The sequence below is a fragment of the Wolbachia endosymbiont of Rhagoletis cingulata genome, assembly GCF_048537655.1.
Classification (GTDB): domain Bacteria; phylum Pseudomonadota; class Alphaproteobacteria; order Rickettsiales; family Anaplasmataceae; genus Wolbachia; species Wolbachia pipientis.
The window spans coordinates 1,211,100-1,326,442 of record NZ_CP175927.1 but is presented as its reverse complement, the minus strand read 5'-3'; the positions used below and the strand labels follow the sequence as shown (position 1 = coordinate 1,326,442).

General features: G+C 35.5%; 111 protein-coding genes, 2 tRNA genes, 2 other RNA genes and 7 pseudogenes (2 of these 122 cut by a window edge). 50 read left to right on the top strand and 72 right to left on the bottom strand.

The genetic code is table 11. From position 1 onward, the window contains the following. Positions 1 to 150: the start of a peptidase M2 gene (locus tag ACJZL3_RS06080; RefSeq protein WP_264374274.1), read on the bottom strand. Its footprint begins 3,237 nt before the window's first position; only the first 150 of its 3,387 coding nucleotides appear in the window; its start codon is at positions 148 to 150; its stop codon lies beyond the left edge, outside the window. 250 nt (positions 151 to 400) lie between these two features. Between ACJZL3_RS06080 and ACJZL3_RS06075 the strand changes: the two genes are divergently transcribed. The 3 genes and pseudogenes from ACJZL3_RS06075 (at position 401) to ACJZL3_RS06065 (ending at position 3,304) form a co-directional block, all read left to right on the top strand. Further along, a tRNA-Val gene (locus ACJZL3_RS06075) sits at positions 401 to 473 on the top strand. Positions 474 to 499: 26 nt separating this feature from the next. After that, positions 500 to 1,396, top strand: a complete 897-nt coding sequence (locus ACJZL3_RS06070; protein WP_006280506.1) for a cation diffusion facilitator family transporter — start codon at positions 500 to 502, stop codon at positions 1,394 to 1,396. 52 nt (positions 1,397 to 1,448) lie between these two features. After that, a pseudogene (locus tag ACJZL3_RS06065) lies at positions 1,449 to 3,304 on the top strand (hypothetical protein). On the opposite strand, the gene plsY reads toward ACJZL3_RS06065, so the two are convergent. From plsY to recA, 6 genes are all read right to left on the bottom strand, one after another. Further along, positions 3,295 to 3,873 carry a glycerol-3-phosphate 1-O-acyltransferase PlsY gene (gene plsY, locus ACJZL3_RS06060; RefSeq protein ID WP_010963004.1) on the bottom strand — a complete coding sequence of 193 codons (579 nt, stop codon included), beginning with the start codon at positions 3,871 to 3,873 and terminating at the stop codon, positions 3,295 to 3,297. The pseudogene ACJZL3_RS06065 and the gene plsY sit on opposite strands and share 10 nt — an antisense overlap. A 12-nt stretch (positions 3,874 to 3,885) precedes the next feature. Next, positions 3,886 to 5,352: an alanine/glycine:cation symporter family protein gene (locus ACJZL3_RS06055; RefSeq protein WP_419198731.1), complete on the bottom strand. Its 1,467-nt coding sequence runs from the start codon at positions 5,350 to 5,352 to the stop codon at positions 3,886 to 3,888. A gap of 1 nt (position 5,353) precedes the next feature. Further along, entirely contained in the window at positions 5,354 to 6,697 is a 1,344-nt protein-coding gene (locus ACJZL3_RS06050; protein ID WP_038199325.1) for an alanine/glycine:cation symporter family protein, read from the bottom strand. Positions 6,698 to 6,719: 22 nt separating this feature from the next. After that, positions 6,720 to 7,490, bottom strand: coding sequence for a CDP-alcohol phosphatidyltransferase family protein (locus ACJZL3_RS06045; protein ID WP_010963007.1), 771 nt, complete (start codon positions 7,488 to 7,490; stop codon positions 6,720 to 6,722). Further along, positions 7,487 to 8,179, bottom strand: coding sequence for a phosphatidylserine decarboxylase (locus ACJZL3_RS06040; protein ID WP_419198730.1), 693 nt, complete (start codon positions 8,177 to 8,179; stop codon positions 7,487 to 7,489). Before ACJZL3_RS06040 ends, ACJZL3_RS06045 begins: the two co-directional genes overlap by 4 nt. 187 nt (positions 8,180 to 8,366) lie before the next feature. Further along, complete coding sequence (gene recA, locus ACJZL3_RS06035) at positions 8,367 to 9,434, bottom strand: recombinase RecA (protein ID WP_010963008.1); 1,068 nt, start codon at positions 9,432 to 9,434, stop codon at positions 8,367 to 8,369. A 624-nt stretch (positions 9,435 to 10,058) separates the two neighbouring features. Between recA and ACJZL3_RS06030 the strand changes: the two genes are divergently transcribed. After that, on the top strand, positions 10,059 to 11,021 hold the full coding sequence (locus ACJZL3_RS06030) for a J domain-containing protein (protein ID WP_010963009.1): 963 nt from the start codon (positions 10,059 to 10,061) through the stop codon (positions 11,019 to 11,021). Here ACJZL3_RS06030 and ACJZL3_RS06025 read toward each other — a convergent pair. Together ACJZL3_RS06025 and ACJZL3_RS06020 are read right to left on the bottom strand one after the other, a co-directional pair. Next, positions 10,989 to 12,278: a bifunctional folylpolyglutamate synthase/dihydrofolate synthase gene (locus ACJZL3_RS06025; protein WP_022626401.1), complete on the bottom strand. Its 1,290-nt coding sequence runs from the start codon at positions 12,276 to 12,278 to the stop codon at positions 10,989 to 10,991. The genes ACJZL3_RS06030 and ACJZL3_RS06025 overlap by 33 nt on opposite strands. Beyond that, positions 12,275 to 12,859, bottom strand: a complete 585-nt coding sequence (locus tag ACJZL3_RS06020) for an ABC transporter substrate-binding protein (protein WP_317050406.1) — start codon at positions 12,857 to 12,859, stop codon at positions 12,275 to 12,277. The genes ACJZL3_RS06025 and ACJZL3_RS06020 overlap by 4 nt, the downstream gene beginning before the upstream one ends. Positions 12,860 to 12,975: 116 nt before the next feature. On the opposite strand from ACJZL3_RS06020, the gene ssrS reads away from it, so the two are divergent. The 3 genes from ssrS to ACJZL3_RS06005 all read left to right on the top strand — a co-directional run bounded on the left by ssrS (position 12,976) and on the right by ACJZL3_RS06005 (position 14,376). Next, positions 12,976 to 13,136: non-coding RNA, 6S RNA (ssrS, locus tag ACJZL3_RS06015), on the top strand. Positions 13,137 to 13,155: 19 nt separating this feature from the next. Beyond that, entirely contained in the window at positions 13,156 to 13,617 is a 462-nt protein-coding gene (locus tag ACJZL3_RS06010; RefSeq protein ID WP_010963012.1) for a type II toxin-antitoxin system RatA family toxin, read from the top strand. A gap of 54 nt (positions 13,618 to 13,671) precedes the next feature. Further along, a complete protein-coding gene (locus tag ACJZL3_RS06005) occupies positions 13,672 to 14,376 on the top strand; it encodes a DsbA family protein (protein ID WP_038199341.1) in 705 nt (234 codons plus the stop codon). Positions 14,377 to 14,405: 29 nt separating this feature from the next. Here the strand turns inward: ACJZL3_RS06005 and ACJZL3_RS06000 are convergent, their stop codons facing one another. Further along, entirely contained in the window at positions 14,406 to 14,684 is a 279-nt protein-coding gene (locus ACJZL3_RS06000; protein ID WP_006279425.1) for a DUF2671 domain-containing protein, read from the bottom strand. Between the two features lie 246 nt (positions 14,685 to 14,930). Here ACJZL3_RS06000 and ACJZL3_RS05995 point away from each other — a divergent pair, with 246 nt between their 5' ends. Continuing rightward, positions 14,931 to 15,578 carry an O-methyltransferase gene (locus ACJZL3_RS05995; protein WP_010081993.1) on the top strand — a complete coding sequence of 216 codons (648 nt, stop codon included), beginning with the start codon at positions 14,931 to 14,933 and terminating at the stop codon, positions 15,576 to 15,578. A gap of 1 nt (position 15,579) precedes the next feature. On the opposite strand, the gene ACJZL3_RS05990 is transcribed toward ACJZL3_RS05995, so the two are convergent. Together ACJZL3_RS05990 and ACJZL3_RS05985 are read right to left on the bottom strand one after the other, a co-directional pair. Beyond that, positions 15,580 to 16,233 carry a glutathione S-transferase family protein gene (locus ACJZL3_RS05990; protein ID WP_010081992.1) on the bottom strand — a complete coding sequence of 218 codons (654 nt, stop codon included), beginning with the start codon at positions 16,231 to 16,233 and terminating at the stop codon, positions 15,580 to 15,582. Between the two features lie 107 nt (positions 16,234 to 16,340). Next, positions 16,341 to 16,457 (bottom strand): annotated as a pseudogene (locus ACJZL3_RS05985) (WPE palindromic element domain-containing protein); the annotation flags it as partial. 236 nt (positions 16,458 to 16,693) lie between these two features. On the opposite strand from ACJZL3_RS05985, the gene ffs reads away from it, so the two are divergent. The 7 genes from ffs (at position 16,694) to dnaN (ending at position 23,028) form a co-directional block, all read left to right on the top strand. Then, an RNA gene (gene ffs / locus ACJZL3_RS05980) (signal recognition particle sRNA small type) lies at positions 16,694 to 16,783 on the top strand. Positions 16,784 to 16,804: 21 nt separating this feature from the next. Further along, positions 16,805 to 18,406, top strand: coding sequence for a DNA polymerase III subunit gamma/tau (gene dnaX, locus ACJZL3_RS05975; RefSeq protein ID WP_010963016.1), 1,602 nt, complete (start codon positions 16,805 to 16,807; stop codon positions 18,404 to 18,406). A 3-nt stretch (positions 18,407 to 18,409) separates the two neighbouring features. Further along, entirely contained in the window at positions 18,410 to 18,742 is a 333-nt protein-coding gene (locus ACJZL3_RS05970) for a YbaB/EbfC family nucleoid-associated protein (RefSeq protein WP_010963017.1), read from the top strand. A 589-nt stretch (positions 18,743 to 19,331) separates the two neighbouring features. Beyond that, entirely contained in the window at positions 19,332 to 20,045 is a 714-nt protein-coding gene (locus ACJZL3_RS05965) for a P44/Msp2 family outer membrane protein (RefSeq protein WP_138264894.1), read from the top strand. A gap of 318 nt (positions 20,046 to 20,363) precedes the next feature. Continuing rightward, positions 20,364 to 21,257, top strand: coding sequence for an RNA polymerase factor sigma-32 (locus tag ACJZL3_RS05960; protein ID WP_419198729.1), 894 nt, complete (start codon positions 20,364 to 20,366; stop codon positions 21,255 to 21,257). Next, positions 21,250 to 21,747: an invasion associated locus B family protein gene (locus tag ACJZL3_RS05955; protein WP_006279310.1), complete on the top strand. Its 498-nt coding sequence runs from the start codon at positions 21,250 to 21,252 to the stop codon at positions 21,745 to 21,747. The genes ACJZL3_RS05960 and ACJZL3_RS05955 overlap by 8 nt, the downstream gene beginning before the upstream one ends. A gap of 123 nt (positions 21,748 to 21,870) precedes the next feature. Beyond that, positions 21,871 to 23,028, top strand: coding sequence for a DNA polymerase III subunit beta (dnaN, locus tag ACJZL3_RS05950; protein WP_038199350.1), 1,158 nt, complete (start codon positions 21,871 to 21,873; stop codon positions 23,026 to 23,028). A gap of 79 nt (positions 23,029 to 23,107) precedes the next feature. On the opposite strand, the gene truA is transcribed toward dnaN, so the two are convergent. Further along, positions 23,108 to 23,845, bottom strand: a complete 738-nt coding sequence (gene truA / locus ACJZL3_RS05945) for a tRNA pseudouridine(38-40) synthase TruA (protein ID WP_010963021.1) — start codon at positions 23,843 to 23,845, stop codon at positions 23,108 to 23,110. Between the two features lie 71 nt (positions 23,846 to 23,916). Further along, positions 23,917 to 24,039: pseudogene (locus tag ACJZL3_RS05940) on the bottom strand (IS630 transposase-related protein); the annotation flags it as partial. Positions 24,040 to 24,086: 47 nt separating this feature from the next. Here ACJZL3_RS05940 and ACJZL3_RS05935 point away from each other — a divergent pair. Next, positions 24,087 to 24,185, top strand: a pseudogene (locus tag ACJZL3_RS05935) (IS5 family transposase); the annotation flags it as partial. 138 nt (positions 24,186 to 24,323) lie between these two features. Here the strand turns inward: ACJZL3_RS05935 and ACJZL3_RS05930 are convergent. From ACJZL3_RS05930 to ACJZL3_RS05920, 3 genes are all read right to left on the bottom strand, one after another. Continuing rightward, entirely contained in the window at positions 24,324 to 25,082 is a 759-nt protein-coding gene (locus tag ACJZL3_RS05930; RefSeq protein WP_010963022.1) for a cytochrome c1, read from the bottom strand. 368 nt (positions 25,083 to 25,450) lie between these two features. Beyond that, positions 25,451 to 26,680 carry a cytochrome b gene (locus tag ACJZL3_RS05925; RefSeq protein ID WP_006280242.1) on the bottom strand — a complete coding sequence of 410 codons (1,230 nt, stop codon included), beginning with the start codon at positions 26,678 to 26,680 and terminating at the stop codon, positions 25,451 to 25,453. Between the two features lie 104 nt (positions 26,681 to 26,784). Next, positions 26,785 to 26,955, bottom strand: a complete 171-nt coding sequence (locus tag ACJZL3_RS05920; protein ID WP_010082675.1) for a J domain-containing protein — start codon at positions 26,953 to 26,955, stop codon at positions 26,785 to 26,787. A 68-nt stretch (positions 26,956 to 27,023) separates the two neighbouring features. Between ACJZL3_RS05920 and ACJZL3_RS05915 the strand changes: the two genes are divergently transcribed. Further along, positions 27,024 to 28,553, top strand: coding sequence for an N-acetylmuramoyl-L-alanine amidase (locus ACJZL3_RS05915; protein ID WP_223823148.1), 1,530 nt, complete (start codon positions 27,024 to 27,026; stop codon positions 28,551 to 28,553). A gap of 19 nt (positions 28,554 to 28,572) precedes the next feature. Here the strand turns inward: ACJZL3_RS05915 and ACJZL3_RS05910 are convergent, their stop codons facing one another. Beyond that, entirely contained in the window at positions 28,573 to 28,833 is a 261-nt protein-coding gene (locus ACJZL3_RS05910; RefSeq protein ID WP_227738613.1) for a J domain-containing protein, read from the bottom strand. A gap of 160 nt (positions 28,834 to 28,993) precedes the next feature. Between ACJZL3_RS05910 and ACJZL3_RS05905 the strand changes: the two genes are divergently transcribed. Together ACJZL3_RS05905 and hisS are read left to right on the top strand one after the other, a co-directional pair. After that, positions 28,994 to 29,557 carry a NifU family protein gene (locus ACJZL3_RS05905; protein WP_022626407.1) on the top strand — a complete coding sequence of 188 codons (564 nt, stop codon included), beginning with the start codon at positions 28,994 to 28,996 and terminating at the stop codon, positions 29,555 to 29,557. Continuing rightward, positions 29,554 to 30,780: a histidine--tRNA ligase gene (gene hisS, locus ACJZL3_RS05900; protein ID WP_010963026.1), complete on the top strand. Its 1,227-nt coding sequence runs from the start codon at positions 29,554 to 29,556 to the stop codon at positions 30,778 to 30,780. The genes ACJZL3_RS05905 and hisS overlap by 4 nt, the downstream gene beginning before the upstream one ends. 20 nt (positions 30,781 to 30,800) lie before the next feature. On the opposite strand, the gene surE is transcribed toward hisS, so the two are convergent. The 8 genes from surE to rseP all read right to left on the bottom strand — a co-directional run bounded on the left by surE (position 30,801) and on the right by rseP (position 44,328). Next, the gene (gene surE / locus ACJZL3_RS05895) at positions 30,801 to 31,553 is read right to left on the bottom strand and encodes a 5'/3'-nucleotidase SurE (protein WP_419198728.1); all 753 of its coding nucleotides are present in this window, start codon (positions 31,551 to 31,553) and stop codon (positions 30,801 to 30,803) included. Positions 31,554 to 33,757: 2,204 nt separating this feature from the next. Continuing rightward, entirely contained in the window at positions 33,758 to 35,101 is a 1,344-nt protein-coding gene (ffh, locus tag ACJZL3_RS05890) for a signal recognition particle protein (RefSeq protein ID WP_095742798.1), read from the bottom strand. Further along, entirely contained in the window at positions 35,086 to 36,645 is a 1,560-nt protein-coding gene (locus ACJZL3_RS05885; protein WP_038228212.1) for a proton-conducting transporter membrane subunit, read from the bottom strand. The genes ffh and ACJZL3_RS05885 overlap by 16 nt, the downstream gene beginning before the upstream one ends. A 303-nt stretch (positions 36,646 to 36,948) precedes the next feature. Beyond that, complete coding sequence (locus ACJZL3_RS05880; RefSeq protein WP_010963032.1) at positions 36,949 to 39,831, bottom strand: FAD-dependent oxidoreductase; 2,883 nt, start codon at positions 39,829 to 39,831, stop codon at positions 36,949 to 36,951. A gap of 45 nt (positions 39,832 to 39,876) precedes the next feature. Beyond that, positions 39,877 to 40,308, bottom strand: a complete 432-nt coding sequence (gene fabZ / locus ACJZL3_RS05875; RefSeq protein WP_010082082.1) for a 3-hydroxyacyl-ACP dehydratase FabZ — start codon at positions 40,306 to 40,308, stop codon at positions 39,877 to 39,879. 4 nt (positions 40,309 to 40,312) lie between these two features. Next, positions 40,313 to 40,864: an OmpH family outer membrane protein gene (locus ACJZL3_RS05870; protein WP_010082083.1), complete on the bottom strand. Its 552-nt coding sequence runs from the start codon at positions 40,862 to 40,864 to the stop codon at positions 40,313 to 40,315. Then, positions 40,865 to 43,201 carry an outer membrane protein assembly factor BamA gene (gene bamA, locus ACJZL3_RS05865; protein ID WP_138264850.1) on the bottom strand — a complete coding sequence of 779 codons (2,337 nt, stop codon included), beginning with the start codon at positions 43,199 to 43,201 and terminating at the stop codon, positions 40,865 to 40,867. Between the two features lie 8 nt (positions 43,202 to 43,209). Beyond that, complete coding sequence (gene rseP / locus ACJZL3_RS05860) at positions 43,210 to 44,328, bottom strand: RIP metalloprotease RseP (RefSeq protein WP_419198727.1); 1,119 nt, start codon at positions 44,326 to 44,328, stop codon at positions 43,210 to 43,212. Positions 44,329 to 44,427: 99 nt separating this feature from the next. Here rseP and ACJZL3_RS05855 point away from each other — a divergent pair, with 99 nt between their 5' ends. Continuing rightward, positions 44,428 to 44,706, top strand: a complete 279-nt coding sequence (locus tag ACJZL3_RS05855; protein ID WP_006279484.1) for a succinate dehydrogenase assembly factor 2 — start codon at positions 44,428 to 44,430, stop codon at positions 44,704 to 44,706. On the opposite strand, the gene ACJZL3_RS05850 is transcribed toward ACJZL3_RS05855, so the two are convergent. The 3 genes from ACJZL3_RS05850 to ACJZL3_RS05840 all read right to left on the bottom strand — a co-directional run bounded on the left by ACJZL3_RS05850 (position 44,681) and on the right by ACJZL3_RS05840 (position 47,040). Continuing rightward, entirely contained in the window at positions 44,681 to 45,007 is a 327-nt protein-coding gene (locus tag ACJZL3_RS05850; protein ID WP_010082086.1) for a cell division protein ZapA, read from the bottom strand. The two genes, ACJZL3_RS05855 and ACJZL3_RS05850, sit on opposite strands and share 26 nt — an antisense overlap. A 72-nt stretch (positions 45,008 to 45,079) precedes the next feature. Next, positions 45,080 to 45,358 carry an HU family DNA-binding protein gene (locus ACJZL3_RS05845; protein ID WP_010963035.1) on the bottom strand — a complete coding sequence of 93 codons (279 nt, stop codon included), beginning with the start codon at positions 45,356 to 45,358 and terminating at the stop codon, positions 45,080 to 45,082. A gap of 29 nt (positions 45,359 to 45,387) precedes the next feature. Then, positions 45,388 to 47,040, bottom strand: coding sequence for a 30S ribosomal protein S1 (locus tag ACJZL3_RS05840; protein WP_038199371.1), 1,653 nt, complete (start codon positions 47,038 to 47,040; stop codon positions 45,388 to 45,390). A gap of 139 nt (positions 47,041 to 47,179) precedes the next feature. On the opposite strand from ACJZL3_RS05840, the gene trmB reads away from it, so the two are divergent. Next, complete coding sequence (gene trmB, locus ACJZL3_RS05835; RefSeq protein WP_419198726.1) at positions 47,180 to 47,845, top strand: tRNA (guanosine(46)-N7)-methyltransferase TrmB; 666 nt, start codon at positions 47,180 to 47,182, stop codon at positions 47,843 to 47,845. A gap of 476 nt (positions 47,846 to 48,321) precedes the next feature. Here the strand turns inward: trmB and ACJZL3_RS05830 are convergent, their stop codons facing one another. After that, positions 48,322 to 48,969 (bottom strand): heme exporter protein CcmB, encoded by a 648-nt coding sequence (locus ACJZL3_RS05830; protein WP_010963039.1) that lies wholly within the window; start codon positions 48,967 to 48,969, stop codon positions 48,322 to 48,324. A gap of 106 nt (positions 48,970 to 49,075) precedes the next feature. Between ACJZL3_RS05830 and ACJZL3_RS05825 the strand changes: the two genes are divergently transcribed. Continuing rightward, a complete protein-coding gene (locus tag ACJZL3_RS05825) occupies positions 49,076 to 49,468 on the top strand; it encodes a TraR/DksA family transcriptional regulator (protein WP_010963040.1) in 393 nt (130 codons plus the stop codon). Positions 49,469 to 49,764: 296 nt separating this feature from the next. Continuing rightward, positions 49,765 to 50,908, top strand: a pseudogene (locus ACJZL3_RS05820) (transposase). A 9-nt stretch (positions 50,909 to 50,917) separates the two neighbouring features. On the opposite strand, the gene ACJZL3_RS05815 reads toward ACJZL3_RS05820, so the two are convergent. After that, positions 50,918 to 51,127: a hypothetical protein gene (locus ACJZL3_RS05815; protein ID WP_010081834.1), complete on the bottom strand. Its 210-nt coding sequence runs from the start codon at positions 51,125 to 51,127 to the stop codon at positions 50,918 to 50,920. Positions 51,128 to 51,258: 131 nt separating this feature from the next. Between ACJZL3_RS05815 and der the strand changes: the two genes are divergently transcribed. From der to ACJZL3_RS05790, 5 genes are all read left to right on the top strand, one after another. Then, positions 51,259 to 52,584 carry a ribosome biogenesis GTPase Der gene (gene der, locus ACJZL3_RS05810; protein WP_419198725.1) on the top strand — a complete coding sequence of 442 codons (1,326 nt, stop codon included), beginning with the start codon at positions 51,259 to 51,261 and terminating at the stop codon, positions 52,582 to 52,584. After that, positions 52,581 to 53,102 carry a disulfide bond formation protein B gene (locus tag ACJZL3_RS05805; protein WP_010963042.1) on the top strand — a complete coding sequence of 174 codons (522 nt, stop codon included), beginning with the start codon at positions 52,581 to 52,583 and terminating at the stop codon, positions 53,100 to 53,102. The genes der and ACJZL3_RS05805 overlap by 4 nt, the downstream gene beginning before the upstream one ends. Beyond that, complete coding sequence (locus tag ACJZL3_RS05800) at positions 53,077 to 53,619, top strand: demethoxyubiquinone hydroxylase family protein (RefSeq protein ID WP_006279362.1); 543 nt, start codon at positions 53,077 to 53,079, stop codon at positions 53,617 to 53,619. The genes ACJZL3_RS05805 and ACJZL3_RS05800 overlap by 26 nt, the downstream gene beginning before the upstream one ends. Positions 53,620 to 54,199: 580 nt before the next feature. Then, the gene (gene mraY / locus ACJZL3_RS05795) at positions 54,200 to 55,180 is read left to right on the top strand and encodes a phospho-N-acetylmuramoyl-pentapeptide-transferase (protein ID WP_010963043.1); all 981 of its coding nucleotides are present in this window, start codon (positions 54,200 to 54,202) and stop codon (positions 55,178 to 55,180) included. A 6-nt stretch (positions 55,181 to 55,186) separates the two neighbouring features. Then, positions 55,187 to 55,783: a ribonuclease HII gene (locus ACJZL3_RS05790; RefSeq protein ID WP_010082329.1), complete on the top strand. Its 597-nt coding sequence runs from the start codon at positions 55,187 to 55,189 to the stop codon at positions 55,781 to 55,783. Between the two features lie 3 nt (positions 55,784 to 55,786). On the opposite strand, the gene virB9 is transcribed toward ACJZL3_RS05790, so the two are convergent. The 3 genes from virB9 to ACJZL3_RS05775 all read right to left on the bottom strand — a co-directional run bounded on the left by virB9 (position 55,787) and on the right by ACJZL3_RS05775 (position 57,527). After that, positions 55,787 to 56,569, bottom strand: coding sequence for a P-type conjugative transfer protein VirB9 (gene virB9 / locus ACJZL3_RS05785; RefSeq protein ID WP_419198724.1), 783 nt, complete (start codon positions 56,567 to 56,569; stop codon positions 55,787 to 55,789). 185 nt (positions 56,570 to 56,754) lie between these two features. Next, positions 56,755 to 57,210 (bottom strand): outer membrane lipid asymmetry maintenance protein MlaD, encoded by a 456-nt coding sequence (locus ACJZL3_RS05780; RefSeq protein ID WP_010082331.1) that lies wholly within the window; start codon positions 57,208 to 57,210, stop codon positions 56,755 to 56,757. A gap of 2 nt (positions 57,211 to 57,212) precedes the next feature. Further along, positions 57,213 to 57,527 (bottom strand): NADH-ubiquinone oxidoreductase subunit NDUFA12 family protein, encoded by a 315-nt coding sequence (locus tag ACJZL3_RS05775; RefSeq protein ID WP_007548590.1) that lies wholly within the window; start codon positions 57,525 to 57,527, stop codon positions 57,213 to 57,215. Positions 57,528 to 57,591: 64 nt separating this feature from the next. Here ACJZL3_RS05775 and ACJZL3_RS05770 point away from each other — a divergent pair, with 64 nt between their 5' ends. Genes ACJZL3_RS05770 through purF form a run of 3 tightly spaced genes read left to right on the top strand, consistent with a single transcriptional unit; the run spans position 57,592 to position 61,626 of the window. Further along, a complete protein-coding gene (locus ACJZL3_RS05770; protein WP_038199409.1) occupies positions 57,592 to 59,058 on the top strand; it encodes a proton-conducting transporter membrane subunit in 1,467 nt (488 codons plus the stop codon). Between the two features lie 53 nt (positions 59,059 to 59,111). Then, positions 59,112 to 60,215 carry a rod shape-determining protein RodA gene (gene rodA / locus ACJZL3_RS05765; RefSeq protein ID WP_010963045.1) on the top strand — a complete coding sequence of 368 codons (1,104 nt, stop codon included), beginning with the start codon at positions 59,112 to 59,114 and terminating at the stop codon, positions 60,213 to 60,215. A 25-nt stretch (positions 60,216 to 60,240) separates the two neighbouring features. Next, entirely contained in the window at positions 60,241 to 61,626 is a 1,386-nt protein-coding gene (gene purF / locus ACJZL3_RS05760) for an amidophosphoribosyltransferase (RefSeq protein WP_010082377.1), read from the top strand. Here the strand turns inward: purF and ACJZL3_RS05755 are convergent. From ACJZL3_RS05755 to rsfS, 8 genes and pseudogenes are all read right to left on the bottom strand, one after another. Further along, positions 61,608 to 62,147, bottom strand: a complete 540-nt coding sequence (locus ACJZL3_RS05755; protein ID WP_038199418.1) for a DNA-3-methyladenine glycosylase — start codon at positions 62,145 to 62,147, stop codon at positions 61,608 to 61,610. The genes purF and ACJZL3_RS05755 overlap by 19 nt on opposite strands. Positions 62,148 to 62,207: 60 nt before the next feature. Further along, positions 62,208 to 63,125 (bottom strand): hypothetical protein, encoded by a 918-nt coding sequence (locus ACJZL3_RS05750; protein WP_419198723.1) that lies wholly within the window; start codon positions 63,123 to 63,125, stop codon positions 62,208 to 62,210. A 77-nt stretch (positions 63,126 to 63,202) separates the two neighbouring features. Continuing rightward, on the bottom strand, positions 63,203 to 64,183 hold the full coding sequence (ruvB, locus tag ACJZL3_RS05745; RefSeq protein WP_010963048.1) for a Holliday junction branch migration DNA helicase RuvB: 981 nt from the start codon (positions 64,181 to 64,183) through the stop codon (positions 63,203 to 63,205). Next, entirely contained in the window at positions 64,180 to 64,752 is a 573-nt protein-coding gene (ruvA, locus tag ACJZL3_RS05740; protein WP_010082382.1) for a Holliday junction branch migration protein RuvA, read from the bottom strand. Before ruvA ends, ruvB begins: the two co-directional genes overlap by 4 nt. 892 nt (positions 64,753 to 65,644) lie before the next feature. Continuing rightward, positions 65,645 to 66,585 (bottom strand): annotated as a pseudogene (locus ACJZL3_RS05735) (IS5 family transposase). Positions 66,586 to 66,983: 398 nt separating this feature from the next. Further along, positions 66,984 to 68,234, bottom strand: a complete 1,251-nt coding sequence (tyrS, locus tag ACJZL3_RS05730; protein WP_007548582.1) for a tyrosine--tRNA ligase — start codon at positions 68,232 to 68,234, stop codon at positions 66,984 to 66,986. A gap of 1 nt (position 68,235) precedes the next feature. Beyond that, positions 68,236 to 68,475, bottom strand: coding sequence for a hypothetical protein (locus ACJZL3_RS05725; protein ID WP_010963049.1), 240 nt, complete (start codon positions 68,473 to 68,475; stop codon positions 68,236 to 68,238). Next, positions 68,466 to 68,783, bottom strand: coding sequence for a ribosome silencing factor (gene rsfS / locus ACJZL3_RS05720; protein ID WP_006279567.1), 318 nt, complete (start codon positions 68,781 to 68,783; stop codon positions 68,466 to 68,468). The genes ACJZL3_RS05725 and rsfS overlap by 10 nt, the downstream gene beginning before the upstream one ends. A 179-nt stretch (positions 68,784 to 68,962) precedes the next feature. On the opposite strand from rsfS, the gene ACJZL3_RS05715 reads away from it, so the two are divergent. The 3 genes from ACJZL3_RS05715 to ACJZL3_RS05705 are packed head-to-tail and all read left to right on the top strand — an operon-like array spanning position 68,963 to position 70,825. Continuing rightward, on the top strand, positions 68,963 to 69,580 hold the full coding sequence (locus tag ACJZL3_RS05715; protein WP_022626414.1) for an AAA family ATPase: 618 nt from the start codon (positions 68,963 to 68,965) through the stop codon (positions 69,578 to 69,580). A 34-nt stretch (positions 69,581 to 69,614) separates the two neighbouring features. Next, complete coding sequence (locus ACJZL3_RS05710) at positions 69,615 to 70,061, top strand: RNA pyrophosphohydrolase (protein WP_007548581.1); 447 nt, start codon at positions 69,615 to 69,617, stop codon at positions 70,059 to 70,061. After that, positions 70,058 to 70,825 (top strand): TatD family hydrolase, encoded by a 768-nt coding sequence (locus ACJZL3_RS05705; protein ID WP_010082353.1) that lies wholly within the window; start codon positions 70,058 to 70,060, stop codon positions 70,823 to 70,825. The genes ACJZL3_RS05710 and ACJZL3_RS05705 overlap by 4 nt, the downstream gene beginning before the upstream one ends. Before the next feature lie 27 nt (positions 70,826 to 70,852). Here ACJZL3_RS05705 and mdh read toward each other — a convergent pair whose 3' ends face one another. From mdh to ACJZL3_RS05670, 7 genes are read right to left on the bottom strand one after another with little or no spacing between them, the layout of a single operon-like run. Then, entirely contained in the window at positions 70,853 to 71,803 is a 951-nt protein-coding gene (gene mdh / locus ACJZL3_RS05700; RefSeq protein WP_007548577.1) for a malate dehydrogenase, read from the bottom strand. 3 nt (positions 71,804 to 71,806) lie between these two features. Then, complete coding sequence (locus ACJZL3_RS05695; RefSeq protein WP_006279573.1) at positions 71,807 to 72,379, bottom strand: NADH-quinone oxidoreductase subunit C; 573 nt, start codon at positions 72,377 to 72,379, stop codon at positions 71,807 to 71,809. Further along, positions 72,372 to 72,878 carry a NuoB/complex I 20 kDa subunit family protein gene (locus ACJZL3_RS05690; protein ID WP_006279574.1) on the bottom strand — a complete coding sequence of 169 codons (507 nt, stop codon included), beginning with the start codon at positions 72,876 to 72,878 and terminating at the stop codon, positions 72,372 to 72,374. Before ACJZL3_RS05690 ends, ACJZL3_RS05695 begins: the two co-directional genes overlap by 8 nt. Before the next feature lie 3 nt (positions 72,879 to 72,881). After that, entirely contained in the window at positions 72,882 to 73,235 is a 354-nt protein-coding gene (locus tag ACJZL3_RS05685) for an NADH-quinone oxidoreductase subunit A (RefSeq protein WP_006279576.1), read from the bottom strand. An 18-nt stretch (positions 73,236 to 73,253) separates the two neighbouring features. Further along, positions 73,254 to 73,622 carry an HIT domain-containing protein gene (locus ACJZL3_RS05680; protein WP_419198722.1) on the bottom strand — a complete coding sequence of 123 codons (369 nt, stop codon included), beginning with the start codon at positions 73,620 to 73,622 and terminating at the stop codon, positions 73,254 to 73,256. Positions 73,623 to 73,625: 3 nt separating this feature from the next. Continuing rightward, positions 73,626 to 73,883 carry a hypothetical protein gene (locus tag ACJZL3_RS05675; protein WP_010082357.1) on the bottom strand — a complete coding sequence of 86 codons (258 nt, stop codon included), beginning with the start codon at positions 73,881 to 73,883 and terminating at the stop codon, positions 73,626 to 73,628. Between the two features lie 16 nt (positions 73,884 to 73,899). Further along, positions 73,900 to 74,667, bottom strand: coding sequence for a hypothetical protein (locus tag ACJZL3_RS05670; protein WP_070356981.1), 768 nt, complete (start codon positions 74,665 to 74,667; stop codon positions 73,900 to 73,902). Between the two features lie 183 nt (positions 74,668 to 74,850). Here ACJZL3_RS05670 and ACJZL3_RS05665 point away from each other — a divergent pair, with 183 nt between their 5' ends. Together ACJZL3_RS05665 and ACJZL3_RS05660 are read left to right on the top strand one after the other, a co-directional pair. Continuing rightward, positions 74,851 to 76,380 (top strand): UDP-N-acetylmuramoyl-tripeptide--D-alanyl-D-alanine ligase, encoded by a 1,530-nt coding sequence (locus ACJZL3_RS05665; protein WP_022626416.1) that lies wholly within the window; start codon positions 74,851 to 74,853, stop codon positions 76,378 to 76,380. Between the two features lie 50 nt (positions 76,381 to 76,430). After that, positions 76,431 to 77,381, top strand: coding sequence for a complex I NDUFA9 subunit family protein (locus ACJZL3_RS05660; RefSeq protein ID WP_010082395.1), 951 nt, complete (start codon positions 76,431 to 76,433; stop codon positions 77,379 to 77,381). Between the two features lie 8 nt (positions 77,382 to 77,389). Here the strand turns inward: ACJZL3_RS05660 and ACJZL3_RS05655 are convergent. Continuing rightward, positions 77,390 to 77,463: transfer RNA gene (locus ACJZL3_RS05655), tRNA-Arg, on the bottom strand. Positions 77,464 to 78,494: 1,031 nt separating this feature from the next. On the opposite strand from ACJZL3_RS05655, the gene terL reads away from it, so the two are divergent. The 3 genes from terL to topA all read left to right on the top strand — a co-directional run bounded on the left by terL (position 78,495) and on the right by topA (position 82,673). Further along, on the top strand, positions 78,495 to 79,946 hold the full coding sequence (gene terL / locus ACJZL3_RS05650) for a phage terminase large subunit (RefSeq protein WP_264374293.1): 1,452 nt from the start codon (positions 78,495 to 78,497) through the stop codon (positions 79,944 to 79,946). Between the two features lie 99 nt (positions 79,947 to 80,045). Further along, positions 80,046 to 80,135, top strand: coding sequence for a hypothetical protein (locus ACJZL3_RS05645; RefSeq protein WP_419198969.1), 90 nt, complete (start codon positions 80,046 to 80,048; stop codon positions 80,133 to 80,135). Between the two features lie 87 nt (positions 80,136 to 80,222). After that, on the top strand, positions 80,223 to 82,673 hold the full coding sequence (topA, locus tag ACJZL3_RS05640) for a type I DNA topoisomerase (protein WP_010963054.1): 2,451 nt from the start codon (positions 80,223 to 80,225) through the stop codon (positions 82,671 to 82,673). A gap of 164 nt (positions 82,674 to 82,837) precedes the next feature. Here the strand turns inward: topA and ACJZL3_RS05635 are convergent, their stop codons facing one another. Then, entirely contained in the window at positions 82,838 to 83,665 is an 828-nt protein-coding gene (locus ACJZL3_RS05635; RefSeq protein WP_010963056.1) for a rhodanese-related sulfurtransferase, read from the bottom strand. Positions 83,666 to 83,794: 129 nt separating this feature from the next. Here ACJZL3_RS05635 and ACJZL3_RS05630 point away from each other — a divergent pair, with 129 nt between their 5' ends. Next, the gene (locus ACJZL3_RS05630) at positions 83,795 to 85,393 is read left to right on the top strand and encodes an ABC transporter permease (protein WP_095742778.1); all 1,599 of its coding nucleotides are present in this window, start codon (positions 83,795 to 83,797) and stop codon (positions 85,391 to 85,393) included. A 10-nt stretch (positions 85,394 to 85,403) separates the two neighbouring features. On the opposite strand, the gene ACJZL3_RS05625 is transcribed toward ACJZL3_RS05630, so the two are convergent. The 9 genes and pseudogenes from ACJZL3_RS05625 to ACJZL3_RS05585 all read right to left on the bottom strand — a co-directional run bounded on the left by ACJZL3_RS05625 (position 85,404) and on the right by ACJZL3_RS05585 (position 92,396). Beyond that, on the bottom strand, positions 85,404 to 86,162 hold the full coding sequence (locus ACJZL3_RS05625) for an Rpn family recombination-promoting nuclease/putative transposase (RefSeq protein WP_419198721.1): 759 nt from the start codon (positions 86,160 to 86,162) through the stop codon (positions 85,404 to 85,406). Next, positions 86,159 to 86,989 carry a group II intron maturase-specific domain-containing protein gene (locus tag ACJZL3_RS05620; RefSeq protein ID WP_419198968.1) on the bottom strand — a complete coding sequence of 277 codons (831 nt, stop codon included), beginning with the start codon at positions 86,987 to 86,989 and terminating at the stop codon, positions 86,159 to 86,161. The genes ACJZL3_RS05625 and ACJZL3_RS05620 overlap by 4 nt, the downstream gene beginning before the upstream one ends. Beyond that, entirely contained in the window at positions 86,983 to 87,705 is a 723-nt protein-coding gene (locus tag ACJZL3_RS05615) for a reverse transcriptase N-terminal domain-containing protein (protein WP_419198720.1), read from the bottom strand. The genes ACJZL3_RS05620 and ACJZL3_RS05615 overlap by 7 nt, the downstream gene beginning before the upstream one ends. A gap of 37 nt (positions 87,706 to 87,742) precedes the next feature. Continuing rightward, positions 87,743 to 87,886, bottom strand: a complete 144-nt coding sequence (locus tag ACJZL3_RS05610) for a hypothetical protein (RefSeq protein WP_173862902.1) — start codon at positions 87,884 to 87,886, stop codon at positions 87,743 to 87,745. A gap of 454 nt (positions 87,887 to 88,340) precedes the next feature. After that, a pseudogene (locus ACJZL3_RS05605) lies at positions 88,341 to 88,586 on the bottom strand (PD-(D/E)XK nuclease family transposase); the annotation flags it as partial. A 279-nt stretch (positions 88,587 to 88,865) separates the two neighbouring features. Continuing rightward, the gene (dxr, locus tag ACJZL3_RS05600) at positions 88,866 to 90,029 is read right to left on the bottom strand and encodes a 1-deoxy-D-xylulose-5-phosphate reductoisomerase (RefSeq protein ID WP_419198719.1); all 1,164 of its coding nucleotides are present in this window, start codon (positions 90,027 to 90,029) and stop codon (positions 88,866 to 88,868) included. A gap of 72 nt (positions 90,030 to 90,101) precedes the next feature. Further along, a complete protein-coding gene (locus tag ACJZL3_RS05595) occupies positions 90,102 to 90,599 on the bottom strand; it encodes a hypothetical protein (protein ID WP_010082318.1) in 498 nt (165 codons plus the stop codon). A 320-nt stretch (positions 90,600 to 90,919) separates the two neighbouring features. Then, positions 90,920 to 91,621, bottom strand: a complete 702-nt coding sequence (locus ACJZL3_RS05590) for an ABC transporter ATP-binding protein (RefSeq protein ID WP_006279859.1) — start codon at positions 91,619 to 91,621, stop codon at positions 90,920 to 90,922. Then, positions 91,614 to 92,396: an MlaE family ABC transporter permease gene (locus tag ACJZL3_RS05585; protein ID WP_038199265.1), complete on the bottom strand. Its 783-nt coding sequence runs from the start codon at positions 92,394 to 92,396 to the stop codon at positions 91,614 to 91,616. The genes ACJZL3_RS05590 and ACJZL3_RS05585 overlap by 8 nt, the downstream gene beginning before the upstream one ends. A 910-nt stretch (positions 92,397 to 93,306) precedes the next feature. Here ACJZL3_RS05585 and rpmF point away from each other — a divergent pair. The 4 genes from rpmF (at position 93,307) to ACJZL3_RS05565 (ending at position 95,768) form a co-directional block, all read left to right on the top strand. After that, the gene (rpmF, locus tag ACJZL3_RS05580; protein WP_010962967.1) at positions 93,307 to 93,489 is read left to right on the top strand and encodes a 50S ribosomal protein L32; all 183 of its coding nucleotides are present in this window, start codon (positions 93,307 to 93,309) and stop codon (positions 93,487 to 93,489) included. A 10-nt stretch (positions 93,490 to 93,499) separates the two neighbouring features. Next, positions 93,500 to 94,537: a phosphate acyltransferase PlsX gene (gene plsX, locus ACJZL3_RS05575; protein WP_038199264.1), complete on the top strand. Its 1,038-nt coding sequence runs from the start codon at positions 93,500 to 93,502 to the stop codon at positions 94,535 to 94,537. Further along, positions 94,530 to 95,486 (top strand): beta-ketoacyl-ACP synthase III, encoded by a 957-nt coding sequence (locus ACJZL3_RS05570; protein WP_010962965.1) that lies wholly within the window; start codon positions 94,530 to 94,532, stop codon positions 95,484 to 95,486. Before plsX ends, ACJZL3_RS05570 begins: the two co-directional genes overlap by 8 nt. Positions 95,487 to 95,597: 111 nt before the next feature. Then, positions 95,598 to 95,768 carry a hypothetical protein gene (locus ACJZL3_RS05565; RefSeq protein ID WP_419198718.1) on the top strand — a complete coding sequence of 57 codons (171 nt, stop codon included), beginning with the start codon at positions 95,598 to 95,600 and terminating at the stop codon, positions 95,766 to 95,768. 560 nt (positions 95,769 to 96,328) lie between these two features. On the opposite strand, the gene ACJZL3_RS05560 is transcribed toward ACJZL3_RS05565, so the two are convergent. Continuing rightward, on the bottom strand, positions 96,329 to 97,345 hold the full coding sequence (locus ACJZL3_RS05560; protein ID WP_038199260.1) for an NAD(P)/FAD-dependent oxidoreductase: 1,017 nt from the start codon (positions 97,343 to 97,345) through the stop codon (positions 96,329 to 96,331). A 441-nt stretch (positions 97,346 to 97,786) separates the two neighbouring features. Between ACJZL3_RS05560 and ACJZL3_RS05555 the strand changes: the two genes are divergently transcribed. From ACJZL3_RS05555 to ACJZL3_RS05545, 3 genes are all read left to right on the top strand, one after another. Then, complete coding sequence (locus ACJZL3_RS05555; RefSeq protein ID WP_419198591.1) at positions 97,787 to 97,909, top strand: hypothetical protein; 123 nt, start codon at positions 97,787 to 97,789, stop codon at positions 97,907 to 97,909. 43 nt (positions 97,910 to 97,952) lie between these two features. After that, positions 97,953 to 99,203: a group II intron reverse transcriptase/maturase gene (gene ltrA, locus ACJZL3_RS05550; RefSeq protein WP_419198617.1), complete on the top strand. Its 1,251-nt coding sequence runs from the start codon at positions 97,953 to 97,955 to the stop codon at positions 99,201 to 99,203. Positions 99,204 to 99,756: 553 nt separating this feature from the next. Further along, a complete protein-coding gene (locus tag ACJZL3_RS05545; RefSeq protein WP_253309139.1) occupies positions 99,757 to 101,550 on the top strand; it encodes a reverse transcriptase/maturase family protein in 1,794 nt (597 codons plus the stop codon). Between the two features lie 31 nt (positions 101,551 to 101,581). Here ACJZL3_RS05545 and ACJZL3_RS05540 read toward each other — a convergent pair whose 3' ends face one another. From ACJZL3_RS05540 to pgsA, 6 genes are all read right to left on the bottom strand, one after another. Next, entirely contained in the window at positions 101,582 to 102,301 is a 720-nt protein-coding gene (locus tag ACJZL3_RS05540; RefSeq protein WP_419198717.1) for a TomO hydrophobic C-terminal domain-containing protein, read from the bottom strand. A 126-nt stretch (positions 102,302 to 102,427) separates the two neighbouring features. Next, on the bottom strand, positions 102,428 to 104,221 hold the full coding sequence (locus tag ACJZL3_RS05535) for a reverse transcriptase/maturase family protein (RefSeq protein ID WP_253309139.1): 1,794 nt from the start codon (positions 104,219 to 104,221) through the stop codon (positions 102,428 to 102,430). Positions 104,222 to 104,774: 553 nt separating this feature from the next. After that, a complete protein-coding gene (gene ltrA / locus ACJZL3_RS05530; protein ID WP_419198617.1) occupies positions 104,775 to 106,025 on the bottom strand; it encodes a group II intron reverse transcriptase/maturase in 1,251 nt (416 codons plus the stop codon). 43 nt (positions 106,026 to 106,068) lie between these two features. Continuing rightward, a complete protein-coding gene (locus tag ACJZL3_RS05525; RefSeq protein ID WP_419198591.1) occupies positions 106,069 to 106,191 on the bottom strand; it encodes a hypothetical protein in 123 nt (40 codons plus the stop codon). 341 nt (positions 106,192 to 106,532) lie between these two features. Then, entirely contained in the window at positions 106,533 to 106,685 is a 153-nt protein-coding gene (locus tag ACJZL3_RS05520) for a hypothetical protein (protein ID WP_419198716.1), read from the bottom strand. Positions 106,686 to 106,805: 120 nt separating this feature from the next. After that, positions 106,806 to 107,339, bottom strand: a complete 534-nt coding sequence (gene pgsA / locus ACJZL3_RS05515; RefSeq protein ID WP_010962629.1) for a CDP-diacylglycerol--glycerol-3-phosphate 3-phosphatidyltransferase — start codon at positions 107,337 to 107,339, stop codon at positions 106,806 to 106,808. A 134-nt stretch (positions 107,340 to 107,473) separates the two neighbouring features. On the opposite strand from pgsA, the gene ACJZL3_RS05510 reads away from it, so the two are divergent. Next, positions 107,474 to 108,796, top strand: coding sequence for a malic enzyme-like NAD(P)-binding protein (locus tag ACJZL3_RS05510; RefSeq protein ID WP_077188090.1), 1,323 nt, complete (start codon positions 107,474 to 107,476; stop codon positions 108,794 to 108,796). 14 nt (positions 108,797 to 108,810) lie between these two features. On the opposite strand, the gene ACJZL3_RS05505 is transcribed toward ACJZL3_RS05510, so the two are convergent. Continuing rightward, the gene (locus ACJZL3_RS05505) at positions 108,811 to 109,719 is read right to left on the bottom strand and encodes a P44/Msp2 family outer membrane protein (protein ID WP_233417545.1); all 909 of its coding nucleotides are present in this window, start codon (positions 109,717 to 109,719) and stop codon (positions 108,811 to 108,813) included. Positions 109,720 to 109,848: 129 nt separating this feature from the next. Between ACJZL3_RS05505 and ACJZL3_RS05500 the strand changes: the two genes are divergently transcribed. Together ACJZL3_RS05500 and grxD are read left to right on the top strand one after the other, a co-directional pair. After that, complete coding sequence (locus tag ACJZL3_RS05500) at positions 109,849 to 110,067, top strand: BolA/IbaG family iron-sulfur metabolism protein (protein ID WP_006280012.1); 219 nt, start codon at positions 109,849 to 109,851, stop codon at positions 110,065 to 110,067. A 15-nt stretch (positions 110,068 to 110,082) separates the two neighbouring features. Continuing rightward, positions 110,083 to 110,406 carry a Grx4 family monothiol glutaredoxin gene (grxD, locus tag ACJZL3_RS05495; protein ID WP_006280013.1) on the top strand — a complete coding sequence of 108 codons (324 nt, stop codon included), beginning with the start codon at positions 110,083 to 110,085 and terminating at the stop codon, positions 110,404 to 110,406. Positions 110,407 to 110,600: 194 nt separating this feature from the next. On the opposite strand, the gene fumC is transcribed toward grxD, so the two are convergent. The 4 genes from fumC to murC form a co-directional block, all read right to left on the bottom strand. Further along, positions 110,601 to 111,995: a class II fumarate hydratase gene (gene fumC, locus ACJZL3_RS05490; protein ID WP_010962632.1), complete on the bottom strand. Its 1,395-nt coding sequence runs from the start codon at positions 111,993 to 111,995 to the stop codon at positions 110,601 to 110,603. Positions 111,996 to 112,387: 392 nt separating this feature from the next. Then, a complete protein-coding gene (gene cgtA, locus ACJZL3_RS05485) occupies positions 112,388 to 113,410 on the bottom strand; it encodes an Obg family GTPase CgtA (RefSeq protein WP_006280016.1) in 1,023 nt (340 codons plus the stop codon). Beyond that, the gene (gene eno / locus ACJZL3_RS05480; RefSeq protein WP_010082238.1) at positions 113,398 to 114,672 is read right to left on the bottom strand and encodes a phosphopyruvate hydratase; all 1,275 of its coding nucleotides are present in this window, start codon (positions 114,670 to 114,672) and stop codon (positions 113,398 to 113,400) included. Before eno ends, cgtA begins: the two co-directional genes overlap by 13 nt. A gap of 4 nt (positions 114,673 to 114,676) precedes the next feature. Next, positions 114,677 to 115,343, bottom strand: the 3' end of a protein-coding gene (gene murC / locus ACJZL3_RS05475; RefSeq protein ID WP_419198715.1) for a UDP-N-acetylmuramate--L-alanine ligase. The gene runs 830 nt beyond the window's last position; 667 of the gene's 1,497 nt are visible here — the last part of the coding sequence; the start codon falls outside the window, past its right edge; the stop codon is at positions 114,677 to 114,679.

The window sequence follows — 115,343 nt, the reverse complement described above, 5'->3', positions numbered from 1 at the left end:
TTTACTTGCTCTTAAATTGTGAGAATAAACCTCTACTTTAATATTTAAATCTTCAACTTCTATAACATGTGGCGAATTAAACCCTTTGCCGTTATTGTTGAAATATTCTGCTTTAGTTATATTTTTATTTACTTGTTGACTAATTGTCATAATTTTAACCTCTAATTTGCTGATCTTTCAATATCAAGCATAAAGTAATTTCCCTAAAAAAAACGTAAATCCCTGTATTAATATAATTTATATCTTAATAAATAAAGTATAGATAGTTAACTTAATATGTAAAATTTAGAATATGGCTGAAATTCTATACAGCTATATTCCGGAATCACATTGGACAAGGACAAAAGCAAAGTGGTTTATTGACTTTCATTCCACCAAAGCACTATACTAAAACCACGATGGGTAATTAGCTCAGTTGGTAGAGCACTTGCTTGACGTGCAAGCGGTCGCTGGTTCGAACCCAGTGTTACCCACGTTTTTGTTTATGAAAAGATTTTATATGACAGCAGTGCATAACGGTAAACACTCAGCAGCGCAGTCCAAGCGCTTAATCTATTCCATAATAATAGTTGCGATAACAATGTTTATGGAAATAGTAGGTGGAATAATTTCACATTCGCTTGCTCTATTATCAGATGCAGGGCATATGCTCACTGACCTCTTTGCCTTGGTTTTAAGCTGGTTAGCACATAGGTTTTCAGCTAAGAAATCCGATTTGCAGAGATCATACGGATATCATCGGTTGCAGATAATTGCAGCATTTGTTAATGGTTTAACTCTATTCCTCATTGCAGTAATCATTATAATTGAGTCAATAAAGAGGTTTATTTTTCCAGTCAATGTTGAGTGGAAAGTAATGTTAATAATTGCTACACTCGGTCTTGTCTCTAACATAATAGTCTTTTTTATATTACATAGTAAATGCGAGAGCAATATAAACATAAAAAGTGCTGTACTACACGTTATAGGAGATATTTTAGGTTCTGTAGCTGCTATACTTGCATCTATAATTATCATGCTTACTGGATGGCAAATAGTAGATCCAATCTTATCAGTATTTGTTAGTGTGATAATTCTAAATAGCGGCTATAAAATTCTCAAAAATTCTTGCCATATACTCCTTGAAGGTACGCCTGAGGGTATATCTGCTGAAGAGATAAAAAGTAAGATCACATCAGAATTACCTGAAGTGATAGATGTGCACCACATACATACATGGTCGCTGTCTGATAATTATTTTATAATTACCATGCATGCTAAAATAAAGCAAAATGTGCAGCACACCAATGTTTTATATGAAATAAAAAAAATATTGCTAGATAAGTTCGAGATAGCACACTCTACAGTCGAGATCGAATACGATGAGTGTGCGGATAATAAGATACTTAAACATTGACGTTTTAAATTATTATGCTATTACTAGAGTGTAATGATGTTGAAGGTAAGCTATGATAGGTATTTCTCAAATACAATTTCCTTCAAAGGATTCTAGTAAGCTAAAATTTGTTAGCTACTTTGGAGCTTTTGTCTCGTTAAGCATTATCACTAATCCTGTTAATGTTCTTTTTTCTCTTGGTACTATGTTCTTCAGGTCTGAAATTAAAACTCTTTATATCTACAAAGAAATAAAAACGGCAAAACAGCAAAAAATGAGCAAAAGGGAATATTGGGAAATATTTTTTAAAAACAATACAATCAAGGTAGCAGCCTTCCTCTTGTTTTCTGCTTTCATAACATATCTAACTTTCACTACCACTTTCTTGCTTATTTCGTTACTGGGAACTATACCACTTACAATGCTATTAATTTTATTGCAGAGTGAACTAAGGCCAAAAGATTTTAACCCATTTACGCTGCTTAAAGCTTCTATAAATTTCTTTTTGGAAGGTATAAAAGAGAATTTACGTGGTATGGTTAATAGTTTTGATGTTAAGCTTGAACATTTACTGCCCCATCAATTAAATGATGATATCATTAAAAATATTGATAAATTAAAAGGTAAGTATAGTGAACAAGTACCTGAAGACGTAATCAAAAATGATGAATATATTCAATTCATTGGATATATAAACAATTCATATGAGTTTAGTGATGAGGATAAAGGAAGAGTAATTGCATTTTTAGATGACTTTTGCAAAGATGATCAAAAGCATAGCTCCGGCTTTACAGGTGGGCAGGTTCTGCTTTTAGTTTTAAGGGCTTGCAATGATGGAGACGGAGAAGCCGTTAAGAGTAAAAAGGATGCATTGATTTCTAATTTAATTGATAGCCAAACTTTCTCTAGAAAAGAGCGAATTCCTAACACTTGCTTCACCGGTATTATCTATAGAATGTTAAGCACGCTAGAGGGTATTCATCCTGATCCAGAAATTAGATTTACTCCCCCAAGGGAAATGTTGCTCTCAGAAGCACAAAATAAAGCACGTGAGTTTATGTTAGACAGGTTAAAAAACAAGAAAAACAATAAAGAAATTCTTAAGGCTTGGTATGACGTTCAAAATGGTTATGAAGACGATGAAAGTCAAAAAATAGTTGATGATTTTATTTCAGAAGTAAGTATTCCTTTAATGAGAAAATTATTGAGTATTACTTCTCAGTATAGTGAACAAATTGTGCTGACGTTAATGAAAAATATTAGCTCTATAAAGTTAAATAAATTACAATGTTGTGAGCTGGTTCAGCACATGAGAAATAAACTGCAGGAAGCATGATTTAGATGACCAAGAAAGTTTACTCGAAAACATCGGAAAAAAAGTATTCTTAGAGCTATTAAATCGAGATCTACTCGAGACAGATTTTTCTCTCAAGGATTCATCTTTGGATGGAGCTAAGAGAATAGCTAATAAGATAATAGAAGAAGAAGTAGCAGAATTTAAATTAAAGGCTGAGAAGACTATTGAAGGTCAGATAATTAGCATGTTAGATGGGTTAAGAATGCTCCCAAGAGAAAAAAGATGTTATAGGGTATATGTAGAACTCAGTAAAAATAACGAAAATTTTGCAAGAAAGGTTAAAAGTAACAAAAGCAGCAATGGATGAAATGTTAAAAAAAGGAGCTTCACATAAGCTAGAGTTAGAAATTGAAAGTGTATATGAAGGAAATAAAGATCACGTTACTCAACTTTATGAAAAAATAAGAGAAACAAAAAAGGAATTCATTGAAGATGGTCTTTTAACACCTCAAGAAGTAGAGAATATAACAAAAGCAAAAATCATAGACTTAAACAAAGAGGACAAAATCATACCGTCAAGCAATTTGTCTCGTAGTTTAAGTGTCAATAATTTGGCAGTACATTATCTATAAAATTTATACTCTTTACCTTGCAGAAGATTCACAATATTTCTGTGGTGTTTTAGGAAGACCAGTGCTCCTATAATTAGTAATGTTAAGAACAAATTCCTCTGAAAAAAAAAGGACCATGCTACAGCCGTTGAAGTAGCACTGAGTGAAGCAAGGGAAGAGTATCTAAAGGCAAGAAAGACTATTATCCAAATTATTACGAATACTAAAGTAATATCGATGTTAAATGCTATCAGTATCCCTAGAGTGGTTGCAACGCCCTTTCCTCCACTGAATTTTAGCCAAATAGGAAACATGTGTCCTAAAACTGCTAAAATTGCAGATACATATATATAAAAATCGTTATTATCACAAAATTGTTGTGCTATATAAACGGCAATAAATCCCTTAAAGGAATCCAGAAATAATGCCAAAGCAGCAAGAAATTTATTTCCCGTCCTTGCAACGTTTGTAGCACCAATGTTTCCTGAACCTACTTCTCTTAAGTTTATCCCTTTTATTCTTGTAATGATTAAGCTAAACGGTATTGAACCGAGTATGTAGGACAGTATAAGGACTACATACTTTTCCATTATACCAAGAACCTAATTAATTTTATTATTCCTCAGCCTTTTTAGGTAGCACTGAACTTCATCGTTAATCTGATTACTAAACAGTATAAGCGCTGTCATGTTGATGAGAGCTAAACAAGAGAATAAAGTTCCACCGATATTGGCAATAGCCATTATATCTTTAGAAAGACCAGAGAAAAACGCCACAATTATTACCGCTATGCGGTATATCACTATACTTTTTGCACCGAATAAATATAGCCACCCCATTTCACAACAATATACAAACGAAATTACTGAAGAAAATGCAAACAAAGGAGCAGCTACTGTTAGAAGGATAGGAAACCATGGAGAAACTGTCTCAAATGCTTTGTGAGTAATTAATATTCCCTCACCAACACCTGTTTGGTATGCACCTGTTATTACTATTGTTATTCCTGTTAAACAGCAAATTAACATTGTGTCAAAGCATGGTTCTATCATAGCGACTAGTCCAGTTCTTACTGGTTCTTCATCTTTAGTTGTTGCATGAGTAATTGAAGCAGAACCAACACCTGCTTCGCTGGCAAAGATTGCCCTTTGAATTCCAGCAACAAATGCTCCTACCATCCCTCCGCCAACAGCATTGAAATCTATCATAGTGGAAAATAATATTTTCAACGTATAACCAAGGTTATGAATATTAAATGCAATAATAATAATACAACTCAAGATATATATAAGTGACATAATAGGCACTATTGCAGAAGATACTCTAGCTATCCTTTTAATTCCGCCAATAATCACTAGAGCAAGCAGCGCAGAAATTATGGAAGAAAGAAACCAAGAGTGACCATCTACCCAACTTGAATAGCCAGATAATATTGAAACCATTTGGTTGGTTTGAAACGCTACACTTCCACCAAGACCTGATAATACAAAGAATACTGCATACATGGCAGCCAGCACAATACCAAGTTTTTTAAATCCAAATTCCTCCAGACCATTCCTTATATACTGAAAGGGACCACTAAACAATTGGTCCTGATCTTCTGTTCTATGTCTAAACGCCAACGTTACCTCAGCAAATTTTGCTGACATACCAAAAAAACCTGTAATCATCATCCAAGGCACCGCTCCTGGTCCACCCATTGAAACTGCAATTGCGACTCCAGCAACAGTTCCAAGGCCTACTGTGCTTGAAAGTGCAGTCATAAATGCCTGAAAATGCGTAATATGACCATCATGGTGATTCGTGTCATATTTTCCACATAAAATAGCAAACGCATGCTTAAACATTCTTATGTTGAGAAATCCAAAACGTAATGTTAGAAACACATAACCAAAAACTAGTAGAAGGATTATAAATGGCACGTAAAGGATCTTGAAAAACAGTACTTCATTCATGAAGTTATTTATTCCATTCAACACAGCGTCATAACTTTCGTAAAAACCTGAAGCAGCGTACACATCATTAAACAATAGGCAAAATAATACCATACAAAGCAATCTATAAATCATGTTAATACCCTTTAGAATTGTAATAAGAATCTATTGTATTCAAAACTTCCCTTCTTAGTAGATATATTGCAACAGCATTTGGAATCATAAGGCACATAAACAAACTGTCACCTAGATAAGATATAAATTCTATATTCTTTGACATACAGCTGATATACACTGAAACCACTATAAGAATTTGGAACGGTATCAGTATTTTTTTACTACCAAATAAATACAGCAAAGCAACTTCACAGTAGTAACAATAAGCTATTATTGTGGAAAATGCAAAGGAAAACATCATTAGCGGAAAAACTAACTTGCTGAACAAGGGCAAAGCTGTTGAAAATATCGAACTAATTAGTGTAATATCACCCACGTTATCAGTGCTATGCATACCAGTGATAATTATCACAATACCAGTCAAAAATGAGATTAATATTGTGTCTATAAGTGGTGCAATCATTGCAACGCACCCAACTTTAATTGGATCTTCTTCTTTTACAGCTGAATGTGCTATAGCTGCTGTTCCGGTACCTGCTTCGTTAGCAAACACTGATCTTCTCACTCCGGCTATTAATCCGCTCAATACTCCGCTTCCTATAGCTGATTTATTGAAGATATCTTGGAATATTATGGATAGAGCATTCAGCAAATTACTTCCGTTTACATAAATTAAATATATACACATACCCACATATAGCACTATCATAATTGGTGCTAAGCTCGTTGAAACGAAAGCAATGCGCTTTATTCCTCCCAATATTACAATAAAGACAAGCAGGGATATAATAATGGATGCGTTGTATTCTAGGAGGTTATTTGATAGTGCTGCTATTTGATTTGCTTGAAATGGTATACCGCCCAAAATCATTGCAATAAGTAGCATAATCGCATAAGTGAAGGCAAGAAATCTACCAGTTTTTGCAAATCCAATTTTTGCAAGCCCGTACTTCATGTAATAAAAAGCCCCGCCAGTTGTATTTTCAGAGCGATAAGTAAATGCAAGCACCACCTCGGCAAACTTTATCGACATACCAAGTATTCCGGTAATTACCATCCAAAAAACTGCACTTGGGCCCCCTATTGTGATAGCTATTGCAACTCCTGATATTGTTCCAAGACCAACTGTTCCTGAAATTACTGTTGCAAACGCTTGAATATGAGTGATTATGCCATTGTTGCTGTTATTACACTTTAGATTGAATAGCGTCTGTATTCCATATTTAAGTAACCTAAAGTTAATGAATTTGAACTGGGCAGTACAAAAGATTCCAGTTGCAATTACCCAAATAATTATAAATGGAATGTTGAATATCTTTATATACAGAAATGAATTTAATAGTTCACTTATCTTCAAAATCATGCAGTTTTCTATTTTTTGTTAGCTAACGAGTTTTATATGTAAAATATATGTAAAACCCGATGCTTATTGGAATAGTAAGTGTATACACTATACCTAAAATTGGTAGAGTCATCCAGGGCTTACTGATGAAAAATACAATAAGTACTCCAAAAAATGACACAAATATATAGGATAGGCTTTTGGGAATATAAATATATTTTGCAGAGAAAGTTGGAATGTGACTTATCGAAAAAAATGAAATGGCCAGAAAGTAACAAGCTACGTTTCTTGTGTTAAAAAATCGCTCTATGAGAAGTAAGTATTCACTCTCATGAGATTGAAAGGTAATAATTATTGGTAACAAAGAAAGTAAAGCACACACTGGAGCTGGAACACCAGAAAAGAAAAATTTTTCCCAGTATGGTTGTTCTGAGTGTAGCGAAACATTAAATCTTGCAAGTCTTATTGATATGCAGATTACGTATATCATTACTAAAATCCAACCTATGACTTTGATTTCGTTTAGCTTCCAAAAATACAAAAGAAATGCAGGCGCTGCACCAAAATTTAGAAAATCTGCAAAAGAATCAAGCTGGGCTCCAAAATCGCTAGTTGATTTTAGAATTCTAGCTATTCTGCCATCCATTCCATCTATTATTGCTGCAATGATGATAAAAATTACTGAGAATTCCCATTGTTCATTAAATGTAAATTTAAGTGAAGTGAGACCAGAACATAAACCCAATAAAGTTATAAAGTTTGGGAATAATTTAGTAATAGGTAAGAATCTACTGTTACTTCCCTCGTTATTCATATAACGTCAAAAGTAAGCTTCTCTTGAACGTTTTCCTTATTTAAGTTTGCTATAATTGTTTCACCACCAATAACAGTTTGCCCTTCTGAAACTCTGACTTCTGTATCAGCAGGAACATAGATATTCACTCTACTGCCAAACCTTATAATTCCAAACCTTTCACCTGCTTTTACGTTCTGGGATATTCCTAAATTACAAACGATACGACGTGCAATTAATCCAGCTATTTGCTCCACAATAATTTCTTTCCCCTTTTCGTATTCAATTACAATAACCTGCTTTTCATTTTCATTACTAGACCTATTGCTCATTGCGGATACAAACTTGCCTTTTTTATAACTCATTTCCTTTATCGTACCAGATATTGGTATACGGTTCACATGGACGTTCAAAACACTTAAAAATATGCTAACAAGCGTAAACTTCTTCTCCTCTCCGTTTTCTGCTGATAAAGGATAATTAACTTCTTCAATTTTTGAAATCACACCATCAGCAGGACTTAATATAAGATTCTTATTGTTTGGCACAGCTCTTGCTGGATCACGAAAGAAATAAGTACACAATAATGTCGGAAACAAGCACGTAACGCCAAACCCCCAAGATATAGAGAATGCTATACACGTTACTATAAAGGAAACTACTATAAATGAATAACCTTCCCTGTGTATATTAGGTAAACCAAAACACATAATCTTATTAACAATAACCTATTGTTAACAATTTATCATTTATAATTTCTCATGAAAAGCTTTTTTTAACTGCTTCAGCAAAGTCTTTTTGATACAAGGTAACATTACAGATTGTTATATTAGCACATAGAATTACCGTCATACTGTAACAACCCGTCCAACACAAAATCTAATGCCTAAGTTTAGATCAGAAAACTGATTCTTCTAAAAGTTGCTCACTATCCTCGTCTATTATGATAGAATTATCATGATTTCTGAGTAAATCTCTGATTTTCGTTTCTATTTCATTTGCGACTTCTTTGTTTGTTTTTAGGTAAGTTTTTACATTCTCTCTTCCTTGCCCAAGACGTGTGTTGTTATATGAATAGTAAGCGCCTGCTTTTTCAAGCACACCAAGCTTTGCTCCCATATCTATTATTTCTCCGAGTTTTGATATACCTTCATTGTACATTATATCAAATTTCGCTTCTCTAAATGGAGGAGCAACTTTATTTTTTACAACTTTAACTCTTGTTTCATTACCTGTAATATTTTCTTTGTCTTTTATTACACCAACTTTTCTTATATCAAGCCTTACAGAAGTATAGAATTTTAATGCATTTCCACCCGTGGTAGTTTCAGGATTTCCATACACTACTCCTATTTTCATACGAATTTGATTAATAAATATCAATATACAGTTCGCTTTTGAAACGGCAGAGGTTAGTTTCCGTAGCCCATGACTTAGAAGCCTTGCTTGCAGCCCCATATGTTGATCACCCATATCACCTTCAATTTCAGCTCTTGGAGTTAATGCTGCGACAGAGTCAATAACTATCACATCAACCGCACCAGAACACACTAAATACTCAACAATATGCAACGCCTGCTCTCCAGTGTCTGGTTGTGAAATCACTAAATCATCAGTGCTTACCCCAAGTTTACGAGCATATAAGACATCCAATGCATGTTCTGCATCGATAAATGCGCATGATCCTCCTTTTTTTTGTGCTTCAGCAATCACGTGCAAGGCAAGAGTGGTTTTACCAGAACTCTCGGGGCCAAATATTTCAATTATACGCCCTTTTGGCAGACCTCCAACACCTAGAGCCGAATCAAGCGCAATTGATCCTGTGGATATTGTGTCTATTTTTTCTACAGGGTTTTGCTTCAACTTCATTATTGCACCTTTACCGAATGCTTTTTCAATCTGGCTTATTGCGTTATCTAGCGCTTTTTGTTTATCACTATTTCTTTCTTCTGGGTTACTTGCCATAGATCATTTATTAATTTATATAATTCTCTATGATAATCAAACGCGAATAACCTGCCAAGGTTTTTCTAGTATTTATGTATTATTTCAATGAAAAATATTAACGTTTTCATAAAGCAGATATTTGTTTGCCTTCGTTAGTAACACACTATACTTTAGTGTACGAACGTTGCAATTTGCAGCATAGCAGGTGGTGTCATCCAAGTAGCCAACACTGAAATGACTAAATTCGAAATGGCTACATGAATTTATTGTAAATTACTACCGTATAAGGTGCGATGCAACAAAGCCATTCCAGTGTCAGCTACTTGAATGACACCTCTTAGATGGGTCAGCTACTCAGATCTGCCATGAAAACTGCAACCCTAAATGTTGGAGCACTGTCGTACACTAAGCGCTGTAATGACAATTTTAGTCGCTTCATACACTTATCATGCTAGTCATAACAGAAATAATTTTTACCAAAGATATTTATGAAATAATTGACATAGTTTGGAAATATGTATATTATAGAACATTAATAGTTAGTTAATTTGTAGGTGTAATGTGGCTAGAAATGTTTTGAATGAAAATGAGTACCACGCTTTAAAGCAGTTGTTTTTAACATTTAATATTCAAAAGGAGGATGTGGTAAATTCTGACATTAAGAATATTAAGAAAAAGCTTAGTCAACAATACCGTAAATTATCGTTAAAATATCACTCAGATAAAAACCCAAACAATAAAGAAGCGGAGGAGAAATTTAAGGTTATTGCATTAAATAAGCCATTTTTTGAAGAATTTATAATAGAGCCATTGGAGAAAGGTCTCAATAAAAGAAATAATTTAATAAAAGAATTACGCGGTAAGTTGTGGAGTCGCAGTTATGAAGAATTGCAAAAATACTTAGATGATAAGTGCAGAAATAAACTCTATAATAAGCAGCAGTCAATTAACAATAATGTAACTGCTTATGTAAAATATTCTTCTTATTCAAATCTCTTAGGAGTTCTTTTAGTATCCTTCACATCAATTGCATTTTTAATAATTAATGGTATTTCTTCTAATGTACCAATAGCAGTAGATTTTCTTGCTCCCTTGTTAGCAGGATCTATTTTAAATCTAGCTGTTAAGAGCATTTATACTAGAAATGGGAAAGAGTTTAATCATCAGACTAATATTTTATTATTGTTTAACTTTGACCAAGAATGCGAAAATTTTTCAAAGAGTGATAGGACTAAATTAAAGTGGCTAAAAAATTCAGTTATTTTGAGCAACACAATCTGTACATCTTTAATGTTTTTCGGTATGGGATTAGATTTAGTTGCCAACGGCTTTGGTATAACTAACTCTATGATGTTATCCGGCTTATTACTTTCATTACCATTCACGCTTTTAATTGTTACTTCACCTATTTTAAATGCTGCAAGTAATTATATTCTCAAAAAGACAGCTATAAATTCAATTGAGGAGCAATTTAAAGGTGATGATCAGTTTATAGAAGTCGATAACGAAAAGCCAAGCAGTACTATGAGCAATCAAAGTTATTTCCCCATCGATCAGTTAATATCATCAAAGTTAGCTATTCTCCATAGCGAAGTCTCTAGCTAGGAACAATGAGCCACAGATTAGTATGGTTTTGACGTTTTGGGTAGAGGCTTTTAATATGTGATTTGATATTGCATCGCCAATTGATTCACATTCAACTGCTTTTATTCCTATGTTATTGGCTTTTTCCCTAATCAAATTTGTATTTGTTGCTTTAGGTTCAGACTTAACACAAACCGCACATAGTAGCTTGATATATGGCTTTAAGTGCTCTAAGAACTCTTCCACATTTCTGTTACTAGTAACACCAAAAACCATATAAATACCTTCAGCAAAATTATCTTTTACCCACTGAGATAGTACTCTAGCACCATCATTATTGTGTGCACCATCTAAAAATAATTGCCAATCTTTCGGTAGTAGGAAAATTAAATTACCTTCTTTTATAGACTCTAGCCGTGCAGGCCAATAAGTGCACTGTAAACCTGAAGTGATATCCTCTTCTCCAATATCAAATTCATACTTTCCACTTAAAATACTACATGCTGCAATAGCATTGCCTGCATTAATCACCTGATGATCACCCTTTAAAGATGGCAAAGGAAATTCTATTGATTGAATAGCTGATTGAAAAACCATTTTGTTGTTCTTTTTTTTGCAATTCCATTCAAGACCTCCTCTATACAAGGGAGATTTCTTATTTATTGCGTGGTGTTCTAGCGTGTTCACTATAGATTTTTCTTGCGGTGCTATTACGCAAGGAACATTAGGTTTCATTATTCCAGCCTTTTCACCTGCTATAATTTCTACAGTAGGGCCAAGATATTCCGTATGATCAAGTGCAATGGAAGTAATTATTGTTAAAATCGGATTATCTATAACATTTGTTGCATCAAGCCTTCCACCCATACCCACTTCAACTAAAGTTATATCGGCTTTATGACGAGAAAAAGCTAAAAAAGCTGCAATAGTTGCAGCTTCAAACAGAGTGATAGGTTGTTCTGCAATTACTGCACGACATTCTTCTAATAAGCTATATAATTCATTATCGTCGATATAGCTGCCGGCTATCACTATCCTCTCATTAAAACTCACTAAATGTGGAGAAGTGTATGCGTGTACCTTATACCCTGCTGCTTGCATTATATATCTTATAAATGCTAGTGTTGAGCCTTTCCCATTAGTTCCAGCTATATGAATTACGGGAGGCACTTTTTTCTCGGGGTTATCTAGTTTGCTAAGAAAGCCTTTTATGCGATCAAGAGAAAAATCATTCGGCCTGCTACCAAGTGGCTTAGGCCAATGAGGCATATATATCATGGATTGTTATTGCATTTTAATTCAGCTATAACGCTTGCTATGCCATGCGTGTCGATTTTTTCACTAAATTGATAACGTTGATTAATAGCAATACTTATTCCACTCATTACAACATCACTTATCAAGAAAGAACTGTTATTTTTAGTAACTTTAAAATCAATATTTGTAAATTCTTCATCACCGTAAGAAAATCTTGTACCAATTAAGCAAGTTTCATCGTCAACTGCTTTTGTACTCATTATGATCATTTCACTATCATGCATGTATTTATATAAAATTTTAACGCACAAACGCGTAAGATACACTTCATACTCTCTTAAAAAATCTTCTTTTTGTTTAACTAAAGCCCAATGTTTTCCTATGACGAATTGCGATATTCCTTTGAGGTTAACATTGTTTTGAATGACCTCCTGAAGCTTTTTTTGCACACATTCCCGGTTTTTTTTATTCTCCTTTGTAGATATACCATCCACTTGTTGCTTCATAGTATGCACAAAAATTTTGTGATCTGTACAATTAGTGTAAGCACTTGAAGAAATTACAATAAAAACAATGATAGTTAAAACTTTAGTAATGTTCATAAGATATATTTATTAGCTATGATACTTAGAATGCAAAGTTTAATAAAGATTAAATAATAATCGCTAGCTTTAATATATCTATAGACACACCTTGTATAAATCATCTACAATTAATTAAGGGTCTGTTCTATGCGTTATGAGTTAAGTTAAATTTCCCGAGCGATAATTTCTAGTCAAGGGAATTGCCTCTGTTAATTTCGTTGAAATTGATACGCGATGCCCACCTTAACTTTAGTCTCAGGAATCTACTAAGGCTGACGGTAGATACGGATCCTATTTTGATTGGTTTAACATTTATGCTTCATCAATACAAAGAACAGGGTGTTTTCCTATGTTTGCCTAATGAAGTATTCCAAATTGTAATTGATGTTGAAAGGTATCCTGATTTTGTTCCTTGGTGCAAAGCCGTTTATATAAAAGAAAAAATTAACAACCAAATGGTTGTGGATCTCCTCGCAGCTTTTCATGGAATTAAAGGTAGATATACATCAGAAGTTACTTCTCTTTCTCCAAGTGGAACAAATGAAGGTTGGATAAAAGCTGTATCATCAAATGGAATATTTAAACATCTATACAATGAATGGCAATTCATTCCCATAGATGAAAATAAAACTATGGTAAAGTTTTATATAGAGTTTAAGTTTAAGTCCAACTCATTTTCCACTTTATTAAACTCAGTATATAAGTATACACAAAGTAAAATAATTGCTGCATTTAAAGATAGGGCTGAAAGCCTTGCTAAACAAAAGTTATCTTGACATTATTAATATAAATGTATAATTTTTTTTAGTAAGTTAAGTGTTTATATTGTAATGATTTTTAGACTATTGTTTTTATTAATTTTCATAAGTGTTAATTCTTATGCAGTTGTTAAGCAAGATTTATCCGATAACCAATACATTCAAAAAAAACCCAATGAAATAACATCAAATGAGCTATTATCGCCATTACCTAATGATAAATTATTAGGAGATCCAAAAGCACCAATTCTAATGATAGAATATGCTTCATTAACTTGTTATCACTGCTCTCTTTTTCATAGGAATGTTTTTCCTAAAATTAAAGAGAAATATATAGACACAGGTAAGATGTTATATATATTTCGTCATTTTCCTTTGGATTACAGAGGGCTAAAGGCTGCAATGCTAAGTCATTGCTACGAAAAACAAGAAGACTACTTTAATTTTAACAAAGCTGTTTTTAACTCAATAGATTCGTGGAATTACTACAATTTAAGTGATTTGACTTTACTACAAAGAATTGCTGCACTAAGCAACTTAAAGCAAGATGCATTTAACCAATGCATTAATGATAAGAAAATAATGGATAAAATCGTAAATGATAAATCACTGGCAATTAATAAACTTGGTATCACAGCCACTCCAATATTTTTCATCAAGCTTAACGATGATAAATCATATATAGAGCATAATAAAGTTAAACATGGAGGGTATAAAGAGCTGAAATATTTCACTAATGTGATAGATAAATTATATGGAAAAGCTATAGTGAAGTAATACCACTGTAGCTTACCATATAAAAGACTCTATGCTGAGTCATTGTTTTTCACTACTGTTTGTTGTTTTTTACGCTCAAACTCTCTTTTTTTACTGTGCCAAGTGTAGTAATACATAGCGATTTTATTCTCTATTAATACTATTGTCCCATCATAAAACTGAACCATATCCATAACTTTTCTCTGAGCTTCATCAAAACGTTCTTTATACTTTTCACGATAAGCTGGATTATGTAGTAACATAACCCCTTCATTCTTGTTAGATTTTTTGTTTAACGTTTCAACTTCACCAGCAATAGTATAAGACATATAACCCCCTCTAATTGATTATAAAAATTATATTTTAAAAAGAGAAATGCGCATAAACAATCCCTTTAATTCTAGCATAATAATCGACTGTTTATTATACTAGTTAACTATAGTACGATATATAATAATTTTTGTCACTTAAAATTTTATACTATGAAATAATAACTTAAAATAAATGTTTTTATTATTACTATATTATTATATTTATAAATTGTGTATGAATTAAGTCTCCCTAATTTATAATATATGCGTAATAATTTTAGTATAAAATTGTCATACATAAGAAATCTATTTGCAAAAGAATATAAAAAAATAGAAGAATATTGTATTCTTGAAAAAAAGCAACATATTCAAATTGGCCCTGAAGAAGGAAAGCTATTAAGTTTATTTATAAAAATCCAAAAAATCAAAAGTATTGTTGAGATTGGCACGTTATACGGTTACTCGTCGATTTGCATGGCAAAAGCTCTACTAAAAGACGGTCATATATATACAATAGAAAATAATCCTCAACACTCAAGAATAGCAAAAAAAAATTTTAGTGCTTTTAATCTAAGTGATAAAATTACTCTAATAGAAGGCGATGCACTGGAAAAAATTAATGAATTATCAGCAAAAGCACCATTTGACATGATATTTATTGATGCTGACAAAAGTAGTTATCCTAAGTATTTAGATTGGGCAGAGTCATACATTAAACAAGATGGGCTAATCGTTGCAGATAACACTCTACTGTTTAACACAGTATTTTTAGAATCGCCTCCAAAAGAAGTATCAGAAAAATCATGGCATGCCATGAGGGAGTTTAATAATAGATTATCAGATGAAAAAAAATATTTCTCTATATTGATTCCAACTGATGAAGGAATGACTGTAGCTTTAAAGCTAACATAAGTTAAAAATCAAGGTCAGCATAATGTTTAGGAGGGATTAAACCAGAAATCCTCTCTAATAATATCTCACGAAAACAAGGCTTTGATTTAACAATGGAGTACCATTCTTTTAAAATTTTACTTTTTTCCCATGGAAAACTACTTACATAATCCATTACGGAAATATGCGATGCTAAAGTAATATCAGCTAAAGTGAACTTATCAGTTGCAAGCCAAACGTTCTTGTTAATTAAGTGTTCGGTGTATTCCATATGGCAAGGCAGGTTATGCTGAGCTGCATGAAGAAATCTAGAGTCAGGGCTGCGGTTAGTAATTACTTTTTCATTCATAATATACTTAGTAACTTCATTGTAAAATTTGTTATCGAACCAATTGATTAGAGCGCGTATTTTAGACTTAATAATAGTGGATGAACCAAGTAATTTGACGTCGCTATTGTAAGTCTCTTCTATATATTCACAAATGGCATTACTATCCGCTATTACAAAGTTATTATCTATTAACACTGGTACTTGCCCGGTTGGATTGATCTCCATAAATTCATTCCGCTTTTCCCACGGATTTTCATACACTAGATCACAGCCTAATTTTTTTTCTTTTAGAAAAGCTCTAACTTTTCGTGAAAATGGACAAAGAGGAAAATGATATAAAATCATAATGTTCCTCTTTTGTTATACCAATATCCTTTTTTTGTTACTCTATGGCTTGACCTACAACTGTACGAACTTTCTTTGTAGTCCACAGAAGTTTGCGTAGCAGGTAGTGTCATGCAAGTAGCTGACACTGGAATCCAGTTCTTGTTATACAATTGCCTAGTGCGCTCATTTACAGTTAAGTTTTCTGGATCCAAGTAGTCAAGCACTGGGATGACATCCTTTTCGGTAAAAATTGCTCTTATATCACAACATTCATACAGCTGTATGCCTAGGCACTGGGATGACATAAATAAGCGCTGAAATGACATAAATAAACATTGGAGTGACAATCTTGTAGTGACTTGCATGACAACTAACTTTTTGTTTACTTCAAAATAGCACTGTAAAAAATTTAACATATCAAATTATAGAGCTAATATAGGATATACCTTGCTAAATAAAAAAAAAAGTATAATATTTTATAAGGTATGCAGGCAAAAACTCTGTAATTTGGTCAGATCAGAAATGAAGCAGCCATATCAGAACCTTTTTGGGTTGCATACCTATTTCATTATTTGTTTTATCCGAGGCTATGAATATAGCATTAAAACATCGTCCTAGTAGCTTCAAAGATCTAGTAGGTCAAGATATATTAGTGCGTGTATTAGAAAATGCTTTTATTTTAAACAAAATCCCACAATCTATACTGCTCTCTGGTAGTAGTGGAGTTGGTAAAACCACCACTGCAAGGATAATAGCTTTATGTTTGAATTGTTCCCTGGGGCCAATTTTTGAACCTTGCGGATCATGTGAAAATTGTCTAGCAATAAAAAATTCAAGCCATCCAGATGTAATTGAAATCGATGCAGCAAGTCACACTAGCATTGACGATATTAAAGTAATCCTGGGAGATATTTGCTATTCACCTATAAGCTCTAAATTCAAAGTCTACATTATAGATGAAGTACACATGCTATCTAGCAGTGCATTTAACGCATTACTTAAAACCCTAGAAGAGCCACCATCTAGTGTAAAGTTCATTTTAGCAACTACGGAAATAAAAAAGATACCAATAACTATTATTGCACGTTGTCAAAGATTTGATTTACACAACATTCCTGTAGCTAAAATAGTGGAACGTTTAAATGATGTTGCACAAAAAGAGAGTTATTCCATTGAAAAGGGAGCATTAGAATTAATTGCACGACACTCTGGAAATTCAATGCGTAACGCCTTGTTTTTGATGAATCAAGCAGTGCTATATAGCAAAGATGGTGCAATATCCACTAAAAATGTGACAGACATACTTGGCCTAGTGGATAAAGATATTATATTCGATCTATTAGGGGCAATATTAGAAGGTGATTTACAGAAAGCTCTATCAGTGTTTGACAAGGCGGTAAAAACAGCAAACCCACTTAGTATTTTTGAAGGTCTATTGCAAACAATTCAGTTAGTATGCCGTTTTTTGATTACAAAAGAGATTGATAATGCAGTTACAGAGCATGAAAAGAATAGGATAAAAGATTTAAGTATAAAGAGATCTTTAATATTTTTTTCGAGATTGTGGAAGATGTTGCTTAAAGGTATTCAAGATATAAAAACTTCAACATGCAACGATGTTGCTGCTGAAATGATGTTAATTAGCCTCTGTTATCTTTCTGATCTGCCTTCTCCGGAACAGGTGATCAAAAAAGTTCTTTCGCAGAATGTAGAGCAAGGAAATAGACAGGGCAGACCTGTTGCACCTTCCCCCTCTGTCATCCAAGTAGCTGACTACTCGGATCCAAAAAAATATGTGGAAAGTAAACAACAACCCCACTCTGTCATCCCAGTGCGTGACACTGGGATCCATGTGGAAAATAAACAACAAAATTACGATTTTGATAAGATTTTGCAACTATTAAGGCGAAGTAACCAAATTTATCTTTACAAACAACTGTGTAATAATCTACAATTAATAGATTGTAAACCTGGATATTTAAAATTAAAAGCTGTATCTAAGTTGGATAGTAATTTTTGCAATGATTTAAAAAATTACTTAAACCAGGTGACTCAGCAAGAGTGGGTTGTTGCAGTTGATACAGGTTATATAAACAGGGAAGTGAGTAATTTAAATTATGCACCTGCAGTTAAGGATATCCTTGACACGTTTAAAGGTGCAAAAGTAGTTAATATAGAAAATAAGGAGTAAGTTGTGGATTTTAGTCAAATAATGAAACAAGCGCAAGAGATGCAAAAAAAGCTTGCAGAAGCTCAAGAAAAATATGTTGGAAAAGAGTTTCAAGGTATTTCTGGTGGTGGCAAAGTTTCTGTATTAGTGGAAGTCATAAAAATAGGTAGCTATAAAGCTAAAAAGGTGAACATAGACTTAGAACTTATGAGAAATGAGGAAAAAGATATAGTAGAGGATTTAGTAACAGCAGCGTTTAATGATGCCGTTAAAAAAGCAGAAGAAGATATGGCGAATGCAACTTCTGATCTTGCAGGTATGATGGGTTTACCATCTGGGTTTAAACTTCCTTTTTGAATTTACTACTGAAGTTTCTTTTAGTGTAAGTATTTTTTTTCTAATATTCCCAACGCTAGTACTTCTTCATATAATGTACCTATACTAGCATAGCCCTACGTCATACCGTGATTCATTCCACAACTGTACAAACATTGCAATATGGCACATAGTAAACGATGTCATTCCAGTCTGGAATCCAGCCTTGCCGTAATCTCATCAAGAACATTGTGTTTTAACATAAAACGGCTACTTTTATGCTTACCAACTTAATAAAATTCCTGGATCCCAGACTGGGATGACAAGAAGATGGTACTTGGATAAGAGGCATTGCCCTCCTGGTAGGCCCAAATTGCAATGTTCGTACAGTTGTGGATTTCTCATCCGCTAACAAGCAGCGGAATGACGAGGTCTTTCGATAGTAAATCTTACCTGTGTTAGCTATACCAAAAAATCAAAAGTCGTATTTATTCATTAATAAAATCTTTGTCTTCTCCTAAAAATTAGTTAAAATGTAGAATATTTTGTGTTATTAAGTTAGCACTTGACTTAACTTTAGTTGTTACTTAGACTGCTAAAGTGGAATTTTAATTTTTTTACGAGGACAATTATGCATTATAAAAAGTTTTTTTCAGCAGCCGCTTTAGCAACGTTGCTAAGTTTATCAAACTCTGCTTTTTCAGATCCTGTTGGTCCAATAAGTGATGAAGAAACTAGCTACTACGTTCGTTTGCAATACAACGGTGAATTTTTACCTCTTTTCACAAAAGTTGATGGTATTACCTATAAGAAAGACAAGAGTGATTACAGTCCATTAAAACCATCTTTTATAGCTGGTGGTGGTGCATTTGGTTACAAAATGGACGACATCAGGGTTGATGTTGAAGGAGTTTATTCATACCTAAACAAAAATGATGTTAAAGATGTAACATTTGACCCAGCAAATACTATTGCAGACAGTGTAACAGCAATTTCAGGATTAGTGAACGTGTATTACGATATAGCAATTGAAGATATGCCTATCACTCCATACATTGGTGTTGGTGTTGGTGCAGCGTATATTAGCACTCCTTTGGAACCCGCTGTGAATGATCAAAAAAGTAAATTTGGTTTTGCTGGTCAAGTAAAAGCTGGTGTTAGTTATGATGTAACTCCAGAAGTCAAACTTTATGCTGGAGCTCGTTATTTCGGTTCTTATGGTGCTAATTTTGATGGAAAAAAAACAGATCCTAAAGATTCAACCAGACAGGTTACTGATGCAGGCGCATACAAAGTTCTTTACAGCACTGTTGGTGCAGAAGCTGGAGTAGCGTTTAATTTCTAGTCTATCTCAGTCTTGTTATCCCAGTGAGTTTTTTCTTGCCATCTAAGTGGCATGACACTGGGATCTAGAAAAAAGAAATGTGGATTCCAGTGTCAAGGCACTGGAATAACACTATTTGCTATGTGTTTAAGCTATAACGTTTACCATTGTACTGGTAGAATATCATCTAAGGTTACATAATGTTATCCAATTAGCTAACACTGCGGCCTACTGTCTCCAAGAAATGAGATGGAAAATTTGTACTTTTTTCAAATCAAAGCTTGAATTTTTGCTGGAAAATCAATATATTATATGCATGAAGTTTTGATTTAAGTTGTTATGTTGACCTCAATGGCAAACTTATGTGTCGATAGCAGAACCAATCTCATGCAATATATTGCTAGGGTGCAAAAATTTCCTATGCTGTCTCAAGAGGAAGAGGTACGATTAGCAAAAAATTGGAACCAATATAAGGATGTTTCTTCTGCTCATAAATTGATTACCAGCCATTTGAATTTGGTAGTGAAAATTGCAATGAAATTCAAAAATTATGGGCTATTGTTGATGGACCTGGTTATGGAAGGAAATATGGGTTTAATGCACGCAGTGAAAAAGTTTAATCCTGATTTAGGGTTTCGTTTTTCAACTTATGCAGTGTGGTGGATTGAAGCTTCAATAAAAGACTTTATATTGAAATCTTGGTCGTTTGTGAAAATAGGCACAACGCAAGCACAAAGAAGATTGTTTTTTAGTTTACGTAAAATAAAAAAAAGAATTTTACAGTATACAAACAGGGAAACTTTAAATAATGAAGAAATAAAAGCAATATCTAATGAGCTTTCTGTATCCGAAGGAGACGTTCTGCAGATGAATTACCGTATGGCTTGTAAGGATCAGTCGCTAAACGATTGCATAAAAATAGGTGATGACTCTAAAAGGGAGTTGCAAGATATGATCCCATGTAACTTGGTCAGTCAAGAAGTAACCTATCAGAATCATGAAGAAAAAGAATTAAAAGAAACAATTTTAAACAATGCACTAGCGAGTCTCAACGAAAGGGGAAGAGACATTTTTATCAGTAGATATTTGTCTGAAAACATTCAAACTCTGGATGAACTTAGTAAAAAATATTGTGTTTCAAGAGAAAGAATAAGGCAGTTGGCTGAGCAGGCGATGGCTAAGGTAAAACAATATATACAATCTGAAAGTTTGAAATTTGGTTTGCATGCGTAGTTTTTTTATATTTCTAATATTTTTTTCGATAGGCGCTTTTGCATCGGTTAGTGATGTACAATTGAAGGAAAAATATAAAGATTGGCTCGTGTATACTGCATTGGAAGATGGAGAGAAAGTATGTTATATTGTATCCTATCCTAAAAAAAAAAGCGAATATTATACAACCAATCGCAAGCCGTATGTAATGGTTAGTTATGTTGATAAAAAAGCAGATGAGGTAAGCGTTACCTCTGGTTTTCAGTATGATAAGGAGCCTGTAGCTCTCAATATCGACAAAAAAATTAAATATACACTGCCCATAATACAGGGAAGTTTTGCGTGGGCAGAGCATACAAAAATAGATCAAGATCTCATTCTAAAAATGAAGCAGGGATTATCAATGGTAGTTAATGGAAAAACAAAAACAGTGACCATTGATGATACTTATTCCCTACTTGGTTTTCAAAAAGCGTATCAAAAAATGCATGATTTATGCCATACAAAGTAAATTATTGTAACAGAATACCCAGCTATAGTATAAACTAGACTACTCTTTCAATGGAAATATAAATAGCACTTTACTTTATATGGGATGTGGATATCATTTAAAATATATTTTTGAGAGTTAGCAATGTCAGAGGTTGCAGGTGTAGATACAGAAATCAAAAAGCAAAATTCTGTGTGCGAGCAGATGCGTTTTAGCGTGAGCCGCACAAGTCTTTTAAATACATTATCCAGAGTAAGTGGAGTGGTTGAAAGGCGTAATGCAATAGATGTTTTGGCGTGTATAAATATCAAAGCACAACACGGCAGCATAAAATTAATGGCAACTGATCTTGACATTTCAATGTTTGCCTCACTTGCTGCAACCGTATTAACAGAAGGAGAAGTAAAAATTTCAGCGCATACTTTACATGACATAGTGAAGAAGTTACCCGCTGATTTGGATGTCAATTTTGAAGTAAACAACCAAGGAAAATTATTGATGTCTTGCGGAAATGCAAACTTTTCTTTACCGAATGTAGTTTCAAGCAGCTTTCCTGCTCTTGAAGAAGACAATTATAAACATGATTTTACTCTACTAAATACAGACCTGATAGACTTATTAACTAAAACAAAATTTGCTGTATCACTAGATGATACAAGGTATAATTTAAATGGAATATATCTACATACAGATGAGCAATTTCTGTACTGCGTTGCAACTGATGGCCATCGTTTATCATGTATAAAGAGGCCAAAGCCTGGGAACATCAATGGCGAATTTGGTGTGATCATTCCACGTAAAACTGTTATGGAGCTGTTAAAAATATTGGACGATTGTAATGAAATTAAAGTAAAACTCTCAGACAGAAAAATCAAGTTTACATGCGGTGAATATATTCTAATATCAAAATTAATAGATGGAACTTTTCCAAATTATAAAGCAGTTATTCCAGCATCTCAAGATAAGCATATGATTATTGAAAGTAAAAAACTTTCAGACGTTATAGATCGAGTTTCCGTTGTTGTATCTGATAAAGTAAAATCTATTAAATTCTCACTACAAGAAAAGCTGCTAACTCTGCATTCAAACTCCCAAGAGTGCAGTGATGCAACTGAATCCATAGAAGTGGACTACAATGAAGCCCCTATAGAAATAGGGTTCAACTCGCGTTATTTACTTGATGTTCTATCCTGCATAAAAAATAAATGTAAGTTTAGCTTAGCCGATGGTAATAGTGCTACAATTATCACTGATGAAGACGATTCAAGTGCATTATATGTAGTAATGCCAATGAGAACTTAAACTCGTCATCTCGCTGCTTGTTAGCGGAATCTGGAGATACCGTGGCGGTATGGCACTTATTTCACTAGCTTTTATTAAATTAGTAATCTATCTTTACCAAATATAAGCCAAAAGGTGGTGCAGTAACTCCAGCGGCACTTCTTTTGCATTGGTTTAATATATTTAGCATTTCTTGCGGATTGGTTCTATTTTTTCCAAATTCAACTAAAGTACCCACAATAATCCTCACTTGGTTATGTAAAAAGGAAATAGCAGATATTTTGATGTGTATATGATTCCCATTTTGTATTATATCGATATCATCAATTGTTCTTATCGGATTTGCGGCTTGACAATCTTTTGAACGGAAACTTGAAAGGTCATGTTTTCCAAGTAGATGTTTAGCAGCTTCACGCATAATATTTACATCAAGTGGGCTAAACACTTGCCATACATAACCCGTCTCCAGAGCGGCAGGAGCATAGCGATTAACTATTCTATATTCGTAATATCTTTTTTTTGCTGAAAACCGTGCGTGAAAAGCATCATCTACAACTTCTGCATTAAGCACGACTATAGGAATTGATTTTAAATGATAGTTTATTGCATTCCTTATTCTATAAAGCTCAAATTCCTTTTCCATATCAAAATGAGCAACTTGTCCTAAAGCATGAACTCCTGCATCAGTCCTGCCACCACAGTACAAAGTAACTTTCTCACCACTAAAATTAAATATAGCATTTTCTATCTTCTCCTGGATTGAGTTAGCAGAGTGTTGCTGTTTTTGCCAACCAGAGAAATTACTACCATTATATTCTACCGTTATTTTGTATCGCACTGCATTACATCAAGCTCTATCTAAAATAGTCATTTTCTATCTTAACATAATTTATGGTCAAGCCTACAGTGCTGCCACTCCCATAAAGTAGTTCGTCCAATCTTAAATCTTGCTGCCACTGCTTCTCTGCTTTCTCCTTCGTCTAGCGCCTCCATTGCTTTTTTTCTTAAATCATAACTATATGCTGCTGGCATTCAACCTCCTTATCATTATCTATCCTTATCACATCCGGACTTCTATGAAAAGAGCTATAAATCGTGAAAAAGAACTGCTCATTAAGTGCTGTTTGCTTAATAAATTTACTGACATTGGTATGGCTAAATTCGAAATGGCTACATGAATTTATCGTAAATTATTACCGTATAAGGTACGATGCGACAAAGCCATCCCAGTGTCAGCTACTCGGATGACACCGTCATAAAGGAACCAGTGTTAGCTACTTGGATGACAACCATTGTGCTTGAGGCAAAATTGACTATCACTTCTTTTTATAGAGCTTGCTCCAAACTTTGTTGTTAGTTAATACAAAAAACACTGTTAAAATTATAAAATACGCCACTACTTTTAATCCAAGTTTATGCCGGCGCTCTAATTCTGGCTCTGCTGCCCATTGTAAAAAATTTATCACATCATACGCCATATTTTCAACTGTGGCTTGCCTTGCACCATCATATTCCACCATTCCTTCAGAAAGTGGTGGCGCCATAGCTAATCTGCCTGTTGGAAAATACGAATTAAAATATAAATCATTTTCATCGTGTTCGCCGTTTTGATAGCCTGTTAACAATGAATAGACATAATTTGCACCATCATGCCTTGCTTTAATAATTAATGATAAGTCTGGTGGGACTGCACCATTGTTGCTTGCTGCAGCTGCTTCTTTTGTATCAAAAGGCGCAATAAAATAATCCGAAGGTACTCCAGGTCTGTCAAACATTTCACCCAAATCATTCGGACCATCTTTAACTTGATAAGAAGCTGCTATTTGTTTTACATCTTCTTCAGAAAAACCGACATCTTGCAAATTACGAAATGCTACCCTATTCATTGAATGACAAGCAGCACAGACTTCTTTATACACTTTATAGCCACGCTGAATTGACTCTCTATCGAAAGATCCGACAATTCCATCAAATTTCCAGTCTATTTTCTTATTTGGTGATGATTTAAATTCTTCTGCAGATATAAGACTAGATAGAAATAACATGCAGAAGATTGCAAATACATTAGATCCCATGCATAACCACTGTTTTAGTAAATTTCGAATTGATGTCATGCAAGTAGCTGACACTGGAATCCAGCTTATTTCATCACTGACATTATGGTTATCATGCACTCCTAGAATCTGTTGTCCATTGCATGATTTGTAAGTATTTTTATACCTGGATCCCAGTGTCAAGCACTGGGATGACAACGGAAGATAGTGGAATGACACTGTGTGTTGTATACAACGTTCATACAATTGTGTACATGATGCTGGAATCCATTTATTTTTTTTCTGGATCCCAGTGTCAAGCACTGGGATGACAAAAGAGGGCTCTGGGATGACAGAAGAGAGCTCTGGGATGAAAGAGAATTTTGTAAGAGATCTGCTTTGAATTGACATCACCTCATCTCCGGCACAGAATCACTTAAGGTTTTTGGTGGTTCTTTTGGCTTTTCATACTTACTAAGCAGTGGTAAAACTATCACAAAGTATGCAAAGTAATAAAGAGTAGATAGCCTACTCATAGTGATGTAAGGCTCTTTTACCTCTTGTCCTCCAAGCCAGGCAAGAAGTACAAAATTTATTGCAAAAACCCAAAAAAATTTCTTAAACACCGGGCGATAAGCACCACTTTTAACTTTTGATTTATCAAGCCAAGGTAACAAAAACCACACTAAAATAGACGCAAACATGGTAAGCACACCAGTAAGTTTATCTGGAATTGAACGTAGCATTGCATAAAAAGGTAAAAAATACCACTCTGGCACTATATGTACCGGAGTGACCATAGAATCAGCTTCTATATAATTGTCTGGATGCCCAAGATAATTGGGAGCATAGAAAACAAATGCGAACAAAACTACAAAAAACAGACCAAAAGTTATGCAATCCTTGACTATATAATAAGGATAGAGAGGGATGGTATCCTTATCTGATTTTACCTCCACTCCACTTGGGTTACCAGAGCCAAACCTATGCAGAGCTATCACATGAAGCATAGCTAAAGCAATAATAACAAAAGGCAGAAGATAATGCAGAGCGAAAAAACGGTTAAGTGTTGGGTTATCCACTGAAAAACCACCCCATAACCATATAACTATTTTATTGCCAATTAAAGGTATAGCAGAAAATAAGTTGGTTATAACTGTTGCACCCCAGAAACTCATTTGTCCCCAAGGCAATACATATCCCATAAAGGCAGTTGCCATCATTGCAAAAAATATAAATATTCCAATAAACCACACCATCTCTCTCGGTCTTTTATAAGATCCGTAATATAATCCACGCATTATATGAACATAGACTACCATAAAGAAGAGCGATGCTCCAACAGCGTGAGTGTAGCGTATTAACCACCCGTAATTCACATCTCGCATTATGCGCTCTACACTATTAAACGCATAATCAACATGCGGAGTGTAGTGCATAGCAAGAAATATACCTGTTATTATTTGTAAAATCAGCGCTATACCAGCCAAAGAGCCAAAGTTCCAAGCATAATTTAAGTTTTTTGGCACTTGGTAAGAAGCAGTGTGTCTTAGAAAAGAAAATATAGGCAATCTATATTCTATCCATCCTAATATGCCTTTTTCTTCTTTTATTGTTTCTTTTTTGTTATCTTCCTGCATAACTTAAACCTTTCTGAACACATGTCCATTGCTACTTTTATCTTATTTTTTTATTGTAGCAACTTATCCTTTACGCACAAATAAAAACTTTAAAGCAATATTAATTACCTCTTCAGCAACCTGTCACGTGCTGCGTTTAATTTTTGTGCAAAATATTCCGAGCCTCCTTTATCTGGGTGAACTAATTTCATTAAATTTTGATATGCTTTATTGATTTCATTTTGGTTCGCTCCAGAATCTATTCCTAGCACTTTAAATGCTCCATCTCTGAACATGTTACTACTACCAGACTAGTATGATTTTGTCTTGTAAATTTATTCAACAACCCTATTCTAACTATATAATGAAAAATTATCTACAAAGTGTTTATGAAGATGGTATGAAAATCCAACTATCTAAAGTCAACAAATATTTATTAGTTTTACTGATTACTGTCTCAGCATTTCTCATATCTGGGCAAGTATCCAGTTCAAGCAATATCGAGAATGATTTTCAAGATTTACAAGAAAAATTACCATTATTGAAAGATCAGGATTTGTTATTTTTAGATCCAGCTTCAGCTTTAAATTATGGTGATAGGGCAGGTAAAAAAGTGTTAATGGTTATAGTTCACCATACTGAAACATCAACACTAAAAGGTACAAAAGATACGCTGAATGCTAGAGGATTGTCAGTTCATTTTATTGTCGATAGGGATGGCAGCATCACCTTAATGGTTCCATTAGAGAAAGAAGCATGGCATGCTGGTATTAGTTATGCAAGAGTTAAGGTAGATAGTAAGCTTGAAGAGTTACGGAAGCTTAACAACTATTCTGTAGGTATTGAAATTGTAAACACAGGACTTGAGCCTTTTCCGGAAGAGCAAATGAGATCTGTTAAAGAGCTGATTTTATACCTTATGGAGCGTTTTAAAATTAAAAGGGATATGATATTTAGTCATTCTGAAATAGGAACTATAGTGTATGATCCAGAGCTTGGCTATACAATGCGTAAACCAGATCCACACAAATTGTTTGATTGGGAGTTATTAGAGAAAAATGAAATTGGATTGCACATAAGTGACAGAATAAACCCTAAAGATGCTAAACACAAAATGGGCAAAACATTGTATAAAGCAGGTGATAGAAATGAAGGTATTTTGAAATTAAAACAAAGGCTGAACAGATTTTTCTATAAGATAGAACCTTGGAATGATAAGAAAGGTAATGTAATTTTTCCTGATAATAATGCTGATTACTCAGATGAGTTTGATGAGAATTTTGTATGGGTTATTTATCAGTTTTCAATACATAATTTACCAAGAGAAATTAGAAAAGATCTACCTCTTAAACTAGAACAAGCAGATATATTTCCTGAATTCTTTAGTGAATATAGTCATGGCATTTCTTCTAGTTATCTAACCTTTAGTGAAAAAATTAAATCGACTCTACAACCATGTTTAAGCAAAGTAGATTATGAGAATTTATTATCTTCTCTTGCACAATATGAGAATAACATTTCTCCTGATGCATCTACCACTTTAATGTACAAAATTAAGTTATACTATGATTCTTATTTAAGATATCGCATATGGTCTTCACTCTATAAACCATTTAAGCTTAATGTATTGGAAGAGTTAGAGATTTTAAAGAGTGGAGTGTTATCTTTAAAATCACTAGATAGCTCTAAAGCTGCAGAAGTTTCCAGTTTAATTGATAGCTTTAAAGTAGATATTTCTTTAGAATTTCAGGGTTTTGAAAAACAGTGGTTTCAGGAGTTTAAGAATGCTTGGAGACAAGAATTTATACCTTCCCTGGAAGAACAGATAACATGGACTGCACTACATGAAGCAATATTGGAGTATTTAGAAAAAGCAAAGGAAGAAATTCGTTAAACGAAAACTTTTTTTAAGATCACTTTTTTAACAATTTATCACGTGCCGCATTTAGCTTTTGCGCAAAATATTCCGAGCCTCCCTTATCTGGGTGAACTAATTTCATTAAATTTTGATATGCTTTATTGATTTCATTTTGACTTGCCTCAGGATTCAGCCCCAGTATCTTTAATGCTTCATCCTTGGACATGTTATCACCAGTGTAATTTTCAGTATAACTTCTACTGCTACTAAATTCGTTCAAAAACTTACTCAATATAGAGTTCATCATGAAACTCATATTATTTTTTTTTGTCAGGAAAAGAAAAAATATAACAACGCTAGGCAAGACAAATGTAATTACTATGAATACTAAAAAAAGAAAAAAGATGAATGACATGTATATTTTTTTATCATTTTATGATTAAATAGTAACAATTATAATTGTCATGGTAAATAACATGTTCATCCAGATTGAAGAAACACCAAACCCAAATACGCTAAAATTCCTTCCTGGATTTGAAATTTTAAACGAAGGAGAAACTGCTGATTTTTCAAATGCGAATGAGATAAAAAATTCTAAACTAGCAGCAAATCTTTTTCAAATAGAGCATGTGGTAAGAGTATTTTTCGGTCATGATTTTATTTCAGTAACAAAATTGGATGGAATTAATTGGGATATATTAAAAGTAGAAGTTTTAACTACAATCATGAATCACTTTACTTCTGGTGGAAAAGCACTAGATAAAGAAGAAGTGAATGATCCAGATGAAGAATTTTTTGATAAAAATGATATAGAAATTGTAAATAGAATAAAAGAATTGATGGAAAGTCATATCAAACCTGCAGTTGCTCAAGATGGTGGCGATATCAAATTTCGTGGCTATAAAGATGGAATAGTTTATGTTGAGTTGCAAGGAGCTTGCTCTGGATGCCCAAGTGCTGCAATTACTTTAAAGCAAGGAGTGCAAAATATGCTGAGCTACCACATACCAGAGATTGCAGGTATAGAGACCACACTATGACTAATCAAACGGTTAGAGGAACAAAAGATCTCCTGTTTGATGAATGGTACAAGTTTAAATACATAGAGCAAACAGCAAACAGAATCTCAAGTTTATACGGCTTTTTGCCCGCCCAAACTCCAATATTTGAGTGCACGGAGGTTTTTACAAAAACCTTAGGTGATAGCTCAGACATCATCACTAAAGAGATGTATAGCTTCAATGATAAAGGGGGAAAGAGCATAACTTTACGTCCTGAGTTCACTGCAGCGATTGTCAGGCTACTCATTGAAAAAAAACTGCAAACACCGATAAAATTATTCTCAACAGGACCTGCATTTCGCTATGAAAGACCGCAAAAGGGAAGACAAAGGCAATTTCATCAGATAAATTTTGAGGTTTTTGGCATAGAAGATCCAAAAGCTGATATTGAATTGATATCACTCGCTCAGCACTTACTAACTGAATTTGGCATCAATAAAAATGTAAAGCTGGAAATCAACTCTTTAGGTGATGGTGAAACAATAACTAAATATAGAGAAGCTTTGATCTTATACTTTACAAAGTATCAAAATGATCTATCAGAAGATAGCAAAAATAGGTTGATCAAAAATCCACTCAGAATACTGGATTCCAAGGATGAGAAAGATAAATCAATAATTTCTGATGCGCCTAAAATCAGCAATTATTATACGAAAGAGTCCTCAGATTTCTTTGAACAAATACTAAATGGATTAACAATTCTTGATATACCTTATACCGTAAACAATAAACTAGTTCGAGGTTTGGATTATTATTGCCACACAGTGTTTGAGTTTGTTACAGAGGATTTAGGTGCACAAGGGGCAGTTTTTGCCGGTGGAAGATACGATAATTTAGTATCTTCAGTAGGTGGAAAACACACTCCAGCAATAGGATTTGCAGGGGGTATTGAGCGCATAATGGAGTTAATCAATTATTCTCCGAAAGAAGAGCGACCTATTTACCTAATTCCAATCGGTAGAGAGGCTGAAAAACATGCTTTAACACTTGCAAATGAATTGCGCAGAAATGGTTTATATGTAATCTATGAATATAGCGGAACGCTCAGAACCCGAATGAAAAAAGCAAATCAAGCAAATGCTAAAGCTGCTTTAATCTTTGGCGATGAAGAATTGAGTAGTAAAACTTTAAAGATTAAAAACATGGATACAGGTGAAGAAAAAATAATTGCTCGCGATAACACAATAGAAAATATCTATTAGGAGCAATGCAAATGTTTTTCTCAGTCAGCTATAGAAGAAAATTCGTCTGCACAAGAATTTTTCATAGTATTCAAAGTATCATAATCTGTAAAATCTAATTTTACCGGTGTAATAGTAATAAATCCTTCTTTTATTTTATTTATACTACCACTGCCTGAGTGCTCTCGAGACCAATTTAAGCTAAAAGAGCCATTCGAATTTTCAGTAAAAGTTAAATCCCCATCAATGTTATATTCACCTTGTTCAGCAAATTCTACTCCTTTTACTTTTTCCGTAGCAGGAAAATTTACACTCATCACTATGTTTTTAGGCCAACCAACCTTAACTAGCTTGGCAATAACCTTTGGTGCAAAAACCTTTGCATTGTGCCAGTCTATTTTATCATGATAAACTTGGCTCAGCGCAATAGAAGGTATAGACCTTGCAGCACCTTCCATTACAGCACCAATTGTTCCTGAATAACAAATATCGTCCCCGACATTTGATCCAATATTTACTCCGGACAATATTAAGTCTGGTTTTTTATTCATAACTTTATTTAGCGCAATAATGACACAATCTGCAGGAGTACCAGACACACTAAATTCCCTTTCACTATGTTGTTTTATTCCAATAGATTGTTTCACTGGATAATCAAGAGATCTTGCAGCTCCGCTTCTATCAGTATCTGGTGCCACTATCCATATTTCTGACGCAAAATTCCGTGCAACCTCTTTGAGTAATTTTATTCCTTCACTTCCAAAGCCATCATCGTTTGTTATCAATATTATCATATACAATACTCAGCTATACAGCTCCAAATTATGTAAACCACTGGCTGTAAATAAACTCATGAGGCTTTAAGTTTCTTTGCATAACTGTGGACTGTAACAAAGAACCTGCTGTAAATCAATAGATTTCTTGCACAGGCCATAACTGTCATTACAATAGAAACGAAAAAACTTACTTGACAAACTCCGCCAGCCCCCTTATCATGAAACTGAAGCTATTTATTTATCTTCTCTGTACAGATTAAATGACAAAAAAACTCACGTATCTGGCGTCTCATGTTTAATTTTTTGCACTATGTGCACCTTATGTCTTTATCAAACTTCTACCTACATAAGCTGAAACGCGCTTATAAAGCGTTTAAAACATAAAAAAACGCCAACTAAAAAAATGGATAGTGAATAACTAGCTACCCTAGGGTTTCTTTTGCCTTTTTTTCTGTTTAGTAAATTTCTTAAACATTTATAGCTAAGGTTAGTTGCATTTAAAAGCAGCTGAGTCGCGGTTATTAAGCGTTTAGAATAAAAAAACGCCATACTTGAAAGTATAATGTAAGTAATTAGCCAACTACGGGGCTTCTTTTGCCTTTTTTTCTGTTTAGTAAATTTCTTAAATATTTATAGCTAAACGACAACCGTCATCCCGCTGCTTGTTAGCGGGATCTAGAGATACCGCGAATGAATCGCGGTATGACGTAGGACTGCTGTCATTCCAGTCTGGAATCCAAAAAAAAGGATGATGTCATCCCAGTGCCCTGACTACTTGGATCCAGTTTTCTTTACAAATTCGCAAAAAGTGCTTCATTCTATAACGCAAAACCCATACTCACCAAACCCAATGCATTACTTGCAATTAAGTTTCCTGGATCCAAGTAGTCAAGCTACTCGGATGACACCCTTTTGGATGGAGACCAGTGTCAGCTACTTTCATGACACCATTCTTTTTCCTGGATCCAAGTAGTCAGGGCACTAGGATGACAAGAGAAAGAGGCTACTGGGATGACAGCTACCCTGACAATCGTCATCCCACTACGTGTTAGCGGGATCTAGAGATACCACGGCGGTATGACGGTTCGCAGCGGTATAGTAACTCGTCATCCCGCTGCTTGTTAGCGGGATCTCTTGTTAGCGGCTGAGATACCGCGAATGAATCGCGGTATGACGTGTTGAAACAATCCGATAAGGTAAGCCTCGTCATCCCGCTACGTGTTAGCGGGATCTAGAGATACCACGGCGGTATGACGGTTCGCAGCGGTATAGTAACTCGTCATCCCGCTGCTTGTTAGCGGGATCTCTTGTTAGCGGCTGAGATACCGCGAATGAATCGCGGTATGACGTGTTGAAACAATCCGATAAGGTAAGCCTCGTCATCCCGCTACGTGTTAGCGGGATCTAGAGATACCACGGCGGTATGACGGTTCGCAGCGGTATAGTAACTCGTCATCCCGCTGCTTGTTAGCGGGATCTCTTGTTAGCGGATGAGATACCGCGAATGAATCGCGGTATGACGGTGTAGATAGTATCCCGCTGCTTGTTAGCGGATGAGATACCGCGAATGAATCGCGGTATGACGTGTTGAAACAATCCGATAAGGTAAGCCTCGTCATCCCGCTACGTGTTAGCGGTATCTAGAGATACCGCGGCGGTATGACGGTTCGCAGCGGTATAGTAACTCGTCATCCCGCTGCTTGTTAGCGGGATCTCTTGTTAGCGGATGAGATACCGCGAATGAATCGCGGTATGACGTGTTGAAACAATCCGATAAGGTAAGCCTCGTCATCCCGCTACGTGTTAGCGGTATCTAGAGATACCGCGGCGGTATGACGGTTCGCAGCGGTATAGTAACTCGTCATCCCGCTGCTTGTTAGCGGGATCTCTTGTTAGCGGATGAGATACCGCGAATGAATCGCGGTATGACGGTGTAGATAGTATCCCGCTGCTTGTTAGCGGATGAGATACCGCGAATGAATCGCGGTATGACGTGTTGAAACAATCCGATAAGGTAAGCCTCGTCATCCCGCTACGTGTTAGCGGGATCTAGAGATACCGCGGCGGTATGACGTGTTGCTTGGGTCAGCTATAGTATTTCTTAAAATTAATAATAAATTTCTTGGCTAGCAAGAAGCTGTAAATTTTTTTGCGAGACCTAAGCCGCTTTTGATATAGCTAAAGGTTTACTGATGATTTGTCTCATTCCACTACCTGCTGACTTACTTTCTGCTTAGCATATCCATCAAATCAGATTCTTTGAGTTTACTATGGTCAACTTTACTGAACTTATTTACCATAGAGCTCATTTGATTATACTGCTTAATTAGAAGATTAATGTCAGTTACAGTTGTTCCGGACCCCTTAGAAATTCTAAGTCTTCTTTTGCCATTTAAAATATCTGGATTTTGCCTTTCTTTTTCAGTCATTGAGTTTATGATGGCTATATATTTTTTCACTTTATTGTCATCTGGCACACTGCTACTTAGCTTTTTTGTAAATGAACTAGGAATGAATTTCATTATGTTGCTAATGCCATCCATTTTACTCAGAGTTTTTAACATTCCCACTAGGTCGTTTAGGTCGAATTTACCTTTTTTCACTTTCTTTTGTAACTTATCAATTTCTTCCTGACCAACAATCTCAGCAGCTTTTTCAACCAATGAGACAACATCACCCATGCTAAGTATCCTTTTTGCAATTCTATCGGGATAAAAATCATCGAGGTCACTTAATTTTTCACCACAAGCAATAAATTTAATTGGACAATCGGCGATCATTTTCATAGAAAGAGCAGCACCACCACGTGCATCACCATCAACACGGGTGAGAATAATGCCGGTTACACCTATTACCTCATTGAATGATTTGGCAATGTTGACCGCATCCTGGCCTATCATTGCGTCGGCTACTAAAATAACTTCTGCAGGTGAAGCTATTTCCTTTACGGCTTTCAACTCATTCATCATATTATTGTCAATATGAAGCCTGCCTGCAGTGTCTAGTATTAATACATCATAATTATCGTTCTTTGCTATTGCTATTGCCCTTTTTGTAATTGTAATGGGCTTCTCATCTATTACTACAGGTAAAGTTTGCACATCTATTTGTTTACCTAGCACTTCAAGTTGTTTCTGGGCAGCAGGCCTATAAATGTCTAAAGAGGCAAGCATCACTTTTTTCTTTTGCTTTTTTAGTTTTAAAGCAAGCTTTCCTGAGGTAGTTGTTTTACCTGCACCTTGTAAGCCCACCATCATAATCACAGCAGGGGGTTTAACTGCTAGATTTAAGTCACTTTTCTCTGATCCGAGAACTGCAACTAAATTATCCTGTACAATTTTAATTATCATTTGTGCTGGAGAAACACTTTTTATGACTTTTTCCCCAATCACTTTATCTTTAATGTCGTTGATGAATTTTTTTGCAACTTCAAGTGAAACGTCAGCTTCAATTAAGGCTATGCGTATTTCACGCATGGCAAGATTAAAATCATCTTCAGAAATGATTGACTTTCCTCTCAGTTTACTAAATACAGAATTTAAACTTTCAGTTAACGATTTAAACATAATAGCATTAGTAGAATACTCATTAAAAAGAGAGAAGAAGCTGAAACAAAACTCACTGAGTTATAACTCAGCACTTCTTTAAGTTTAGTAATATTATTAAAGTATAAACCAACAAGTGGATTAGTCAAGTTTTGCACTACGCTGGCAAACATTTCTCTAGTTTTAGAGACTAACTGATTGAACAGCAAGATAATATAGGGTATGAAAGCTCTAAAAATCCAATCAACATCCATTTTAAAATTTACTCTCGGGTAAAATAACTTGCGTAAAGGAATAAACAATAAAGTGGTACATAGTAATAAATTAAATTGCGACCAAATATTTTTTGTGTTGTACACAAAATCGAAAATCGAAGGTTTATTGTAAATAGGTAAGTAAGGATTGCCAGCGATTACGCATATAAATGCTAAAATAATCATAGTCATTTTGCTTCCTCTCTCTGCTAAAGGTTTTGACTTACTTTTTGCAATAAATAAGTAATAAAGAAACTTTAGCCCCACGCTTAAATGAAGCAGCAAATTTAGAAGCTTATATAAATTTTTATACCCTTTTAAGGCAACAGTGTTCATTTCAATTTCAGCTGTGATATATGATTTACTGATAAATCCAACGGTTCCAGGAAATGCAGCCATTGTAAGTATTGCGATTATAGCACACATGCCTTCCACTGACATCAGTTTACCCACTCCATTAAAACTAATTGTTTTTGTTTGTGAAATAATCGAATTACTGACCACAAACAATAATGATTGATAAACAAGAGAGAAGATTATATGCAGTATCAAAATTGGTATTGCTTTTTCCGAAGGACTGAGCAAACTTCCTGCAATAATCAGCAAGCCCATTTGTCCTACAACGTTATAGCATAAAAATCTGCGAATATTTTGCTCAAGAGAAGCAAATATAATGCTGTAAATTGCAGTGATGGCGCCTACAAGCGCTAATATTTCAGTACAATCTTGCCATAGGTTATAAGTGTGTAAAAGCATCACTAAAAAAGAGACTTTAGTGGTAAATAAAGAGAGATATGTGGTGCCATGTAGCGATGCAGCAGGATATGCATCAACAACCCAAAATGAAAAAGGAAAACAAGCGCAGTTTATCAATAAACCCAAAATTATCAGGTTAGTGCTTTGAAGTGCCAATCCTGCTATTAATATAACTCCAACGAAAAAGTGTACACAAGCGTACCTTATTGCAGGTCCACTATCTCTACAGCTAGCTGCGATAATAAAAAATGCACTGATGGTCATTAATTCACAGAATATTATAACCAATATCATATGTTCAGATAAAACTGCATAAAGTGAACTAATAGTGTAAGCAGCAAAAGATAGCATCTCTGAAAAAGTCAAATTTTGTGCTGGTAGAACAGCTAAAAATGCAACTGATAAAAAAGATATTAGTATGGTACGAAAAGATAAATCAAAATCTAGAATTGGGAGAGACCAATTTACTGCAATGCTCAAATTTTCAGGTAATTTTAGGACTATAACTATTAATACAGTCAGTAGAAGTAACAGTGACGATTTATAAAGTTGCACAATAATTAAAACCAATATGGTTTATGCTATCTCAATATATGAATAAAATCAATTTGCATATTAACCACTAATTAAACTAATTATCTTATAATTATATCAGAGTTTAGAGGGTTATAGAGAAACCGGTCAGATTAGGTTTTTAATCTAACCTGACCGATAGCTTTAATAGTGAGGTAAGCTTTAATATAGCACTCCTAATTCATAACGCTACACTCGTGCATAATTTATTTTTAATTTGTGCACGAGCGTTAGTAAATTATTTACTTTTTGAAATAAAATTTGGCATCACTTTAATATTGAGACTTAGTAAACCTCAGTAGGTCTGCCAGTTGGGCCCATAAGAATTATTTGCTCGCCTTCTCTTAAGTGTCTGCATAAATTAGTGGAGCCGCCGATTTCCAGCACAATAGTGGAAATAATTCCTTTTTTTTTGTCTACTTCAGTGCCGGTTACGGCTATACCTTCCATAGCAAGGTTTGTATTATTGGCTTTTCTGCCATTGGTTTCAAAATTTTGCAATCTAAAGAATTGCCCAGGCTTAAAATTCTTTGCCGCAAGTGGTGCTTTGATCACTATTTCCACAACTTTGTCTGTTAAATATTGAACTTTTATAACCTTTGCAGTGAATTGCTCTTTGATTCTATTAAATAATTCTTTATTAGCCAGGTCTTCAACACTTGACCACGCATTTTTTTTCTGGCCCACAACATCACACACTGGAATGACAGAAACGAAGCTATTAACTCCACTCAAAAGCTGAGAAATAATAGGGTAGCCGTTTTTAGCACTTGCCATAGCTTTCACGACGCTGCCACTATACGAAGGGTGAAGATCACCAAAAAAGCTGATTGTTTTATTGCCTTGCTTATACACTAATATTCTATCTTTATTTTGCATTTTAGGAGAAAATATTGGGTCTATTTCTTTTCCTGATGAATTCAAATGAGTAAAATACCCATTACTTAATTTAAAATGCTTTTTATCTTCTGTTGCAATAACTGTATTTGGCTCAGTACCTGCTGCTATAAAAATAGAACGTGCTTTTATACGTTTGATTTCGCCGGATTTTGTGTCTATCAGTTTTATTAATTCAGCATGGTTATATTTATCCGTCACAACTTCAACTGGCTCTAAGTTTTCAATAAAGTAAATTCCTTCTGACAGTGCATTTTGCACCTCTTCGCTATTTAATCGATAACTTGGTGAATCTTTTAGCTCTTTTCTATATATAACTTTCACTCCCCCGAGGCTCTGCATTAACTCTAATATTTTTATTTCTCTATTCTCTTTTTTTGCTAACTTTTGCTTTTCTCGGATCAATTGTGCGTGCGATATAAACTCATTCGCAATTTCGCGCTCTTCTTCTGTCCAATCTTTTTCAACACAGTCCTTTCCATACTTATCAACTAATATCTCATAACGAAGAAGAAATTTTTCTACTTGAATTGGATAATACGCTAAAGCTTCAGTGGCAGTGTCAATCGCAGTAAGCCCCGCCCCTATGACAACTATCGGCATACGAACTTGCAGATTTGCTATAGAATCAAATTTAAGAGCGCCAGTCAGTTGTAACGACATCAGAAAATCAGATGCCATGCGTACTCCACGAGCTAGTATGTTTTTTATTTTGATCATTCGTGGCTTACCAGAGCCAAGTGCTAGGGCGATGTGATCAAAACCCAAGTTGAACGCGTCATCAGCATTAATCGTGCCACCAAAACGAATGCCTCCATAAAGTACGAAATTCTCACGTCTTTCCAGCAGTAATCTAATAATCTTTAAGTAATTCTTATCCCACCGAGAAGTAATGCCATATTCTGCCACCCCACCAAACCCTCCTGCCGTGCGTTCACTCAATTTTTCGTGTTTGAAATCTTTAATTAGCTGGAAATTATCGATCAAAGGTTCAATCTTTAGTCCATCAATGGTGATAACGTTATGCCCATCATTCAACAAATGATGAGCTAAATTAAAACCAGCAGGACCAAGGCCTACAACTAGAACGTTTTTTCCGGTGTTTTCTCTTGGCAATGAACGCTGAAAATTTAAAGGATTCCAACGGCTGAGCAGAGAATATATTTCAAATCCGTACGGTAAACTGAGCACATCATCCAGAATCCTTGTTTCAATTGCTGGCACATTTACGGGTTCTTGTTTTTGATATATGCACGAATTCATGCAGTCATTGCATATTCTGTGTCCAGTAGCCGCGCATAATGGGTTATCTATCATCACAATTGCAAGACTTGCTATGCTGTACCCTTCGCTTTTCACCAGATTCATTTCTGATATTTTCTGCTCTAGTGGGCAGCCGTGCAGTTCAACTCTAAGTGGAGACTTTTTGAAAGTATTGTCATCATTAATTAGCCCCTTTGAGCAGCTATCCTTACTTTGCTTATGACAAAATATGCAGTAGTGAGCATTATCCAATGCTTTATCTAAACTAGCCTTTTCACTTGTTAGGTCAAAACCGTATCGTCTTTTTACTTCATTTGAATACAGCACTTCAACTTTGTCTACTTCTTTTTTAGAAAATGGTATGAGGTTTTCGTGGTCAATTTTTTTATGTATGCTAAATAATATACTCTGTTTATTTTTTACTCTCCACACTGCATATTGTGCCGCAAGTTCTATTTCCTCTTTGTGATTTTCTTTATCTTCAAACCAATGCATCACCTGCTCAGCAAAATTTTTTTCTGTTGTTGGCAAAGTGAGAAAATGACTTAGTTTGTTAGTAATATCTATATTCGCCACATTAGTGTATTTCTTCAATGCATAGCGTTGGACAAATAATCTTTTGCACTTATATATTACAGCAAAGTCGTTGTGCTTTTTCTTTAGCTCCTCTATTTCTTTTTCAACATTAAAAAGTTTTGCAATAAATTCATCAAGTAAATATGAGAGGTCTATAATGAGCTGGCTATCTGTCATCCAAGTAGCTGACCGTTCTTCTTGTTTTCTAGATCCCAGTGTCAAGCACTGGGATGACGGGGGGTGACACTGGGATGATGGGAGGTGACACTGGGATGACATCGAAGAAGAAGCTGCTTTTTCTCTTGCTTCAATTAATGAACAAAACAAGCTCTCATCACATGATTTAATATAATTCAAAAATGTCTCATCTAATTTTGTTAATCCATTGCGAGTATATAGATTCGAAAATGAGATTTTGAAATTCAGCTTCATTGCTATACTATAAAGTGTACATGCTGTTTCTTACAGATGAAGATTTTATTTATTTTGCAATACTGCTGAGATTGTTGCTTCTGCAACTTTTTCTTCGCTAACAGATGCAATACACCTAAATTTGTATACACCTAAACACACACTTTGAATGTTAGCTTGAAGAATCAATGTGTCCCCTGGAGTAACTAGCTTTCTGAATTTTGCATTTTCAATGGATCTCAAGTAAACAACTTTATTTTCTATTGTTTCTTTACCTAGAACACATATAGCAGATGCCTGAGCTAGAGATTCAATTATCAAGACTCCTGGCATTATCGGATGACCAGGGAAGTGGCCAATAAAAAATGGCTCATTGAAAGTCACATTTTTGATTGCTTTTATACTTTTACCAGGATCACACTCTATAACTCTATCTACTAAGAGAAACGGATAAGAATGTGGTAGTGTTTTTATAATATCACTGATATTAAATTGCATAAGTCTATTCAATGCCTTTTAAAGCAAATTCAGGTATTTCCTTGTTTATATTGTTTAATACCACATCTGATAAATCAACTTCATCCATGGAGTATAAAACTTGGTTCTTTTTTGAAATAAATAGTACCAAATCTATGTTGTTTTTTTCTGCCGTTTTTTTAGCGACTTCTTTTATCTTGTTAAAAACACTCTCTACTGCTTCTCTATAGCTTTCTTCTAAATGTAACATTTTTTTAGCATAATTATCTCTAACATTTACAGTGTGCTTATTAAATTGTCCTGTCTTTTCCTTTTTTGCTTCTTCTGACAAAAGGTCAAATTCTTCTTTTGATGGCTTAAGTTTTTCTAACTCATTTTCAAATTCTTGTTGTAATCTAGAATTCTGCTCCTTTATTTGTTGTTGTATATTTTGCAGAGCAAGAGATTCATTGATGACTTTTTCACTATCGATAATTGCAGCCTTTGTGTTCTGAGGTTGATATCCTACAAACTTATACCCCACAAATAAGGAAATAATTAAGGCAATAACTGATATAAATAACTGTATATATTTCATTCAAATCCCCGCTTCAATAGAAAATTTAACATTTGGTGATGGTATTATATCATAAGATTCCTTTACTAAAGGAAACCCGAAATCCAATCTAAGTCTACCAAAAGGAGAAAGCATTGAAAAGCCAAAACCTGGTGACACTCTCACAAGCTTGCTATCATAGTATTTCCCTTCATACTTCTTATTTTTATCATCTAAGCCAAAAAGTGTTGCATAGTCAACAAATAGTGAGCCTTTGATACCAGCATAGTCATATAGTTTTGGTAGAGGAAAATCCACTTGCTGTGTTAGATTAAAATAAGTTTTGCCTCCTAATGAGCTTTTATTTTTGTCTTCTGCTCTTGGTCCAATACCGGAAAGGTCAAACCCTCTAATCTCATTACCCCCTTTAAAAAAGTGCTGGCCAATGTTTAGATTTTCATCAGTATAAGAAAAAATATGACCTGCCGCCATCTTAAAGCGTAGCGTTATATCATCGTCAATTTTGCTTAATATAGGGTGCGTATAAAAAGATAAGAATTCAGATTTCAGGAAATTCACGTTTCCTCCCAATCCTGAAATATCCTGACTTAAGCGCAGTAAATACCCTTCTTTTGGAGTATAGAGGTTATCCAGTTTATTATATGCCAACGTGTATCCCACTGATGAAATCTGATGTTTACCTTTTCGGTCCAGTATTATTTCAGAGATATCGGTGTCTTGTCCACCCTTATTATCCATGTGTATATGATTATACTTATAAGAATAGCGAAGGGAATTAGTTAAGTTCTCTGTGACTTTATATGATAACTTTGTAAAAAATCCCATATCGCAACTATCAAAAGTAGTGTTTGGTTTATCTTGTTTTTCATAAAATACACCCATGCCTAGTGACGTATCAGAATCGTTAAAATTATTTTCAACAAACTCTAAATCAGTAGAAAATACGTATTGACTTTTTTCAAGAGCAAAAGAGAGCTCTTTTCCAGTACCAAATAAATTACGGTCTTTGAGGTCAATTTTAATCAATGCTCCACCAGGAAGAGACACACCTCCTCCCAAATACAACGAAGTAGTGTTTTTTTCTTTAACACTTAAGTCAAGATTTACTGCATTATCATTAACTGCATAACTATTTACTTTCACTGTTTCAAAAAAATCACTACTCATTAGTTTTTTACGTGACTTTTGAATCTCAGATATATTGTACGCATCACCTTCTGCTACACTTAGCTTACTTCTGATCACTTTATCTAAAGTGCGATCGTTACCATCAATTGTAATTTGATTTATATAAATCTTTTTACCCGGCAGCACTCTGTAGGTTACATCTACAACATTGTCACGTTGTGCATACTCTGGATTAACTTTTGCAAATATATATCCTTTCTCATTTAAATATTTGTTTATTTTTTCTACTGTATTATTAATTTTAACTCTATTAAATATCTTATCGTTTTCCTCTGTTATAAAATCCAATATTTCTTCTTTTAGGCTCAAATCCTGAATTTCAGTTTCAATATTAACCTCATTATTTCCAAATAAATACTGCTGTCCTTCGTCAATCAAAAAAGTTAACTCTGTTTGATTGTTATTATCAACCTCAACAATTGGTTGAATATTATTTTGAATATATCCTTTAGATGAATAAAAATGATCGAGCAATTCTGTGTTAATCAATAGATATTGCGGTGAATAATGATTTCCGCCTTTAAAAATAGCTCTAAATAACTTACTAAATATGTCATTACTATGTCTTTTGATAACTTGCTCTAGCTCATTTTCAGAAAAGTTTTTGTTGCCTATAAATCTTATATCCTTAATTTTAGAGGTTTTGCCTTCTTTTATTTTAAAAATTAGATTGACTCTATTGCCATCAAGCTTATTCAGGTCATATTCAATTTTAACACCAATCTTACCGTTATTTCTATAAGTAGTGACTAAATTCACTAAATCGTTTTGCAATTTTGTTTCAGTTAAAATAGTTAGCGACTTTGATTGAATCACATTACTTAGCAGCTCTTTGCTGTTAAATAACTTATTGCCTTTTAACACTACCTTGTTAATCAGTGGATTTTCTTGAATTTTTATTACTAAATTTTTTTTATCATCTATGTAAGCATTAACACTAGCAAATAACTTTGTTTTATATAGATCTTTTATAATTGAGTCTATATCATCGTCGTTTATATAATCACCAGATTTTAGTTTTATATAGAACCCTATTGTCTGGTTGCTTACCCTCTCATTACCAATACATTTGACATCTTTCACCTGCACTTTTTCCGCAGTTCCTAAAGCAACAAGCAGGGCAGGAAAAGAAATAAAAACCACTACCAGTATATAAAATAGCTTTTTCATATTTTATTTCAAAAAAGATCCCTAATATCATTTGACATTCCAGTTGCCATAAGCAAAAACAACACTAAAGCACCAAAAATAGCTGCATATTTTTGACATTTCAAGCTTAAATCCCTACGTATAACCGCTTCTATGATATAATGAAATAAATGCCCACCATCTAGCAGTGGTATTGGCAGCAAGTTAATTGCAGCTAAATTAGCTGAAATGATTGCCATAAAATATAGAACCATAATAAATCCCTTTTTAGCTGATTGTCCTGAATATTTTGCGATTTTTATTGGTCCACCTATTTCACTTGCACTCCTCTTACCAACAATAATTTGAAAGATAGCTTTAATCGTTAAGCACATAGTGTGGTAAGTTTCACTTACTGATAAGCTCACAGCCCCAAGAAAAGACGACTGCTTTAATGTATTGACTGAAATAATCCCTATAGTTTCTCTTTCTATTGTGTTGCCAAAAACGTCTTTGTCCTTGATTATTAATGGAGTTAAACTGGTCCTGTGCTTCTCATTATTTCTGCTATACTCAATCTCCATTCTTGTTTTAGGATTCGACATTATCACACGTGAAATATCTTCAAAGTATTTTATTTTATGCTCATTGATTTGTGTAATAGTGTCACCTGGCAACAAACCAGCTTGCTTAGCTGCACTACCTTCGATTACATTTTCAATCACCGGTGGAGTGCGATAATAACCTGCTATGCTAAAAAACATTGTAAAAGCTATAACAGCAAATACCATGTTTGCAAAAGGCCCTGCAAAAACTACTGCTGCTTTTTTATGACGCGGTTTTGTATGAAATGAATACAATTTTTCTTCTTCCGTTAATTCTTGTTGATCAGCTGGGACACTCGCTGCATTAGTATCTCCTAGCATTTTAACATAACCACCCAATGGAACAACGCTTAATTTCCATCTAGTTCCAGACTTATCGTTAAAACCAAAAATTTCAGGACCAAAACCTATGGAAAAAGATTCAACTTTAACTTTGCATGCTTTGGCAACAACATAATGCCCATATTCATGCACGAATACTATGACAGAAATTATTAAAGAAAATGATAAAAAATAATATATTCCATCGCTAAATTGATGGATAAGATTAGAAATTAATTCCACCTGTATATTTAGATCTTAACAAAATGTTAAGTATATTAAAATGCGCCTCGCTTGACAAGTATTTAGTTTAACTTTTAAATTAAAAAAAGTTTAATTGTAATGACAGATACCTCACTACTCAGAAGAAAATTAATATATAGAAGCTGGCATAGGGGTTGCAAAGAAACCGATATACTTTTAGGGCATTTCGCATTGAAATATCTTGATAAATTTTCCTTAAGCGAACTAATCGAATACGAAAAAATAGTTGATCTTGATGATTACGAATTATATTGTTACATAACTCGTAAGACAAACCTCCCTCCTGGCTTGAATAGTCAGATAGTCAATTTAATTGCTTGCTTTATTGAAGCTAATCCTTTATGCACTCAAGATTAGTGATAATCTTATTTACCTTATCTAGTACCTCAGTATATTCTATTCTTTTCTCGTTTCTATACTTTTCGCGCTCTTGATTTACTTCATCTAATCGCTTTGTTAATTCTAAAATTTTATCCTCAAGAATTAGTGCTGCAAGTAAGAAATTTAATGCATCCGAACCCTTACCTCCAGTTTTTTGAGATACAGAACTAACTAACTTGTCAAAACTATTAGCAAGGCGTAATAAATGATTCCCCTTCCCACTTTCGCAAGATATTTTATATGTGTTATTACGTATAACTATTTCTACTACTTGCATATGGTGCTAAAAATTTCTATCGTACAGTATAAACTCAAACCCCTACTTTCATCTTATTTATGGTATAAATTTTTATTCATTTATCAAATCAGATAATTTTTTACTGCTACGAAAATATGTTTTAAAGTATTGATTCTTTGTAAACTTCTGTAACATTAAATGGCTTGTTTCTTTCAAGTTATAACTTCTAACTGAAAAAGAACCAAACCCCCTAATTTCAACTCTATTATGATGTTTCAATGTGCTTGAAAGTATCCCAAAAAATCTATCAACTATAGCTGCTATAACAATCTTATCTAAAAAAGGATGTCTTTTTGCTACCCTCGCTATTATATCAGACTTTGTTGCCATTTATATGAAGCCAAAATAAGTAAACCTTATCACTTAGCAGATAATGCTATGTTATATTCTTCAACACCCAATACTTCAACTTCTATTTTTTCTGATATAGAGAATTTTTTATTCTCTGGTAAATGCTCTTGATCTATTAGAAGGGTTACATCGTTCTCAACTTCAACGACTAGTCCATTATCTTCTCTCTTATCTACAATAACCTGTATTTTATCACCTACCTTAACTTTCTTTATCAGTTCTTCAAGAGGATCATACTCTATTTGTTTTATTCCAAGATAAATTCTTGCCCGATTCACGTTAGCCCTTATTACTTTTGCTTCTATTTTATCACCTACATTATACTTCTTTATCTCATCTGAACCATTTTTAGACCAACTAAAATCTTTCACATATATTGTCCCTTCTACGTTCTCATCTATTTCAGAATCACCGAAAGCAACAGATACATATGAGCCGGTATTATTCTTCACTTCACCAGAAACAATAGAACCAGGAGGATATTTATTGATAAATACTTGCCAAGGGTTGTCTACACACCTTTTCATGCTTAAACTCATCCTACTCTTAGCAATGTCAATACTGAGAATTTTTACATATACTTCTTGTCCCCTTGTTACGAGACTACTAACTGGTAAATTACTCTTAACCCAAGTTATTTCTGACGAGTGCACTAAACCTTCAATTCCAGGTCTAAGCTCAACAAATAATCCATAATCTTCTATGCTTGTTACATAACCCTTATGCACACTATCAACTGGATATTTTGACTCTGCATCTTGCCAAGGGCTATCTTCTAGCTGCTTCACACCCAAGGAAATTTTAGCATTTTCCTTATCTATTTTTATAATTTTAACTTTTATAGTCTGACCACAAGTAAAAACTGCAGACGGATGACTTACCCTACTCCAAGAGATATCTGTAATATGTAACAATCCATCTATAACTCCCACTACATCTGATTCATGAATACCGACAAATACACCGTAATGAGTGATACTTTTTATTTTCCCTTCTATTATATCGCCTTCATTTAAAGATTCTAAAAATTTAATTTTTTCACCAGCGTGCAATTTTTCTAACACCAGCTTTCTTGATACTACAATATTGCCCTGCTTCTTATCCATTTTAAGCACGATGAACTTTTGTTCAGTTTCAATAAGGTGCTTCGCATCTTTTACTTGCTTCAAATCCACATGACTCAGCGGTAAAAAAGCGCTTATTCCGTCACCAAGATCAACAATAAAGCCACATTTAATTGAGCGTTTAATAACTCCGCTTACTTCAGCCCTTGTAACTGTATCTTCTTCCAACTTATTCCATTTTTCGTCCCTAATTGCTTTTTCACGACTAAGAACAACATTACCATGATAATCTTCAATTCTTTCCACATAAACTCTGATTTTCGAGCCAATAATGACCTCATCATTACAACCGAGTTCCTTGATCAGAATTCTCCCGTCAGATTTTAAACCAATATCAACCACAACGTCGTTAGGGTTTATTCTTGTAATTACACCTTCTACCACATCTCCTTCTTTAATTTTGTTAACAAAAGAATCTTCAAACAAGGTATTATCTTGATCCTCAAATTGGCCTTGACATATCTCTTCTATAAATTTGTTTGATGATAGCTTTCTGATAGTAACCGGTAGATTTACGACTGGATTATTATTATTCATACCTTTAACTTAAACTTTATTAGAACTCATATATTATATAATATTAACAATTATTGACAAGTAATTTTTCATTAACTCATTTCGAGAATTGTTTAAGCTATATAAAATATAGTGAGAAAATTATATATGTATCAAGAATATGCTATTTAAGAATAGCAAGTGGATTAGATCGTTCTCCAGAAGGTCCAGGCTAAAACCTGATGTTGATGAAATATTGGAAAAATATTCTATTCAAAACAGCAAGGAATCTATAGAGAAAATTGTAAATTCACAAAAAAGAATATGGGTAGAAATAGGCTTTGGCAACGGTGAAAATATGCTTTACCAGGTGCTCAATGAACCTGATCTATTATTTATAGGATGTGAGCCCTACTTAAATGGGGTTTCTCGCTTGCTAACAAACATAGAAATACAGAACATAAAAAATATTTTAATGTGGACAGAAGATGCAAGAGAATTGATTGCAAATTTTCCTGATAACAGTGTTGAAAGATTCTTTATTCTCTTTCCAGATCCATGGCCAAAAAGAAGTCACAATAAAAGACGATTAATTAATACGGAATTTTTAAATTTATTAGCAAAAAAAATACTTATAACAGGGGAAATATTCATTGCAACCGATCATCAGGACTATGCAGAGTGGATAGCATCACATATAAAGCAGTGTAACTCTTTAATCTATAGGGAAGACGATTTCACAAGTTATACTCTTACAAAATACCACAGAAGAGCGCTCAAAGATCAGCGTAAAGTGAGGTTCTTTAAAGTAAGTGTTATTAATAATTTGCAGACTATGGATCAATAGAGTTTTTGCATATCTCTTTTACGTTAACTATAGATTAAAAATAATAAAAAAAGAGGGAGAAATAGAGTAAATTCCTTTAACTACTTCTCCTTATGAAGGAATAGACTTCTTGCATAACCCAAACTAAGTAGAAAAAAGGTATCATCCAAGTAGCCCCTTTCTCGTCATGCCGCTGCGAATCGTCATACCGCCGCGGCGCTAACACGTAGCGGGATGATGAGGCTTATCGTCATGCCACCGCGAACCGTCATACCGTCACGGTATCTCTTAGCCGCTAACAAGTAGCGGGATGACGGTTGTCAGGTTAGCTGTTATCCCAGTTTTTGACACTGGGATGACAACGAAGGGCTACTTGGATGACAGGGAAGGATGCTGGAATGAAGGTTTTTCAAATTGTCGATAAACCTAAATCTATAATAACTATTTGCCTTTTTTCTAGGTTATGCAAGAAGTCTACTGAATAACAGTAAGATTTTTCAATCCTGTTCCACAGCAAATTTTAGTGCCATGTGAGTAGTTATGGTGCTGTTAACAATCAAAATAACAAAAACTAAGATGGTGATTAGTAGTGTATAAATATTCAAGGATAAATTTTCAAATTGAGTTAGCATTTTAAAATACACAAAGGTTGGCATTATCATTGGCAAAACAAGAATTTGCGATACTCCTGATGCTAAGTTGTTTTGACCAATCATCAATGCATTTCCAGTAGCTGAAATATTAGTGATTATCAGCGTATTAAATAATAAAGACACTCCAACTGCTATTGAGTGTTCAATACTATTGCCTAGAATTGCAAAGCTGAATATGGAAGAAATTACTGAAATCGGTAACCCAAATAATAACCAGTGAGCGAAAATTTTATAAGCAACTATAAGCCTAGAAGAGAGTGGCTGTACAAAGATTTGCTCTAATATTCCATCATGATAATCAGATGTAAACAAATTATTTGTAGAAATCTGCAAAACAAATGTAGCACATATCCATGTTAATGTTAACATAACTTCTTGTTTATTGTTGTTTTTAAGTGTAAATGAAGATAAACTTAACATTATGATAAAAATACATACTATATAGGTAAAGTTCTTATCATCTATTACTAATTTTTTTACTGAGTCGATCATACTAGGCTTTTAAATGTTTATTATAAATTATAGTGTTTACTTTGAGGTAGTATAATTTTTTGTTCATAAATTATATAGGTTTTATTATTTTTTTGATAATGCAATTATGGAAAAGTTACCAAAAATAAAGTCACCAGAAGATTACACTCCTTCAGAAGATGAAGAATATATGAGCGTAAAACAACTGGAATACTTCAGCTTAAAGTTACAATCAATACTCGCTGAGTTAGAGAAACAAGAACTAGAAGATAATAGTATTGATACATACTATTCTGATGAAGATAGTGGAAACGAGGAATTAATCAAGCGTCGAAAAGATAGAAAAGAAAAAATTAAGGAGGCGTTAGAAAAAATAAAATTAGGCACTTATGGTTACTGCGATGGAACAGGAGAAGAAATAGGAGTCGAAAGACTTAAAGCTAATCCGCTTGCTATATATTGTATTGAAGAGCAAGAGAGAGTAGAAAAAGAAAAGAACGTGTACAACATTAACGATTAATTTACACATAAGTGGTGAGCCCATTGGACTTCAAGAGGAGCAAGAGGCGCTGAAGTATGTTATGCTATAAAGAAAGTGGAAAATTGGACATTCTCAACTTGACTCCTGCAGATTAAAAATTAAGTTGTATCCGTTCAGGCAATGGCGTCAACTTAAGGAAAAATATCAGCGATAGTGTATAAAATTTCTCTCCAAATTTTTTATCATTAAATTATCCAAAGAGTGCAAGGGACAGCACTTTTGTTTCTGTTTTATTTCAACAAAGAAGTCTAAAATGTGTCCTTTTTAGGTGAAATATGCAAAAAGGAAAAAACCTTATTCTACAAATTAAAAATATAATATACTCGAAAACTTTTCAGAAAATCCATTGTGTTGAGTTTTACACGAACAAGAAAACTTCCTTTTTCGACAGTATTTTCTATGATTTTAAAGTTAGTTAAAAAAAGTTTGGGAATAGAATGTGAACTTATGGAGCCATTGACATGTACCCTCAAAGCAAGCTTTTTCTAAAGCAAGATATAAGATTTGCCATACAGGCTTTCAAGAATTTAAGCATCCAAACAGCCTATCAGGATGAACCTGAGTTGGAGAGGCTATAGACTTATTGCAGCAGATGGTTCTGGTATGAGATTACCCAGCTCTGGGGAAATTGTATCCGAGTTTGAACCAAATGGAACAACAGGCACCATTGGCAATTTGTTTGTTGATTTGTGTACTTCGCTGATTTGCAGTGCTCGTCTTGCAGCTTGGAATATAGGTGAACAAACGTTGGCGGCAGAGCAATTACCCGAAGTTATCACTCAAATGCGTTTATTAAATCAAGAGAAATTATTATTTATCTATGATCGTCTTCAGTAAAATTCATTCAGCAGCATTATAATTTGGAAGTAGATTTTATTTTTCGCTTGCAAAAAAGAAATTATAGTAAGCTATGGGAACGCTGGCGAATTAGATTTTGATTTTATATTAGAAAATGAAAAGCTAAAAAATAAAATGAAAGGACAGAAAGTAAGAGTTATAGTGCTGACATTAGCCAACTGAGAAACAGAGTTTTTGACCGAGACTTTGGAGCAAAGCTTATGTGTTAAGGTGGCACATAGAGGAGTGCTATAAACGACTCAAAGTAGGAGCAGAGTTAGAGAATTTTTCTGGAGAGGCTGTATTACAAGAATTTTGGGCAAACTTGGTCATGTGCAATATATTATCGCTTCATATATGTGATGCACAAGGGCCTTGGAACCCAGATCAAATTACTGAGTATCGTTTAAATTTTTCAGTTTTATTTAGTGTAATGAGACAGAAACTCTATCAGGTACTTATTGCGCCAAAAAACTTTCAAGCCCTTTTTAAGTATACGCGCTAAAGTTAAAATCCGACCGGGACAGCCGCAATAAAGTAGATAAGCCTAAACGCCATCATGTCTTTAGGAGAGTTTGCTAATGAAAGTTCTTAAGTTGACGCCATTGGCTGTTCCGATTCGTTATATGACATAAGAGCATCATATATTTCATGCAATGTATTTGAGATGTTTTTTTCCATATGTTGATTAATATGCCCATATATTGTCGTCTCTTCCGAATACTCTGTATCTTTATGTATATGATTTTGTTGCTTTAATTCTTCTCTATCTACACTCTCTATTTGCTCTGACACTAGCATAACTACCCCATATTTTACATAACGAAATAAAAAAATTCTAACTGTAGTATGCTTATATAATCTACGAAGTCAATAGTTAAATTGAAAAGTTTCGGTTATAATTTACTTCATATAGAACATGCCCTTGAATTATGCTAAAAATCGCCATAGTAGGCCTACCAAATGCTGGAAAATCGACCCTATTCAACAGATTAGTAGGAAGAAAAGCAGCAGTAGTGAGTAACATTCCAGGAGTGACAAGGGATAGGCGAGAGGGAATGGGGAGAATTAGCGATTTGGAGTTTAAAGTTATAGATACAGGAGGATGGAACGACCAAACTAATTTTTCACTACAAGTTATTGAACAAATCGAATTTTCTTTATCCAATTCAAACATAATTTTCTTTCTTGTTGATGCAAAAGTGCAAAATGAGCGAAATGAAGAGTTTGCAAAGTGGCTGAAGAGAAAAATAAATAAACCTGTAATACTAGTAGCAAATAAATGCGAGAGTCATAAATCCGAAAATGTTGATTATTTGCAGTTTTTTGATTTTCTTGGCCCGGTGTATATCTCTGCCGAGCATAATCTTGGCATGGTTGATCTTTATGATGCATTAGCTGGTGTTATTGAAAATTTTAACGAGAACACTGAGTTACCTAACAATGAACTGAGTAGGCTGAGGATCGCGATCATCGGCCGTCCGAATGTTGGAAAATCAACTTTTTTAAATGGTTTACTTGCAGAAAACAGACTAATAACAAGTTCAGAGCCAGGTACCACACGTGATTCTGTGGATATTACATATGATCATGATGGAGAGTTAATTACTCTAATTGACACTGCCGGAATCCGCAGAAAGGCGAATGTTGTAGATGGCTTAGAATCAAGATTTGTTGAGAAAAGCATGGAATCAATCAAGCGCTCTCATGTGGTAGTTTTAATGCTAGACTCCCTAGTTGGTATTGAGCAGCAGGATTTATCAATTGGTGAAGCTGCAATTAAGGGAGGGAAAGGGATTATTGTTGTTTTAAATAAGTGGGATTTAATAGGTAAGGATGACAGAAGCAGGTTAATAAAATTTGTCAAACAACAGGAAGTAACCAGGTTATTCTTGGAAGTGCCAACTATAACAATTTCTGCGTTAAAAGGCATGCGCTGCGGTGATGTGATAGATAAGTGTCTTGAAGTGAGTGAATCCTTGAACAAGAAGATCAGCACTGCAAAACTGAATAAGTGGCTCATAGATGCTGTAGGAAAACATTCTCACCCTCTTGTAAAAGGCAAAGCAGTTAAAATGAAGTATATCGCTCAAATTGGTACTAAACCTCCAGCTTTTTCTTTGATATGTAACATACCTGAAAGTGTTGATGAAAGTTACAAACGCTATTTAATTAACGATCTCAGAAAAAATTTCTTTGCAGACGCTGTGCCAGTTAGATTGCTTTTGAAAAAAAATAAAAATCCCTATGTAAAATGAATACTCTGCTTTATACTTTCAGGGATAATTTACTTAAAGTTATGTGTAATAATTCCAGAATTCCTGCAATCTTTCTGCTGTCGAGTGCCGCTGCTCTAATTTTTGCATATGTGCTAGAATATTTTTTCAACATGCTGCCATGCAAGTTATGTACATACGAGCGAATAGTTTACTATATCGCTGGATTACTTGCAGTAGCGTGCATGCTTAAAGACAACAAAATTCTAATCTATGCAATGTTTTGCAGCTACCTCATAGGTGCAGTAATATCTTTTTATCATATAGGTCTTGAACTTCACTTATTTCATGATGTTTTAGGTTGTACAGAGCAAGCAAGTAGTAACGTTAGTATAGAAGAGCTCAGAAATAATCTACTAAATCCTAATTACTCTCCATCTTGTGACAGACCTCATTACGTTCTAGGTGTTTCCTTAGCAACATGGAATCTAATTTATCTCATAGTAGCTCTGTTCGTATCAGGTAAGGTGTATTGTGGAGAAAGAAAGAAATCTAAATAATTTAAGGTACAGCAACAATCAGTTCTTGCAACAGGCAATTAGAGTAGATCACGCTGGAGAATATGGAGCTATTTGCATTTATTCTGGTCAAAAATTTATTCTTAAGAAATCTTCTATAATCAATGAAATAATTGAAATGGAAGAGCAGGAAAAAAAGCATTTTCACTATTTTAATGAGAAAATCAAAGAGCAAAAAGTTCGTCCTACTGTTTTGTTGCCTGTTTGGCGTGTTTTAGGAGTGTCGCTTGGCGTTGCAACTGCCATTATGGGCAAAAAAGCTGCTATGGCTTGCACTGCTGCAGTTGAAGAAGTTATCGGGGAGCACTACAAAGAGCAAGTTTCACATTTAGAAGATGGGGAATTAAGAGAAACTATAAGTAAATTTCGCGACGAGGAGTTAGAGCACAAAGATATTGCAATTCAGCACAATGCTGAAAGCGCATTTGGCTACAACATTTTATCATCATTCATAAAAACAGGCTGCAAAACTGCTATTTACTTGTCTAAGTTAATTTAACTAAGCAGCTTTCTTAAAGTGTTTTAAATGTTCTGATAACAACAGAAACCAGGAAGGAATTCAAGTGTAACAATTATTTTATAACTATATTTACATATCACCATTATTAATAAATAATTAGTATTTGTAAATTAAATACATCTAAAGTATAGACTGCAAAGGAGGCAAAAGTGCGTTTTAATTTAGAAGAGGGAAATGCTCTTATGTAATACCTGCCACAGGTTCACAACTGTACGAACATTCATTTTTGAAGGTAAATTGCACAGCAAATGGTGTCATTCCAGTCTGGAATCCAGAAATTTTGCTTATAACTGAGCTGATAAGCTAAAGGTAATTGTCTTACACTAAAACAAACGTTTTTAATTAAGTTGCATAGAACCAGTGTCTGGGCACTGGGATGACACCCCACTGGTGGTCCAAACTACAACGTTCGTACAGTTGTGGATTCCAGACTGGGATGACACCCTACTGATGGGCCCAAATCACAATGTTCGTACAGTTGCGGGTCAGGCTATAGGATGACAGAAGTTGACTTTATTAGCTATAGGTGGTATGACACTTAGTCAATTTAAGTAAGCAGATGATCTTAGCTACAAAAGTATTTTTTACCTCATTTGTTTTTGGGTTTATTCTTTTTCCCTATTTTATAAAGCTTCTAAAAAAAATAAGCAAAGATGGGCAACCAATTAGATCATGTGGACCAGAAAGTCATTTAATAACAAAAAAGAATGTACCACCTATGGGCGGAATAATAATACTGATTTCTTCTTTATTACCAATTTTACTCTGGGCTCAGTTAACACCAGAAATTTTGCTGCTGATATTGATAACTCTATTTTTTGCTCTACTTGGATTTATTGATGATTATTTAAAATTGAAGACAAATCACTATCGAGGTTTAAGTGCAAAAACCAAAATACTTATTCAGTTTATTGTTGCTCTGGTTGGTGTGTTTATACTTAAGCTATACTCTGCTGAATGTTTTACAAAAACGTCCCTATTTAAAGGAGTAATAATAGATTTTGGCTATCTATATGTTCCGTTTGCTGCGTTTGTAATTGTCGGCTCTTCTAATGCTGTGAATCTCACAGATGGTTTGGATGGCCTTGCTGCAACTCAAGTTATCACTTCCTTTGCTTTTTTGGGGCTAATTGCATATATAACTCAGGCAGATATGAATATTACTTTATTCTGCATTGCATTTATAGGAGCTATTCTAAGTTTCTTGTGGTTTAACACACATCCAGCAAAAATATTTATGGGTGATGTTGGTAGCTTGTCGGTAGGTGCGGCTTTAGGGTTAACTAGTGTCCTAATTAAAAGAGAAATGCTTTTTGCCATTATTGGAATAATCTTTGTAATAGAGACTCTATCTGTTATTATTCAGATATCATATTTTAAATATACAAAGTTTAAATATGGAGAAGGAAAAAGAGTTTTTCTTATGGCACCAATACATCATCACTTTGAGAAGAAGAGATGGTCAGAAAATGTAATCGTTATGAAATTTTGGATAATTTCTATTATCTGTTCAGTTTTTACTATAACTTTCTTATTATAAAAACCTATGAAATACCCAGACTTTACATTAGAAAATAAATTATCAGGAGTGATAGCAGGAGTGGATGAAGTTGGAAGAGGTCCGCTAGCTGGTCCAGTAATATCCGCAGCCGTAGTGTTTATTGATAGAAATACAATTATTGATGGAATCAACGACTCGAAAAAGTTGACTCCTCAATGTAGGCAAGTCCTATATGAAAAAATAACATCCGTTGCAAAATTTGGTATAGGAATGGCAAGCGTAGAAGAAATAAATTCATACAATATCTTGCAAGCAACAAAGCTTTCAATGAAACGTGCGTTGATAGACTTGGACCTAGAATTAGATTATGTACTAGTTGATGGTAATCAACCACCTGAAGTGAAATGGCAAGTGAAATCCATAGTAAATGGTGATAATTTGAGTACATCAATTGCAGCAGCTTCAATCGTTGCAAAAGTTACGAGAGATCGGCTTATGCAAGAATTGCATAATAAGCATCCTGAATATAATTGGTATAAAAATAAAGGATATGGGACAAAAGAGCACCTTAACGCTATTGGCCTTTATGGAATTACAGAACATCATAGAAAAAATTTTGCACCCATATCTCGGGCATTATAGCCTTTACCCTTTTTTGAAAGGTATGGTTTCATTAAATAGGCAAACTGTACTCGATCCATTCCTTAAGGTAAACACTGAACTTACCCTTTCGATTATCAGGTAGTTACCAACTGTACGGAAATTTACTAAAGACTCATATCCTGCAGAATCAACCATAAAAACTGCCGGAAAATCAGAGTTTATTTTATTGAATTGTAGATATGTAAATTTTCCGTCATCAAAAACCTTAATTGGTATTATTGACTGACTACCTTTGACGTGCGAGATGGAATAATTAAAATTTAATCCCTTCTTTACAACTTCAATATCATTGATATCAGGAATAATGGTATGACTAGCTTGTTCGAAGATATCACCGTTATTTGTTGTGTAAATCTCATCACTGCTAAATAGTGGATAAAGAAACCTTACTTCATATGCTAATCTTGGATCATCTAGTCCAGTTGCTTCTTCAGCATGAAGTTCAAAGTAATAAACTCTTTTATTGGTAATTATAGTTGCATTAGTATCGGCAATATCATCTATAGGCTTAATAAACAATCTATTACCTTGAGGAAGGAGTTGCCAACCAGTTGAATCACCCATTGAAAGGTTTTGTATTACCTCCCCTGGTTCAAACAATATACTGGACTGATAACCATAAAAACCCGTATACTTATGTATAGCTTGTGGGTTATAATTTATCACCTTTATGTGATTATCTCCAGCTATTGAACGTGGCTCCTGTTTTGCAAGTGCATCACTACCACAGAGGAACAACAGTACGGCAAACAGTAAACCAATCATAATATCAAAATAAATTAATTTTCATTTTATCATTGATAGACATGCACTGCAACTATTAAGGCACTTTCTATACTATAAACCCCAAAGCAAGCGGTAGAAAAGGCAAGAAATAAGGCAAACTCCTTAAATACTTTAGAACTACAGGAGGCTTTACCTGAACGGATATACTTGGAATCCTGCCATTTTCACTTTGTAAACATACCAAGAATTCTGTCCATTATTCCACCCATATTTGCTTCAGCTTGAGTATACTCTATTTTACCACCATGCAAGATTAGTTTAATATCTGATCCAGGTGATATATTAACAAATTTACTGCCAACAACTCCACTGCTAGTGATCAGAGCTGAACTATCAATTGGCAATTTTATGTCTTTGCTTATACACATATCGATTCGTGCTACGTAGGTAGCTTTGTCAAGTGATACACCAGTTATGCTTCCAACATCTACACCAGAGATCTTGACACTATCACCAACTCCTATACCGTTAGCGTTAGCAAAAAGACCATATATTTTATTGCAATCCTTATAGTTTTTCTTTATGTAAGATAGCTTATCAATAGCAAAGAAAATCAGAAAAATAGTGAAAATTAATACAAATAATCCAGCGGTTATTTCAAGTATATTTGACCTTCGCATCTTTAGTTATCAGGACTCCAGCTTTTATAGTAATTTTTCACTTTTTGGTTTGGATAGTATGCATCTTTTGTACCCGTTAAATTAGGAGTATGTTTTACTTTTCTTTTTTTATTATTAACTGGTACTACATTATCAGTATAGTGAAGCCATATATGCCATTCCGGAGGCACTGTTGTAGGCTCAGAGACACTGCTATACATAACCCACCTTTTTCCTTTACTTGATTCATAGTAAGAATTTCCATTTTCATCTCTTCCTACAAATTTATCTTCTCTTCGTAATAGGCGTTTTATTGCGTTACAAATTTTAGATAACATAAGGGTATTAAAACAAAAAGTATTATATATACTAATACTTTAACGATATATTAACAACAATTTAATGCAATTACCAATCTTACAAGTTATTATACCAATAATTGCATCAATGTTTTGCTTTCTTGCCAAGAAACACAAGGTATCTTGGTTTATTTCTTTTATTGCAACAACAATCACTCTTATCATTTCATCAATACTACTCATTAAAACATATAAAGGTGAAATTATAACTTATCACCTTGGAAATTGGGCTCCTCCGTATGGAATAGAGTTAAGAATCGACGTGTTAAACTCCTTGATTCTAACTTTGGTGAATTTTATAGCGCTGATTAGCGTGCTTTATAGCTTTTATATTAACGAAAAAGAAATTAGCAAAAACAAAATCACTGGTTTTTACTCTCTATTTCTACTGTGCTTAAGCGGACTGCTCGGGATTCTAGTAACAAACGACATATTTAACCTTTACGTTTTCTTGGAAATTTCATCTCTTTCTTCTTATGTATTAGTTTCAATGGGAAGGGATAAAAAAGCCTTGGTTGCAGCATTTGAATATCTAATTAGTGGAACAATAGGCGCAACATTTTATTTATTTGGCATCGGGCTCTTGTATTCAATGACTGGAACGCTCAATATGTCTGACATGGCTGAAAGAATAGTTCCATTACACGATAACAACATCATAAAACTTGGCACGTTGTTCATTTTTATTGGTCTCTCAATCAAAATGGCACTGTTTCCATTAAGCAGGTGGCTGGTTAATGCATATAGTGAGGCGCCAAGTTTCATTAGCATATTCTTTTCAGGCACAGTGACAAAAGTGATGATATATGTTTTCATCAGAATCTTTTATACTGTTTTTCATCAAAATTTCTTCTTATTTAAACCATCACTAAGCAACGTGATAATTATCCTCGCACTTTGCGCTGTTATATTTGGGTCGATATTTGCAATAACCGCAAAAGACATAAAAAGACTGCTTGCTCACTCTAGTATTAGCCAAATTGGTTATATAATTTTAGCACTGAGTTTTAACTCAAAAACAGGTGTATTTGCAGCAATTCTTCACATAGTAAACCACAGCATAATAAAAACATCTTTATTTATGGCTGCAGGATGTATTTCTTACAAATTTGATACAACAAAAATAGAGAATTTATCGGGACTCAAGAAATCAATGCCTTATACAGCACTTGCGTTCACTCTACTCAGTTTAGCATTAATCGGTGTGCCTTTAACAAATGGCTTTGTAAGCAAGTGGTATATAATGAAAGCAATTATCGAATCTCATGCGTGGATTTCCCTTGTAACATTTGCTGCTGGCTCTTTCCTTGCATTGATATATATGTGGAAGATGGTAGAGAAAATGTATTTTGAAAATGATGCAACGTCACGCACTGGAATGACACCGGACAAAATTAATGATGTGCCATTTCCTATGCTTTTCTGTCTATTGTTTATGGCAGTTTTAACAGTAGTAACTGGAATATATAGCACTCCAATTCGGTTAGTAGTTGAGAAGTTGGTTTTTTGATTTTTATCTTTGTTTCATATTTTACTATACTTTAAGGTTATAAGGTCTTTATTGTGGATAGACTGAAGAAGATTCATTGGTTGTTAGTCATTAACGTGATAGCGCTGTTTTGCGTTGGCATTGTTGTTCAATACTCTTCTGCTGGAGGAAAGTGGGTGCCATTTGCGATTCACCAACTGGTCATATTCTCCTTCTTTTTCCTACTTGCTATAGCTATGTCATTCATAGAGCTAGATTTTTATTTGAAGCACGCCTACTTTTTTTATGTAGCAGCAGTGATTTCGCTATTAGTAGTGAATTTTTTTGGCTCACACATAATGGGTGCAACAAGGTGGATAAGAATTGGATCAATTAGTTTGCAACCATCAGAATTTGCAAAAGTAGGCTTAATACTTGCGCTTGCTCGCTATTTTGATAAGCAGAGTGTATATAAAATGATGGAATTTAAAAGATTGCTTAAGGCACTTATAATTATTTTCTTACCCGTGTTCTTGGTGTTAAAGCAACCTAATTTAGGCACAGCTGTGATAATGTTATTTATAGGGATATCAATTATATTCACAGCAATAATAAAAAGATCTCATTCGGTAATATGTGGAACGCTTGGCATTTTTGCAGTACCGGCTATTTGGCCTTTTTTACGTCCTTATCACAAGCAAAGGATATTGTCGTTTTTGGATTCATCAGTGGATCCACTTGGAATAGGTTATAATGCGCAGCAATCTCAGATAGCTATTGGTTCAGGAGGTTTGCTTGGTAAGGGCTTTGTTAACGGAAGTCAAACTCAACTTGGATTTTTGCCGGAGAAACGTACAGATTTTGCTTTTGCAGTGCTGAGTGAGGAATGGGGATTTTTAGGTAGCATGGCTTTAATTTTGCTTTATACCTCATTACTTGGCATAATTTTCTCTATCGCTTATAGGTCGAAAAATTATTTTTCTAAGTCGATATCTATCGGCATTTTCGCCTTTTTTAGTGCTCATTTCTTTATAAACATCGGAATGACAATGGGCCTCTTACCTGTGATAGGCGACCCATTGCCATTTCTGTCCTATGGAGGAAGTACAACTGCTGCAAGCTTAATATGCATAGGATTATTGCTGGCAATAAAAGCAGATGAACAACAAAATGCTTGTATTTTACCTATGCTAAAGTAAAATTAAATTTTACTTAATAGTTTTTATGCTAGATGAAATGCGTGAGGAATGTGGGGTATTTGGCATAAGTTGCAACCAAAGTGCTGCTTTTAACTCTATACTTGCTCTCCACGCTTTGCAGCATAGAGGTCAAGAGTCTTTTGGCGTAGTAACCAGTAACAACGATAAGCTGCACTCTTATCACTTTCAAGGTCAAGTGAGCAGCGTATTTGATGATATAGATGAAATAAAGAAATCCTTACCTGGAGATTGTGCAATAGGTCATGTTCGATACTCAACAAGTGGTAATAAGTTTGGAGTGCAGCCCATGTTTAGCAAAAGTGGCAAATTTGGGGATTTCGCCATAGCACATAATGGTAATTTAATTAATATTTCTCCGATACGCGAACAATTGATTAAACAAGAGTGCGTTTTTCAGTCAGATATTGATACAGAAGTAGTAGTGCATCTGACAGCAAGCGGTGAAAAAGATAGCTTTTTAGAGAGTTTTATATATGCATTAAAGCAAATACAAGGTGCTTATTCTTTTGTTGCAATCAATCAAGAAGTAGTTATTGGAGTACGTGATTCATCTGGAATCAGGCCTCTTGTTTTAGGAAAGTTAAACGGTTCTTACGTTCTTGCATCTGAAACTTGTGCTCTTGATATAATAAATGCAGAGTTTGTTAGAGAAATAGAACCAGGCGAATTAGTTACCATCAGTTCGGGTAGTAAGCTAGCCTCAATGTTTCCTTTCCCACAGCAAAAATCAAGTTTTTGTATTTTTGAATACGTTTATTTTTCAAGACCAGACAGCATAATGGAGAATAGGTCTATATACGATACAAGAAAAGAAATAGGAAGAATACTTGCAGAAGAGAGCCCACCAAAAAACAATGTAGATATGGTTGTACCAATACCTGATTCTGGAATACCTGCAGCTATTGGATATGCAAAGCATTCAGGATTACCTATGGAACTGGGAATAATTCGTAATCATTACATAGGAAGAACTTTTATACAACCAACCGCTGAAGTACGTAAAGTTAGAATAAAATTAAAATTCAATGCTAATAAGCACACTTTGAAAGGTAAAAACATAATTTTAATAGATGATAGTATAGTGCGTGGTAGTACGTTAACAAATATAATAGTTATGCTAAAGGATGCAGGAGTAAAAGAGATTCACCTCAAAATTTCAAGCCCACCAATTAAGCATTCTTGTTTTTATGGAATAGATACGCCAGAGTGCAAAGATTTAATTGCTGCAAATAAATCTGTAGAGGAAATTAAGGAAGTTATAGGAGTAGATAGCCTAGCCTTCTTGAGTATTGATGGATTATATCAGGCTGTTAAAGGAGAAGTGCGTAACAATGCTACACCACAATATTGTGATGCTTGTTTCACTGGTGATTATCCAATTGGCAAATAGTCTACGCAAGATCTTAAGTTTTTAAACCGCCAAAATTTCTCTTGGCCTTTACTAATTCCGATTCTCGGAGTGCACACATAATCTGGTTTGAGGTGAGATTCATAAACACAAAATTCGTGGCTTATAGTAAGGTCCTGTTTGTTATGTTCTTTTGTAATATTTAATCTTTTACACAATATTCCTGGCCCACCTAAATTTGCCTCAAGCGGTTCAATGAGCTTTAATCCCCGTATTAACACTGCTGCTGGGAACCCTTCTGCTTCTGTTACAATATTTAAACAGTAATACATTCCATATATAAAGTACACATATGAAAACCCCGGCATACCAAACATTACTGAGGTTCGGTTAGTATAACCCTTAGCTGCATGACAAGCTGGGTCACTCATTCCTATATAGGCTTCAACTTCGGTTATTATTCCACTAAAGTTAGAAAATTTCAGCATCTTTCCTAGTAACTCCCCGGCTACAACCAAAGTTGGCCGCTCGTAGAAATTTCTTGGTAGTATTGTGTTGCTCATCATAAAAGTATAAGTTACTTGCAGATGCAAGCAACTTATACTGAATTTTCACTACTTTACCTATTTTGAAGCAGCAGGAGCTTGATGCTTTTGTGATGCGCCGCTCAAGTCTTCTACATTTGTTGAATGCTGCTCCAAAAATTTTACTTCTTCAGAGCTTTGTTGTAATTGTGTTTGTGGCAATTGTGATGCTAACACTTCATGTAAAGGCTTTGCTTCATATTGCCTTCCTACTTTTACTTCTTTATGTGCAGCTAATTGCTCCATAGTAACACCATTACCCTCAATAAGTTCTACGGAGCCATTATCATGAATATTAATTTTAATATTACATTCTTTTCCTTGAGCATTCCACTTTAAAGTCATTTGATATGACCCATTAGCTACTTCATAAATTCTTGTTCCATGTTCATCAACCCGGCAACGTAGCCCCCTTGCTTTACTTTGAGGTAGCAATAATGTAATTGCTTTCACGCCATATTGTTTACACAAATCGTTATTTAGAATGTCACTCATGCTTATTTCTTTTGTATTACTACCTATCGCAATTCTTACGGCAGGCTCAATAATATTATCTTCATTTTTGCTTTCTTTAAGTTTTATAAATTCTATATCATTATTTTCTATATTTTTAGATATCTCTTCTTTAATTTGTTCAGCAATTTTGCCTATAATGTTCTTACCACCATATTTATTCTCATCCCGAGCAGTATATGTACATATACCATTACTATCCTTATGAATATAAGGTTTTGGTTTCTTTTTATTAATGGTATTAGTAGAAGTGTTGTTCTGCATTATAAAGAACTCATTCCATTCTTCTGCATTATTAAGAGTGACGTATTTAGGTACGTTCTCATCTAGTGTTGATTTAGGTACATTTTTAGTATCCGAAATCGAATTATTATCAGAAGGACTGATATTTAGATTAGAAGAAGTTTCAATTAAAGATACAGTTTCAGTGCTATTAGTTAACATATATGCCTCCATTATTTTTAATATATAAATGTTAGCATATAGATACCACGCCAATTAGTCAATATAAATTATGATGTTTAATGTTGAAAGCTCAAATACTCCTTTGCTTGATCGGTTAGAACGCGCCCTCTTGGTGTGCGCTTTACAAAACTAATTTTGATTAAATAAGGTTCTACTGTTTCTTCAATATTGCCAACATCTTCGGATAGCGCAATAGATATGGTGTCAATTCCAACAGGGCCTGAAGTGTTGAATAAAAATCTTAGATAATTCATATCAAGTTTATTGAGTCCCATTTTATCTACACCCAATTTTAGTAATACAGAATCAGCGACTTCATAAGTAATTTTTTTATCATCTTTCACTTCAACAAAATCCCTTATTCTTCTGAGTAACCTCAAAGCAATTCTTGGAGTGCCGCGCGCACGGCAGGCAATTTCCCGTGCTGCATCCTCTTCAATTTCAGCAGAAAGAACTCTTGCGCCTCTTTTTATAATATTAACCAGCTCCTCAAAGGAATAAAACTCAAGATGCAAAGGAATGCCAAAACGATCTCTGAGTGGCGCAGAAAGTAATCCAAGCCGTGTTGTTGCTCCAATTAGCGTAAATGGTGGTAGATCTATCCTTAAAGTGCGAGTAGATGGACCTTCACCTACTAATATGTCCAGGCAAAAATCTTCCATAGCAGTATATAAAACTTCTTCGATGCTGCGATTTAATCTATGAATTTCGTCGATAAATAGAACATCTTTTGCATTTAAAGTGGTAAGCACTGCGGCCAAATCTCCAGCTTTACTAAGTAAAGGACCAGAAGTTGCGCGAAAGCTAACTCTTAATTCTTTAGAAACAATTTGTGCTAAAGTTGTTTTGCCAAGCCCTGGAGGACCATATAATAAAACGTGATCTAAAGCTTCAGTTCTCGTCTGTGCAGCGTTTATAAACACTTTTAAATTTTGTATTAAGTCTTTTTGCCCGACAAAATCATCAAGTTGTTCAGGCCTGATGTTGATATTGCGCACATCTTCAGTATATTCTTTACCGCACGATATTGATTTCATAGTATTGAAAGCTCCTTAAGCGCCATGCGAATAATATCCTTAGTGTCCAGATTTGGCCTGTATTTTTTTATCGTATCATAAGCTTTCATTTTTTCATACCCAAGATTGATCAATGCTGAAAGGGCATCTTCATTAATTGGATGAAAATTATTGTTATTTATTTCTAGTTTACTCACTTTGCCACTCAATTCAGTGATGATTCGATTTATGAGTTTCAGGCCAAGTCCGCTCATCTTGAGTGCTACTTTATCTTCATTCATAATTGCCAAAAATAGCTGTTCTGGAGTTAATTTGCCCAAAATTGACATTGCAGTTTTATAGCTAACGCCGCTTACTTTGACAAGCAACCTCAAGCACTGCTGTTCTTCTTTGCTTATAAAACCATATAGCTGAGCGACATTTTCTCTGTTATTTGCATAGGTTTCGATAAGTAATTTAACTCTACTTCCGATGGAACATGCATTTAAAGTTTTGGCTGAAAGATACACCATATAGCCAACATCATTCACATTCAGGATTATGTGATCACTGCGCACTTCATCAACTATTCCGCTTAGATTTCCTATCATTTTTAACACTATATAGAGTTCAGTTTAAATACTCCTGGATCTTAGGTCAAGCAAACGAACATTATAACAGGGAAACGTGGCTAAAAAACCACTTGACAAACTCCGCCAGCCCCCTTATCATAAACACTGAAGCTATTTATTTATCTTCTCTGTACAGATTAAATGACAAAAAACTCACGTATCTGGCGTCTCATGTTTAATTTTTTGCACTATGTGCACTCTATGTCTTTATCAAATTTCTGGGTTTTTACCTACACAAGCTGAAATACGCTTATAAAGCATTTAAAACATTAAAAAACGCCAACTTAAAAAATGGATAGTGAATAATTAGCTACCCTAGGGTTTCTTTTGCCTTTTTTTCTGTTTAGTAAATTTCTTAATGTTTATAATTTAGATTAGTTGCAGCTTAAAAGCAGCTGAGTCGTGGTTATTAAGCGTTTAGAATAAAAAAACGCCATACTTGAAAGTATAATGTAAGTAATTAGCCAACCACGGGGCTTCTTTTGCCTTTTTTTTATTTGGTAAATTTCTTAATGTTTGTAGCTAAACGACAACCGTCATCCCGCTGCTTGTTAGCGGGATCTATGTTAAGGTATGACGGTTAAGTAAGGGATCTATGTTAAGAGATACCGCGAATGAATCGCGGTATGACGGTGTAGATAGTAATTCGTCATCCCGCTACGTGTTAGCGGGATCTCTTGTTAGCGCCGCGGCGGTATGACGGTTCGTGGCAGCGTGACGATAAGCTCGTCATCCCGCTACGTGTTAGCGGGATCTCTTGTTAGCGGCCGAGATACCGCGAATGAATCGCGGTATGACGTAGGACTGCTGTCATCCCAGTGCGTGGGCTTTGTTGCATCGCTCTTCGGATAGTAGGTAACGCACAATAAATTTATGAAGCTATCTCAAATTTAGCCATACCAATATCAGTGAACTTATTGAGCAAATAGCATTTAACAAGTAGTTCCTTCTCTCTATTTGTCTCAGATTTATTCCTAAAACTAAACCCGAATGTTTGTTTCAGTCGCGAGAAAAAACTTTCTATATAAGATCTTTTTCCATAACTCATCTCTTTTTTCCACTTCTTTATACCATCTTCATCATATGACTTTATGAGCTTGACTGCAGAATTTCTCTCAGCCATATAGTCTAACTTTGGATGCTCTGCTGCGTTGTTTTTCGGAGGAATTTTCGTTTTTATACCATATTGATTACACAGCTTATAGAGCTTTTCTCTGTCATATGCCCTATCTGCATATAGTACTTTTATGACATACTGAAAATCGACTTCTTTTAGCAAATCACAAGCTCCATAGTGATCAGCCGTTACTGTATTTTACAGCTATGGCTTTTTTGCTGTTTGTATTCAACATTACATGCAATTTTCTTGTCTGTTCATAGCTGCGATACTTTCTATCTTCGCTATTTTCTTTGCTATGACCAGGAGTGTTGTTGTATATACTAATTCCTGTACTGTCTATAGCAATTTCGATATCTTCCATATTATTTTCTGCAATCATTGATCTTAATATTGAGTTTCTTAAACCTTCTTGATGATTGTGAATAGCTGATAACTTGCAAATTTTTCCCAATTTGCTCAAGGTATCCTGCTATAAACCCAACTGTTTGCCTCAGGCCTATTCTAAATAAACAAGTTATTATGTGCACCAAAATTACAACTTTATCGCTATAAATATTGTTGCCACCTGGTATTTTTGGACCATTCTCGTACCACTTTTCTATGGCTTCGTTGATATAATGAAAAATATTTCCTCTTTTTTCTAGAAATTTGTTATATTCGCTATGGTTACTGACCCTCATTTTTTGTGGCATATTTTTTCTTTCAAGGTTAAATGGCTATTTTATAATGAATTTTGTCAGTAGCCACCAGATTTTTTCAGTTGCTATGCAACAAAGCCATCCCAGTGTCGGCTACTTGGATGACAAGAAGAGGGTACTTGGATAAGAGGCATTGCCCTCCTGGTAGGCCCAAATTGCAATGTCCGTACAGTTATGGATTCATTCGCGGTATAGATTCCGCTAATGAGTAGCGGAATGACGAATTTGTTGTTTTTCAAATTGTAGGTAAACCTAAGCCACTTTAGCTATATATAATAGAATTTCGCTTTCTACTATCTTTCCAGTTGTTTTATACATAATTCTCGAATTTTGAAAATTTGCTCCATATCTAATTTCTCACTTGTATAAAATTTGTTTTCTTACTTCGAGACCTAATCTACCACAACTTTTATATGGCGTTTCTTTCCTGCAGATAATTTTATAAATGGCTGATCTTTAAAGCTTTCGAAATTTATTACATGATCAATATTGTTTACAACATTATCATTAATCTTGCATCCGTTGCCCTGTATTAAACGCTTTGCAGCGCCTTTTGAAGGTTCAAAACCGGTGTCATGTAGTAGGTCTACTAAGGATATGCCGCTTGCAACTTGTTCTTTTTTTATGATGTAATCAGGAAGTAGTGAGCTATCTTCATTCTCAAAAGCAGAAATTGCAGCAAATTGTGCAAGTTCCGCTTCTTTGTCACCATGACATATTTTTGTCACTTCTGTTGCCAAGACCTTTTTTGCTTCATTTATTTCTTGATCCTTTAAAGACTCTAATTTTCTAATCTCATCAATTGGCACATCAGTGAGCAATCTTAAAAAACGTCCAACATCTTGATCATCAACGTTGCGAAAATATTGCCAGTAGTCGTAAGGCTTTAGCATATTATCATCAAGCCACACTGCTCCACTTTCAGTTTTGCCCATTTTTTTTCCTTGTGCATTTAATAAAAGAGGCATGGTAAGGCCAAATAGCTCAGGTAAATTCAACTTTTTTCCAAGTTCAATTCCGTTTACTATATTTCCCCACTGGTCTGACCCTCCAATCTGCAGACGACAATCATATTTTTTGTTTAATTCAATAAAGTCGTAAGCTTGCAATAGCATGTAATTAAATTCTAGAAAGCTTAAGGTTTGCTCTCTATCCAGCCTGGTTTTCACACTATCAAAACTTAGCATACGATTTACAGAAAAATAAGCTCCTATATCACGCAAAAAATCTATGTATTTTATGTTATCCAACCAATCTGCGTTATTTACTATCATTGCACCAGTCTTGCTGTCATTAAAAGACACCATTTTCTCTAATATTCTCCTTATACTGGATGTATTTTGATTGATGTTCTCTACAGGCAAGATGCTTCTTGCTTTATCTTTGAAGGATGGGTCACCAATTTTTGTTGTGCCACCTCCAAGTAAGACTATCGGCTTATAACCAAATTTTTGTAGGTGACAGAGCATCATAATCTGAATTAGGTGACCAGCATGAAGACTTGGTGCTGTGCAATCAAACCCAATGTATGCAACTATATAATTGCTCTGCAATAATAATTGATCTAGTCCTTCAATGTTTGTGCATTGGTATAGGTACCCTCTTTCTTGGATGAAATTTAAAAATTCAGATGCGTGTTTCATTTTATAAACCCCAGTCTATCCTGTCATTAATGCCGAAGGTAACCCTAATAGAGAAGCCAGTGCCCAGACACTGGAACTTAATTATAAACAAGCACACTATACAACGTTTCCGATGAAATTGCATGAAAAACTGGATTCCAGTGTCAGCTACTTTCATGACACCACTACCTGTGCAGGAGTTGCCTTCAAAATTACAACGTTTGTGCAGTTGTGCACCAGCTATCCAGGCAATCAGTTCCATAACTCTTCTATTTTATAATACTCCCTTACTTCCGGCCTGAATATGTGAACCATTATGCCTTGAAAATTCAAAACTACCCAATTGCCTTCATCCATACCTTCTACATCTATTTTATCATGTGGCTTGAGGCTTTTTATTACGTGCTCAGCTAAAGCTTTAACGTGACGGCTTGAATCACCAGATGCAATAATCATATATTTTGCAATAACGGTTTTATTCTGCACATCAAAAGTTACTATATCATGACCTTTATTTTGATCTATTATCTCTTCAATTGTACTTCTTATCGATTCCATATCGCTAAGCATTGTTTACAGGTTATATGATTCATTTATAGTTATATACTCAAAATTTCTAAATATGAACTATTTTCAACGCAACTACTTGTTAAAGGTATTACCTGCATCTATTTTATCATCATGTTTTTAGCATGTACAATGTATATACTTTTTATATAATTGAAAATAGCTTTTTACTAGTATTCATTATGGGCAAGACTCTCATCTACTTAATCGGCTTTCCAGGCAGTGGTAAGTTTACTACTGCAAAGGAACTGTGTAAAATCATTGGTGCAGTAATAGTAAGCAATAATCTATTCAATAATATTATATTTGATATTGTTAAATTACAAAACGCTGAAGTTCCAGATGACCTATGGGAAAAAATTTTTGCAGTTAGGGAAAATGTATTAGCAATACTGGAAAAACACTACGTAAAATCAAAACATTATATATTTACAAATGAATTGATAGAGGGTGATCCCTATGACCAAAGATTATATAACTCAGTGGTAAATTTAAGTAAAAAAATGGACATGGAAATTTTTTCTGTAGTATTACATTGTAATAATGAAAAACTAGTAAGACGTGTCCAATCAGAAGAGAGATATCAGGAAAATAAAATTACTGATCCGGATTTTGCTATAAAGAAAATTGAAGGGAAAAGGCTATTTATACCTGAGGGTTCGCTTGAAATTGATAACTCGAACTTGAGTGCAAAGGAAGTTGCAAAGAAAATTGTTGAAGAGATGAAGAAAGAAAAAAATGGAAAATTAATTAAAACTTCTGTAACAAATCATTTAAAAACAGAGCGTACTCGTGGTTGAGCAGAAAGATAAGTACCGTCCTTGTGTTGGCATAATGCTATTTAACAGACAAGGACATGCCTTTATTGGAAAACGCTTTGATAGCGATTCTTACTGGCAGATGCCACAAGGAGGTGTTGATGATGGTGAGGAACTGGAACAAGCAGCGTTACGTGAGTTGCTAGAGGAGGTTGGTACTAATAAAGTAAAGGTTATAACTAAAAGCAAGGATTGGATATACTACAACTTGCCTGAAGAAGTTATACCAATATGCTGGAATGGAAAATATTCTGGTCAAAAGCAAAGGTGGTTCTTAATGAAGTTTTGCGGAGAGGATGAGGACATTGATATTAATTATACTGGTCATCCAGAGTTCAAAGAGTGGCGTTGGCAAGGTATAGATAGTTTAGTAGCCAGTGCTATATCATTTAAAAAAGAAGTTTATAAAACAGTGATAGAAGAGTTTTCTTCTATAATAAAAGCCTCAACAATAAGCTCATGATAGTAGATTCTCATTGCCACTTGATTTATTTTTCTGACGATGAAATACCAAAAGTAATTTCAAGGGCAGAGCAAAATGGTGTAAAGGTTTTGCATAACATATGCGTAAGCATTGACGATGTTCCTAAGTTATTAAAAATTTCTTCATCCTATGATCAGGTCTACTCCTCTGTTGGTATACATCCGCTTGATGCTGCTATAGAAAACGGTGAGTGTATACATGTTGATGAATTAGTTGAATTTACCAAGAACCAAAAGGTAATTAGTATCGGTGAAACCGGGTTAGATTTTTATAAATCTGACAACAAAGACAATCAGAAAAAAAGTTTTGCATTACATATAGAAGCGTCAAGAATAACTGGACTACCTTTAGTTATTCACACAAGAAGCGCTGATAATGAGATGATCGATATGTTAAGGTCAGAAATGAAAGCCGGTGCTTTTAGTGGAGTAATGCACTGCTTTGCTTCCTCTAAAGAACTTGCTTATCAATCTATAGATTTGGGGTTATATATTTCATTTTCTGGAATTATTACTTTTAAAAATGCGAGCTTACTCAGAGAAATTGCACAAAATGTACCACGCGAGCGTGTTTTAGTCGAAACTGATGCACCATATCTATCACCTGAGCCTTATAGGGGAAAAAAGAATGAACCAGCAATGGTGAAATACGTTGTTGATTGTTTGGCAGAGTTGTGGAATGAGTCACCAGAACAAGTAGCGAAGGTAACCACAAGCAACTTTTTTAGGCTGTTTGAGCTATAAAGAAGCTCTATAAAACCATTAATTTGCTTATGAACCTAAAGATTTCACCAGCTCTCTCACCGAGTTTACAGACTTATTAAACATTTCTTGTTCACTATCATTCATTTTAACTTCTAGGATCTTTTCAATTCCGTTTTTTCCAATAATTACAGGAACACCAATAAACAACTCTTCTACACCATATTCACCATTAAGGTAAGCAGCACATGGTAATATGCGCCTCTTATCTTTTAAATATGATTCTAACATGCATATAGCTGAAGATGCAGGAGCGTAGTATGCAGATCCAGACTTAAGCAGATCAACTATTTCTTTACCGCCATTGCGAGTGCGTTCAACTATTTCATCGACTTTTTTCTGTGTGATAAGACCCATATCGATAATTTGAGTAAGTGGAACTCCAGCAACTGAAGCACAATTGATTAGTGGTACCATAGTGTCGCCATGTCCTCCAAGCACAAAAGCAGATATATCTTCAACTGAGATATTTAACTCACTTGCAAGAAAGTAACGAAAACGGGAAGAATCAAGCACTCCTGCCATGCCAACAATCATATTAGTTGGAAGGTTTGAAAATTTATGCACCACTGAAACCATGGCATCCAAAGGGTTGGTAACCACTATTACAAACGCGTTTGGAGAATATTTTTTAATATTTTCGCCAACCTCCTTCATTACTTTAGCATTGGTTTGCAGGAGGTCATCCCTGCTCATTCCAGGTTTTCTAGCGATGCCAGCGGTTATTATAATTGCATCGGAGTTTTTTATATCTTCATACCTATTTGTGCCAGTAATATTGACATTAAATCCATCAATAGGGGATGATTCTGCTATGTCGAGTGCTTTACCTTGTGGTATTCCATCACTAATATCAAGTAAAACAACATCACCGAGTTCCCTTAGTGCAATCATATGGGTGAGAGTTCCACCGATATTTCCTGCACCGATTAAAGATATTTTTTTTCTTTGTACTGTCATTTTCTACTCCTTTGTATTTACTTTTATGGTTTTACCTTCCCAAGGCGATAAGCTATCAAACATACGAAAATCTTGCGGTAAATCTATAGGATTATACACAACCTTTTTTGTCTCTATATCATATCTTACTTCCTCATAACCAGTGAGAGGGAAATCTTTTAACATTGGATGACCTTTGAATCCATAGTCTGTTAGAATCCTACGCAAATCAGGGTGATCAGAAAACTCTATTCCATACATATCAAACACTTCACGCTCAAACCACAAAGCCGTACTAAATATCTTCGCTACACTTGGAGGCATGTCGCTTTCACATAACTGAAGCTTTATGTGTACTCTAATATTATGCACAATGCTGAGTAGATTGTATATTAGCTCGAAACGCTTCTCTCTATTTGGATAGTCAACCCCAAAAATATCAACTAATAGTTCAAACCTACACTTTTCATCATCACGTAGAAAGAATAGGTACTTTTCAATTTCATCTAAAGTTGAATATATTACAATAATACCATCATCTTTTTGAATGCACTCGCATTTGGTCTTTTTTTGTATATACTTTGCAGTTTTATCCATTCCGAGTCCGTTTTATTTTGTTTTGTAGGCATAGCATTCCATATAGCAACGCCTCAGCGGTTGGTGGGCATCCAGGGACATACACGTCAACTGGCACAATTCTATCACAGCCTCGGACTACTGAATAAGAGTAATGGTAATAACCACCACCATTTGCACAACTTCCCATGGAAATAACATACTTCGGGTCTGCCATTTGATCATAAACCTTGCGCAATGCTGCTGCCATTTTATTAGTTAGTGTGCCAGCAACAATCATCACATCTGATTGACGTGGGCTTGCACGAAACATTATACCATATCTATCAAGATCATAACGGCTGGATGCAGTATGCATCATCTCAACTGCGCAACATGCAAGACCAAATGTCATTGGCCACAATGAACCAGACCTTGCCCAATTCATTACATAATCTGTTAAATCACCAAATTTAGTGACAAGAAACCCTTCTTTTTTATAACGACCCCAGTCATCATTAGATAGAATTTGATTTGTCATAAACTACTCCCACTCTAATGCACCTTTACACCATTCATAGATAAAACCTATAGTGAGTATTGCAAGAAATACCATCATAGACCAAAATCCACCATAGCTTATCTTAGATAAAGAAACAGCCCAAGGAAAAAGAAAAGCAATTTCTAAGTCAAATATTATAAATAATATTGAAACTAGGTAAAATTTAATGTCAAAATTTTTCCTTGCACTGGATAGTGGATTGAAGCCACACTCATATGTGGAAAGCTTTTCACCATCTGGCTTACTCACTGCAAGAAACATAGGCAATATACCTAAAGCAAAAGATACTACAATTGATACGCAGATAAAGATTACTATGGTTAAATATTCGCTCATTTAACAAAACATATAACACTATGAGTTTACATGCTTTCCTAACTTTTTACCACCTAAAATATGCACGTGAAAGTGTGGTACAACCTGCTCTCCATTTTCACCGTAGTTAGTGACTAATCTATATCCTGTTTTTTCTAGATTATATTTGTGTGCTATCTCTCTTACAGTTTTGAAGAAATCCGCTATTTCCTCTTCAGGAGCTTTTAGAATGAAATCATCATATGAAATATATTGATTTTTTGATATAACTAAAATATGAACTGGTGCGTCAGGGTACTTATCATGAAAAGCTAGTACATTTTCATTTTCATGTACCTTCCCACAAGGTAACTCACCTCTTAATATTTGAGCAAAGATGTTATCGCTATCATAAACTTCATTGCTCATATTTTAAGAGCGACCTTTCCCTCTTTCTTCGTTTTTCTCTACATTAGGTGTAGATAGTGGTTTTATCGCATCACCAGAAGCATCTTCAAGATTTAAAGAGCTTACAAGTTCCCTTACTTTTACCATGTCCTGCTGTTCTTTCAAAAAGGGTTCTATTCCACTTACCCTTTTTCCAGTAATAACTCCTGGTTGTAAGTGATACATATCCCCAGGAACAGTTAGACTATGATGTCTTTCCTCTATTTTTTTAGCTTCACTCATAATACTCCCCTATAACTTATTTTTGCATTCCACAACTTTGCGACTTACCTGCTTTTATAGCTTCTTGCGCCCATTTTTTCTCACCTGAAGCTATAGTTTCTGAAGGCTGACCAACATCAGACTTCACAACTTTGTCTGATGACTGCTTTTGATTATCATATTCCTTATACAATTTTTCTGCAATACCATACAGCAATTTTAAGTCTGTGTGAACTTTAAATTCTCCACCAGTAATTTTTGCTAGATCTTTAAGGTTACCGTCAACTTTTTGTTTAATTTCTTCAATAGCAAGCTTTTTTATCTCCTCTGGACTCTTTCCTTTATATTTAATGTCTTCAATTATTTTTTTAACATCAACTTCAATTACAATTTTATTTTCTTCTTTAAAGATAGTTACATTTGGCAGGTTTTGCTTTATTTCACCTAATCGTTCTGGCGTCAAATAGGGTATATCCCCTGTCAGAGTCCTTGATGCTAAAAAAGTTACCTTTCCTGTTCCTTTCTTTTGCTCCATTATTTGGACACCAAGATCCTCACTAGCTTGTGTGGTTTCTATAGGTGGATCATATTCTTCAAGTGGGTTGCCAATAATAGAACGTCCGCCATTTTTTATGTCGTGCCGCATTTCATCCCAGGACTTAAACCAATTCTTTGGCCATATAGGGTACACTGCACCCTTGACTAGAACTTTTACACCTCTACCCAGAAAACTTCCTACTCCCGAAGCTGCATTACCAACTTTAGCTAGTATAGAAGTAGATTTTTCATTTTTTCCTGTGAACATACATACCTCCAAGGTACTTTCTACAACTAAATACATTTTAATTATAGACGAAAAAATTTAAACTTCTATATCCATTATAAGATAGAATTATAGGGATTGCAACCATTATTTGCACATTGTCTAAAACATGTAGTATTTTCGCTACTTTTATTGTTCAATTTATTATAAAGAATACTCTAAATTATGTTTAAATGGAACACAAATAATATCATTGATGCAACTGGCGGAAGAGACGTAAATGGTTGTAATTGGATACATAGCTCAAATATTTCAACGGACACAAGAAGCATAAAAAAAGGTGATTTATTTATTGCCCTCAAGGGAAAGAATTTTGATGGCCATAATTTTTTGCATGAAGCGTTTTTAAAAGGGGCTATCGCTGCAATAGTGAGTGAGGGTAAATATAAAAGTTTCCCTCTCATTATTGTACAAGATACCCTGAAAGCTTTGCACGATATGGCATCATATTACATTAGAAATGTTCTTATTGATGCTAAAGTTATTGCAGTTACAGGCAGTGTCGGAAAAACCACTACAAAGGATATGCTACACACTGTTTTATCGCAATATGGAGTGTCCCATGCAAACGAAGGTAACTTAAATAATAATATAGGATTGCCTTTGACAATTCTGAAAGCTCCAAAAAACTGCCAGTACTTAATTCTTGAAATGGGAATGAATAAAGCTGGTGAAATAAAAGAATTATCAAAAATTAGTAATCCGAATATTGCAGTTATTACCAACATCGAACCTGCACATACTGAAAATTTTTCATCACTATTTGACGTTGCACAAGCGAAGTTAGAAATTCTGTATGGTATGAAAAATAACGGTACTTTGGTTTTAAGCAGAGATAATAAATATTATGATTATCTCTCATCACACGCCAATAGAAATGTAATAAGCTTCGGTAAAGATAAAAATGCTGAAGTTTGTTTACTAAACTTAATAAGAAACGATGAATCTTCTGTCATTTCAGCACTATCTTCTGTCATCCCAGTGCTTGACTACTTGGATCCAGGAAGTTCAATTGCAAATGAGCATATCAGACGGTTGTATAATAAAGACTGGATTCCAGCGTCACGCGCTGGAATGACATCAAACCGAGTTGCTAATAGATTAAGTTTAAAAATCAGGCTGAGTGATAATCAAATTATAAACTGTAATTTACGTGTACAAGGTGAGCATTTTGCTTATTCGCTACTTGCTGTTGCAGCAGTTGTGCAAAGCCTCGGACTTGATTTATCAAAATTACCACTTGCACTTAAGAATTTTAGTGTAGCGAAAGGTAGAGGCAATATTCATAAGGTCAAATGCAATAAAAAATATATACATTTAATTGATGACTCCTATAACGCCAGCCCTGCTTCGATGAAAACTGCAATAAAAACTTTGAGTACATATTCTAATCAGAGAAAAGTAGCTTTGCTTGGTGATATGTTGGAACTTGGTGATGAAAGCATAGAGTTTCATACAGATTTGGTTAAGATTATCACAGAAAATAATATAGATAAAGTTTATACAGTTGGTAAATTTATGTTAGAATTGCATGAGCTTTTGCCAGATAATATAAGAGGCACGCATTTTAATGATTCTAATCAATTGAAAAGTGATTTAGCTAACATTATTCAGAATAATGACGCAATTCTAGTTAAAGGCTCACGAGGAATGAAAATGGATCTTATTGTACGGGAATTCGTAATAAAATATTAAGCGAAATCATTGTATTAATTTACAGTAACAAATTATTAGGAACTTTAATTGTGACAAAACGTGTAATTATTTTTGGTGGAACGGGGTTTATAGGGAAACACATCGTAAGACGCTTGGCAGCAGAAGGATATTTAATAAAGATATTCACTCGTAATCAGGAAAAAGCTGCTTGTTTAAAATTGTGTGGCAATTTAGGACAAATATCAATATTTAAAGGCGATTTTTTTGATGAAAAATCAGTTCTGGATGGTATGGAAGAATGTGATGTAGCTATAAACTTAGTGGGAATATTATATGAAGCAAAAAAGCACGATTTTTACGCTGTTCACGTTAAAATAGCTGAAAGGATAGCAAAAGCTGCAAAAATGAAAAATGTACCTATGATGATACATTTTTCTGCTATGGGAATAGAAAATAGCAAGTTGTCAAAATATGCCAAAAGTAAATTGGAAGGTGAAAAAGCTGTAACTTCAGCATTTCAAAAAGCAATAATAATTAGGCCAAGCCTTGTATTTGGTAAAGAAGACAACTTCTTTAATAAATTTGCAAGATTAGCAACTATTCTTCCTTTCTTACCACTAATTGGCAATGGAACAACTAAATTTCAGCCAATATGTGTAACAGACTTAGCTGAAGTGGTATATCGTATTATCAGTTTTAATAAGCAAGACAAGAAAATTTATAACATGGGTGGACCAAAGGTTTACTCTTTCAAAAGCTTATTGAAGTTTATTCTGAATGTTACTAACAGAAAGTGTTTGTTGATCAATGTATCTTTTCCAATGGCAAAGTTAATAGCTTTCTTTTTAGAAAATAAAATTATTTCTATGCTGCTAAAACCAATAACCGGAGATACGAACCCTATGCTTACTCAAGATCAGGTGAAAGTTATGATGAATAGTTCAATCGAAAAGTCAGTTGACCTTGAAACAATGAAGGTTCGACCATTAGCAATTGAAAATGTGGTGCCAGAGTACTTGAAGATTTATAGAAAGTATTGATAAAAGAGTGTGCCCGGTGGGATTCGAACCTACGACCCACAGCTTAGAAGGCTGTTGCTCTATCCAGCTGAGCTACGGGCACACAACATATATAAAATGCTTCTTAGTACAAGTGAAGTCAAGTACTTCGTGTGAATATGATGTTTATCTTGCGACACCTTGTCATTGCAGTTGTGTGTCGCGCGCTGCCAAAATTGGATGCGAGAAGTCTATTTATTTTAGAAAATATTATATAGAAACTTACTTGACACCCTTCGCCAGCGCCCTTATCATGATAGTGAAGCTATTGTATTTGCTTTCGCCAATCTGCAGATTAAAAGGTAAGGATTACTTAATGTATCGGCGTCTTATGTTCAATTTTTTGCAGTATATAGATACTGTATGTCTTTACAAAACTTCATCTACATCTAGATTTTTATCTAAATAAGCTGAACGCGCTTATAAAGCGTTACAAGACATCAAAAAATGCCAATACTCGACAGAGATAGTAAAAGACTAGCTAACTCGGGGATTCTTTGTCTTTTTTTCTGCTTGGTAAATTTCTTAAACATTTGCAGCGTAGGTTAGTTGCAATTAAAAGCAGCTGAATTTCGCTTGTCAAGCGTTTAAAACATAAAAAACGCCAATATTTTAAAGCAGATAATAACCAAGGGGCTTCTTTTGCCTTTTTTTCATTTGGTAAATTTCTTAATATTTATGGCTAAACGACAATCGTCATCCCGCTGCTTGTTAGCGGGATCTCTTGTTAGCGGCTGAGATACCGCGAATGAATCGCGGTATGACGGTGTAATGATGGTTAAGTATCCCGCTGCTTGTTAGCGGGATCTATGCTTTGAGATACCGCGAATGAATCGCGGTATGACGGTGTAATGATGGTTAAGTAATTCGTCATCCCGCTACGTGTTAGCGGGATCTATGTTAAGAGATACCGCGAATGAATCGCGGTATGACGGTGTAATGATGGTTAAGTAATTCGTCATCCCGCTACGTGTTAGCGGGATCTATGTTAAGAGATACCGCGAATGAATCGCGGTATGACGGTTAAGTAGGGTGTCATTCCAGTGCTCCTTTTTTTGTCATCCCAGCGTCACGCGTTGGTTTCAACATTATATCATGAACTTTCTAAAATTCATTGAACTGTGCTTTCAAACGGTAGTGCCGGGGTGTGAGTATAACGATTATCAGTATATAAAAGTCATAGCAGACAGGCTGGAAGCAGCGAGCGCTGGTGAAGTGAAACGAATAATATTCAATATGCCTCCGCGCTCGATGAAGTCCATGTGCATAAGCGTTGCGTGGCCCGCATGGATACTGGGAAACCAACCAACTGCGAGAATAATAGTTGCAAGTTATTCTCAGCGGCTCAGCGAAAAGCACTCGCTCGACACCAGGTGCGTGATGCAGTCTAGTTGGTATAGAGCGCTATTTCCAGAGATAGAACTATCCAAAGACCAGAATACCAAATATAAATTTCAAACAGTGCAGAGAGGATACAGAATCGCAACATCAGTTGGTGGAACACTAACTGGTGAAGGTGGTGATTTTATCATTGTGGACGATCCGCTCAGTTCTGCTCAAGCTTTGAGTGAAACGCTTAGAAAGCGTGCCACAAACTGGTTTGATCAGACTTTAGTAACCAGGCTGAACGATAGAAAAAAAGGAGTCATCGTTCTTGTAATGCACAGGCTACACCAGGAGGACTTAACTGGACACCTTCTCTCCAAGCCAAAAAACATATGGCATCATATTTGTTTGCCAATGATTTCTGAAAATAAGCAGGTTATTTATTCAATCAAAAAGCCAATGCCTCCCGTTCCTGTCATCCGAGTAGCTCAGCACTGTGCGACCAGGCGATTATATAATAAACCAGCGTCACCTGTAAGGATATTATATTCAAGAGAAGAAGGTCAGTTGTTATATCCCCTCGATGGAGGAAAAGAAGAAGTTGAGATAATAAAAGCTGAACTTGGGAGTTACGCTTTTGCTGCTCAATATCAACAAAACCCTCTGCCGCTTTCAAGTGGTATAATTAAACCAGAGTGGTTGAAACGCTATAAAAAATTTCCTGATAATCTCTCGCATATAACACAAAGTTGGGATACTGCGGTTTCAACAAGTAACATGAGCAACTTTAGTGTCTGCACCACCTGGGCAAAAATAGATAATAAATTCTATTTACTCGACGTATATCGCGCAAAGCTTGAGTATCCAAAGCTTAAAGAACAGGTTTTGTCACTAGCTGCAAGATGGACGCCACACGCAATTTTAATCGAAGCAAAAACAAGTGGTCAACAATTGGTGCAAGAGCTAAAGACAAACAGTGATTTACCGATTATTGAAATAGTGCCACATGATGACAAGCTCACTCGATTTCATCAAATTGTTCCGATTATAGAGTCTGGCAAAGTTTTTCTGCCACATCAAGCAGTATGGCTGAACGATTTTGAGTATGAGATTTTAATGTTTCCTGAAACGCGCCACGACGACCAAGTGGACAGTACCGTGCAATATTTGCAGTGGGTGAGAAACAGTACCTCTAGGGTTACGGCTGTACGGGCATTGTGATTTGAGAGCAATTTCCACAAGGGAGGATGTCATCCCAGCGCTCCTTTTTTTGTCATGCAAGTAGCTGACACTGGAATCTAGCTTCTCGTTGCTGCTGCGATCATATACTATTGTAATGAGCCTTCAAAGTCACTTAAAAATAGCAACGTCCAAGGGTTTTCTGAAAAGGTCCCACAACCCGGTTCGTAAAATTCACAAGAACCATTAAAATATTTTTTTACTTTTCATTGTATATTTCTCAACATATTATCTTTAAGTACTAAAATAATTAACAATATGGCATTATTAATAGTTGAATCACCTGCGAAAGCAAAGACAATAGGTAAATATTTGAGTAAAGAGTTCAAAGTAGCTGCATCCTTTGGACATGTGAGGGATCTTCCAGCAAAAAACGGTTCTGTCGATCCGGATAATGATTTTACTATAAAGTATGAAACCATTGAAAAAGCAGAAAAGTATATAAAAGAGCTAGTAAAAGCCGCAAGCAAAACATCAGATATATATCTTGCAACAGACCCAGACAGAGAAGGGGAAGCAATGGCTTGGCATGTGATAGAGACATTAAAAGAAAAGAAAGCAATCAGTAATGAAAACAACATTTATAGAGTAGTCTTTAATGAGATAACAAAAAGAGCAGTACAAGAAGCAATAAAAAATCCACGTGAAATTAATATGGATTTAGTGCGTGCACAACAAGCACGTAGAGCTTTGGATTATCTAGTTGGATTTAGTTTGTCACCACTGCTGTGGACAAAATTGTCGGGAAGCAAGTCTGCAGGGCGAGTGCAGTCTGTTGCATTAAAGATTATATGCGAACGAGAAGATGAAATTAGTAAATTTATAACACAGGAGTATTGGAGCATAAAAGCAGAAATGCAAAATAGCAAAGATGAGGCTTTTTTTGCTATGCTAAGCCACTATGACAATAAAAAGCTAGAAAAATTTGATATTAAGAATGAAGAAGAAGCAAAGAACTTAGTCAGGGAGATTGAATCAAGGCAATATGCTGTAAGCACAGTAGAACGCAAGCAAGTTAAGAGAAACCCGCTTCCTCCGTTTATTACTTCAAGTCTTCAGCAAGATGCAGTGAATAAACTGTATTTTAATGTGAAAAGTGTTATGCGCATAGCGCAAAATTTATATGAAGGTATCGATATTGGTGGTGAAACTGTAGGGTTGATAACTTACATGCGTACAGATGGGTTTCATATTGCAGATGAGGCTATAAACTCAATTAGAGGGTCAATTAAGTCATTATATGGTGATAAATATTTACCGCAGTCTCCTCGTAAATATGTAAAAAAGGTCAAAAATGCTCAAGAAGCACATGAAGCAATTCGTCCAACTGATATCAATAGAACGCCGGGTAGTATTAAGGATTACTTAACGCCAGAGCAATTTAAATTGTATGATTTAATCTGGAAAAGGACCATTGCAAGTCAAATGGAGTCGGCGATTCTTGATCAAGTGGTAGTCGAAATTAGTTCTACTGACCAGAAAGTAATTCTGCGAGCAAGTGGATCAAGTATATTCTTTGATGGTTTTTATAGAGTCTACCAAGATAACATAGAAGCCGAAAATGAAGGCCTGCTACCTGCCATGAAGGAAGGGGAAGCGTGTAAGCTGATTTCAGTTGAGCCAAAACAACATTTCACTCAACCGCCACCTCGTTATAGTGAAGCAAGTATCGTAAAAAAAATGGAAGAAATCGGTATAGGTCGACCATCAACTTATGCAACAATTATTTCGGTATTACAAGATCGTGAGTACGTTTCATTGGATAGCAAAAGGTTTATTCCAAGCAGCCGCGGTAAAATCGTTACTATATTTTTAGAAACTTTTTTTCAGCGTTGTGTAGAGTATGATTTCACAGCACAAATGGAAGAGAAGCTTGATTTAATTTCAAATGGACATGCAGATTGGAAAAAAGAATTAGGCCACTTTTGGGTGCCATTTTTTGGTCATGTAAACTCTGTCAAGCAAATGACGCATGATGAAGTTTTCAGCGGCATTCACGATTTGGTAATCGATTGGTTTTGTTCAGAAGAAGGAAGAAAAGAGGTGAATACGAAATGCCCTGCTTGCTTAGGTGGCATATTGAAATTGAACTTTGGAAAAGCCGGGGTGTTCCTTGGATGTTCTAACTATCCTGAATGCAACCATACAAAAGAAATTACAGGTAGTAACGACAATTCAGAATATCCAAAAAGTTTAGGTATAGATGATATAACAAACCAAGAAGTGATGATCAAAAAGGGTCCTTTTGGACTTTATCTGGAGTTTAATAACGAGTTAAAAAAGAAAAAAACGGTTTCCATACCAAAAGATATAAATGTTAATGAGATTGATCTGAGCACCGCTACTCAGTTACTTTCCTTGCCAAAAGTAATCGGAGAACACCCTGAAACCGGAAAGGAAGTAAAAATAGGCCTTGGGCGATTTGGGTACTATATTTTCTATGATGGTAGATACTTTTCTCTTAAGAAAAGCTCCAAAGAGGTGCTGAATACAGAATTGAGCGAAGCTGTACAAATTATTGCAAACAGTCCACGCAAAGAGTTAAAATCTCTCGGGGTTAATGAAAAGGGAAAAGAAGTTTTTATCTGCAACGGTAGGTACGGATTCTATATAAAATGCGGTAAAACAAACGTTGCTTTGGGCAAGAGTGCAGATATTGAGAGTATAGATCTGGAGAAGGCTTTAGAGTTGATTAAGGGTAAGAAATAGACTTCTTGCATAACCATATGCTCTTTATTGTCATTCCAGCGCGTGACGCTGGAATCTAGAAAAAAAGAACCTGGATGCCAGTGTCTGGGCACTGGCATGACACCCTTTCTGGTAGAGGTTGCTCTCAAATCACAACGTGCATACAACTGCAGCAGTATGATGTTTTATTTATTATAGCTATAACACTGAAGTTTACAATCAGAACAAACCACTTGGCCACGTGGAACTGATTTCAGTTTATCAGTTGAAACTTGATTTGAGCAGAATATGCATTTTATTGTGTTGCTTGGAGTAAGTGAGTTATCAACAGCAATTCTATCATCAAAAACAAAACATTCTCCTTTCCAATTACCATTTTTATTATAAGTTTTTTCAAGGTAAGAAAGAATGCCGCCTTTAAGATGGTAAACATCACTAAATCCAAGGCTTTTCATATATGCTGTAGATTTTTCGCATCTAATCCCACCAGTGCAGTACATAGCCACTTTCAGGTCTTTACTCTCAGAAAATGACTCTGTCCACTGAGGAAACTCACGGAAACATTGTGTGTGTGGATTAATTGCATTCTTAAACTTGCCTAATTTCACTTCATACTCGTTTCGTGTATCTATTACTAAAACGTCAGGTTGAGAAGTAAAATCATCCCAATGCTCTGGATCAACATATTTACCCCTAAGGGAAATATCAAGATTGCTTACACCAAGATTCACAATCTCTCTTTTTAATTTTACCTTCATCTTGCTAAATGGTTGATATTCTGCTGCACTCTCTTTCCATGTAAGGTCCCTTAGCCTATAATCAGAACGTAGAAAATCGAATATTTTATCAATTGCGTTTCTTTCACCAGATATTGTTGCATTAACACCCTCTTCTGCAAGGAGTATAGTGCCCTTTAACTCAACGTTGTTGCATGCAGCTTTTATTTCGTCTTTCATGTCATAATAATTAGAGAGTTCTACAAAGTGATAGAAAGTTGCAATGACGAAGCTCATGATTATTCACTTATCAACTAAAAACATGATATACAAAATTATAAAGATATTCAATAGTACGGCTGTTAATTACTGGATATCTTCAGTTTTTACATATAACATTTTAATATAAAATATAGATTCAAATTAATGTTTTTAAGAGTATTTAAAAATATATTCTTATTTTTAGTAAGCATATTATTCGTCTGCCCAATATTATCATTAATATCAATCTTATTTACAGATTCAGCGAATTCCGAATGGGTAATCAGTACACTTTTTCCTGAATATATACTGAGTACGTTAATTTTGATGGTAGGAGTAGGGGGAATATCTTTCATATTTGGAGTAATTCCAGCTTGGCTCACCACATTTTTTTCATTTCCTGGAAGTAAAATTTTTGAGATTGCTTTGTTCTTTCCGATATCGATTCCTGGATATATAGTAGCGTTCGTCTATGTAAATACGCTAGAGTTTTCAGGTCCGGTGCAGAGCTTATTAAGAGACATTTTAGATTGGAGCAAAGGTGACTATTGGTTTCCTGAAATAAAATCCCTAGGTGGTGGAATATTAGTAATGGGATTCAGCCTATATCCATACGTTTATATGTTAGTTCGCTCAAGTCTAAAGAATGTTAGTAACTCAGTCACTATTGCGTCAACGCTTGGGTTCTCCTCATTGAAGAGCCTGTTTTCTGTTATCATACCCTCCATACGCCCATCAATTATAGCTGGGTTGTCTTTGGTACTAATGGAAGTAATTACAGATTTCGGCACACCACAGTTTCTTGCTATCGATACTTTTACGACAGGAATATATCGCACCTGGTTTTTACTGCATGACAAATATTCAACTACTGTTTTAGCAGTTGCAGAATTAATTTTCGTTGTGATACTAATAGCTATCGAAAAAAAACTACAAAAAAAAGGAATATCTTACTCTTCAATCAATACCAATTCGGACTATCACAACAAACGGAGTATAAGTGGCGCTATGCCGTTGATCTTTGCTTATCTTATGTGTGTATTGCCGATCTTAATAGGTTTTATTTTGCCAATGATTCCGCTCATATATTGGAGCATAGAGAAGGGGTTTTTCATATACGAAGCAAGATTCTATAACATAATAGCAAATAGCATTAGTTTATCATTTATCACCGCATTAATCTCAATTAGCATTGCAATAATGATTGGATATACGGCGCGTAAAAATAAGGTAATCAACAATATAGCGCGTCTCATTTCTTTAGGCTACGCAATTCCAAATGCAATTATCGCAATTAGTATAATAATATTTTTAAGCAGAATATCCTCTTTCATTACTCAATATGTTGTGGAAATTAGCTTGGTAGGAACTATTGGCGCATTAGTTTACTCATATTTATTTCGTTTTTTTGCTATATCTTTCAAGGCGGTAGAGTCAGGGCTCAAAAAAACACCAAATGAAATTGAGTGGACTGCATATACTATGGGTCATGGACCTATTTCCACATGTTTGAATGTTCATATCCCTCTCATCAAGAAGAGTATATTATCGGGATTTTTGCTCGTATTTATGGATACTATCAAAGAGCTCACAGCAACACTCATTATAAGACCATTTAATTTTGAAACTATATCAACTAGAATATATGAACTTGTAAGCGATGAGCGCTATAGAGAAGCTGCCCCATTTTCGTTAATAATAGTTATAATAGGCTTAATCTCTACAATAACCTTATTTACACTTGATGATAAGGATAAAAAATAAACGTAACCGTTCACAGATTTCCACTTAATTCTTCAATCTCACTAATAGAAAGGCCAGTAAACTTAACAATAGTGTTGACATCAACATTATTAGCCAGCATTGCTTTTGCGACTTCAATTTTCCCTTTCTCTATACCTTTTTGTATACCTTTCTCTTCAGCAAGATCAAGTCTGTATTCAAGAATAGCTTCTTCTTTGCGTAGATCCATTATCCTTTCTTCATAGGCTACTAAATCTTTTTCGTTCCAACGAAACTTGTCTAATTCATCATATGCTAGCTTTATTATTGGCGCTTTTTCTGCTATCTCTTTTAAGTCCTCTTCTGTTGTTTCTTCTGCGTATTTAAAAAAGAAACACCACCTTTCTACTATACTTTCTAACTGCTCTACTTTATTTTTTGCGAATTTAGGCAACTCAATAAAGACAAACTGAAAATCTTTTAAGTAATGGCCGTTAGTTTTTATATCACGTATATTGTGAGTAGAAATATAATCAACTTCTTCAGGAAGTAAGTTACAATTTGATATAGCAATAAAGAAGACTTTCTTTAAATCAATGTAGTTGCCAGATTTATCTAATTGTCTTGAGTAGGCTTTAGCGGCATATAATTGAGCGCGTTTTTCGAAGCCCTTGTCTCTAGCGAGCTGGTTAGGTAAGGAAGTAGTATTGCTACTACTCCCTCCCTTAGAAACGCAGCATGCAGGTTTCCCCACACTACGCTTGAGCCCCTTATCTAAGTCCTTCTTTTCTCGAACCGGCTTGTCCTTCATGATTCCTCAGAAAACATCATTCTTAATGGTGACACCAACAGTAGAGAACCTTCTCTTGAGAAAGAGCTTGCTAACATTTTTGTTTGTTTCACTCTTTCATCAAAATACTTTTTCCATTTTAAGTCAAGTGGATTTGCATCCGCCCTGATTTTAACATGTCGTCTGATAGGTATATCAATCAACCTAAGCAGTCTTAAATGCCTTATCTCTTTCGGTTTGTTCTTGCATATGGGTGCAGCAAAGACCCATTGGCGTTGTTTCATTACCTTGAAGTAACGATTCTTTATCCAACGTAATCCTTTACGAGGATGTCTTTTCTTTGCCCATTTCCATAGAGCACACATAATTTCATGGTCTATTTTGTTAAAAGCTCTTTTCGCACACACATGGCTGTAGTAATTTCCCCATCCCCTTAATAGGGAATTGAGCAACTTGATTAGTACGGCCTGAGTGTTCGCTATGTTTGCCTTTATCAATGTACGTGCTTTATTAAGAAGTTTCTTAATACTTTCTTTTGAAGGTTTTATAATTAACTTCTTATTATACCTGCGTACATTACAACCAAGAAAGTCAAACCCTGTTGTAATAGATGTAATTTTTGTTTTCTCTTCGGAAAGGATAAGACCTCTCTCCTGAAGAAAGGACGATACTAGAGGTTTTACTTCATTTTCCAGTACTTCACGTGTGATTCCTGAAATGATAAAGTCATCTGCGTACCTGATTACATTTACTCCACTTCTGATTTTGCTTCTTCTTTTACTGCCAAGTTTACCAAATTGACTTTCCAATGATTTTTCAAGTCCATTTAGGGCTAGATTTGCTAGTATTGGAGAGATGATACTACCTTGTGGGGTACCTGCAGTTGTGGAATACAGAGTTTTGATTCTAGGAAGCCAGCTTTTAACCAGCTATGAAGAATTTTCTTCTCCATAGGAATATGCTTCATGAGCCATTCATGGTTAATGTTATCAAAACACCCTTTAATATCACCTTCGAGTATCCATTGTAGTTGGTTACGGCTTGCCAGTAACAAGTGACAAGCCACAGTAGCGTCTGCGCAGGATCTTTTTGGTCTAAAACCATAAGAGTGACGATCACTGATCGTTTCAGCTATCGGTTCCAAAGCAAACAAGTATAATGCTTGCATGGCTCTATCTTTTATCGTAGGGATTCCAAGAGGTCTTCTTTTGCCATTAGACTTACTGATGTATATCCGTTTTAGCGGAGAAGGTTTGTATCCTCTTTGTTTTAATAGCTTTATTCCTTGAAATTTTGTGTTGCAAGTTGACCATATTTGACGATCTACACCTGCTGTGTTTTTTCCTTGGTTTTCAGTTACTCTCTTAACCGCCAAAGCTTTGCCGCTAAAAGAGCGTGTGAGAAGGTGTTGTAAAGTTTTCACCTTACCCCATCTGCCTTGTTGGACAGCCTTAACAATACGCCTCTGTAGCCTCATAACAACTTTTTGGCATTTCTTCCAGGGTAACTGGTTCCATGCTTCGGAGTTATTGGTAGGTGCACTTACAGTTGTACTTGTAATCATCTGCTTTCCTACCTTAAGTGGTTAACAAAGTTTCTTGTCATGAGGGACCAAATGGAAGTCTGCTCGTTTTCACGCGAATTAATGTTACAAATTCTATCCATTTCGTTACAAAATGGCATTCGCTTTCTCCATTATCCTTTACCTGCACATCCATCAGCATTCCTTGCGGGTTGCCTGCCATATAGGCGAAAATACAGGCTTATCCTGTTCCTTTTGTCATACAATAGTGGGTTAGGTGGCTTCTCTATACCGGTGGAATTATTATTTGCGTACATCCAGAAATGAAAAATGTAACTCACCCACATTACCTTTTGGTCGGAGCTTATCAGCATCTTTAGCTCTTTAATCGTTACGATACTTATGAAGCTTCACTTACGTTCACCATACCACTAAGCCTAGCCCTCCAACCACATGATGCTTGTAGTTTATGCTTTCTCTCACGATTGAGCATCTTCTTTATCAAGAGGAGGTTCATTGTCCGCGTCGCTCGGCACCAACTGGTTACCCAATTCGCACTGATGCGTAGACTCAGATGGCAAAACATCTGGTTCAATAAGCTTTAGAATCCTTTCAGTTTCTTTCTGAATGAATTCCTCTCCTTTTAAACAATATGACCGAAGGCTTTCAGGTCGCACCATTTCAATCACATACCTAGCCCCACTAGAGTCCCTGCAAAGAACATCAACTATACTTTGCTTATCAGAGGCAATTTCAGGATCCATTATAGTACTGAGGAATTCCACTTCTTGTATAGTATTTATCTCGGTAAACCCTAAAATATCATTCAAAAAATGTATGAGAATATTCTTATTTTTTTCAGTGCCAAATATTTTTTTGAAGGTTAAATCCAGCTTAGGGTCGAGAAACTTAGATAAAGCCATAGCCAAAGTGCTTAAAAATATTAATAATTATACACTATTATTAACAATTATTCAACCATATTTTTGAAGATAGCTATGCCGCCGCGAACCGTCATACCGCCGCGGTATCTCTAGATCCCGCTAACAAGCAGCGGGATGACGAATTACTTAACCGTCATACCACCGCGAACCGTCATACCGCCGCGGTATCTCGGCATAGATTCCGCTAACTAGTAGCGGAATGACGATTGTGTATCGTGTTTTGCTAAAAATCACAGAATGCAGTCTGGTTACATTACTCTAGCTATACGCAACAACTTTACTTTCAACAATTTTGTGAGCAATAATACGACTTTCATAATCAATATTTATTATATCAGATAGTGAATTAATATCAGTATAACTACCAAAACTTTCCATTGTTGATTCCACTACCTCTACTATTTTTAAAAAGCCGATTCGTGACTTCAAAAATTCATTAACAGCTATTTCATTTGCAGCATTGAGCACAATACTGTTTGTTTGTGGAGCAGAAGAGTTTAACACTGCCATGCTAAGCTTTAGCGCAGGAAAACGCTTATGGTCTGGTTCTTGAAAGGTCAATTTTCCTTGCTTTGTTAAATCTAATTTACGATTTAAAGCTGATCTTTCCGGCCAAGATAGAGCATATGAAATAGGAATTGCCATGTCAGTTTCTGCAAGCACAGCAAAGTTGAACCCATCCTTATAAGTTACAATTCCATGTACTATTGACTCAGGATGCACTATTGCTTCAATTTTATCCGGGCTGATATTAAACAAGTTATGTGCTTCTATTATCTCTAGTGCCTTATTCATCATTGTTGCGCTATCAACCGAGATTTTCTTTCCCATATTCCAAGTGGGGTGACTAAGCGCCTTATCTACCATAACATTTCTTAATTGCTCAAGGCTATAATTTAAGAATGGTCCACCAGAAGCAGTAAGTATGATCTTTTCTACGCATTTGTCGTCATTTTGCAAAATTTGAAAAATTGCATTGTGCTCAGAGTCAATAGGGATTATTTGTACATTTTTTTCTTTAGCTTTTTTGAGTAATAACTTTCCACCGCAAACAATGCTTTCTTTGTTTGCCAATGCAATGACTTTGGTACCGCTTTCTATAACTTCCATAACTGGCCCAAGGCCTGTAACGCCAACTATTGCAACAACTGAGAGATCAACAGGTATGGTAGCAATATTTGTAGCACCAATTGCTATTTTTACATCTGTACCAAGTAAACTTTCTTTCAAATCTTTGTAAAGCCTTTCATCGGAGATAGCAACATATTTTGCATTTAGCAGTTTTGCTTGGTGTGCCAGTAGAGCAAAGTTCGAATGGGCACTTAGTGCTTCCACTTGGTATTCTTCTTTTCTCTTTGAGAGCAAATCTACAGTCTTTTTTCCAACACTTCCTGTTGATCCCAAAACTGAAACCTTTTTCACTAAGACAAACTCATAACAACAGCAACTTTTCTTATTAGGCCTTCTTCCAACTATTCAATAGTTTTTAAGTGTTTAACCAAGTTCATGTCCGTGGTCATCGCCAACAGATGGTGAAGGACCAGGTGAAAAAGATTGACCATGGTGATCACCTGCATCATGCATGTCTTGCAAACCATCAGCATTATGAGCTATTTCGTTATTGGCATGAGGGTAATCATCTGAGTGATGTCCATCATCACCATGAGCCATATCCATTTCTTCTGATGGCATATCTTCCCCACCTCCACCTGAAAAATATTCTGCAAGGCCTTCAAGAAGTTTTATGCCAAACATATTACCTGACTTTCCAAACAATGTTACTAGACTACTGCCACTCACCAAACCTTCAAACACGTTACTATAAGCAGCAATTGCTCCTTCATGAAAGTTGAACAACCATTTCATTCCATCGACAACTGTTGAAACAGAGTCACTATGACCAAGACCAAAACCACTTTTCTCACCAGCAGCCTCTTGGTGTTGCTGCTGCGCTTGCCATTCTGCAATGTTTGGACCTTGAGCTTCACTCATAAATTTTTACTCTCAACCTTAAGCTATTATTTTATCACAAATATTGCAAAATATCAATAGAGCTTTTGAATATAGCTAATACAAACAATTTCTGTCATCCTATATATAGCTAAACTGACTTACGACAATTTGAAAAACGACAAATTCGTCATTCCGCTACTAGTTAGCGGAATCTATGCCGAGATACCGCGAATGAATCGCGGTATGACGTGTTAGCTATAGGATCCAGTTTGAAAAAAATCTGAATTCCAATGTTCACTACCTTTTACAAAGTTAAAACTTAAAAATATGACTGTTAGCAATAGTGTATATATCTTTAGCTATATATAATGAATGAATTTTTTTATATATTCGTTATTAGTATTTTGTATTTCCTGAACAGTTCCATGGGAAATGATCTCCCCTTCATATAATACTGCTATTTTATCAGCTATTTTAAATGCGCTATGAATATCATGTGTAATCGTGATAATTGTAGGGTTAAGATCTCTAGATAATTTTATTATTATCTCGTTTACTATATCTGACATAATTGGGTCCAATCCTGAAGTTGGTTCATCCAAAATAATGATTTCTGGATTGTGTGCAATCGCCCTTGCAAGTGCCACTCTTTTTTTCATTCCACCTGATAGCTCTATTGGAAACATATCTGCTATGCTTTCCTCCAGTCCAACATCATTTAACTTCTCGATTGCTAGCTGTTTTGCCTCTTTTTTGCTGATATTAAAGCGCTTTTTATAATTAAAAGATATATTTTCCCACACTGTAACGTAGTCAAATAAAGCGGAATTTTGAAATAAAACCCCAAATTTATTTTTGCTTTTACTATTTATTTTAACAGACCCTGAGTCTGGAGCAAGCAAGCCGATAATTGTTTTTGTTAATACAGATTTGCCGCTTCCTGAGCCACCAAGTATGACTAATGATTCCCCTTTTAATATATCAAAATTTAGATCTTTTAGTACTGTCCTATCATCAAAAGATAAGCTTAAGTTCAATATTGATATTATGGGGTTACGCATGTATCAAAGTAATCATGTAGTTTGCTAAAATGATCAGTATGGACGATAAAACAACAGTTGATGTTGTAGCAACACCTACTCCTCGTGCACCTTCTTTGCAATGGTAACCGTAATAGCAGCTTGAGACAGAAATGATGGCGCCAAATGCAGTTGCTTTTATTAGCCCAGTTATAAAATCATACGTATTAAAGAACTGAGCTGTGTGTTTAATGTATATATTTAAATTGTGGTTAAATTCGAAGACTGCAGTGATGCATCCTCCAAATATTCCTATTAAATCTGCACATACTGTAAGTATGGGAAATACTATGATTGACGCTAAAATCCTTGGTGCAATTAAATATTTGAAAGGGTTGATGTTCAAAGTTGTAAGGGCATCTATTTGCTCGGTGATGCGCATCGTACCAATTTCTGCTGCAACTGATGATCCAACCTTTCCTACCATTATTAAGCTGATCAAAACTGGTCCTAACTCTTTAATGATAGTGATCGTAACAAGTTTGGGTATTATCTGTTCTTGGTTAATTAATGGGTCACTCAAGCTACTTTGTAAAACTATCGCCGCTCCTATAAAAACTCCAGTGAGCCCAACAATTGGCAGAGAGAAAAAGCCTATCTCTATAATTTGTCTTGCTATGTTGCTAAAATAATATGGTGGCACAAGGCAGTGGTATAGAGATTGAATAAAAAATATGAATGCACTACCAAGCCTTAACAAAAAATTGATAAAGTACCTACCAATTATTCTAACACTATTTATATCAAAAAAGCTCACTTTGTATTCATTTTAGCTAGAGGTTAGTCTTACTGATTTTATTAAAATTTTTATTAACTTTATCGCAAAGTATAGCTGAGATATGTTTTAAGTTCAATATACTTGATGTTTTAATTTAAAGCTTAACCCAAGAAAGGTTTCCCTACGTCATACCGCCACGGTATCCACAACTGTACGAACGTTGTAGTTTGGGAGCAATTCCCACCAGTGGGCCAGTGCCCAGACACTGGGATGGCTTTGTTGCATCGCTACTTATGAAAGGCTAACTATAATTAGGATTATAAGCAACTTATTGAAAATCTTGTTTTTTTGCAATCAATCTGATCAAATTTAAGAATAGTAATTTGTTATTTATATTAATAAATTTAATTCTATTGAAAATAGCTAAAGCATTGAAATTCTTGAATTTTAGCCAGATTAGTGAGTGGTAGTGAAATTTCTTTTACTCAAATTTAGGTGTTCACTGACCGTTCTTGTTATAAATACCAGAATAATAAGCTACTGATATTCCCTATCTTTTTTATCTTTAATCCATCATAGCTAGCGATGCAACAAAGCCCACTGGGATCCAGCTTCTATGCAACTTAATTAAAAACGTTTGTTTTAGCATAAGACAACTACCTTTAGCTCATCAGCTCAGTTATAAGCAAAATTTCTGGATTCCAGACTGGAATGACATCATCTGTTGTGCAATTTACCTTCAAAAATGAATGTTCGTACAGCTATGGATTCATTCGCGGTATAGATTCCGCTAACGAGTAGCGGAATGACGGTTTTTCAAATTGTAGAGCCACTTTAGCTATAGAACTCAATTACATAAGCAAACCTTACTTATTTTACTATCCCTGTTTACTTCCTGTAAAAAACATGTTACTAATGAATTGAATTTTGTAGTAGAATGGAGGAAGTTTTGGCAGTTCCAAAAAGAAAAAAGTCAAAGTCAAGGCGTAATATGCATCGTTCTCATCATGCTATTGAGCCTAAGAATGTTGTGGTATGTTCAACAACTGGGGAATTCATGTTGCCTCATAACGTAGCAGTTGATGGCAGTTACAAAGGAAAACGGGTTTTCATCAAGCAACAGGCAGAGTGACTATTATGATATGTTATCTACGGTCAATAATAATATAGTTATTGCACTTGACGCTATGGGGGGCGATTTTGCGCCTCTTTCCGTAATTCATGGTGCTGGTTTTTTTTTAGACAACCTTGTTGACCCAGGCATTAAAGTTTTTTTTCATATTTATGGAGATAAGGAAGAAGTATCTCCTTTGCTTTTGAAATATAAAAAAGTAAGTAACAATTCTGAATTTACTCATTGTTCTGACAATGTCCTTGCAAATGATAAGCCATCTTTTGCGCTGAGACATCGTAAAGACTCAAGTATGAAAGCTGCAATTGTTGCAGTGAAAGAAGGTAAAGCTTTCGGAGTGGTATCTTCAGGCAACACCGGAGCGTTGATGGCAATTTCCAGATTTATTTTAGGAACATTACCAAACATTTATCGTCCTGCTATTGCCTCTATCTGTCCAACTAAGACAAAAAGCTTCGCTTTGCTTGACCTTGGTGCAAATGTTGATTGTAATGCCGACTCATTATTTCAATTTGCGTTAATGGGTAGTATATTTGCAAAAATAGCATTAAAAATTGACAATCCTGAAGTTGCTTTGCTAAATATCGGCACAGAAGAAGTTAAAGGTAATGACTCAGTGCGCGGCGCTTTTGAGTTGCTTAAAAACGCTCCAGGCATTAATTTCAAAGGGTATATAGAGGCAAGTGAATTTTTAGAGGGTAATATAGATGTGATTGTTGCTGATGGTTTTGTTGGCAATGTAATGCTCAAAACGGCTGAGGCAACCGCTAGTACCTTTATCAATCTAATAAAGCAGGAAGTATTCAATTCGTGGATAGCGAAAATGCTTGTTGGTATATTGTTAAAATCCAAACTAAATAAAGCTTTAACGCGTTTTAATCCCAAAATTAGAAGTGGAGCTATGTTTTTAGGGCTGAATGGTATCATCATTAAAAGTCATGGAAATTCTGATGCTATTTCTTTTGCCCATGCCATAAAATTTGCAGTAAATGCAATTAGTGAAAATTTAAATCAAAAGATAATTAACGGGGTAAGTCATATTGAATAAAAGTTTCATATTAAGCACTGGATCTTACCTACCAAGAAAAATGTTGAGTAACAACGAAATTGCATCGATAGTTGAGACGAGCGATGAATGGATAAGGCAGAGAACAGGAATAGTTCAAAGGCATATAGCAGATGAAGGAGAACTAACGTCAGATCTAGCTGTAAATGCAGCAAAAAGTGCTATAGAAAAAGCTAAAATTTCAGTAGATGAAATTGACTTGATTATAGTTGCTACAACAACTCCTGATAAAACTTTTCCTAGCTGTGCAACGATTGTACAAAGTAAGTTAAAATGTAAAAACGCATTTGCTTTTGATGTACAAGCAGCATGCTCTGGTTTTATATATGCAGTTACAGTTGCTGATTCGCTCATAAAATCTAACAATAGAATTAAATATGCATTGGTTATAGGTGCTGAAATAATGTCTAGGATTGTTGATTGGGAAGATAGGTCAACTTGTGTACTCTTTGGTGATGGTGCTGGTGCAGTGGTGATGAAATCAGAAATGGGTAGAAGCGGCATCATATCAACAAACTTATACTCTGACGGCAATGTGGACATACTATGTACGAACGGAGGGATATCCTCAACTGGTGATTCTGGAAAAATATGCATGAATGGAAGAGAAGTGTTTAAACATGCAGTGGATAAGTTAACAGCCTCAGTAGAGGAAACTCTGAAATGCAATAATTTGAAAATCACTGATATTGACTGGTTAATTCCCCATCAAGCAAACATTCGTATTATTGAAGCAGTAGTAAAGAAATTAGATTTTCCTATAGAGAAAGTGATTAATACCGTTGATAAGCATGCAAACACCTCAGCGGCATCAATTCCACTGGCCTTAGACTATGCAATACAAGAATCAAAAATAAAATCAGGAAATCTGGTACTGCTGATTTCAATAGGTGCAGGCCTGACCTGGGGTTCCGTGTTGCTGCACTATTAGACTTCCTGCATTACCTCCTGTCATCCAAGTACCCTCTTTGTCATTCCAGTGCCTCTTTCTCCTGTCATCCCAGTGCCCTGACTACTTGGATCCAGAAAAAAGAATGGTGTCATGAAAGTAGCTGATACTGATTTTCATCCAAGAGGGTGTCATCTCAGTGCCCTGACTACTTGGATCCAGGAAAGTTTGCTTGTAAGCAAGCAAACTAGCACAGAAAGTGGTTACAACATTTTCGATGAGATTATATGGAAAACTAGATCCCAGTGTCAAGCACTGGGATGACAAAAAAAGGAGCACTGGGATGACAGCAGTCCTACGTCATACCGCGATTCATTCGCGGTATCTCTAGATCCCGCTAACAAGCAGCGGGATGACGGTTGTCGTTTAGCCATAAATATTTAAGAAATTTACCAAATGAAAAAAAAGGCAAAAGAAGCCCTGGGGTTATTATCCGCTTTAAAATATTGGCGTTTTTTATGTTTTAAACGCTTGACAAGCGAGATTAAGCTGCTTTTAATTGCAACTAACTTACGCTGCAAACGTTTAAGAAATTTACTAAGCAGAAAAAAAGACAAAGAATCCCCGAGTTAGCTAGTCTTTTACTATCTCTGTCGAGTATTGGCATTTTTTGATGTCTTGTAACGCTTTGTAAGCGCGTTCAGCTTATTTAGATAAAAATCTAGATGTAGATGAAGTTTTGTAAAGACATACAGTATCTATATACTGCAAAAAATTGAACATAAGACGCCGATACATTAAGTAATCCTTACCTTTTAATCTGCAGATTGGCGAAAGCAAATACAATAGCTTCAGTTTCATGATAAGGGAGCTGGCGAGGTTTGTCAAGGAAGTTTTTCTTTTCCGTGAATTCCCTTTGAGGTTGAATATTGAAAATTAACCGGAGAGTTGTGGATTACTTTGTATATGTCATAACAAGCCATGGCGCTCTCAGCAAAACCATTTAGTATTAATTTTAGTTTGCCTGAATAAATAGCTATATCTCCGATTGCATATATCCTATCTCTACTGGTTTTAAGTGTAGCTGGGTCGACAACTATGCGGCTATGTTCTAACTGTATACCCCAATTGTTTATTGGACCAAGATTCATTGACAATCCAAAAAATGGCAGCAAAAAATCAGCGGATATTTCTTTTTCTTCCTTAGAGGCAATGTTTTTTACTATCACTGCGCTCAACTGCCCATTACCTCCTGCTAGTTCGTGTAATTGATATGGCACTACCAGTTCTATTTTTCCATCAATTTCAAGTGATTCTAATTTATTTCTAGTTTCAGGAGTGCAGCGAAATTCCTTTCTCCTATGTATCACATAAATTTTCTTCGCAACTTTAGAAAGTTCTACAGTCCAATCAGCCGCAGAATCACCCCCACCTGCAATGACTATAGTTTTGTCCTGAAAATCAGAAATTTTATTTACACTGTAAAATACAGATTTATTTTCATATTCTAATATACCACTTAAGGGTGGACGGTTAGGTTCAAACATTCCGTTACCTGCAGCAACAATAACGGCTTTGCATTTTACCTCTGTACCTATGTTCGTTATGACAGTAAAGCTTTCACCTTCGTTATTTGAAATCTTTTCCACTTTTTGACTTAAATGGTAAACAGGCTTAAATGGCGAAGATTGCTCCATTAGTTGCTCAATTAATTTTTGGGCAGTGATTACAGGATAACCAGGTATATCATATATTGGCTTTTCTGGGTAAAGAGCTGTGCATTGTCCTCCTGCTTGATCCAAAACATCTATTATATGACATCTCATATCAAGCATTCCCGCTTGAAAAGCAGTGAATATTCCAACAGGTCCTGCACCTATTATTACTATATCGGTTTTCATATTCAGATGGTGATCTATTTATAGATATTAGCTTTCTTTGCTAACAAGGTCAATTTACAAAGGGATGTATTTTTAAAAGATGTGGCTAGGTGTGCCGTAGAAGCGATCAGTTGAAGCTGCACAATAGATGAGGGTAGGTCCCTCGGAGCCGGTTTACAAGAGCAGGCTTCAAACAGCCATAAGCTGCTTTGGTAAAGAGCCATGGTAGTGAGCGTTATGGAAAAGGCGCAATTATGCGTCATGTGTAAAATGGAGAGGCGAATGCAAATGAACCACTGATGAAGTGTCGAAACTTCATAGAAGATGTCAAAACCAGGTGTTCTAGCCTAACCTGGGATAAATCTATCGGAAACTTGTTTACTGGATAGATGGCGTCCGGCATATAGGTGGCGCGGATCCATTTTGGGCTATTGTGTAGAACTGCGGGAACCTGTCATTTCGATGATAAGGGAGAAATCCAAGAAGCTAAACTTCAAGGATGAGAGTACCGATGCGAAGAACAGGGGCGGATCAGCTCGTAGTAGTGAAGAAATTTCTGTAATGGAAATGGAGCGAAGGGGCTGAGTTATTCAGTTTTAATTATTTATCAACCGAAAGGGAGGAGTTAATGAGTAAAACAAAGTCTTTTGATATACCGAAGCAAGTTATTTGGAGAGCTTATAAACAAGTATCGAAAAATAAGGGTGCTGCTGGTGTAGATGAGGTTACGATAACAAAGTTTGAAGAAAATCTAAAAGATAATCTGTACAAGCTATGGAATCGAATGTCATCTGGAAGTTATTTTCCAGAGCCTGTAAAAGCTGTAGCAATACCAAAAGGTACAGAAGGGGGACAAAGAATTTTATGTGTCCCTTCAGTATCGGACAGGATAGCGCAGACAGCAGCTACAATGTATCTAGAACCGTTAGTAGACCCGAAGTTTCATGAAGATTCATATGGTTATAGACCAAACAAATCTGCACTGGATGCGGTAGGAACTGCGAGGAAAAGATGCTGGTGGTACGATTGGACGATAGATCTTGATATAGCAGGATTTTTCGACAATTTGGACCACGAGTTGGCATTGCGAGCTATCAAAAGGCACACAGACTGCAAATGGGTCATACTGTATGTTGAAAGATGGATGAAAGCGCCAATTCAGCAAGCAGATGGAAGTAAGGTAGTTAGGGATAAAGGAGTTCCGCAAGGAGGTTCAATAAGCCCGCTGATCTCAAACATATTTATGCATCATGTATTTGATGAGTGGATGAGACGAAAGTGCCCAACAATACCATTTGAGAGGTATGTAGATGATGCGATAGTGCACTGCAAGAGTAGTAGACAGGCGGAATTTATGAGGGTAGCAATTGAAGAAAGACTGGCTGAGTATAAGCTAAAATTACATCCTGCAAAGACACAAATTGTGTACTGCAAGGATGACAATAGGAAAAATGAATTTCCTAAACAAAGTTTTGATTTTCTGGGTTACACATTTAGACCCAGGTTAGCAAGAAATAAAATAGGAAAGCATTTTGTTTCATTTCTTCCCGCAATTAGCAACAAGGCCAAGAAAAATATTACTACAACCATAAGGTCCTGGAAAATACTACGAAATACACACAAAACATTAGAGGAAATATCAAAGACAGTAAATCCAATAGTCAGAGGCTGGTATCAGTACTATGGCAGGTTTTACAGGAAAGAGATATATAAACCTCTGAGAAACATAGAGCAGCACCTAGAAAAGTGGGTCAGAAGAAAGTATAAGAAGCTTCGAAATCATGGAAGACTAGCGAGGCAACTTCTAGGAAAAATGAGGAAAGAAGGGACAAATACTTTTTACCACTGGACACTAGCTTTAGGTCAAAAGACTGAATAATGGGAGCTGTGTGAGTCGCGAGGGTGCGCCGTGGTACGCATTAAGAAATACTTAGCAGAGCTAAGCGGGGTTCAGAATAAATGGCCTCGAGGTGAACAACTAACTTTAACCCGAAAGGGAAGGAGGACAAGAGCATGTATGTAAAGCGAGAGTTATCTGAAGATGTGTAAGATAACGGCTTGCAACACCTGATCAATATGGTTAAAGCTAAACTGCTTGAATTCTAATCTTCAGGGGTGGGACTTCACATCCATGGGTATCGCATTTAAAACCCCATGTCTACGGTAAGCACAGATTAAACTTTCGTTTGTGTGACATTCTGGCTGTAGAACGATAAGTAGTGAACTTATTTAAGAGGATGAATGGAAAACCTAAGTTGATCTAGAACAGTTCTTAGTGACGGAACATGGGATGACCTAAGGAACGCGAGTTCTATGGTTACGGAGTCATCGTAGTAGTCGTGAAAGTAACGAATCACCGGGGAGCGTGGGAAAGCCACATACAGGGCAAAGGGTGACAGATAATTGAATGTTGAAATTGGGAGGTACGCAAGATGCGGAAAGCTGAAACAATACTTAACATTATACGTGAACGTGGACAAAGAAATTTGCCGGTTAAAAACGTATATCGCCTACTTTATCAGCGTGATCTTTACCTTCGAGCGTATGGCAAACTTTGTCGTAATAAAGGTGCTATGACAGAAGGTGTGACAACTGAAACAGTTGATGGTATGTCTTTGGAGAAAATCGATAAAATCATAGAGGATTTACGCTATGAGCGATATCGGTGGACACCAGTAAAACGTATCTATATTTTAAAGAAGAGTGGTAAACGCAGGCCGTTAGGATTGCCAACATGGTCAAATAAGTTACTTCAAGAAGTAATCCGATTAATATTGGAAGCCTACTATGAGCCTAAATTTAGTGAATGTTCACATGGATTTCGACCAAAGCGTGGATGCCACACTGCATTAAGAGCAGTAATGCAAAAAGGCAGAGGTACAAAATGGTTTATAGAGGGAGATCTCAGTGCATGTTATGACTCAATTGATCATACTATGTTGTTGAAAATACTGAGTGAAAGCTTCCAAGATAACCGTTTTATTCAGCTAATCAATCGACTGCTAAAAGCAGGATATATGGAAAATTGGAAGTACAATAAGAGTCATAGTGGGGTACCACAAGGTTCTATTATTGGTCCAATTTTGAGTAACATATTACTCGATCGGTTAGATAAACATGTGGAACATATACTAATACCAGCAAATAACCGAGGTAAGCGAAGAAAGACAAATCCAAAATATTTAAGGTTAACCATGCAAGTATCGATGATGAGAAAACAAGGGAACTGGGATCAAGCAAAACAACTGCGTCAATTAGTGCAGGGTATGCCATCTAAGGATTCTTGTGATCTAAATTATCGACGTCTTTGGTATGTTAGGTATGCTGATGATATTCTGGTAGGGTTTGCAGGACCAAAAAATGAAGCTGAACAAATTAAAAATGAGATTGCTAAATTCCTCAATGAGGAGCTCAAACTTATGCTTAATGAAGATAAAACGCTTATTACACACGCGTGTGATAGCAAAGCCAATTTTTTAGGTTATAAAATACACGTCTTGCATGCAGATGATAAACATGATCATCGGACACAACGATGTATTAACGGTAGTATTGGGTTACGTGTACCACATCATATAAAGCAGAAAAAGTGTTCTGAATATATGCGTTGTGGAAAGCCTATACATTTACCTCAACGTACACTTGATACAGCTTACAGTATTGTTGCTCAGTATCAAACTGAATATCGAGGAATTGTACAATATTACAAAATGGCCTACAACCTTCACACACTAAGTTATTTGAAGTATGTGATGGAAGTATCATTAGTAAAGACTTTAGCATCTAAATACAAAACAACTTGCAGGAAAATTTATAGAAAATTTGGTGCAATGATTGAAAACGACGAAGGTGAAAAACGAAAAGTCATCCAAGTCAGAGTAGATCGTTTACCATCAAAGATACCATTAATTACACACTTTGGTGCTGTGTCACTAAAATGGAATAAATGGGTAAGTATAAGTGATAACCTTATACCAATATGGAATAAGCGTAGTGAAATAGAGCAAAGACTATTGGCACAAACTTGTGAATTATGTAAATCACAAGAGCAGATTGAAGTACATCACGTACGTAAACTTGCTGATTTGCTAGGTAAACGTAATACTGAGCTACCGAAATGGAAAAAGAGAATGATTGAACGACAGAGGAAGACTCTTGTTGTTTGTCATGAATGCCATAAGAAAATCCAATATGGAAAATATGATGGTGACTCCTTAAAACGTTAGATTATTGGAGAGCCACGTGATACGGAAACGATCATGCGTGGTTCGGAGAGGGGTTGTTGGAAAAGTACTTAACAAGTAACTCGCTGGCTGCCCACTCTACTAATGCAGTCAAAGCAAGTGAAATAGATATTCCTAAATGAGACATTGTTAAACTTGTGCCAACAGCAAATACTCCAGATAATATAAGAGAAGCAGAGGCATAAATTATTTGCTTTCTACTCTGAGCTCTTGCTTCTGAGAATTGAGATTTTACTGCTGAACTTTGTTCAGAGACTCGAGATAGGTTGCTAGTCCTTTTACTATAACCTTGTTTTACATTAACACCCACAGACTCAGTGGCAACTTTTGAATCCATCTCATCCTGGATTGATATATCAATATTTTCCGGCTGTTCATTAGCTAGAATAAGCTCATCATGCAAATTTTTTACAGAGCAAAAATGTGAGGGATCGATACTAAAGCTTTCTTCAATGCCTTCTAATCGTTTATTCTCTTCCTTTAATCGTTCTATATTTCCTCGTAATATACTATTTTCTAATAGCAATTCCTCACATTGTTTCCCTTTTGCATCTATCTCTTGTTCCAGCTTTACTAGTTTAATTTCATAGTCTTTACATAACTCAGCTTTTCCTTCCGGTATATCTGCATCCTCCACTTGTATACACGAATCTTCGGTTTCTCTTTTTGTCTTTTCCGCTCTTAACAAATACTCATAATCATCTTGGAGAGTAGACCGGCGGAACTTCCCCACCAGTCTCTCGCAGAACTGTGCATGAAGTAGAGTGGGCAGCCAGCGAGTTACTTGTTAAGTACTTTTCCAACAACCCCTCTCCGAACCACGCATGATCGTTTCCGTATCACGTGGCTCTCCAATAATCTAACGTTTTAAGGAGTCACCATCATATTTTCCATATTGGATTTTCTTATGGCATTCATGACAAACAACAAGAGTCTTCCTCTGTCGTTCAATCATTCTCTTTTTCCATTTCGGTAGCTCAGTATTACGTTTACCTAGCAAATCAGCAAGTTTACGTACGTGATGTACTTCAATCTGCTCTTGTGATTTACATAATTCACAAGTTTGTGCCAATAGTCTTTGCTCTATTTCACTACGCTTATTCCATATTGGTATAAGGTTATCACTTATACTTACCCATTTATTCCATTTTAGTGACACAGCACCAAAGTGTGTAATTAATGGTATCTTTGATGGTAAACGATCTACTCTGACTTGGATGACTTTTCGTTTTTCACCTTCGTCGTTTTCAATCATTGCACCAAATTTTCTATAAATTTTCCTGCAAGTTGTTTTGTATTTAGATGCTAAAGTCTTTACTAATGATACTTCCATCACATACTTCAAATAACTTAGTGTGTGAAGGTTGTAGGCCATTTTGTAATATTGTACAATTCCTCGATATTCAGTTTGATACTGAGCAACAATACTGTAAGCTGTATCAAGTGTACGTTGAGGTAAATGTATAGGCTTTCCACAACGCATATATTCAGAACACTTTTTCTGCTTTATATGATGTGGTACACGTAACCCAATACTACCGTTAATACATCGTTGTGTCCGATGATCATGTTTATCATCTGCATGCAAGACGTGTATTTTATAACCTAAAAAATTGGCTTTGCTATCACACGCGTGTGTAATAAGCGTTTTATCTTCATTAAGCATAAGTTTGAGCTCCTCATTGAGGAATTTAGCAATCTCATTTTTAATTTGTTCAGCTTCATTTTTTGGTCCTGCAAACCCTACCAGAATATCATCAGCATACCTAACATACCAAAGACGTCGATAATTTAGATCACAAGAATCCTTAGATGGCATACCCTGCACTAATTGACGCAGTTGTTTTGCTTGATCCCAGTTCCCTTGTTTTCTCATCATCGATACTTGCATGGTTAACCTTAAATATTTTGGATTTGTCTTTCTTCGCTTACCTCGGTTATTTGCTGGTATTAGTATATGTTCCACATGTTTATCTAACCGATCGAGTAATATGTTACTCAAAATTGGACCAATAATAGAACCTTGTGGTACCCCACTATGACTCTTATTGTACTTCCAATTTTCCATATATCCTGCTTTTAGCAGTCGATTGATTAGCTGAATAAAACGGTTATCTTGGAAGCTTTCACTCAGTATTTTCAACAACATAGTATGATCAATTGAGTCATAACATGCACTGAGATCTCCCTCTATAAACCATTTTGTACCTCTGCCTTTTTGCATTACTGCTCTTAATGCAGTGTGGCATCCACGCTTTGGTCGAAATCCATGTGAACATTCACTAAATTTAGGCTCATAGTAGGCTTCCAATATTAATCGGATTACTTCTTGAAGTAACTTATTTGACCATGTTGGCAATCCTAACGGCCTGCGTTTACCACTCTTCTTTAAAATATAGATACGTTTTACTGGTGTCCACCGATATCGCTCATAGCGTAAATCCTCTATGATTTTATCGATTTTCTCCAAAGACATACCATCAACTGTTTCAGTTGTCACACCTTCTGTCATAGCACCTTTATTACGACAAAGTTTGCCATACGCTCGAAGGTAAAGATCACGCTGATAAAGTAGGCGATATACGTTTTTAACCGGCAAATTTCTTTGTCCACGTTCACGTATAATGTTAAGTATTGTTTCAGCTTTCCGCATCTTGCGTACCTCCCAATTTCAACATTCAATTATCTGTCACCCTTTGCCCTGTATGTGGCTTTCCCACGCTCCCCGGTGATTCGTTACTTTCACGACTACTACGATGACTCCGTAACCATAGAACTCGCGTTCCTTAGGTCATCCCATGTTCCGTCACTAAGAACTGTTCTAGATCAACTTAGGTTTTCCATTCATCCTCTTAAATAAGTTCACTACTTATCGTTCTACAGCCAGAATGTCACACAAACGAAAGTTTAATCTGTGCTTACCGTAGACATGGGGTTTTAAATGCGATACCCATGGATGTGAAGTCCCACCCCTGAAGATTAGAATTCAAGCAGTTTAGCTTTAACCATATTGATCAGGTGTTGCAAGCCGTTATCTTACACATCTTCAGATAACTCTCGCTTTACATACATGCTCTTGTCCTCCTTCCCTTTCGGGTTAAAGTTAGTTGTTCACCTCGAGGCCATTTATTCTGAACCCCGCTTAGCTCTGCTAAGTATTTCTTAATGCGTACCACGGCGCACCCTCGCGACTCACACAGCTCCCATTATTCAGTCTTTTGACCTAAAGCTAGTGTCCAGTGGTAAAAAGTATTTGTCCCTTCTTTCCTCATTTTTCCTAGAAGTTGCCTCGCTAGTCTTCCATGATTTCGAAGCTTCTTATACTTTCTTCTGACCCACTTTTCTAGGTGCTGCTCTATGTTTCTCAGAGGTTTATATATCTCTTTCCTGTAAAACCTGCCATAGTACTGATACCAGCCTCTGACTATTGGATTTACTGTCTTTGATATTTCCTCTAATGTTTTGTGTGTATTTCGTAGTATTTTCCAGGACCTTATGGTTGTAGTAATATTTTTCTTGGCCTTGTTGCTAATTGCGGGAAGAAATGAAACAAAATGCTTTCCTATTTTATTTCTTGCTAACCTGGGTCTAAATGTGTAACCCAGAAAATCAAAACTTTGTTTAGGAAATTCATTTTTCCTATTGTCATCCTTGCAGTACACAATTTGTGTCTTTGCAGGATGTAATTTTAGCTTATACTCAGCCAGTCTTTCTTCAATTGCTACCCTCATAAATTCCGCCTGTCTACTACTCTTGCAGTGCACTATCGCATCATCTACATACCTCTCAAATGGTATTGTTGGGCACTTTCGTCTCATCCACTCATCAAATACATGATGCATAAATATGTTTGAGATCAGCGGGCTTATTGAACCTCCTTGCGGAACTCCTTTATCCCTAACTACCTTACTTCCATCTGCTTGCTGAATTGGCGCTTTCATCCATCTTTCAACATACAGTATGACCCATTTGCAGTCTGTGTGCCTTTTGATAGCTCGCAATGCCAACTCGTGGTCCAAATTGTCGAAAAATCCTGCTATATCAAGATCTATCGTCCAATCGTACCACCAGCATCTTTTCCTCGCAGTTCCTACCGCATCCAGTGCAGATTTGTTTGGTCTATAACCATATGAATCTTCATGAAACTTCGGGTCTACTAACGGTTCTAGATACATTGTAGCTGCTGTCTGCGCTATCCTGTCCGATACTGAAGGGACACATAAAATTCTTTGTCCCCCTTCTGTACCTTTTGGTATTGCTACAGCTTTTACAGGCTCTGGAAAATAACTTCCAGATGACATTCGATTCCATAGCTTGTACAGATTATCTTTTAGATTTTCTTCAAACTTTGTTATCGTAACCTCATCTACACCAGCAGCACCCTTATTTTTCGATACTTGTTTATAAGCTCTCCAAATAACTTGCTTCGGTATATCAAAAGACTTTGTTTTACTCATTAACTCCTCCCTTTCGGTTGATAAATAATTAAAACTGAATAACTCAGCCCCTTCGCTCCATTTCCATTACAGAAATTTCTTCACTACTACGAGCTGATCCGCCCCTGTTCTTCGCATCGGTACTCTCATCCTTGAAGTTTAGCTTCTTGGATTTCTCCCTTATCATCGAAATGACAGGTTCCCGCAGTTCTACACAATAGCCCAAAATGGATCCGCGCCACCTATATGCCGGACGCCATCTATCCAGTAAACAAGTTTCCGATAGATTTATCCCAGGTTAGGCTAGAACACCTGGTTTTGACATCTTCTATGAAGTTTCGACACTTCATCAGTGGTTCATTTGCATTCGCCTCTCCATTTTACACATGACGCATAATTGCGCCTTTTCCATAACGCTCACTACCATGGCTCTTTACCAAAGCAGCTTATGGCTGTTTGAAGCCTGCTCTTGTAAACCGGCTCCGAGGGACCTACCCTCATCTATTGTGCAGCTTCAACTGATCGCTTCTACGGCACACCTAGCCTTTCTCTTTTGACTTCTTTATCAACTGTTGGCCAAAAATCCCAAAAAAACTCTTCTAATGGTTCAAAATCTCTTTTTTTCTTATTCTTTCCTGGAACCTTTTTAGTAGAAGAAAATTTGCCACTAGGTATTTTCATAATATTAACCTAATTAGTAGTAAGTTAATACAATTATACACCTTTTTGCTTTCTGAGTCAATATCACTAAGATATTAACTACTCTTGTCTATTAACTATTTCCTAGGAGATTTAATCAATCTATTTGATGCCGGCTAGGATATAATTATAGCCTGACCACATAGTTATAATAGCTGCAACCCATAAACAAATCGCACCTGTATATTGAATCATATAATAATCGTTCATTATTAGCGCTACTACAGCAACCATCTGCAAAAATGTTTTAATTTTTCCAGCTTTGCTTACAGGTAGACTAACATTTGTAGCTATCAGAAACTCCCGTAAACCCGAGACTAATATCTCCCGACAGATGATGATAATCGATGGTACTATTGTAAAATCATTTATCTTATGCTTATAAACTAGCATAATTATCGTTGAAACCACTATTAATTTGTCAGCAATTGGATCAAATAGCTTGCCAAACTTTGATTGGACTTTCCACGCACGCGCCAGGTAACCATCAAAAAAATCCGTAATGCACGCAAACACAAAGATTGATATTGTTATCAGGCCTGCATATTTATTTTCTATATAAAAACTTAATATTATTGCTGGTATTGCAAGTGCACGAGAAATTGTAAGCAAATTAGGCACGTTTTTTTTAAGCATGTAATATCATCTTACGTAATAGGTAAACTTATACAGAAGTACAACAGAGTTCACAAGTTAATAGTTTACAATTGAACATTTATAAAAACTCCATATACTTAAAAAATACAAGCTTAAAATATAAGGATGTAATGATGAACGATGATTTAGATAGTACCACAAAACAAGAAGCGCTTAAGTATCACAGCAGAGGTGGTAACCCTGGTAAAATTTCAATCATGCCAACAAAACCTTTATCTACCCAGTATGATTTGTCACTTGCTTATTCCCCTGGTGTTGCAGCTCCGTGCCTTGAAATAGCTAAAAATCCTGAGGTTGTTTATGATTATACAGCAAAAAGCAACTGTGTTGCTGTCATTTCAAATGGCACTGCAGTGCTTGGACTTGGTAATATCGGTCCTCTTGCTGCAAAACCTGTCATGGAAGGCAAAGCTGTTTTATTTAAGCGTTTTGCTGATATTGATGCAGTTGATATAGAAGTTGGTACAGAAAATATAGAAGATTTCATCAATGCAGTAAGGTATCTTGGGCCAAGTTGGGGGGGGATAAATTTAGAAGATATAAGATCTCCCGATTGTTTTATAATAGAGAAACGCCTGAATGAACTGATGGATATTCCAGTGTTCCATGATGACCAGCATGGAACTGCGGTGGTTGTTGCAGCTGGCATAGAAAATGCTCTTGATATTGTTGAAAAGAAATTAGAGGACGTTAAGATCATTATGAATGGTGCTGGAGCAGCCGGTATTGCATGTTTAGAAATACTAAAGTCCATGGGCGCTAAAAATATAGTGCTGTGTGATAAGCAAGGAGTAATATACAAAGGTAGAAACGAGGATATGAATGAGTGGAAGGAAAAGTATGCAATTGATACTTCCGAACGTTCTCTACTTGATACAATAAAAGGCGCTGATGTATTCATCGGACTATCTGCAAAAGATGTGTTAAATGAAGAGATGTTAAAGAGTATGGGCAAAGACCCGATTATTTTTGCTCTTGCCAATCCCGATCCAGAAGTAAGGCCTGAGTTTGCAAAATCTGTGAGGCCAGATGCAATAATTGCAACTGGTAGGTCAGATTACAACAACCAAGTCAACAACGTAATGGGTTTTCCTTATATATTTAGAGGGGCACTTGATGTACATGCAACAACAATAAATGATGAAATGAAAATTGCAGCTGCAGATGCAATAGCAAAGCTTGCCCGTGAGCCAGTACCAGGTGAGATATCTGCAGTCTATGGCGGTCGTAAAATGGGCTATGGACGTGAATATATAATACCTACTCCATTTGACCCAAGATTAATTTCTATAGTAGCTCCTGCTGTTGCAAAAGCCGCAGTTGATTCAGGTGTTGCAAGAAAGGCAATACAAGATTGGAGTAAATATGAAAATCAATTAAAATCTCGTCTTTCTAATGTTCTCAGCACGCTGAATTTACTATCTTCACATATGTAATTTATTGGATAAAGTTAAAAGTGATAAACCAACCCAAACTCTAAGCCATATATGCCAAACCTATTGGTAATGGTTGCAGTTGTTGATTCAACACGTGCAGTTTCATCAACTTTACTTCCTCCACCGGCAGGAATATATCCTTCACCAGCTAGTATCTTTATTCCTGGTACAATATCTTTAAATTGGTTATCAAGGATACCAAAATAGCGTAAACCAGCAAATGCTTGAGTTTGTGCTGTAAGTTGGTGATTGATACCAAGTTTTGCTTGGTAAGCCAAGGCATATCTGGTTTTTCCTAGAAATTTAACCCTAGTTACACCTGCACCAATACCAACATATGGGGTGAATGGCATTTTTGCTATATTAAAATCACGATATACATTGACCATTCCAGCTAAGTTATTAAAACCTTCATTTTTCATCTTAAATGCAGCTCTGAACTCTGCTTCAACACTACAATTTTCTTGAATGTGAATATCAACCTTTCCACTTCTCCAAGGTGAATTGCATTCCGCTCCAGTAGACGCATCATTGTGACGACGAAGTTCAATATATCTTGCTTTTTTCTTATCTGAATAATCTTCATCATATAAGTTAGTCTGAGAATATAAGCCTTCAAACTCAACTCTCATATTTTTGAATAAATACCCTATTGCAGCACTACCGGCAAACCCTGGAACATATTTAGGACTGTATCCAGCTTCAATTCGCTCCTTCTTATTAAAACTAAAAACCCCCTCTGTTATATTGTCACCTGCATCTTCTTTTCCTTCTAGAGAACCTATTGCATTGAAGAATGCTCCAAAATAGTTAGCTTTGATGTAAACATTCTCTAAGTTATTTATTTTATCATCGTAAGATAAGCACCTAAATGAAAAAGTTAGCAAAACCAATAGATATGTGAATTTAAATCTTTCGCCCACCACAAAGCCTCCCTGCATAATTTGTCATTCCATTATTATAGTATGCTTCTATTTTTTATGATAGCAACTTTTTATTGCGCTCAATCGTTTTAGATTTATAATGAAAGTATTGTAATTTAAAGCAAATCAATGACTATTGCAATTCACGAATTAGAGAGGATCATCAAACAATCGTTCCCCGACGCTGATATAAAGATTCATGATCTTGCTGGAGATGATGACCATTATCATTTAAAAATAAACTCCAAGTGTTTTCTTGGAAAGACAAAAATAGAACAGCATAAAATGGTATATAAAGCTCTGGAAGGTCAGTCTATACACGCCTTGCAACTGGAAACTAATACTTAAAAATAAGGTGAATTTATGAGCAATTTTGAACAAATAAAAAAAGATATAACAGAAAATGATGTGGTATTGTATATGAAAGGCACTTCTGATTTTCCTCAATGCGGATTCTCTGGACTCGTCGTGTCAATCCTAAAAAAATTGAACGTGAAGTTTAAGTATATTAACGTGTTGGAGAATGATGAAATACGTGAATCTATAAAAAAGTTTTCTGATTGGCCAACAATTCCACAATTATATATAAAGGAAGAGTTTATTGGTGGTTGCGACATCACTCGCGAGATGTACGAAAAAGGCGAACTGCAAAGTTTATTGAAGGAAAAAAAAATTATTGCGGAATAAGTACCAAGAAACCAGTGCCCAGACGCTGGATAACGTAGTATAGCTATGAAAAAGGATCTTATGTCTTAAACCGTATCCGTTCAGGTGAGCGGCAAAATAAGGTAGACAAAGCAAGATAATAATGTTGATGTTAACACTATTGTCAAGTTTACTGGCCTTTCTATTAGTGAGATTGAAGAATTAAGTGTGAGCGGTTACAAATAATTTACCATTTCTTCTGGTTTCACTATCCTTTCAAACTCTTCCTCAGTGAGCAGTTGAAGTTTTGCTGCTGCTTCTTTTAGAGTGATATTTTCTTTATAAGCAAGCTTCGCTATTTTTGCTGCATTGTCGTACCCTATATGCGTATTTAATATAGTGACCAACATCAACGACTGATTCAGTAAATCTTTTATCCTCTCTTCATTTGCTTTAATACCAACTACACATTTTTCTGTAAAATTTAAACTTGCGTCAGCTAAAAGTCTTATAGACTGCAAAACATTGTAAATTATCACTGGCTTAAACACATTCAATTCAAAATGACCGTTTGAACCACTAATGGTTACAGCAACATGATTTCCCATAACTTGAGTGCATACCATAGTCACCGCTTCACACTGAGTTGGATTCACTTTACCTGGCATAATTGAAGAACCAGGCTCATTTTCCGGTAACATTATTTCCCCAATTCCGCATCTTGGACCAGAACCAAGCAACCTTATATCATTTGCAATTTTCATTAAACTGACTGCTACTGTATTGAGTGTTCCACTGAGCTCAACTAAAGCATCATTTGCTGCTAGCGCTTCAAATTTATTGCCTGCTGAAGTAAATGGAAGGTTAGTAATTCCTGCAACTTGCTTTGCAAAATCTTCAGCAAAACCCTTTTTAGTATTGAGTCCCGTGCCAACCGCAGTGCCACCTTGTGCAAGCTCGTATATACCACTTAAAGTTGATTTTACTCTCTCTATCCCCTTTTTAATCTGGGCTGCATAGCCAGAAAACTCCTGTCCTAGTGTTAGGGGCGTTGCATCTTGCAGATGAGTACGTCCTACTTTTATTATATCTTTAAATTCCTGAACCTTATTATCCAGCACCTTATGCAATTTTTCAAGATTTGGAATAAGCAAGCAGTTTATTTGCTCTGCTGCTGCTATATGCATTGCTGTTGGAAAGGTGTCATTTGACGACTGACCATAATTCACATGATCATTTGGATGTATTGGAGATTTACTACCCAAATTACCACCTAAAATCTCTATTGCACGATTGCTGATCACTTCATTCATATTCATATTAGTCTGCGTTCCGGATCCGGTTTGCCAAACAACAAGCGGAAATTCATTATTAAATTTGCCATCTATTACTTCCCTCGCGGCTGTGCAAATTGCGTCCCCTACCCTATCATCTATAACACCATGTTTCATATTAACACGCGCTGCTGCAAGTTTTACTATTGCTAATGCTTTAATCAGAGGCTCTGGCATTTTTTCTGTGCCAATCTTAAAATTTTCTAAAGAACGCTGAGTCTGTGCTCCCCAGTAATGTTCACTTGGTACTTTTACTTCCCCTAAGCTGTCTGATTCTATTCTCGTCTTTCTATCCATATTTTCCTCCTGGTGTTATGCAAACTGGTTCACTACATAATTTTTTCATGCCTACTTCTTTGTTAATTAAATCATACTAGATCCAAGTAGTCAAGTGTACGAACATTGCAATTTTCAGTTAACTTGCATGGTAGATGCAAGTAGCTGACACTGATTCACTTTATGATGGTGTCATTCCAGTCTGGAATCCAGCCTTTTCATAATCATCAAAACGTTGTATTTTAACATAAAACGGCTACTTTTATGCTTACCAACTTAATAAAATTCCTGGATCCCAGTGTCTGGGCACTGGGATGACACCCTTCTGGTGGACTCAAATCACGATGTTTGCACAGCTGTACGCTTAGTTCTGGTTGCACGCTACCATTCTTGTACATCCATAAATAGAAAATTTACGCTTTAAAAGGATCATATACATCGATTTCCTTAGAATTACTCTTTTTCAATTTTTCACTTAATAATCTTAAAATAGGCTGTAAATCACCATTAATTGATAAGCACAGCACTTCTTTATTGAGATAATTAGCTAGGTGATTCTTCTTTTCCAGAATTTCTGCTTCCCTCAATAAGTCGCATTTGTTTAATACTACAATCTCTTCTTTTTCAACAAGATCACTATTGTAAAGTTCCAATTCATTATGGATACAACTATAAGCCGAAACAACGTCATCGTGAGTTACATCGATTAAATGAAGTAAAATTTGACACCTTTCTATGTGCTTTAAAAATTTATGCCCGAGCCCAACTCCAAGGTGAGCATCAGTAATTATTCCAGGAATATCTGCTATTACAACTTCGCTATCATCCACTTTTACCATGCCTAAATGAGGTCTTACGGTGGTAAATGGATAATCGCCTACTTTTGTATCGGAATTTGAGCAGCGAGTCAAAAATTTTGATTTACCTGCGTTTGGCATGCCAATAATTCCAACATCTGATAAAACTTTTAGTTTTAATAATACATGTTTTTCTTCGCCAGGCTGACCGTAAGTAAAATGTCTTGGTGCCTTATTAGTAGAAGATTTAAAATTAGTATTTCCAAGTCCACCTTTTCCACCCTGTGCTACTTGAAATTCCATACCAGGCTTGTCAAGGTCTACTATTATCTCTTCACTTTCTTCATCAATTATTTGTGCACCGACTGGAACTTTAAGTATAACGTCTTTCCCTGCTGTGCCAGATCTATCCCTGCCTGCACCATTTTTTCCACTATCTGCTTTAATGTGTCTTCTATAACGAAAATGAAGCAAAGTGTTGAGATTAGCGTCGCTGATGAAAACTATGTTTCCACCCTTTCCTCCATTACCACCATTTGGACCACCAAATTCAACGAACTTTTCTCGACGAAAACTTGCACAGCCATCACCACCGTCACCAGCTTTTAAACACAATTTTACTTCGTCTATAAAACCCATGCTAACCCACGATAATATTTAGCATCCTTTCCTAATGCGCTTTCTATTCTGATTAGCTCGTTATACTTCGCGAGTCTATCAGAACGCGATAGCGACCCGGTTTTTATTTGCCCGCAATTTGACGCAACTGCTATATGAGATATTGTTGTGTCTTCTGTTTCACCTGAGCGATGAGAAACAACAGCTTTATAGCCATTTGATTTTGCCATTTCAATAGCAGCAAAAGTTTCTGTTAACGTCCCTATTTGATTTGGCTTGATCAGTACAGCATTTGCCATTTTTTCCTCTATTCCTTTGCATATCAGTTCACAATTTGTAACAAACAAATCATCCCCAACCAATTGAATTTTACTCCCCAATTTTGCAGTAAGTAATTTCCAACCTTCATAGTCGTCTTCACTCATTGCATCTTCTATAGAAATTATTGGATATCTTTCCACAAGATTACAATAATATTCAGTCAACTCTTCTGAAGTAAGATCTCTGTGTTCAAATTTGTAAATTCCATCTTCATAAAAAGTAGATGAAGCAACATCAAGGCCTAGTGCAAAATCACTTTGCGCTGAATAACCTGCTGATTCTATAGCGTATATGATCAAATCAAGTGCTTCTTCAGTACTTTCAATATTTGGTGCAAAACCACCTTCATCCCCTACATTTGTGCTATAACCTTTTTTCTTAAGAATGCTACGTAAGTTGTGGAATACCTCCGCAGATATTCTAATCGCTTCGCTGAAAGTCTCAGCACCGACCGGAAGAATCATGAATTCTTGGAAATCGAGCTTATTGTCTGCATGTACTCCACCATTAATTATGTTAATGAGTGGAACCGGCATAACACTCGTCTGCTTTCCTCCCAAATATCTATATAGCGGCATTTTGAAACTGTTTGCTGCTGCTTTTGCAACTGCAAGAGACACACCCAAAGTTGCATTTGCTCCAAGTTTTGATTTGTTTTTTGTTCCATCCAGTTCAATTAATGCTTTATCAATTGCATTTTGGTCCGCTGCATTCATTCCAATGATTTCATCTGCTATTATCCCATTTACAGCTTGAACAGCTTTCAGCACTCCCTTACCACAATACCTTTTCTCATCTTGGTCCCTGAGTTCCAAGGCTTCTAATTTACCGGTTGAAGCTCCAGAAGGTACAGATGCCCTGCCTATTGCACCATCACAGAGCTCAATTTCTACCTCAATAGTGGGGTAACCCCTGCTATCTAAAATTTCTCTTGCAAATACGTTATTGATTATCTTATTCATTACATTAAACCTTAACTTCCGCAATAAGTGCTGCAGTTTCCTTTGCCAATGTAGCTATATTACTACCAGCACCAATAAATAATACTATATCACTTGGACTTGTCGAATCACTAATAAAATGTGAAATGAGCAAAGCATCATTCATAATTTTTGTGTTATTAAATCCATTACTGATTAAAGCTTTTTGTATATCATCAATCCCACAACCAGGAATAGGCTTGTCTTCTGGGGGATGAACAGGAGTGAGGATGACATAATCAAACATCATGAAAATGCGTATGAATTCATCAAAAAAATTACGAATGCGGGCAAAACGAAGTGGTTCGATAATTCCTATTACTTTTCCTTTAGTAATCGAACGTGCAGCCGTTAAAGTTGCATATATTTCATTTGGATGATGGGCATAATCCTCAATTAACTTAACACCTTTAATATCGGCAATCAAAGAGAATCTTCTTGCTACTCCTTGAAATTCCAAAAGGCCTTTTTTAATATCTGCATCGCTAATTCCGAGCTTTATCGCAACTGATATTGCAGCTAGGGCGTTGCTTACTTTGTGAATTCCAATTGCATTTGATAGTACTATGTTTTTTAAAGGGCTGGATCCCAGTGTCACGCACTGGGATGACATCTCTGTACACTTTCCTTTTGTCATTCCAGCACGTAATGCT

Coding starts and splice junctions, on each gene's coding strand:
- ACJZL3_RS05560 (WP_038199260.1), bottom strand. CDS start 97,345: ATGAAAACCGATATAGTAATAATAGGTGCAGGACCTGTTGGAATATTC.
- plsX (WP_038199264.1), top strand. CDS start 93,500: ATGTTATCTACGGTCAATAATAATATAGTTATTGCACTTGACGCTATG.
- ACJZL3_RS05595 (WP_010082318.1), bottom strand. CDS start 90,599: ATGAGTGAAGCTCAAGGTCCAAACATTGCAGAATGGCAAGCGCAGCAG.
- ACJZL3_RS05965 (WP_138264894.1), top strand. CDS start 19,332: ATGCATTATAAAAAGTTTTTTTCAGCAGCCGCTTTAGCAACGTTGCTA.
- topA (WP_010963054.1), top strand. CDS start 80,223: ATGGCATTATTAATAGTTGAATCACCTGCGAAAGCAAAGACAATAGGT.
- ACJZL3_RS05555 (WP_419198591.1), top strand. CDS start 97,787: ATGATAAGGGAGAAATCCAAGAAGCTAAACTTCAAGGATGAGAGTACC.
- ACJZL3_RS05780 (WP_010082331.1), bottom strand. CDS start 57,210: ATGCGAAGGTCAAATATACTTGAAATAACCGCTGGATTATTTGTATTA.
- trmB (WP_419198726.1), top strand. CDS start 47,180: ATGCTATTTAAGAATAGCAAGTGGATTAGATCGTTCTCCAGAAGGTCC.
- ACJZL3_RS05510 (WP_077188090.1), top strand. CDS start 107,474: ATGAACGATGATTTAGATAGTACCACAAAACAAGAAGCGCTTAAGTAT.
- ACJZL3_RS05915 (WP_223823148.1), top strand. CDS start 27,024: ATGAAAAATTATCTACAAAGTGTTTATGAAGATGGTATGAAAATCCAA.
- terL (WP_264374293.1), top strand. CDS start 78,495: ATGAACTTTCTAAAATTCATTGAACTGTGCTTTCAAACGGTAGTGCCG.
- ACJZL3_RS05920 (WP_010082675.1), bottom strand. CDS start 26,955: ATGTTCAGAGATGGAGCATTTAAAGTGCTAGGAATAGATTCTGGAGCG.
- ltrA (WP_419198617.1), top strand. CDS start 97,953: ATGAGTAAAACAAAGTCTTTTGATATACCGAAGCAAGTTATTTGGAGA.
- ACJZL3_RS05990 (WP_010081992.1), bottom strand. CDS start 16,233: ATGATTTTATATCATTTTCCTCTTTGTCCATTTTCACGAAAAGTTAGA.
- eno (WP_010082238.1), bottom strand. CDS start 114,672: ATGAATAAGATAATCAATAACGTATTTGCAAGAGAAATTTTAGATAGC.
- ACJZL3_RS05770 (WP_038199409.1), top strand. CDS start 57,592: ATGCAATTACCAATCTTACAAGTTATTATACCAATAATTGCATCAATG.
- ACJZL3_RS05525 (WP_419198591.1), bottom strand. CDS start 106,191: ATGATAAGGGAGAAATCCAAGAAGCTAAACTTCAAGGATGAGAGTACC.
- ACJZL3_RS05905 (WP_022626407.1), top strand. CDS start 28,994: ATGTTCATCCAGATTGAAGAAACACCAAACCCAAATACGCTAAAATTC.
- ACJZL3_RS05690 (WP_006279574.1), bottom strand. CDS start 72,878: ATGACAAATCAAATTCTATCTAATGATGACTGGGGTCGTTATAAAAAA.
- ACJZL3_RS05910 (WP_227738613.1), bottom strand. CDS start 28,833: ATGAGTTTCATGATGAACTCTATATTGAGTAAGTTTTTGAACGAATTT.
- ACJZL3_RS05830 (WP_010963039.1), bottom strand. CDS start 48,969: ATGATCGACTCAGTAAAAAAATTAGTAATAGATGATAAGAACTTTACC.
- ACJZL3_RS06000 (WP_006279425.1), bottom strand. CDS start 14,684: ATGTCTTATACTATTGCTGGTGAAGTTGAAACGTTAAACAAAAAATCT.
- ACJZL3_RS06025 (WP_022626401.1), bottom strand. CDS start 12,278: ATGATATATATGCCTCATTGGCCTAAGCCACTTGGTAGCAGGCCGAAT.
- ACJZL3_RS06005 (WP_038199341.1), top strand. CDS start 13,672: ATGATTTTTAGACTATTGTTTTTATTAATTTTCATAAGTGTTAATTCT.
- ACJZL3_RS05675 (WP_010082357.1), bottom strand. CDS start 73,883: ATGAGTGAAGCTAAAAAAATAGAGGAAAGACATCATAGTCTAACTGTT.
- ACJZL3_RS05755 (WP_038199418.1), bottom strand. CDS start 62,147: ATGAGCAACACAATACTACCAAGAAATTTCTACGAGCGGCCAACTTTG.
- tyrS (WP_007548582.1), bottom strand. CDS start 68,234: ATGAAACACGCATCTGAATTTTTAAATTTCATCCAAGAAAGAGGGTAC.
- ACJZL3_RS05710 (WP_007548581.1), top strand. CDS start 69,615: ATGCTATTTAACAGACAAGGACATGCCTTTATTGGAAAACGCTTTGAT.
- ACJZL3_RS05845 (WP_010963035.1), bottom strand. CDS start 45,358: ATGGCAACAAAGTCTGATATAATAGCGAGGGTAGCAAAAAGACATCCT.
- dnaX (WP_010963016.1), top strand. CDS start 16,805: ATGAATATAGCATTAAAACATCGTCCTAGTAGCTTCAAAGATCTAGTA.
- mdh (WP_007548577.1), bottom strand. CDS start 71,803: ATGACAGTACAAAGAAAAAAAATATCTTTAATCGGTGCAGGAAATATC.
- grxD (WP_006280013.1), top strand. CDS start 110,083: ATGAGCAATTTTGAACAAATAAAAAAAGATATAACAGAAAATGATGTG.
- ACJZL3_RS05590 (WP_006279859.1), bottom strand. CDS start 91,621: ATGCGTAACCCCATAATATCAATATTGAACTTAAGCTTATCTTTTGAT.
- hisS (WP_010963026.1), top strand. CDS start 29,554: ATGACTAATCAAACGGTTAGAGGAACAAAAGATCTCCTGTTTGATGAA.
- ACJZL3_RS05500 (WP_006280012.1), top strand. CDS start 109,849: ATGACTATTGCAATTCACGAATTAGAGAGGATCATCAAACAATCGTTC.
- plsY (WP_010963004.1), bottom strand. CDS start 3,873: ATGGAAAAGTATGTAGTCCTTATACTGTCCTACATACTCGGTTCAATA.
- fumC (WP_010962632.1), bottom strand. CDS start 111,995: ATGGATAGAAAGACGAGAATAGAATCAGACAGCTTAGGGGAAGTAAAA.
- ffh (WP_095742798.1), bottom strand. CDS start 35,101: ATGTTTAAATCGTTAACTGAAAGTTTAAATTCTGTATTTAGTAAACTG.
- bamA (WP_138264850.1), bottom strand. CDS start 43,201: ATGAAAAAGCTATTTTATATACTGGTAGTGGTTTTTATTTCTTTTCCT.
- pgsA (WP_010962629.1), bottom strand. CDS start 107,339: ATGCTTAAAAAAAACGTGCCTAATTTGCTTACAATTTCTCGTGCACTT.
- ACJZL3_RS06055 (WP_419198731.1), bottom strand. CDS start 5,352: ATGATTTATAGATTGCTTTGTATGGTATTATTTTGCCTATTGTTTAAT.
- ACJZL3_RS06020 (WP_317050406.1), bottom strand. CDS start 12,859: ATGAACATTACTAAAGTTTTAACTATCATTGTTTTTATTGTAATTTCT.
- ACJZL3_RS05615 (WP_419198720.1), bottom strand. CDS start 87,705: ATGATTACAAGTACAACTGTAAGTGCACCTACCAATAACTCCGAAGCA.
- cgtA (WP_006280016.1), bottom strand. CDS start 113,410: ATGGGTTTTATAGACGAAGTAAAATTGTGTTTAAAAGCTGGTGACGGT.
- ACJZL3_RS05880 (WP_010963032.1), bottom strand. CDS start 39,831: ATGAAGCTGAATTTCAAAATCTCATTTTCGAATCTATATACTCGCAAT.
- ACJZL3_RS06045 (WP_010963007.1), bottom strand. CDS start 7,490: ATGAATAACGAGGGAAGTAACAGTAGATTCTTACCTATTACTAAATTA.
- ltrA (WP_419198617.1), bottom strand. CDS start 106,025: ATGAGTAAAACAAAGTCTTTTGATATACCGAAGCAAGTTATTTGGAGA.
- ACJZL3_RS05635 (WP_010963056.1), bottom strand. CDS start 83,665: ATGAGCTTCGTCATTGCAACTTTCTATCACTTTGTAGAACTCTCTAAT.
- ruvA (WP_010082382.1), bottom strand. CDS start 64,752: ATGATAGGAAATCTAAGCGGAATAGTTGATGAAGTGCGCAGTGATCAC.
- ACJZL3_RS05955 (WP_006279310.1), top strand. CDS start 21,250: ATGCGTAGTTTTTTTATATTTCTAATATTTTTTTCGATAGGCGCTTTT.
- ACJZL3_RS05565 (WP_419198718.1), top strand. CDS start 95,598: ATGAAAGTAGCTGATACTGATTTTCATCCAAGAGGGTGTCATCTCAGT.
- ACJZL3_RS05630 (WP_095742778.1), top strand. CDS start 83,795: ATGTTTTTAAGAGTATTTAAAAATATATTCTTATTTTTAGTAAGCATA.
- ACJZL3_RS05960 (WP_419198729.1), top strand. CDS start 20,364: ATGTTGACCTCAATGGCAAACTTATGTGTCGATAGCAGAACCAATCTC.
- ACJZL3_RS06050 (WP_038199325.1), bottom strand. CDS start 6,697: ATGATTTTGAAGATAAGTGAACTATTAAATTCATTTCTGTATATAAAG.
- ACJZL3_RS05665 (WP_022626416.1), top strand. CDS start 74,851: ATGTTTAAATGGAACACAAATAATATCATTGATGCAACTGGCGGAAGA.
- ACJZL3_RS05750 (WP_419198723.1), bottom strand. CDS start 63,125: ATGTTAACTAATAGCACTGAAACTGTATCTTTAATTGAAACTTCTTCT.
- ACJZL3_RS05625 (WP_419198721.1), bottom strand. CDS start 86,162: ATGAAGGACAAGCCGGTTCGAGAAAAGAAGGACTTAGATAAGGGGCTC.
- ACJZL3_RS05705 (WP_010082353.1), top strand. CDS start 70,058: ATGATAGTAGATTCTCATTGCCACTTGATTTATTTTTCTGACGATGAA.
- ACJZL3_RS05610 (WP_173862902.1), bottom strand. CDS start 87,886: ATGGCAGGCAACCCGCAAGGAATGCTGATGGATGTGCAGGTAAAGGAT.
- ACJZL3_RS06070 (WP_006280506.1), top strand. CDS start 500: ATGACAGCAGTGCATAACGGTAAACACTCAGCAGCGCAGTCCAAGCGC.
- ACJZL3_RS05715 (WP_022626414.1), top strand. CDS start 68,963: ATGGGCAAGACTCTCATCTACTTAATCGGCTTTCCAGGCAGTGGTAAG.
- ACJZL3_RS05685 (WP_006279576.1), bottom strand. CDS start 73,235: ATGAGCGAATATTTAACCATAGTAATCTTTATCTGCGTATCAATTGTA.
- ACJZL3_RS05825 (WP_010963040.1), top strand. CDS start 49,076: ATGGAAAAGTTACCAAAAATAAAGTCACCAGAAGATTACACTCCTTCA.
- ACJZL3_RS05775 (WP_007548590.1), bottom strand. CDS start 57,527: ATGTTATCTAAAATTTGTAACGCAATAAAACGCCTATTACGAAGAGAA.
- ACJZL3_RS05680 (WP_419198722.1), bottom strand. CDS start 73,622: ATGAGCAATGAAGTTTATGATAGCGATAACATCTTTGCTCAAATATTA.
- virB9 (WP_419198724.1), bottom strand. CDS start 56,569: ATGATTGGTTTACTGTTTGCCGTACTGTTGTTCCTCTGTGGTAGTGAT.
- recA (WP_010963008.1), bottom strand. CDS start 9,434: ATGGCAAGTAACCCAGAAGAAAGAAATAGTGATAAACAAAAAGCGCTA.
- ACJZL3_RS05925 (WP_006280242.1), bottom strand. CDS start 26,680: ATGCAGGAAGATAACAAAAAAGAAACAATAAAAGAAGAAAAAGGCATA.
- ACJZL3_RS05870 (WP_010082083.1), bottom strand. CDS start 40,864: ATGAAATATATACAGTTATTTATATCAGTTATTGCCTTAATTATTTCC.
- ACJZL3_RS05725 (WP_010963049.1), bottom strand. CDS start 68,475: ATGGAACTGATTGCCTGGATAGCTGGTGCACAACTGCACAAACGTTGT.
- purF (WP_010082377.1), top strand. CDS start 60,241: ATGCTAGATGAAATGCGTGAGGAATGTGGGGTATTTGGCATAAGTTGC.
- ACJZL3_RS05815 (WP_010081834.1), bottom strand. CDS start 51,127: ATGCTAGTGTCAGAGCAAATAGAGAGTGTAGATAGAGAAGAATTAAAG.
- ACJZL3_RS05850 (WP_010082086.1), bottom strand. CDS start 45,007: ATGCAAGTAGTAGAAATAGTTATACGTAATAACACATATAAAATATCT.
- ACJZL3_RS05545 (WP_253309139.1), top strand. CDS start 99,757: ATGCGGAAAGCTGAAACAATACTTAACATTATACGTGAACGTGGACAA.
- ACJZL3_RS06040 (WP_419198730.1), bottom strand. CDS start 8,179: ATGTGTTTTGGTTTACCTAATATACACAGGGAAGGTTATTCATTTATA.
- ACJZL3_RS05995 (WP_010081993.1), top strand. CDS start 14,931: ATGCGTAATAATTTTAGTATAAAATTGTCATACATAAGAAATCTATTT.
- ACJZL3_RS06010 (WP_010963012.1), top strand. CDS start 13,156: ATGCTTCATCAATACAAAGAACAGGGTGTTTTCCTATGTTTGCCTAAT.
- ACJZL3_RS05695 (WP_006279573.1), bottom strand. CDS start 72,379: ATGGATAAAACTGCAAAGTATATACAAAAAAAGACCAAATGCGAGTGC.
- rsfS (WP_006279567.1), bottom strand. CDS start 68,783: ATGCTTAGCGATATGGAATCGATAAGAAGTACAATTGAAGAGATAATA.
- ACJZL3_RS05930 (WP_010963022.1), bottom strand. CDS start 25,082: ATGGGATCTAATGTATTTGCAATCTTCTGCATGTTATTTCTATCTAGT.
- der (WP_419198725.1), top strand. CDS start 51,259: ATGCTAAAAATCGCCATAGTAGGCCTACCAAATGCTGGAAAATCGACC.
- ACJZL3_RS05840 (WP_038199371.1), bottom strand. CDS start 47,040: ATGAATAATAATAATCCAGTCGTAAATCTACCGGTTACTATCAGAAAG.
- ACJZL3_RS05805 (WP_010963042.1), top strand. CDS start 52,581: ATGAATACTCTGCTTTATACTTTCAGGGATAATTTACTTAAAGTTATG.
- ACJZL3_RS05670 (WP_070356981.1), bottom strand. CDS start 74,667: ATGTTCACAGGAAAAAATGAAAAATCTACTTCTATACTAGCTAAAGTT.
- ACJZL3_RS05520 (WP_419198716.1), bottom strand. CDS start 106,685: ATGAAAATACCTAGTGGCAAATTTTCTTCTACTAAAAAGGTTCCAGGA.
- dnaN (WP_038199350.1), top strand. CDS start 21,871: ATGTCAGAGGTTGCAGGTGTAGATACAGAAATCAAAAAGCAAAATTCT.
- ACJZL3_RS05790 (WP_010082329.1), top strand. CDS start 55,187: ATGAAATACCCAGACTTTACATTAGAAAATAAATTATCAGGAGTGATA.
- surE (WP_419198728.1), bottom strand. CDS start 31,553: ATGATAATATTGATAACAAACGATGATGGCTTTGGAAGTGAAGGAATA.
- fabZ (WP_010082082.1), bottom strand. CDS start 40,308: ATGCAATTTAATATCAGTGATATTATAAAAACACTACCACATTCTTAT.
- ACJZL3_RS05855 (WP_006279484.1), top strand. CDS start 44,428: ATGACAGATACCTCACTACTCAGAAGAAAATTAATATATAGAAGCTGG.
- mraY (WP_010963043.1), top strand. CDS start 54,200: ATGATCTTAGCTACAAAAGTATTTTTTACCTCATTTGTTTTTGGGTTT.
- ACJZL3_RS05535 (WP_253309139.1), bottom strand. CDS start 104,221: ATGCGGAAAGCTGAAACAATACTTAACATTATACGTGAACGTGGACAA.
- ruvB (WP_010963048.1), bottom strand. CDS start 64,183: ATGAAATCAATATCGTGCGGTAAAGAATATACTGAAGATGTGCGCAAT.